The organism is Georgenia daeguensis, assembly GCF_039537705.1.
Classification (GTDB): domain Bacteria; phylum Actinomycetota; class Actinomycetes; order Actinomycetales; family Actinomycetaceae; genus Georgenia; species Georgenia daeguensis.
On the sequence record NZ_BAABBA010000009.1, the window covers coordinates 1 to 115,343 of the forward strand.

Sequence of the window (115,343 nt, forward strand, 5' to 3'; positions counted from 1 at the left end):
GGGTGGGCGGGCCGGGGCGCGAGCTGGTGGCGGGCGGCGCGGGCGCGGACCGCCGGGCGCGCGAGGGGCGGCGGCGCACCCACGGCGGCGAGCGCGCCATGGTCCCGCCGGCGGAGTTCACCTCCTACTACGGCCGGCCGGTCGTGAAGCCGGCGCCGTGGGAGAACGACATCCCCGCCTACATGTTCGCCGGGGGCCTGGCCGCCGGCTCCTCCCTCCTCGCCGCCGGCGCCGACCTGACCGGGCGGGGCTCCCTGCGCCGCGCGGGCCGCCTGACCGCGCTCGGCGCGCTCGGGTTCAGCATGGTCACCCTCGTGCACGACCTCGGCCGGCCCGAGCGGTTCCTCAACATGCTGCGCACGGTGAAGGTCACCTCGCCGATGTCGGTCGGCACCTGGATCCTCGCCCTCTACGGCCCGCCCGCCGGCGTCGCCGCGGCGGCCGAGGTGGCCGGGATGCTGATGCCGCGCTCGGCCCGGGCACCGCTGCGGCTGCTCGCCGCGGTCGGGGGCCCTGCCGGGGTGCTCGCGGGGGTGCTCGCCCCGCCGGTCGCCGCCTACACCGCCGTGCTGCTCTCCGACACGGCGACGCCGTCGTGGCACGAGGCGTACCGGGAGCTGCCGTTCGTGTTCTGCGGGTCCGCCGCGGCGGCCGCCGGCGGGCTGGCGACGGCCCTCGTGCCGGCGGCCCAGGCAGGCCCGGCCCGGCGCCTCGCCGTCGGCGGGGCGGTGGCGGAGGTCCTCGCCGAGCACCGGATGGAGCGCTCGATGGGGATCACCGCCGAGCCGCTGCGCTCGGGCGCGCCCGGGCGGCTGATGCGGGCCGCACGCACCCTCACCCTCGCCGGCGCGGCCGGGATGCTGCTGGCCGGGCGCAGCCGCGCCGTCGCCGTCGCCTCCGGCGCGGCGTTGCTGGCGGGCTCGGCGTGCACGCGGTTCGGCGTGGTGCGCGCGGGCATCGCCTCGGCGCGGGACCCGCGCTACACCGTGGTCCCGCAGCGCGAGCGTGTCGACCGCGGCGAGCCGGTGCGCCACCCCGGCTGAGCAGGTCACACCCAGACGCGGCGAGCAGCTCGCGCGGGGCGGAGCAGCCCGCGCGGGGCGCGCGGAGCAGCCCGCGCCGGGCGCTGCGCGGTCCGCGCGAGACGCCCCCGGTGCCGGGCACCGGGGGCGCGACGCCAGGTCAGCTCCGGGCGCCGACCATGCCGTGCGGGTCGAGCACGTACTTCTTCGCCGCGCCCTTGTCGAACTCGTCGTAGCCCTGCGGCGCCTGGTCGAGCGGGATGGGCGTCGCGTTGACGTTTTTGGAGATGCTCACCTTGTCGTGCAGGATCGCCTGCATCAGGCCCCGGTGGTACCGCATGACCGGGCACTGGCCGGTGGTGAAGCTGAGCGACTTCGCCCAGCCGGTGCCGAGGCTGATCGACAGCGTGCCGTGCTTGGCGGCGTCGTCCACGGCGCCCGGGTCGCCGGTGACGTACAGGCCCGGGATGCCGAGCGCACCGCCGGCCGCCGTGATCTCCATGAGCGAGTTCAGGACCGTGGCGGGCGCCTCCTTGGCCGCGCCCGCGCCGTGACCGCGCGCCTCGAAGCCGACCGCGTCGACGGCGCAGTCCACCTCGGGGACGCCGAGGATCTGCTCGATCTGGTCCTTCGGGTCGCCCTTGGAGACGTCCACGGTCTCGCAGCCGAAGGCGCGGGCCTGGGCGAGGCGCTCCTCGTTGAGGTCGCCGACGATGACGACCGCGGCGCCGAGCAGCTGGGCCGAGGTCGCCGCGGCGAGCCCGACCGGACCGGCTCCGGCGACGTAGACCGTGCTCCCGACCTTGGTGCCCGCCGTGTACGCGCCGTGGAAGCCGGTCGGGAAGATGTCCGACAGCATGGTCAGGTCGAGGATCTTCTCCAGCGCCTGGTCACGGTCGGGGAAGACCAGCAGGTTCCAGTCGGCGTACGGGACGAGCACGTACTCGGCCTGCCCGCCGACCCAGCCGCCCATGTCCACGTAGCCGTACGCCGAGCCCGGACGGTCCGGGTTGACGTTGAGACAGATGCCGGTCTTGCCCTCCTTGCAGTTGCGACAGCGACCGCAGGCGATGTTGAACGGGACCGAGACGATGTCGCCCTTCTTGACGAACTCCACGTCCGAGCCGGTCTCGACCACCTCGCCGGTGATCTCGTGCCCGAGCACCAGGCCCTCGGGGGCGGTGGTGCGGCCGCGGACCATGTGCTGGTCGGAGCCGCAGATGTTGGTGGAGACCACCTTCAGGATCGCGCCGTGGTTGACCTTGCGCCCCACGTTGGCCGGGTTGACGCCCGGCCCGTCCTTCAGCTCGAACGTGGGGTAGTCGATGTCGATGACCTCGACCTTGCCCGGACCGGCGTAGCTGACTGCCTTGTTGCTCACGATGGAGACTCCCTCTCGAACGTCGTCGTACGAACAGGAACGCTCCGCGCCGCATCAGGCACGCAGCGCGGGAGTACCTCCACCCTGGCACGATCGGTCCCCGCGGTGAACCCCTGGGGGCGGGGGATCGTCGGGACCGCTGCCGTCCGTGAGGGCTAGCCTCACCCGGTGGAGCTGGACGACGCGGAGAGCGGTGGCATGACCGGAGAAGGGGCGCCGACGGCGCCGACAGGGCCGGGTCCGGCGGTGCCGGACCCGACGGCGCCCGGGCCGGGTCCGGCGGTGCGGGAGACGGGGCCCGCCGTGCCGGGGCCCGTGGACGGCGCCGTCGTGCGGGTCCGGCTCGATCTCGCCTACGACGGCAGCGACTTCGCCGGGTGGGCCCGCCAGCCCGGGCTGCGCACCGTTCAGGGCGTCCTCGAGGACGCGCTCACCACCGTGCTGCGCCTGCCCGCGCCCGCGCGGCTGACGGTGGCCGGGCGCACCGACGCAGGCGTGCACGCCCGCGGCCAGGTCGCGCACCTGGACGTGCCCGAGGACGCCTGGGCCGCGCTGCCCGGGCGCAGCGACCGCACCCCGGGGGAGTCGCTCGTGACCCGGCTCGCGGGCGTCCTCGGGCGGGGCGCCGTGCCGCGCGGCAGCGGCGACGTCGTCGTCCACCGGGCGGTCGAGGCGCCGCCCGGGTTCGACGCCCGCTTCGCCGCCCTCTGGCGCCGGTACGCCTACCGCATCGCCGACGACGTCACGGCCCGGGACCCCCTGCGCCGGCGCGACGTGGTCTGGCACGGCCGCCCGCTCGACGTCGCAGCGATGGACGTGGCCGCCAGGCTGCTGCTCGGCGAGCACGACTTCGCGGCCTACTGCAAGCCCCGCGAGGGCGCGACGACCATCCGCACGCTCCTCGACCTGGACTGGCGGCGGGTGCCGGCGGGCGAGCCCGACGCCGGGCTGGTGGTCGCGACCGTGCGGGCCGACGCGTTCTGCCACTCGATGGTGCGGGCGCTCGTCGGGGCCTCGCTCGCGGTGGGGGAGGGGCGCCGCCCGTCCGGGTGGCCCGCGGAGGTGCTGGCGTCGGGGGTGCGCCAGCCCGCGGTCGCCGTCGCGCCCGCTCACGGCCTCACTCTCGAGGAGGTGGCGTACCCGCCGCCGGACCGCCTCGCCGAGCGGGCCGCGCAGGCGCGCGCGGTGCGTACGCTGCCGTGACCGCAGGAGGGCGGTGCCCGGGCGGGACCGACGGCCGCCGAGGCCCCGTCACACGAGCCGGTGCGCGCCCGCGTAGACGTTGAGGCCGTCCCCGCGGCTGAACCCCACCAGCGTCATCCCGGCCTCCTGCGCCAGGTCCACCGAGAGCGAGGACGGCCCGCTCACGGCGGCGAGGACCGGGACGCCGGCCATCCGCGCCTTCTGCACCAGCTCGAAGGAGGCCCGGCCGGAGACCTGCAGCACCGTGCCGCGCAACGGCAGCCGGCCCTCGCGCAGCCCCCAGCCGAGCACCTTGTCGACGGCGTTGTGCCGGCCCACGTCCTCGCGCAGGCACAGCAGCTCCGCCCCGCCGTGGCCGTCGACCTCGAAGAGCGCGGCGGCGTGGACCGAGCCGGTGGCGTCGAACACGCGCTGGCGCTCGCGGAGCCGGGCCGGCAGCGTCAGCAGCTCGGCCAGCGGCACGCGCACGGGGTCCTCGTCGACAGCGAAGCGGGACGCCTTGGTGACCGCCTCGACGGAGGCGGTGCCGCAGATGCCGCACGAGCTCGACGTGTAGACGTGGCGCGCCTGCGCGGCGTCCGGGCCCGGGACGCCCGGCGCGAGGCGGACGTCGACGACGTTGTAGCTGGGGGAGCCGTCCGGGTCCACGCCCGGGCCGTAGGTCAGCGAGGAGATCTGGCGGGCGTCCCAGACCACGCCCTCGGAGACGAGGAACCCGGCGACGAGGTCGAAGTCGCCGCCGGGTGTGCGCATCGTGACGCTCCACGGCACGCCGCCGAGGCGGATCTCCAGGGGTTCTTCACCCGCGAGCGTGTCGGAGCGGCGGCGGGTGGCGCCGTCGGCGGTCAGGTGCAGCACTGGGTGCCGCCTCGTCACCCGCAACGCGCACCCACCTCGTCCGTCCCGCGGGCCGGCTCAGCCCCGGTCGTCGGGATCGATGGTGCCGCCCTCGTCGACCGCGCCCTCGCCCTCGACGTGCATGGCGGCCTCCTCGGGGAGGAACCCGCCGCCGGCCACGCCGGCGTCCTCGGCCAGCACGTCCTGCTCCTCGCCGGGCAGGTCCTCGGGCCCGTCGTCGTCCGGCACCGCCACGAGACGGCCGACCCCCGTGCCCTCGCGGACGTCGGGCGCCTCCTCACCGCTGGGGCCGGGGGCGGCGCGGCTCTCGTCGTCGTCGGGCTGCTCCTCCCAGACCTCGGGCTCCTCGCGGGCGAGCCGGTCGTCCCAGGTCTCGCCCTCGGCCTGGCCCGACTCCGAGAGGTCGAGGCTGGCCAGCGGATCGGTGTCCGGGGCGGTCATCCCCTCGTCGAGGACGTCGTCCGTCTCCGTGTCGAGGAGGGCGTCCTCCTTGTTGGGCTGCCAGGACTCGTCGCTCAGGAACTGGTCGGGGCCGGGCGTGCCGCCGCCGCTGACCGGGGTGCTCGGGTTGTCTGTACTCATGACGTCAGCGTGCCACCGGCGGCCCGGAGGCGCATCGCCGGGCGCCCGCACCTCTCACCCGCCGGCCCCGGCCGGAGCGGTGGTGGCGAGGGGCCTCAGCGCCGCCCGTCCCAGCCCAGGTCGTCAGGGTCGTCGCCGGTGAGCCCGCCGTGGCCGTCGCGCACGATGTGCATCGCCGCCTCCTCGGCGCAGCGGTCGCCGGGCGTGCGGTCCTCCTCCTCGGCGAGGACGTCCTGCCACTCCCCGACCTCGTCGGAGGGGTCGTCGTCGTCGGGCAGGGCGACCAGCTGACCCACGCGCGCGTCGGGCTCGTCGAAGGTGTCGTCGTCGTCCGGCGGGACCGGGTCCCAGCCGGCCGGCCGGAGCTCCTTGCTGTCCATGCCCGAGTGTCCCACCGGAGCCGTGCGGCCGCTGGGCACGAGGTCCCTGGACCGGCGGTGCTCCCGGCGGGGGCGACCGCCGGGCGCGGCCGTGGCAGGTCTCACGAAAACTGGTGGGGGCGAAGTTTTGACCCTGCTGGCGGCGCGGCGGTAGTCTTGGACCTCGTTGTGCATCCCCATGCGCTCCCCGGTGCTCCCACTCGCCGGTTCAGGAGAGCGGGTGCCGGCAGCGAGCAACACCTGACCATGGGCCGCAGTGCCGCCATAACTGCGCCCGACGAGAGAACGCTGAAGAAACGAAGGCTACGCCCGTGCGCACGTACACACCGAAGCCCGGCGACGTCACGAAGAACTGGTACGTCATCGACGCTACCGACGTCGTCCTCGGCCGACTGGCGACGCAGGTCGCCACCTTGCTCCGTGGGAAGCACAAGCCGACCTTCGCCCCGCACGTGGACAACGGCGACTTCGTCATCGTGATCAACGCTGACAAGGTCGCCCTGACCGGGAGCAAGCGCGACAACAAGATCGCGTACCACCACTCCGGTTACCCGGGCGGGCTGAAGGCCACGAACTACGCCGAGCTTCTTGCCCGGTTCCCCGAGCGTGCTGTGGAGAAGGCCGTCCGCGGCATGCTCCCCAAGACCTCCCTCGGGCGCGACCAGCTCGCCAAGCTGAAGGTCTACGCCGGTGCGGAGCACCCGCACAGCGCGCAGAAGCCGCAGACCTTCGAGATCACCCAGGTTGCCCAGTAGCGTTCGCGCCTGCGGCACAGAACAGGACTGAAGGAGAACTGTGGCTGAGACCACTTCGGACATCGAGCTGGACGACGAGAACGTCCCCAGCAGCTACACCACCGAGACTGAGGCGGCTGCGGCCGGTCTGGGCCAGTCCCTCACCGCCCCCGGCCAGGCCCTCGGCCGCCGCAAGGAGGCGGTCGCCCGGGTGCGCCTCGTCCCCGGCACCGGCGAGTGGAAGATCAACGGGCGCTCGCTCGAGGACTACTTCCCGAACAAGCTGCACCAGCAGCTCGTGAGCTCGCCGTTCACGCTGCTCGACATCGCGGGCCGTTTCGACGTCATCGCCCGCATCCACGGCGGCGGCACCTCCGGCCAGGCCGGCGCGCTGCGCATGGGCATCGCCCGCGCGCTCAACGAGATCGACCGCGACTCGAACCGTCCCGCGCTGAAGAAGGCCGGGTTCCTCAAGCGCGACGACCGCTCGGTCGAGCGCAAGAAGGCCGGTCTCAAGAAGGCCCGCAAGGCCCCGCAGTACTCCAAGCGCTGATCTGCGCCTGACCCGCGGCCCCGCCCGAGCACCGCTCGGACGGGGCCGCGGTGCGTCCGGGGGTGGGCGCATGCGCTGCCGCCGGGCGCGAGATGGCACGATGGGCGCCGCAGAACCGGACTCTCTCGGAGGTAGCACCATGGCTCGACTCTTCGGCACCGACGGCGTGCGAGGCCTCGCCAACCGCGACGTCACCGCGGAGCTCGCCCTCGACCTGGGCGCCTCGGCCGCCCGGGTGCTGACCTCCTCCGGTGACTTCACCGGGCGCCGGCCCCGCGCCGTCATCGGCCGGGACACCCGCATCTCCGGCGAGTTCCTCTCCTCGGCGATCGCGGCCGGCCTCGCCAGCGCGGGCGTGGACGTCACGCAGGTCGGGGTGCTGCCGACCCCGGGCGTCGCCCACCTGACGGCGAGCACCGACGTCGACCTCGGCGTCGTCATCTCCGCCTCGCACAACGCGATGCCGGACAACGGCATCAAGTTCTTCGCCCACGGCGGGTTCAAGCTCGAGGACGCGATCGAGGACCGCATCGAGGCGGGCCTCGGGAGCGCGTGGGAGCGCCCCGTCGGCGCCGACGTCGGCCGGATCAGCGACGACGTCGCGCTGGCCGACCGCAGCTACATCGACCATCTCGTGCGTGCGGTCGGGCAGCCGCTGCGCGGGCTGCGCATCGCCGTCGACTGCGCCAACGGCGCGGCCAGCGACATCGCCCCCCTGGCCCTGCGCGAGGCGGGCGCCGACGTCGTCGTCATCAACGCCTCGCCGGACGGGCGCAACATCAACGACGCCTGCGGCTCCACCCACCCCGAGCAGCTCCAGGCCGTCACGGTCGCGTCCGAGGCGGCCTTCGGCGTCGCCTACGACGGCGACGCCGACCGCTGCCTGGCGGTGGACCACACCGGCGCGCTGGTGGACGGCGACCAGATCATGGGCCTGCTCGCCACCGCCATGAAGGAGTCCGGCGACCTCACCAACGACACTCTCGTCGTCACGGTCATGTCCAACCTCGGCCTGCTCCTCGCCATGCGTGACGCCGGCATCAGTACCGTCCAGACCGCCGTGGGGGACCGCTACGTGCTCGAGGCGATGCGCGCCGGGGGGCACACCCTGGGCGGGGAGCAGTCCGGCCACATCATCAACTCCCGGCACGCCACCACCGGTGACGGCATCCTCACCTCGCTGATGCTCGCTGCCCGCGTGGTCGAGACCGGCCGCACGCTGGCCGACCTCGCCTCGATCGTGACCCGCCTGCCGCAGGTGCTCGTCAACGTCAAGGGTGTGGACAAGGCCCGCGCCGGCGAGGACGAGGCGCTCGCCGCGGCGGTCCGCGAGGCCGAGGCGACCCTGGGCGAGACCGGCCGCGTGCTGCTGCGCCCCTCCGGCACGGAGCCGCTCGTCCGGGTCATGGTCGAGGCGGCGACGATGGACGAGGCGGAGGTCGTCGCGCACGGCCTGGCCGACGTCGTCGAGGAGCGCCTGGCGCTCTGACCGGGGGCTTTCTCAGGGTCATCACCCATACCGGCGCCCCCGGGGCTGACGTACCGTTGCAGGGACTCGCCCGGGGTGCCCGGGGCTCGCCCTGCGAAAGGACACCATGGAGCTGATGCAGGCCGTGGAGGAGTTCGTCCTGGGGCTCGCCGGGTCCCCGTGGATCCTCCTCGCGGTGACGGTGCTCGCGACCATCGACGGTTTCTTCCCGCCGGTGCCGAGCGAGTCGATCGTGATCGCGGTGGCCGCGCTCTCGGTGAGCGGCGACGCGCCCAGCCTGTGGTTCCTCGTGCTCGCTGCGGCGGTCGGTGCCTTCAGCGGTGACCTCATCGCGTACACGATCGGCACGAAGGTGCCCATCGAGAACCTGCGCATCCTCCGCGGCCACCGCGGCCAGGCGACCCTCGCCTGGGCGAAGCGGGCGCTGGCGCGCCGGGGTGCGGTCTACATCCTCTCCGCGCGGTTCATCCCCATCGGCCGGGTGGCCGTCAACATGACGGCGGGCGCGGTGGGCTACCCGCGCAAGCGGTTCATCGGCATCGCCGCCCTCGCGGCGGTGGTGTGGGGCGGGTACTCCACCCTCATGGGCCTGGGCGCCGGGGTCTTCCTCCACGACCACCCGCTGATCGCCGTCGCCGTGGGCGTGGCCGGCGGCGTGGCCGCCGGGTTCGCCGTCGACAAGCTCCTCGGGGTCGTCCAGCGGCGCTGGTTCCCCGACGTCCCGCCGCCCGCGGTCCGCATGCACGTCGAGGACGACGACGGCGTGGAGGCCACGGCGGCGGCTGCCGCCGAACCCGGGGCCACGGACGCCGCGGGTGACGCGCCGACGCGTGCCGAGGACGGCGAGCGGAGGGCGACGGCCTCCGGGGAGTCGGGTTCGGCCGCCGCGACGGAAGACGGTGGCGCGGTGGAGCCTGCACCGGCGGAGCGTGCTGGCTCCGGCAGTCATCTGTCCTCGGCCGGCACCTCGACGACCGGCGACGGCGTCCCACGTCCCGGGGCGTGAGAGGTGCGCGCAGCGGGCCCCGGCCAGTCACCCGGGACTTGAGACTCCATCTCCGCCTGACCCGACAAACGCATCGGTACGTGCCCGCGCGCGTCTCCCCGGCGAGCAAGCGGTCCCGTGCCCAACAACTGGGTTCGGACGTTCTTGCTCGGCACCGGGGCTCTTGCTCGACGCTGGAGACTAGTGGCCTTGGCGCCGCGACGGACGACGGATCAGCCCCTGCACCGGAGCGAGGCTGGCGAGGACGCTCGGCGGAAAACCCTGGCAAAGCCGGCTGAAGGCCGCGTCGGCGTTCCGTAGGTGATGGTTGACGAACCTGTGGAACGTCACGCCGGTGCCGCGGATGGCGTCCTCGCGTATCTTCTCGGCGTACAGCGACGTACGGCCGTCGGGCCCCGCGTCCGGCCAGGGCGAGCTGGCGGCGTACTTGCCCGCTCCGTCGAACTCGGCGGCGACGAGCCGGCTCACCGCCCCGCTGCCAGCCTCAGCGTCGAGGATCCAGCCGAGATCGACGTAGAAGCTTTCCTCCTCGGTGTCGATGCGTAGCTGGGCAGTGGGCCTCGGCAGACCTCGTGAGACGGCGATCCACCGCAGGTCCGTCTCACCCGGTGACTCGGAGAAGCCGTCAGCGTGCTCGACGACCGCCCGTGCGCCCACGACCCCTCGAGCGCCCCTCAGGTTCTCGAGGCGGGCCTTGAGCCTGGCGCGGGCCGCTTCGAGCCGGGCCGCCGAGGCGGCGCGTTCGAAGCGGTCCGGACGTGCCAGGACGCGCAGCCCGCTGTCGGCGATGGCCAGAGCCCGTCGGGGCGTCAGAGTGAGAGCGCAGTCCGTGACGGTACGTTCGAGACTGGTGACCGGTAGGCCGTGTACCTCCGTGATGTCCTCGGGCGGGAGCCTGCGCGAGTGGTGTCGGCTGATTGCGTCGGCGCCGGGCTGGCTGGGCATCGAGCGCTGCAGGACGTGCGTGGTGCCGTCGAGCCCGGGAACCCAGCAGCCGTGAAGCAGCGCGGCCGACTCATGGCTGAGCACCACGGGGGTGGAGAGCTGTCGCACCACCGCCGCGGCGTGAGCCAGTGCAACAGTCTCGCGCGCCGCCCAGGCGGCAGCCGGGAGCGGCCCCTCGATGTACGCCCCGGGGCGTACGCGAATCAGTTCTCCGCTCCGGGTGCCGGTCCGTGCGGCGCTGCTGCCGATGTCGCGGGACATCACGAGGGCAGGCACGTCACGTGGACCGGGGATCGGTGGGGGCACATCGCTCAATGTGCTCGCGTCAGGAGGACCTGCTCCGGTGTGCGCGCGCCTGTTGTGGATGTGACGGTCCGTCGAGATCCTGCTGTGGATGTGGCGGTCCGTGGAGATCCTGCTGTGGATGTGGCGGTCCGTCGAGACCAGTCTGTGGGGGCGGCTGCGGTTCGGGGCTGGAACTGGTCGGCCGCCACGACCCGAACGATGCACGGTGGCAGTCGAACAAGAGGTCTGATGCCGAGCAAGCAGGTTCAGGTGTTCTTGCTCGGCACAGGACTTCTTGCTCGGCGGGGGAGCCGTCACAGGTGGGGCGCGGAGGCAGGGTCCGACGCGGAGGCGGGCTCAGAGCTTGCGCAGCCGCATGCGGTGCATGCGGTGGTCCTCCGCCTTCGTCAGCACGAGCGTCGCGCGCCCGCGCGTCGGCAGGATGTTCTGGGCGAGGTTCGGGGCGTTGATGGACTCCCAGATCGCCTCCGCCTGCGCGACGGCCTGGGCGTCGTCGAGGTCGGCGTAGCGGCGGAAGTAGGAGGCCGGGTCCGCGAAGGCGGTGCGCCGCAGCTTGAGGAACCGCTCGATGTACCACGTCTTGATGTCGCGGGTGCGGGCGTCGACGAAGATCGAGAAGTCGAAGAAGTCGCTCACCGTCATCGACGCCGTCCCGTCCGCCCGGGCCCGGGCTGGTGCCAGGACGTTGAGCCCCTCGACGATCAGGACGTCCGGGTGGCGCACCACCTGACGGCGGTCGGGGAGGATGTCGTAGGTCACGTGGTCGTACAGCGGCGCGCTGACCTCCTCGGCGCCGCCCTTCACCTCCGCCACGAACCGCAGCAGCGCCCGGCGGTCGTAGGACTCGGGGAAGCCCTTGCGCTCGAGCAGGCCGCGGCGCCGGAGCTCGGCGTTGGGGTAGAGGAATCCGTCCGTCGTGATGAGGTCGACCCGCGGGGTCTGCGGCCACCGGCGCAGGAGCTCGCGCAGCAGGCGCGCCGTGGAGGACTTCCCGACGGCCACCGAGCCGGCCACGCCGATCACGTACGGGGTGCGCGTCGCCCGCTCGCCCAGGAACGTCGAGGTCGCGCGGTGCAGCGCGCCCGTCGCGGCGGCGTAGAGCTGGAGCAGCCCCGAGAGGGGGCGGTAGACGACGTCGACCTCGGGAAGATCGATCGGGTCACCGAGGCCGCGGAGGTTGAGCACGTCCGCCGTCGTCAGCGGCAGCGGCGTCGAGGCGGCGAGCCGGGACCAGGAGGCCCGGTCGAACTCGACGAACGGGTTGGCGGCGGACGTCGTCGTACGCGGGAAGGACACGGCGGACAGTCTCTCGCACCTCAGCCTTCCCGTGCGCACACGCCGGCTGGCAAGGCCTGGCGACCGCCGGTCCCGGTAACTCTGCTCACACGCGCACGGGAGCACCCGCCCCGGAAGTTATCCTGCAGGCATGTGTGGAATCGTCGGGTACGTAGGCCCCGCAACCCCGAGCAACCGTCCGCTCGACGTGGCCATGGAGGGTCTGGCCCGCCTGGAGTACCGCGGCTACGACTCCGCGGGCGTCGCCCTGGTGACGCCCGACGGCCTCGCCACCGCCAAGCGGGCCGGCAAGCTCGCCAACCTCCGCGGGGCGCTGGAGGAGAACCCGCTCCCCGGCGCGACCGCGGCGATCGGGCACACCCGCTGGGCCACCCACGGCGCGCCCACGGACGTCAACGCCCACCCGCACGTGAGCGAGGACGGGCGCCTGGCCGTCATCCACAACGGCATCATCGAGAACTTCGTCGCCCTCAAGAACGAGCTCCTCGCGGACGGCGTCACCTTCACCTCCGAGACCGACACCGAGGTCGTCGCCCATCTCCTGGCCAAGACCCTGAACGGCACCGGCGACCTCACCGCCGCGATGCTCGCCGTCACCGCCCGCCTCGAGGGCGCGTTCACCCTGCTCGCGGTCCACGCCGACGAGCCCGGGACCGTCGTGGGCGCCCGCCGCAACTCTCCCCTCGTCGTCGGCCTGGGCGAGGGGGAGAACTTCCTCGGCTCCGACGTCGCCGCCTTCATCTCCTCCACCAAGGAGGCCATGGAGGTCGACCAGGACCAGGTCGTGACGCTCTCCGCCGACGGCGTCCGCGTGGTCGACGCCCAGGGCACCGAGGTCCACCCCCGCCGCTTCACCGTGGACTGGGACGCCGCGGCCGCCGTCAAGGGCGGCTTCGCCACCTTCATGGAGAAGGAGATCCACGACCAGCCCAAGGCCGTGGCCGACACCCTGCTGGGCCGCACCGACGGCCAGGGCAACCTCGTCCTGGACGAGCTGCGCATCGACGAGTCGGTGCTCCGCAGCGTCGACAAGATCATCGTCATCGCCTGCGGCACCGCCGCCTACGCCGGGCACGTGGCGAAGTACGCCATCGAGCACTGGTGCCGCATCCCCGTGGAGGTCGAGCTCGCCCACGAGTTCCGCTACCGCGACCCGGTGGTGAACGAGAAGACCCTCGTCGTCGCCATCTCCCAGTCGGGCGAGACGATGGACACGATCATGGCGGTCCGGCACGCCCGCGAGCAGGGCGCGAAGGTCCTCGCCGTGGTCAACACGCACGGCTCGACCATCGCCCGCGAGTCCGACGCCGTGCTGTACACGCACGCCGGGCCCGAGGTGGCGGTCGCCTCCACCAAGGCGTTCCTCGCCCAGATCACCGCCTGCTACCTCCTGGGCCTCTACCTCTCCCAGCTGCGCGGCAACAAGTACGTCGACGAGGTCGCCGGCTACCTCGAGGAGCTCGGCAAGCTCCCCGCCAAGATCCAGCAGGTCATCGACGGCGAGGAGCAGGTCAAGGAGGTCGCGCGCTCCATGAAGGACGCCACCTCCGTGCTGTTCCTCGGCCGCCACGTGGGCTACCCGGTGGCCCTCGAGGGCGCGCTGAAGCTCAAGGAGCTCGCCTACATCCACGCCGAGGGCTTCGCCGCCGGCGAGCTCAAGCACGGGCCCATCGCCCTGATCGACGAGGGCCAGCCCGTGTTCGTCGTCGTCCCGACGCCGCGCCGCCCCACCCTGCACGCCAAGGTGGTCTCCAACATCCAGGAGGTGCGCGCCCGTGGCGCCCGCACCCTGGTCATCGCGGAGGAGGGCGACGAGGCGGTCACCGAGTTCGCGGACGTCGTCTTCCGGGTGCCGCGGACGCCGACGCTGATGATGCCGCTGGTCACGGTCGTGCCGCTGCAGATCTTCGCGTGCGCGCTGGCCGCGGCCAAGGGCCTCGACGTCGACCAGCCGCGCAACCTCGCCAAGTCGGTGACGGTGGAGTGACGACGGCGCAGGCGGGGCCCGGGCGCACGGCCGGCCTCGCGGGCCGGGCATGATCGTCTCCGTCGGCATCGACGTGTGCGACGTGGCCCGGTTCATCGCCGAGCTCGACCGGGTCCCGCGCCTGCGGGAGAAGATCTTCACCCCGGAGGAGCGGGAGCTGCCGGACGCCTCGCTCGCCGCCCGGTTCGCGGCGAAGGAGGCGATCGCCAAGGCGCTCGGCGCCCCCGCCGGGATGCGCTGGCACGACTGCACCGTGCACCGGGTGCCGGGCGGGGCGCCCATGGTGGAGCTGCGCGGGACCGTGGCGGCGCGCGCCGCGGAGCTCGGCATCACCCGGTGGCACCTCTCGATCTCGCACGACGCCGGCATCGCCTCGGCGATGGTGGTCGCGGAGTCCTGAGCGGGCGCGGCGCACGCGCCGCCCCACGCCGCACCCGCCGCGGGCCGGCGCGGGGCCGGCGCGTGCCCGCGGCCCGCTGACACCCCGGCCCGGCTCGCGAGACGCCGCCGTCCCCGCGCGGCACGATGGGGGCATGATCCGAGCCCACCACGCCGCGGCCGTGCGCGCCGCGGAGGAGCCGCTGCTCGCGGCGGGGGAGCCCCTCATGGCCTCCGCCGCCTTCGCCCTCGCCACCCACGTGGTGGCCGAGCTGCGCGCGCGGGGCCGCGTCGCGGGCTCCGTGGTGCTGCTGGTCGTCGGCGGCGGCAACAACGGGGGCGACGCGCTGTTCGCCGGCACCCACCTCGTCCGGCGGGGGTGCCAGGTGCACGCCGCCCTGGTCTCCGGCGACGTCCACCCGCAGGGCCTCGCCGCGGCCCGCGCCGCCGGGGTGGTCGTCCACCGCGTCCTCGACGACGCCGACCCGGCCGCCGCCGTCCTCGCCCTGGCGCGCCGGTGCGGGGTGTGGGTGGACGCGGTGACCGGCATCGGCGCCCGCGGGCCGCTGCGCGACCCGGCCGCCGCCGTCGTCGCCGCCCTCGCCCAGGAGAGGGCCGGCTGGCCCCAGGAGCCGGTCGTGGTGGCCGTGGACGTCCCGAGCGGCATCGGCGTCGACGACGGCACCGTGGAGGGCCCGGTGCTGCCCGCCGACGTCACGGTCACCATGGGCACCGCCAAGCCGGGGCTGCTGCTGCCGCCGGCGTCCGGCCTGGCGGGCAGGGTCGAGGTGGTCGAGCTCGGCCTCGACGCGCTGGCGGCCGAGCCGCCGGCGGCCTGCTCCCTCACCGCCGCGGACGTGGCGGACCTGTGGCCGGTCCCCGGCCCGGACGACCACAAGTACACCCGCGGGGTCCTCGGCCTCGCCGCCGGGTCCCAGGCGTACCCCGGCGCCGCTGCCCTCGCCGCCGCCGGGGCGCTGCGCACCGGGCTGGGCATGGTGCGCTACCTCGGCCCCGAGGTGCCCGCCGCCCTCGTGCGCACCCGCCACCCCGAGGTCGTCACCGTCCCGGGGCGCGTGCAGGCGTGGGTCCTCGGCTCCGGCGTCGGCCCCGAGGACGCCGCCCGGACGCACGAGCTGTACGAGCACCTCCGGGCCGCGCTCGACGCCCGTCAACCGGTGGTCCTCGACGCCGGCGCCCTGACGCTGCTGCACGAGGACGACCACCTCCCGGACCTGCCGGCGACGGCCGTGCTGACCCCGCACGCGGGCGAGCTCGCCGCCCTGCTCACGGCTCGCGGGGAGGAGACGGGGCGCGAGGAGGTCACCGCAGCCCCCGCCCGGCACGCGCGGCTGGCCGCGGAGATCACCGGCGCCACCGTGCTGCTGAAGGGCCCGACCACCGTGGTGGCCGCGCCGGACGGGCCGCTCTACGCCCAGCACGACGCCACGCCGTGGCTGGCCACCGCCGGGGCGGGGGACGTGCTCGCCGGCGTCCTCGGGGCGCTGCTCGCGGCCTACGGAGACCTCCTGGCCGCCGGCACGGCGGACGGCGGCGGCCTCCCCGCCTCGATCGCGGCCGTCGCGGCGCTCGTGGACGGGCGCGCCGCCCGCCTCGCCGCCGGCCTGCCGCCCGAGGCGCGCGCCGGCGTCCCGTCCTGGACGGGCGTCCGCGGGCGGAGCGGCGCCCCGGGGTGGACCGGGCCGGTGCCGGCGGGCGGACCGGCGCTCACCGGGGTCCCGATCGCCGCCGGGGACGTCGCCGCCGCCCTCCCGGCGGCGCTGCGCACGGTGCTCGCCTGACACGGTGGGACACTGGGGCGCGTGAGTCTTCCCGTTCCCTCGACGACGGCCCCGTCCGCGGCGGACACCGTCACGCACCCCGCCCGCGCCGTCGTCGACCTCTCCGCGATCCGGCACAACCTCGGCGTCCTCGCCGCGGCCGCCCCCGGCGCGCAGGTGATGGCGGTGGTCAAGGCCGACGCGTACGGCCACGGCCTGCTGCCCGTCGCCCGCGCGGCGCTCGCGGGCGGGGCCTCCTGGCTCGGCGTCGCCCAGCTCGCCGAGGCCCTGGAGCTGCGAGCCGGCCTGGACGCGGCGAGCACCGGGACCTCGGCCGCTGCCCTGGCCGGGACCGCCGCCGACGGGACCGCGGCGGCCGTCCGCCCCCGCATCCTCACCTGGCTGTTCGCGCCCGGCGCGCCCCTCGGGCGCGCGCTCGAGGCCGACCTCGACCTGTCCGCCTCGGCGCCGTGGGCCGTCGAGGAGATCGCGGCGGCCGCCCGCGCCACCGGCCGCACCGCCCGGGTCCACCTCAAGGTCGACACCGGCATGGGCCGCGGCGGCGCCCGCCCCGAGGCCTTCGGCGACCTGCTCGACGCCGCCTCGCGCGCCCGCGCCGAGGGCACCGTCGACGTGGTCGGCATCTGGTCCCACCTCGCGTGCGCGGACGAGCCGGACAGCCCCGTCACCGCGCAGCAGACCGCGGTCTTCGCCGCGGCCCTCGAGCAGGCGGAGCGGGCGGGCGTCCGCCCCGAGGTCCGCCACCTCGCCGCCTCCTCGGGCACCCTGTTCCACCCCTCCACGCACTTCGACCTCGTCCGCCCCGGGATCGCGGTCTACGGCCTCACCCCGGCCCCCGGCATCGCCGGGTCCGCCCAGCTCGGGCTGCGGCCGGCGATGCGGCTGGAGGCCCGCCTCACCGTGGTCAAGCCCGCCCCGGCGGGCACCCCGCTGTCCTACGGCCACACCGCGCGCACCACCACGGACACCTACATCGCCGTCGTCCCCCTCGGGTACGGCGACGGCGTGCCGCGGGCGGCGTCGGACCGTGGCCCCGTCACCGTGGCGGGGCGGCGGCTGCACGTGGCCGGGCGGGTGTGCATGGACCAGGTGGTCGTCGACCTCGGCCCCCGGGGCGCGGGCGTGCGGGAGGGGGACGTCGCCGTGCTGTTCGGCGACGGCGCCGCCGAGCCCTCCGCCGACGACTGGGCCGAGGCCTGCGGCACCATCAACTACGAGATCGTCACGCGGCTCGGAGCCCGCGTGCCGCGCGTTCACGTCGACCCGGAGGCCCGCCCGTGACCCTGACGCTGACTCTTCCCGACGCCGACGCCACCCGTGACCTCGGACGTCGCCTGGCCGCCGTGCTGCGCGCCGGGGACCTGGTGCTGCTCTCCGGCGACCTGGGTGCCGGGAAGACCACCCTGACCCAGGGCATCGGCGCCGGCCTCGGGGTCCGCGGCCAGGTGGCCTCGCCGACCTTCATCATCGCGCGGGTGCACCCCGCCCTCGGCGACGGGCCCGACCTCGTCCACGTCGACGCCTACCGTCTGGGATCCCTCGACGAGGTCGACGCCCTGGACCTGGACACCTCGCTGGAGGACTCCGTCACCGTCGTGGAGTGGGGCGCCGGCAAGGTGGAGTCGCTGTCCGCCGACCGCCTCGAGATCGACCTGCGCCGCCCGCACGGTGCGGGCTCCGACGGTGGTGCGACCGCCGACCACGGTGCGGGCTCCGACGGCGCAGCCGACCCCCACGGCGCCGCCGACCTGGAGGACCTCGCCGCACCCGCCGCGCGCGAGGTCGAGGTCCGGGGCGTGGGAGAGCGCTGGGCCGGCGTGGATCTCGCCACGGTCCTGGACGCCCGTCAGCCGTGACCGGGGGAGGGGGATCTCGTCCGTCCCGGCACCTGCGGGCCGGGCTGCTGACGCTGCTCGCGCTCCTCACGCTGCTCGGCCCCGCCGGTCCCGCGTCCGCCACCGCCGAGGCGGGGCCGGTCACCCAGGCCCCGCCGGTGGCCGAGGGGGTGCCGGAGAAGGTGGCGCAGTGGTTCCGCACCGAGGCCGCCGGCGTGGTCAGCACCCAGGGCGGCGCCGAGCTCGATCTCTCCGCCGAGCAGCGGGCCGGTGTCGCGATCGGCCTCGTCCGCACGGTCAGCACCTGGTCCGCCGGGTTCCGCTCCGGCGGTGAGGCCGACCCGCCGCTGGAGGCGACCTCGCGCTGGGTGGCGCCGCTGAGCCTGGGCCAGGAGGGGGTCGGCGTGCTGGTCGCCGGGCTGGACCCCAACGGCGTGGTCGGTCCCGAGCAGCTCCGCGCGGCCCCGGACCTCGCCGAGGCCCTGCTCGCGCTGGGACCCGCCCAGCCGGTGGTCCACGACGTGCCCCTCGACGCCTGGTTCACCGTCGACGGCGGGAAGGTGCTCCCGCTCGACGACGCCGCGCGCGCGTCGCTCGCGGGCGCCGTCGCGCTCGACGTCTACCGCCCCTTCGTGCAGGAGCGCTACGCGGTGGCCGACCCCAACCAGCCGGGCTCCGCCGTGCCGGACGCCCACTCGTGGGCCCCGGCGGCCTGGGTCGCGGCCGCCCTGCTGCTGCTCCTGGGCTGGGCGGGCGTCGTGGTGTGGCTGCGCCGCGAGGGCGACGGCGCCGAGATCCGCGAGCCCCGGGCCACCCGCCCGCGGACCCGTCCGCGGGACCGCGGCGCCCGCCGCTGAGCCGGACCGCGGCGCGCACTACCCTGGTCCGGTGCACATCCTGAGCCTGGACACCTCCGCCGGCAGCGCCGTCGCCCTCGTCGAGACCGGCCCCGGCGGCGCCACCGTGCTCGACCGCGCGGAGGGCGCGGACCCCCGCCGCCACGCCGAGACGCTCGCCCCGCTCCTCGAGGCGGTCCTGGCCCACGCCCCGGCGCCGGACGCGGTCGCCGTCGGGACGGGCCCCGCCCCCTTCACCGGCCTGCGTGCCGGCCTCGTCACGGCCCACGTCTTCGCCCGCGGCCGCGGCATCGACGTGCACGGCGTGTGCTCCCTGGACGCCCTCGCCCGCCAGGCCCTCGACGCCCTCGGCGGACCGGACGCCGCGGACGGGTCCCGCGAGGTCCTCGTGGTCACCGACGCGCGCCGCAAGGAGGTCTACTGGGGCCGCTACCGGGCGGACGGCCCGGACGACGTCGCCCGCCTGGCCGGGCCCGAGGTCGCCGCACCGGCCGTCGTCGCCGAGACGCACCGGGCCGGGATCGAGGCGGGGCTCGCCGTCGCGGGCGCGGGCACCGTCCTGTACCCCGACCAGCTCCCCGCCACCGCCGACCTGCCGGTGGCGGTCGACCCTGCCGTCCTGGCCCGGATCGTCGCCGCCCGCCTCGCCCGGCGCGCCGCCGGGGCCGAGGTGGAGCTGGGTACCGAGCCGCGGTACCTGCGCCGGCCCGACGTGCACACGGCGGCGGCGCCGAAGCGGGCGTCCTGAGGGCCATGGACGTCCGGCTGCGCCCGCTGCGGGAGAGCGACCTCGACCGCGTCATGGAGCTCGAGGTCCAGCTCTTCGGGGCGGGCGCGTGGAGCCGCGGCGCCTACCTCGAGGAGCTCACGCGGGCCCCGGGGCGCACGTACCTGGCCGCCGTCGTCGACGGCCCGGGCGGCGAGCTGGTGGTGGGGTACGCGGGGCTCGTCGCCGGCACCGAGGCGCAGGTGATGACGGTCGGCGTCGACGCCGAGCACCGCCGCCGCGGCATCGGCCGGCTGCTCGTCGACGCGCTGCTGGCGGACGCCCGCGCCCACGGCGCCCGCACCGTGCTGCTCGAGGTCCGCGCGGGCGACGCCGGGGCGCAGCGGCTGTACGCGCGCGCCGGGTTCGAGCCGATCGGCCGACGGCGCAACTACTACCAGGCCGAGGGGGAGGATGCCGTCGTCATGCGGGCCCGGCTCACGCCGTCGCCCGGCCCCGTGGGGGCCGAGGCCGGTGGCGCCGCCGTGCGCGGCCGCGAGCAGGTCCGCACCGGGCAGGAGGAGGCAGGGGATGCGTGAGCAGGTGCTCGTCGGTGCCGAGGAGCTCGCCCGGGAGCTGGCCGCGCCGGAGCCGCCGGCGGTCCTGGACGTGCGCTGGTCGCTGGCGGAGCCGGACGGGCGGCCGGCCTACCGGTCCGGCCACGTCCCCGGCGCCGTGCTCGTCGACCTCGAGACCGAGCTGGCCGCGCCCCCCAGTCCGGCGGCCGGCCGCCACCCGCTGCCCGACCCTGCCGACCTGCAGGCCTCGGCCCGCCGCTGGGGCCTGCGCCGCGGCGGGCGGGTGGTTGTCTACGACGACGCCGGCGGCACCTCGGCGGCCCGCGCGTGGTGGCTCCTGCGCTGGGCCGGGCTGAGCGACGTCCGCATCCTCGACGGCGCCCTCGCCGCCTGGCGCCGGACCGGGCTGCCGCTCGAGAGCGGCGACGTCGTGCCCGAGCCCGGAGACGTGGTTCTCCCGCTCGCCGCCGGCGCGGACGCCGCCATGCCGACCACCGACGCCGACGGCGCGGCCGCCTGGCCGGGCGTCCTCCTCGACGCGCGGGCGGGGGAGCGGTACCGCGGCGAGCACGAGCCGGTGGATCCGCGGGCCGGCCACGTGCCCGGCGCCCGCAGCGCCCCGACCACCGAGAACCTCGCCGACGACGGCACCTTCCTCCCGCCTGCCGAGCTGTGCCGGCGGTTCGCCGGTCTTGGCGTCGAGCCGGGCACCGCGGTGGGGGTCTACTGCGGCTCCGGCGTCACAGCCGCCCACGAGGTCGCCGCCCTGGCCAGCATCGGCGTCGACGCCACCCTCTACCCCGGGTCGTGGTCGCAGTGGGCGGCCGACCCGGCGCGGCCCGCCGCGACCGGCGCGCGGCCCTGACCGCCGGCGCAGCCCGGTCCGCCGGCGCGGCCCAGTCCGCCGGCGCGGCCCAGTCCGCCGGCGCAGCCGGGGGCGCCGGTGCCCGGCCGGGCGGCAGGCCCCGACCCGGCGCCGAGGCGCCTGCGTCCGGCCCCCCGGAACCCGTTCGCTGGCCGAACGGTTCCCGGTCAAGACTGTGACGTCGCTCACGGAGCGGTTGCAGACGCAGCGTCATTTCGCTGATCGGGTGACCGCCAGGCGAACGGGCGCCGTCTTGTTTTGCCGCCGCGTGACCGGAGTGTGACCCAGCACTCGGTACCATCAGGACCATGGTCACGTCCACAGTGCCGACGACGCCGCGCCGAGCGAGATACACCACTGTCGCCCTCAAGTGGGCCATGGCGATCTCGGGCCTGCTCTTCGTCCTCTTCGTCCTCGCCCACATGTACGGCAACCTCAAGGCGTTCTCCGGCCAGGAGGCGTTCGACAGCTACGCGCACAGCCTTCGCACGCTGCTGTACCCCTATCTCCCCCACGAGGGTTTCCTGTGGATCCAGCGCGTGGTGCTGCTGGTTGCCGTCGTGGTGCACGTCGGGGCGGCCGTCGCGCTGTGGCGCCGGGCCCGCACCGCCCGGCCCCGCCGTTACGTGGTGAGCAAGCGGACGGCGCAGACCTACTCGGCGCGGACCGTGCGCTGGGGCGGCCTGATCCTGCTGGCCTTCATCATCTTCCACCTGCTGCAGTTCACGACGCTGACCATCAACGTCGGCGGCACGTTCGACAGCCCGTACGAGCGGCTCGTGGCTGCGTTCTCGCACTGGTGGCTGTACCTGGTCTACCTCGTCGCGATCGTGATGCTCACGATGCACGTGCGCCACGGGGTGTGGAGCTCCCTGCAGACGCTCGGCGCCTCGGACCGGACGCGGCAGCGCGCCATCAACGTCGTCGCCTACCTCGTCGCGGCGGCGCTGCTGGTGGGCTTCATGCTCCCGCCCACCGCCATCCTGCTCGGCTTCGTGAACTGAGGGACCTGAACTGATGACTTCCACCATCGAGACCACCGAGAACCTCGTCGCGGGTCTCTACCGCGAGGGCGACGCGGTCGCGGACACGAAGGCGCCCGCCGGACCGCTGCAGAACCGCTGGGAGCAGCGCAAGTTCTCCGCGCGCCTGGTCAACCCCGCCAACCGCCGCAAGATGAGCATCATCATCGTGGGCACCGGCCTGGCGGGCTCGTCCGCCGCGGCGACCCTGGGCGAGGCGGGCTACAACGTCAGCACGTTCTTCTACCAGGACTCCCCGCGCCGCGCGCACTCGATCGCCGCGCAGGGCGGCATCAACGCCGCGAAGAACTACAAGAACGACAACGACTCCGTCTACCGGCTCTTCTACGACACGGTCAAGGGCGGCGACTTCCGCTCCCGCGAGTCCAACGTCTACCGCCTGGCGGAGGTCAGCGCGAGCATCATCGACCAGGCCGTGGCCCAGGGCGTGCCTTTCGCCCGCGAGTACGGCGGACTGCTCGACAACCGCTCCTTCGGCGGCGTGCAGGTCTCCCGCACGTTCTACGCCCGCGGCCAGACCGGGCAGCAGCTGCTCATCGGGGCCTACCAGGCGCTCGAGCGTCAGGTGGCCGCCGGGACGGTGAAGACCTACGCCCGTCACGAGATGCTCGAGCTGATCGTCGTCGACGGCCGCGCGCGTGGAATCGTCGCCCGCGACATGGTGACCGGCGAGATCGAGACGCACCTGGCCGACGTCGTCGTCCTCGCGACCGGCGGGTACGGCAACGTCTACTACCTCTCCACCAACGCGATGGGCTCCAACGTCACGGCCACGTGGCGCGCGCACCGCAAGGGCGCCTACTTCGGCAACCCCTGCTACACGCAGATCCACCCGACCTGCATCCCGGTGGCCGGCGAGTACCAGTCCAAGCTCACCCTGATGAGTGAGTCGCTGCGCAACGACGGCCGCATCTGGGTGCCCAAGAAGGCCGGCGACACCCGCGACCCGCGGGAGATCCCCGAGGACGAGCGCGACTACTACCTCGAGCGCATCTACCCGGCGTTCGGCAACCTCGTCCCGCGCGACATCGCCTCCCGCGCGGCGAAGTACCAGTGCGACGACGGCAAGGGCGTGGGCCCGGCGGTCGACGGCGTGCGCCGCGGCGTCTACCTCGACTTCAAGGAGGCCATCGAGCGCATGGGCCGGGCCGCCGTCGAGGCGAAGTACGGCAACCTCTTCGACATGTACCAGCGCATCACCGGCGAGGACCCCTACCAGGTCCCGATGCGCATCTACCCCGCCGTGCACTACACGATGGGCGGGCTGTGGGTCGACTACGACCTCCAGTCCACGATCCCCGGCCTGTTCGTCACCGGCGAGGCGAACTTCTCCGACCACGGAGCGAACCGCCTGGGCGCCTCGGCGCTCATGCAGGGCCTCTCGGACGGGTACTTCGTGCTGCCCAACACGATCAACGACTACCTCGCGGACGCCCCGTTCGAGAAGATCCCCGAGTCCCACCCGGCGGTGGTCGAGGCCCAGCAGGCCGTGCGGTCGCGCATCCAGCACCTGCTGAGCACCAACGGCACCCGCTCGGTCGACTCCTTCCACAAGGAGCTCGGCCACATCATGTGGGAGTACTGCGGCATGGAGCGGACGGAGGAGGGCCTGAGGAAGGCGGTCGACCTCATCCGCGCGCTGCGCGAGGAGTTCTGGCGCGACGTCAAGGTCCTCGGCACCAACGAGGAGCTCAACCAGGCCCTCGAGCGCGCCGGCCGGGTGGCCGACTTCCTCGAGCTGGGCGAGCTCATGTGCATCGACGCCCTGCACCGCCGCGAGTCCTGCGGCGGCCACTTCCGCGCCGAGTCCCAGACCGAGGACGGCGAGGCGCTGCGGCACGACGACGAGTTCGCCTACGTCGCGGCATGGGAGTACGGCGGCCCGGACGGGGCCCCCGTGCTCCACAAGGAAGACCTCAACTACGAGTACGTCGAGATGAAGCAGCGGAGCTACAAGTGAAGATCACCCTCAACGTCATGCGCCAGGCCGGCCCCCACGAGGAGCCCCGCCTGGTGGCCTACGAGCTCGTGGGTGTCACGGAGGACATGTCCTTCCTGGAGATGCTCGACGTCCTCAACGAGGAGCTCACCGCCCGCGGCGAGGACCCGGTCGCGTTCGACTCCGACTGCCGCGAGGGCATCTGCGGCATGTGCGGCATCGTGATCAACGGCCAGGCCCACGGGCCGGAGCGCACCACCACATGCCAGCTTCACATGCGCTCCTTCAAGGACGGCGACAAGATCACGCTCGAGCCGTGGCGCGCCAGCGCGTTCCCGGTCATCAAGGACCTCGTGGTGGACCGCTCCGCGTTCGACCGCATCATCCAGGCCGGCGGCTACATCTCCGTCAACACCGGCGCGGCGCCGGACGCGCACGCCACCCCGGTGCCCAAGGAGAACGCGGACCGCGCGTTCGAGGCCGCCGCCTGCATCGGCTGCGGCGCGTGCGTGGCCGCCTGCCCGAACGCCTCCTCGATGCTGTTCACCGCCGCCAAGGTCACCCACCTCGGTCTGCTGCCGCAGGGCCAGCCCGAGCGCGAGGCACGCGTGATCAACATGCTGCAGCAGCAGGACGCCGAGGGCTTCGGCGGGTGCACCAACATCGGCGAGTGCGCCGCGGTGTGCCCCAAGGAGATCCCGCTGGACGTCATCAGCACCCTCAACGCGGACCTCGGCCGCGCGCTCGTGCGCAACAAGTAGTCCGGCCGGGCGCGACCCGCCGTCGCCCGCAGCGGCGCACCTCAGGCCCCCGGTCCTCGGACCGGGGGCCTGAGCCGTCCGTGGGCGCCCGCCGGCACGTGCACCCTCCACCGTCCGGCACGGACGCGGGCCGGTCTCAGCACCTGGTACCCGCCCGGCCCGACCAGCGCACGGCACCGCCGCCCGGGTTAGTTTTGGGGGTCGGCGGGAGGTCCGCCGCCTGAGAGAAAGTTCCGCCCATGAGAAGACCCCGCTCCCTGACGGCTGCCGCCGCCCTGTTCGCCGCGATGTCTCTGGTGGCCGCGTGCGGCTCCTCGGGCGAGAGCGGAGACACCTCGACCGGCGAGGCGTCGACGGACGCCGTCATCCGGGTCGGCTCCATCTACGAGCCGCAGAACCTCAGCAACGTCGACGGCGGCGGCCAGGGCGTGACGGAGGCGCTGAACGGCAACGTCTACGAGAGCCTCTTCAGGCTGACGGACGACGGCGAGCTCGAGAACCTCCTCGCCGAGGACTACTCGATCAGCCCCGACGGCCTGACGTACACCGTCACGCTGCGCGAGGGGGTCGCGTTCCACTCGGGCAGGCCGGTGACGTCCGAGGACGTGAAGAGCAGCGTCGAGCGGGTCACGGCTGAGTCCTCCCAGTCCGCACGGAAGTCCTCGTTCGAGCCGCTCGCCTCGATCGAGACGCCGGACGAGCGGACGGTCGTGTTCACGCTCGCGACGCCGTCGATCTCCTTCCCCTACAACCTCTCCTACGTGTGGATCGTCAACACCGAGGCCGGGGACCTCAAGACGGAGGAGGACGGGACCGGGCCCTACACCGTCGGCGACTGGACCCGCGGGTCCAGCCTGACCCTGAACCGGTGGGACGAGTACTGGGGCGAGCCGGCGGCCAACGCCGAGGTGGTGTTCCAGTACTTCACGGACGCCAGCGCCATGGGCAACGCCCTGCTGACCAACGAGGTCGACGTCCTGACCTCGGTCCAGAGCCCCGACGCCCTCGCGCAGTTCGAGGACAACCCCGACTACACGATCGCCGAGGGCACCTCCACCACCAAGGAGCTCCTCGCCTTCAACGACCGCGTCGCGCCCTTCGACGACGTCCAGGTCCGCAAGGCCGTCTACTCGGCCATCGACCGCGAGAAGCTGCTCAGCTCGATCTGGGGCGACTACGGGACCCTCATCGGCTCGATGGTCCCGCCGACCGACCCCTGGTACGAGGACCTCACCGACGTCAACCCCTACGACCCCGCCCTCGCGGAGAAGCTCCTCGCCGAGGCCGGGCACCCGGACGGGTTCTCGTTCACGCTGGACACGCCCACCTACGACCCGCACCCCACCGTGGCCGAGTTCGTGCAGAGCGAGCTGGCCAAGGTCGGCGTGACGGTGGAGATCAACCCGATCTCCGCCGACGAGTGGTACACGAAGGTCTTCCAGGAGCGCGACTTCGAGGCCACCCTCCAGGAGCACGTCAACGACCGCGACGTCGTCTGGTACGGCGACCCTGACTTCTACTGGGGCTACGACAACCCTCAGGTCACCGCGTGGGTGCAGGAGGCCGAGCAGGCCAAGACCCCGGAGGAGCAGACCGAGAAGCTCCTCCAGGTCAACCGGCAGATCGCGGAGGACGCCGCGAGCGCCTGGCTGTACCTCTACCCGCAGATCGTGGTGTCCTCGAGCGACGTCACGGGCTACCCGGTCAACGGCCTGAACTCCCAGTTCTTCGTCTACGACATCACCAAGGGCTGACGCCGGCCGGACTTCCACCGCCCAGGCCCTGACCGCGATGGGGCCCGGCCGGCAGGCAGGACCGGCCGGGCACCTACGAGAGAGGAGAACGACCGCCGTGGCACGGTACGTCGCACGACGGACGCTGTTCCTGGTCCTGTCGCTCGCCGTCGCGATGGTGGTGATCTTCGCGCTGCTGCGGCTGCTGCCCGGCGACCCGGCGAACGCGCTGCTCTCGGTCAACGCGACCCCCGAGCAGATCGCGGCGGCCCGGGAGCAGGTGGGCGCGGACGAGCCCGTGCTCACCCAGCTCACCACCTGGCTCGGGCAGGTGCTGGCCGGCGACCTGGGCACCTCGTTCGTCAGCGGGCGCGAGGTGCTGCCGGACGTCGTCGACCGTCTCGGGGTGACGATCCCGCTGACGCTGATCGCGTTCGTCCTCGCCGCCGCGCTGGCGAGCCTGGTCGGATTCGTCGCGGCGTACCGGGCGGACCGGTGGTACGGCGTCGTCCTCTCCGGGCTGTCGCAGCTCGGCATCGCGGTCCCCGTCTTCTGGGTCGGCATGGTGCTGGTGTGGATCTTCGCGCTCGACCTCGGCCTGCTGCCCTCCGGCGGGTACCCGCGCGAGGGGTGGGCGGAGCCCGGGGAGACGCTGCGGTACCTGACCCTGCCGGTGGCCACCATCGTGACCGTCATGACGGCGTCGCTCGCCCGCTACGTCCGCTCCGCCACCCAGGACGTGCTCGGCAGCGACTACCTGCGCACCGCCCGCTCCCTGGGGAGCAGCCTCCCGCACGCGTTCTGGCGCCACGGCCTGCGCAACGCCTCCGTGCCCGTGATCGCGATCCTCGGCGTGGAGCTGGCCACGACCCTGCTCGGTGCCGTCGTCGTCGAGAGCGTGTTCTCCCTGCCGGGCCTGGGCAGCATGCTCGTGCGGGCCATCGCCCAGCACGACTACCCGAGCATCCAGGGCGTCCTGCTCGTCACCACCTTCCTCGTGCTGGTGATCGGCTTCGCGGCCGACCTGCTCCAGCGCGTCGTCGACCCGCGGCTGCGGCGCCGGACCTCGGGGACGGCGGCATGACGACGACGCCCGGCCTCGAGCCCGTCGACGTCCCCGCGGCGCCGCGCGCCCGCCGTCGCCGACCCTCGCCCACCCTGGTGGTCGGGGTCGTGCTCCTCGCCGTCGTGGCCGCCGTGGCGGCGCTGTCCCTGGTGTGGCTGCCCTACGACCTCTCCGACACCTCCGGCGGACGCCTGGAGCCCCCCGGTCCCGACCACTGGCTGGGCACCGACACGCTCGGGCGCGACCTGTTCAGCCAGACCATGGTCGGTACCCGCATCGCGCTGACCGTGGGGCTGGGCGCGACGGCGGTGGCCGTCGTCGTCGGGGTGGTCGTCGGCATCCTCGCCGCCCTGACCCCGCCGTGGCTCGACGACACCGTCGCCTCGGCCCTGGACATCCTCATCGCCTTCCCCACGCTGCTGCTCGCCATGCTCATCGTGGCGGCGCAGGGCTCGAGCCTGTGGACCGTCCTGCTGGCCATCGGCCTCGGCGCCTCCGCGATCGCGGCCCGGTTCACCCGCATCCTGAGCCGGCGGGTCCTCGGCCAGCAGTACGTCACCGCCGCCCGCACGTCAGGCACCGGGGTGCTCGGGCTCGTCACCCGGCACGTGCTGCCGAACATCTGGCCGAGCCTGGTGGTCAACGTCGCGGTCCTGTTCGGCGTGGCCGTGCTGGCCGAGGCCAGCCTGTCCTACCTCGGCCTGGGCGTGCCCCCGCCCAACGCCTCCCTCGGCCGGCTGCTGCAGGAGGCGCAGGGCACCGTCGTGACCGCGCCGTGGGCCGCCGTCGCGCCCGGCCTCGTCATCGTGGCCATGGTGCTCGGCGCGAACTTCCTCGCCGACGGGCTCCGCGACCGGTTCGACCCCACCCGGGGGAGGAGCCGGTGACCCGCGACTTCTCGGGCGGCCCCGGTGTCCCGGCCGGTCCCGGTGCCCCTGTGCTCGCCGTGGACGGGCTCACCGTGGTCACGCGCGCCGGCCGCCGCGTCGTGGACGACGTCTCCTTCTCCGTCCGTGCCGGGGAGCGCCTCGGCATCATCGGGGAGTCCGGCTCCGGCAAGTCCCTCACCGCGCTCGCCGTCGCCGGCCTCCTCGCGCCCGGGCTCGCCGCCGAGGGCTCCGTGCGGCTCTCGGGCACGGAGGTGATCGGCGCGCCCGAGGCGACCCTGAACCGGGTGCGCGGATCGGCCGTGTCCCTCGTCTTCCAGGAGCCGTTGAGCGCCCTCGACCCGCTCATGCGCGTCGGGCGGCAGATCGCCGGGCCGCTGCGGCGCCACCGTGGCCTGCGCGGGGCCGCGCTCCAGGACGCCGTGCTGGGGCTGATGCGGGAGGTCGCGCTGCCGGAGCCGGACCGGCTCGCGCGGTCGTTCCCGCACGAGATGTCGGGCGGCCAGCGCCAGCGCGTCGCGATCGCGATGGCGCTGGCGTGCGACCCGGCCGTGCTGATCGCCGACGAGCCCACGACGGCCCTGGACGTCACCGTCCAGGCCGAGATCCTCGAGCTCCTCCTGCGCGTGGTGCGCGAGCACCGCACCGCGCTCGTCTTCGTCTCGCACGACATGGCGGTGGTCTCCGAGGTGGCGGAGCGGGTGCTGGTGATGCGGACGGGAACCGTGGTCGAGGAGGGCGCCGTGGGCGACGTGATCGCCGCCCCGCGGCACCCCTACACGCGGAGCCTGGTCGACAGCGCCCGGGCGCTCGACGCCGCGCTGGGCGGGCCGCCCCCGGCCGCGGGGCAGGACGTGACGGCGGTGGAACGGCGATGACCCCGCTGCTCGGTCTCGACGCCGTGGACTACCGCTACCGCGGGGCCACGACGAACGCCCTCGACGGCGTGACGCTCGCCGTGGAGCCGGGCGTCAGCCTCGGCGTCGTGGGGGAGTCCGGCTCGGGGAAGTCCACCGCGCTCTCCCTGCTGCTGGGGCTGGCCCGGCCGACGTCGGGCCGCGTCCTCCTGGACGGCGCGCCCCTCGACCTCTCGGACCGGCGACGCCGCCGCGACTTCCGCCGGCGGGTGCAGGTGGTCTTCCAGGACCCCTACTCCTCGCTCGACCCCCGGCAGCGGGTGGACCGGATCGTGGCCGAGCCGCTGGTGTCGCTGCGGCTGAGGCGCGGCCGGGAGTCGCTCCGGGAGGCGGTCACGGCGGCCCTCGCGTCCGTGGACCTCGACGCGGACGTCGCGCGCCGCTACCCGCACGAGTTCTCGGGCGGTCAGCGCCAGCGGATCGCCATCGCCCGCGCCCTCGTCACCGGGCCGTCGGTCCTGCTCGCCGACGAGCCGGTCAGCGCGCTGGACCTGACCACCCGCCTGGGCGTCATCGCCCTGCTCGACCGGCTCAAGCGCGAGCGGGGCCTGACCGTGGTCATGGTCTCCCACGACGTCAGCGCCGTCGCGGCGCTGTGCGAGCGCACCGTCGTCCTCAAGGACGGCCGGGTGGTCGAGCAGGGGACCACCCGAGACATCCTGGACTCCCCCCGGGAGCCCTACACCCAGCGGCTCATCGCCGCCGTCCCGAGGGTCTCGGCCGGACCCGCCTGAGGGAAACGACTACCCTGGTCCGGTGAGCGAACCCCTCATCCTCGGCATCGAGACCTCCTGCGACGAGACCGGCTTCGCCGTCGTGCGCGGGCGTGAGCTGCTCGCCGACGTCACGGCCTCCTCCATGGACGAGCACGCCCGCTACGGCGGCATCGTCCCGGAGGTCGCGTCGCGCGCCCACCTCGAGGCCTTCGTGCCCACCCTGGACGCCGCGCTCGCCGCCGCCGACGTCGACCTCGGTCAGCTCGACGCCATCGCCGTGACCGCGGGGCCCGGCCTGGTCGGCTCGCTCACCGTCGGGGTGGCGGGGGCAAAGGCGCTGGCGCTGGCGAGCGGCAAGCCCCTGTACGGCGTCAACCACGTGATCGGCCACGCCGCCGTGGACGAGCTGGTGCACGGGAAGTTCCCGGACCGGTTCGTGGCTCTGGTCGTCTCCGGAGGCCACACCTCCCTGCTGCTCGTGGACGACATCGCCACCGGGGTCACCGAGCTCGGGCAGACCCTCGACGACGCGGCGGGGGAGGCGTTCGACAAGGTCGGGCGCCTGCTGGGCCTGCCCTACCCCGGCGGCCCGCACGTCGACCGGCTGTCCCGGGAGGGCGACCGCGACGCGATCCGCTTCCCGCGTGGCCTCACCTCCGGCAAGGACAAGGCGCGCCACCCCTACGACTTCTCCTTCTCCGGCCTCAAGACCGCGGTCGCCCGCTACGTAGAGGCCTTCCAGGACCGCGGCGAGGAGGTCCCGGCGGCCGACGTCGCGGCGGGCTTCTCCGAGGCGGTCGCCGACGTGCTGGTCACCAAGGCGCTTCTCGCGTGCGAGCGCAGCGAGTGCGACACCCTGGTGATCGGCGGCGGGTTCTCCGCGAACTCCCGCCTGCGCGAGCTCGCCGCGGAACGGGCGGCCGCGCACGGGGTCACGGTGCGGATCCCGCCGATCCGCTACTGCACCGACAACGGTGCGATGATCGCCGCGCTCGGGTCCGCGCTGGTGCGGTCGGGGGCCGCCCCCTCGCCGCTCGACCTGCCCACGGACTCGGGCATGCCGCTGGAGCTCGTGCGCGTCTGAGTCCGGTTGCGGCCGCGCCCGCAGGTCTGGCCCGGCTGCAGGTCTGGCCCGGCTGCAGGTCTGGCCCGGCTGCAGGCCTGGCCCGGCTGCAAGCCTGCCGCGGCGGCCGCGGCCGCGCGGTGCTCAGGCCTCGACGGCCCGGCGGCGCAGCGCCGGCGCGGCCCGCCAGGCGCGCGCGGCCACCAGGAACACCACCAGCGTGACGAGGAGCGTCCAGGGGAAGCCCTCCCGCCATCCGAGGGAGCTCTCGCCCGGTGAGTTGACCACCGTGAGCTCGGCCCACAGCAGCCGCGCGGTGACGCCCTCGGGCCCGGCCGCAGGGGCCACCTGCCAGAGGGCGGAGGCGAACACCGCCGTGGCGGCCAGGCACAGCAGCAGCCAGGCGGCGGCCGCCGCCGCGCCCAGGCCCCAGCGGGGCCGCCCGGCGTCGAGGAGCCCGCTGTACTCGGCGGCGAGGCGCCGGGCCGGGCCGAGGGAGGTGACCGCCTCCCGCATCGAGGTGTCCGCGGCGGCGGCGTCGAGCTCGCCCCGCAGCTGCGCGACGAGGGCCCGGCGCTCCGCCGAGGGGTAGTCGTCGTCCAGCCACAGCACGAGCGAGAGCAGGTACCGCTCGCGGCGGAGCCGGTCGCGCAGCCCCGGGCGCGGGACGGCGGTGGCGGTGGGGGAGTCGGTGGATGTCACGGGCGTGCCTCCTGAACGGGTCGGGCCCGGCGTGGGCCGGGAGTCATGACGACGGCGACGACGTCGCCCAGCTGCTGCCAGCCGCGCCGCTGGACCGCGAGGTGCTCCAGGCCGGCGTCGGTGGGCGTGTAGTACTTGCGGGCCGGCCCGGACTGCGAGGCCACGAGGTAGGAGGCCAGGTGGCCGTCACGCTCGAGGCGGGTGAGCACCGGGTACACCGAGCCGGTCGCGACGTCGGTCAGACCGGCGTCCCGCAGCCGCGTGACCAGCTCGTAGCCGTAGGAGTCCTGCTCGCGCAGCAGCGCGAGCACGAGCATCGGCAGGACGCCCTTGAGGAGCTGGGGGTCCCGGGGGGCTGGGGTGCGTGCGGCCACGGAGGAAGGCTATGACAGGTATTCGGTAAGAACAAGTAGTGAGCGTGACCGAGTTCCTGCGAGAGCGCCGGCGGCCCAGGCGTCAGGGGGGGGCGCCGCGGAGGCGTGCGCCGGGCCGGGGGCAGTGGCAGTCTTGCCTCAGCCGCCTCGTCGACGGCACGGGTCCGCGGCCCGCACCGGGGTCGTGGCCCGCTCGGAAAGGACCGGGCGATGACCGTCACCATCATCCCCGTCGAGACCCCGTCGCTGGGGGACCGCAGCTACCTCGTCCATGACGGCCGGGTGGCGTTCGTGGTGGACGCCCAGCGCGACATCGACCGCATCCTCGCCGTGGCGGAGCGGGCGGGTGTGTCGATCACCCACGTCCTCGAGACGCACATCCACAACGACTACGTCACCGGGGGCCACGCGCTCGCCCGGCGGACGGGGGCGCAGTACCTCGTCAACGCGGACGACGAGGTCTCCTTCGAGCGCACACCGGTCAGCGACGGCGACGTCGTGGAGGTCAGCCCTGGCCTGCACCTGCGCGTCCTCGCCACGCCGGGGCACACGTTCACCCATCTGTCCTACGTCCTGCAGGGGGACTCCCCGGCGGTGTTCTCCGGCGGGTCGCTGCTCTTCGGTGCCACCGGGCGGCCGGACCTGCTCGGTGCCACCAGCACGCACGAGCTTGCCCGCCACCAGTACCGCAGCGTCCGACGGCTGGCCGACCACCTGCCCGACGACGCCCGCCTGCTGCCGACCCACGGGTTCGGCGGCTTCTGCGCCACCACGGCGACCGGCGCCGAGATCACCGCGTCCACGATCGGCCGGGAGCGCCAGGTCAACCCGGTCCTGTCGCAGGACGAGGAGGACTACGTGGCGGACGTGCTCGCCGGCCTGGACGCCTACCCGGCCTACTACGCGCACATGGCTTCCCTGAACGCCGCCGGTCCTGACGAGCCGGACCTGAGTCCCCCCGCGCAGGCCGACGCCGCCGAGCTGCGCCGCCGACTGGAGGCGGGCGAGTGGCTCGTCGACCTGCGGCACCGGACGGTGTTCGCGGCCGGGCACGTGCCCGGCACCTACAACGTCGCGCTCGACGTCAGGTTCGCCTCCTACCTCGGCTGGCTGCTCCCGTGGGGGACGCCGGTCACGCTGCTCGGTGATTCCGAGGCGCAGGTGGCCGAGGCGCAACGTGAGATGGTCCGGATCGGGATCGACCGGCCCGCCGCCGGGACCAGCGGACGGCCCGAGTGGTGGACCGAGGGCCCGCTCGCCACCACGCCGCGGGCCAGCTTCGCCGACCTCGAGCGGGTCCGGCACCACCGTCCGGTGGTGGTGCTCGACGTCCGGCGCGACAGGGAGTGGGACCAGGCGCACGTCGACGGCGCCGTCCACGTCCCGCTGCACGCCCTGCTCGCCCGGCGCGACGACATCCCCGCGGGCGAGGTGTGGGTGCACTGCGCGAGCGGCTACCGGGCCAGCGTCGCGGCCTCGATCCTCGCCGCCCACGGGCGGCGGACGGTCCTGATCGACGACTCCTTCCAGCGCTCGGCCCGCACCTGCGGTCTGCCGCTCGCGGGCCGGGACGCGGCGGCCTGATCCGGCGCCCGTCCGAGTCGCCACGGCTCCGACGGCACCACGGCTCCGACGTCGGCGCGAGCCAGGACGAACGTCGCAAGCCCCTGACGGGCGAACATCAGAGCGGGAGAGCGTGCGTCGGAGAGTGCGAGCGCGGGTCAGAGCGGGCGGCCGGCCCGCATCTCGGCGACCAGCGAGGCGACGACGGCGTCCAGGTCGCCCCGCTCGGCGACGCGCAGCTGGCGCTGGTAGGAGGCGCCGTCGTCGAGGATGCGGCGGACCAGGGCGAGGTCCTCCGTGCAGCCGAGCCGCTCCGCCACGGGCTCGAGCTCGACGAGCATCGCCGCGACGGTGTCCGTGACGAGCTCCTCCTCGCCCGAGCCGTCGCGGATGAGGATGGCGTCCATGCCGTAGCGGGCCGAGCGCCACTTGTTCTCCGCCACGTACCAGCGCGGCGCGGTGGGCAGCTCCTCGCCGTCGTCGAGCATCGTGGAGTAGTGCTCGACGAGGCAGTGCGTCAGGGCGGAGGTGGCGCGCAGTTCCTCGAGGTTGGTCGCGGCGTCGCAGACCCGGACCTCGATGGTGCCGAGCCGGGGCGAGGGCCGGATGTCCCAGCGCAGCTCGGAGAAGGTGTCGATGACGCCGGTGCGAGTCATGTCCTCCACGTAGCTCTCGAGGTCCTCCCACCGGTCGAACTGGTAGGGGACGCCGGCCGTGGGCAGCTGCTGGAACATCATCGCGCGGTTGGAGGCGTACCCGGTGTCCTCACCGCCCCAGAACGGGGACGAGGCCGCCAGGGACTGCAGGTGCGCGAAGCGGGTGAGCAGCGCCTGCATGATCGGGAGCACCTTCGAGCGGTCCTCGATGCCGACGTGCACGTGCACCCCGTACAGCAGCATCTGCCGACCCCACCAGCGGGTGCGGTCGATGAGGGTGGCGTAGCGCTCCTTGTTCGTCACGCGCTGGAACGCGGGCCGCGCGAACGGGTGCGAGCCGGCGCTGGCGAGCTCGATGCGCAGCGGGTCCGTGACGGCGCGCAGGTCCTCGACGGCGCGCTGGAGGTCCGCGGCGGCCTCGCCGACCGTGCGGCACACCCCCGAGACCACCTCGACGGTGTTGACGAGCAGCTCGGGGTGGACGTTCGGGTGGGGCTCGCCGCCCGGCCCGGCGAGACCGGCCAGCACCGTCTCGGCGGCCTGGCGCAGATCGCCGGAGTCGGCGTCGAGCAGCTGCAGCTCCCACTCGATGCCGACCGACGAGCGCCCGGACGGGGCGAAGTCAAGGTTCACGGGACCAGTCTGCCGGTCCTGGTGACCCGCTGCGTCACAGGGGCGCGGGCCCGGTGCGTCACCGGGTCATGCGTCCGGTGCGTCACCGGGTGCCGTGCCCGAGGGCCGAGCCGCCACGCCGGGGACCCAGGTCCCTGGCGCGTCGCCGCGTCGTCGGCGACCGTGGAGGCAGCGCGCTGCGCCGCCGGCCCGAGCGGGCCGGGACCGACGACAAGGAGGTTGTCATGAGGGCACTCGTCTATCACGGCCCCGGGAAGAAGTCCTGGGACGAGGTTCCGGACCCGAAGATCGTGGACCCCACGGACGTCATCGTGAAGGTCGACACCACCACCATCTGCGGCACCGACCTGCACATCCTCAAGGGCGACGTCCCCGCGGTGACCGAGGGGCGCATCCTCGGGCACGAGGGCGTCGGCACGGTCACCGAGGTCGGCGACGCCGTCTCCACCGTCGCGGTGGGGGACCGCGTCATCATCTCGTGCATCAGCGCCTGCGGATCCTGCTCGTACTGCCACCAGGGCCTGTACGCCCACTGTCTCGCCGACGAGGGCGCGTCCGGGATCGGCTGGATCTTCGGCCACCTCATCGACGGCACTCAGGCCGAGTACGTCCGCGTCCCCTTCGCCGACAACTCTGTCTACAAGGTCCCCGAGGGCGTCAGCGACGAGGCTGCCGTCATGCTCTCCGACATCCTCCCCACCGGCTTCGAGATCGGGGTGCGCTACGGCCGGGTGGAACCGGGCGACGTCGTCGCCGTCATCGGCGCGGGCCCGGTGGGCCTGGCCGCCATGATGACCGCCGGCCTCTATGGGGCGGCCCGCGTCATCGCCGTCGACCTCGACGACAACCGGCTGGAGCAGGCCAAGAGCTTCGGCGCCACGGACAGCGTCAACAGCGGCGACGCCGACTGGGTCGAGAAGGTCATGGCCATGACCGACGGCCTCGGGGTCGACGTCGCCATCGAGGCGGTGGGCATCCCGGTGACGTTCGAGGCGTGCACGAAGATCGTGCGCCCGGGCGGGTCCATCGCCAACGTCGGGGTCCACGGCAAGCCGGTGCAGCTGCCGCTCGACGAGATGTGGATCAAGGACATCGCGATCACGATGGGCCTGGTGAGCACCTCGACCACGTCGATGCTGCTCAAGCTCGTCGCCCAGCACAAGCTCGCTGCGGAGAACTTCGCGACGCACCGGTTCACCTTCGACCAGGTGCTCGACGCCTACGACACCTTCTCCAAGGCCGCCGAGACCAAGGCGCTGAAGGTCGTGATCTCCGGCTGACGGAAGGACGCGGCCGGTCAGGACCAGGCTGCCGATCTGGTCGTGGAGGACGACCAGATCGGCAACCTCGTTGCCTGGTGCGTGCCGCGCGCGGCGGCCGGGCCCGGCGAGGTGCCGCGGACCCGGCCCTCAGACGCGCTCGACGACGACGACGCTCTGGCGGCCCGCGAGCCGGGTGAGCACGATCGTCGCGCGCCCGGCGCCCTTGAGGGAGAGCTGGCGGCGCAGCTGCTCCGGCTCGACGGCGGTGCCGCGCTTCTTGATCTCGACGGTCCCGACGTCGCGCTCGCGCAGGTAGGCGCGCAGGCGCTTGAGGCTGAAGACGAAGTGGTCGCGCACGCGGAAGGCGGTGGCGAACGGCGTGGCGGTGAGGGTGTCGCCCGTCAGGTAGGCGATGTCCTCGCTGACCACGCCGGCGTCGAGGTCCCCGGCGAGGCGGGCCACCAGCCCGGCCCGGATGACGGCGCCGTCGGGCTCGTAGAGGTAGTCGCCGAGCTCGCGGACCCCGGCCGCGCGGGCGGGCGCGTCCGGCGCCCCGGCCGGCGTGCCCCGCACCTCCCGGGCCTCGGCGAGGACGTGCGCCTCGTCGCCGGCGAGCACGAGGGCGGAGCGCCCGGGCCCCTCCGGCGCCAGCGCGCCGAACCAGAGGCCGGCCTCGACGACGTCCCCGTCCACGCTCACCCACTGGGCGTGCGCGTCGGCCGGCAGGAAGGAGTACGGGATCCCCGGCGCCACCTTCATGCCCAGCTCGGGCACCCGGGCGCGCAGGGCGAGCACCTGGTCCAGGGGTGGCGCGTAGGCGGCCGGGTCGAAGATGCGCCGCCCGCCGCGCGTCCGCCGCGCCGGGTCGGCGAAGACGCCGTCGACGCCCTCGGCGGCGAGGTCGAGCGCCATGGCGTCGCCGTGCCGGACGGTGGCGGTGGGGAAGAAGCGCAGGTTGACGGTGGCCAAGGCCGCCGTCGCCTCGTCCGCCTCGACGGCGAGGACCGGGACGCCGAGCGCGGACAGGGCCATCGCGTCACCGCCCAGGCCGCAGCCGAGGTCGGCGACGAGGGTGGCTCCGGCGTCGGCGTAGCGGCGCGCGTGGTGCGCGGCGACGCTGAGCCGGGTGGCCTGCTCCAGCCCCGCGGGGGTGAAGAGCATGCCCGAGGCGAAGTCCCCGAACTTGCCGACGGCGCGGGCACGCAGGCGCGACTGCGTCAGTGCGGCGGCCACGAGGTCCGGGTCGGTGCCCCGCTCGCGCAGGCCGGTGGAGATCCGCAGCGCGGTCTCTTCCGAGTACGGCGGCAGCCCGGAGAGCAGGGCCCACCCCTCGGGTGCGAGCAGCTTGGTCAGCGCGCGTTCGTCCACCGCTCGATCCTGCCAGTGATCCCGCGGCGCCACGCATTGGCACTCGCCTTGACCGAGTGCTAACTCCCGCCTAGATTTGTGCGAGGCGCGACCCCTCGGGGCCGCGGCTGCGATCACCGGAGACGATGCGTCCGACCCCCGCGACGGCGGGCGTGGCGGCGAAGGTGACGCGCACCCTTAACCGTCCAACTCTCATGCGAAGGGGAGGTCCGCAGTGTCGGTCTCCATCAAGCCGCTCGAGGACCGTATCGTCGTTCAGACCCTCGAGGCCGAGCAGACCACGGCTTCTGGTCTCGTCATCCCGGACACCGCCAAGGAGAAGCCCCAGGAGGGCACCGTCCTGGCGATCGGTCCGGGCCGTGTCGACGACAACGGCAACCGCGTCCCGCTGGACGTCGCCGTCGGCGACGTCGTCATCTACAGCAAGTACGGCGGTACCGAGGTGAAGTACGCCGGCGAGGAGTACCTCATCCTCTCCGCGCGCGACGTCCTCGCGGTCGTCCAGAAGTGATCAGCCTCTAGCTGACGCACGAAGCCCCGGTCTCCTTCGAGACCGGGGCTTCGTCGTGGCTGAGCCGAGGCGAGCTGCGCCGAGCCGAGCTGCTAGGACGCGCGCCGCACCGGACGGGCGAGGATCGCCTGGCGCTCGTCCTCGCTGAGGCCGCCCCACACGCCGTAGGGCTCCCGCACCGCCAGGGAGTGCTCGCGGCACTGCTCGATGACCGGGCAGGTGGCGCAGATCGCCTTGGCCGCCTCGTCGCGACGCCGGCGCGTGCCACCACGCTCACCCTCGGGGTGGAAGAAGAGATTCGGGTCGGCCTCGCGGCACGCACCCTGGTACTGCCACTCCCACAGGTCCATCACGGGCCCGGGAAGCCTCGAGAGCTCAGCCATGTCGCCTGTCCTTCCGTCGATGAAGCGTTTCGTCGAAACCGTTGCCGTGAACAACGCTGTGAACAACCTAGCAACCGATGCACAACTTGTTCAAGACCCTGTCGCAACTGATTCATGACGGCGTGAGCGTCGCCGACGGCGTGCCGAAGTGGCAGGAGTTGCTCGACCGCGCCAAGATCGATTCATGAGGATGGAGCGCAGAACCGGTCCGTCCGCGCACGACGGCGGCGCGGAGCCCGGTGAGCGCGGCGGCTCCGGGAGGGTCCGGAGCGAGACGGGCGGCGGAGCCCGCCCCGCGCGTGCGTCCCGCGGGCAGGGGGCCGGGGCGCCGTTGACCGTGGCGGCGGTGGCGAGCCGTCTCGGCGTTGCCGCGTCCACCCTGCGCACCTGGGACCGGCGGTACGGGCTCGGGCCGTCGGCCCACGAGGCGGGAGCCCACCGGCGCTACTCGCCGGAGGACGTCGCCCGGCTCGAGCGGATGCGCCAGCTGACGCTGCAGGGCGTCGCGCCCGCGGACGCCGCGCGAGCGGCCGCGGCGTACGACCCCGCCGACCCCTCCGCCGCGCTCCCGCCCGAGGGCTCGGCCGCCGGCCCCAAGCCGCCGGAGCGTCACGAGCACCTCCTCGTGGACCCGCTCTCCCTCGCGGCGGCCGCCGTCGAGCCCGACCTGCCCCGGGTGCAGCGCATGTTCGACCAGGAGGTGGGGGAGAAGGGCATCCTGCGGGCCTGGACCACCCTCGCGAGGCCGGCGCTGTCGATGCTGGGGCAGCGCGACCGGTCGGACCGGCCGGGGGCCGACCCCGAGTCCGTCCTCGTCGGTGCCGTGCTCGCGGCCGTGCGCGGCGTCGTCGCCGCCGCCGACACCTCGGGCGACTCGCAGGGCAGCACGGTCCTGCTGTGCGCGGGGGAGGAGCGCCGGGTGCGGGCCCACGTCATCGGCGGCGGACTGGCCGAGCGTGGCGTCAAGGCCCGCGTGCTGCGCGCGGAGCAGGTGCGCGGCGCCGAGCAGGTGCTGCGGGCGGTCGACGAGCGCCACGCGCGCGTGCTCGCCGTCGTGGGCAGCCCCGAGGGCACCGAGGAGCTGGTCCGAAGCGTGTCCGAGCGGGGCGACGTCGAGGTCTTCCTCCTTGGCTCCGACGCACCCGAGCTGTGGCTGCCCAACGTGCACCGGGTCCGGACCCCGATGGCCGCGGTCGAGGAGATCGTCGCCGTCATGCACGGCTGACCCGGCGCGGGCGTGGCCCTGGCGTGGCGCGGCCGCGACGTGGCGGGGTGAGCGCGAGTGTGGGACGTGCCACGGACGGGGAGACGCCCCTGCCCCTGGCTCCCGCACGCACGTAGGATCACCGCGTGACCGAGACGAACGCCCCCGCCGACCCGTTCTCGCTCGTGGGTCTCACCTACGACGACGTCCTCCTCCTGCCCGGTGCCACCGACGTGATCCCCTCCGAGGTGGACACCACCACCCGGCTCACCCGCGAGATCTCGATGCGCACCCCGCTCATCTCCGCGGCCATGGACACCGTCACCGAGGCGCGCATGGCCATCGCCATGGCCCGCCAGGGAGGCCTCGGGATCCTGCACCGCAACCTCTCGATCGAGGACCAGGCCCAGCAGGTCACCGTGGTCAAGCGCTCGGAGTCCGGCATGGTCACCGACCCGGTCACCATCGGGCCGGACGCCACCCTCGCGGAGCTGGACGCCCTGTGCGGGCAGTACCGCGTCTCCGGCCTCCCCGTGGTCGACGACGACAACGTGCTCCTCGGCATCATCACCAACCGCGACCTGCGGTTCGTCCCGGGCGGCGAGTTCGGCACCCGCCGGGTGCGCGAGTCCATGACCCCGATGCCGCTGGTCACCGGACCGGTGGGCATCAGCTCGGACGACGCCGCCGCCCTGCTGGCCAAGCACAAGATCGAGAAGCTGCCGCTCGTCGACGACGCGGGCCGGCTCAGCGGGCTCATCACGGTCAAGGACTTCGTCAAGTCGGAGCAGTACCCGCACGCCACCAAGGACGCCGAGGGCCGGCTCATGGTCGGCGCCGCCATCGGCTACTGGGGCGACGCCTGGGATCGGGCCACGGCGCTCGCCGAGGCCGGGGCCGACGTCCTGGTGGCGGACACCGCCAACGGCGAGGCCCGCCTGCTGCTCGAGATGATCGCGCGGATGAAGAAGGACAAGGCGTTCGCGGGGGTCCAGATCATCGGCGGGAACGTCGCCACGCGCGAGGGCGCCCAGGCGCTCGTGGACGCCGGGGCCGACGCCGTGAAGGTCGGCGTGGGGCCCGGCTCGATCTGCACCACCCGCGTGGTCGCCGGCGTCGGCGTCCCCCAGGTGACCGCGGTGCACCTCGCCGCCCAGGCGTGCAAGCCCGCCGGCGTCCCGCTCATCGCCGACGGCGGCCTGCAGTACTCCGGCGACATCGCCAAGGCCCTGGTGGCCGGCGCGGACTCCGTGATGCTCGGCTCGCTCCTCGCGGGCTGCGAGGAGTCCCCGGGCGAGCTCGTCTTCGTCAACGGCAAGCAGTACAAGCACTACCGCGGCATGGGTTCGCTCGGCGCCATGGCGTCCCGCGGGCGCGTGTCCTACTCCAAGGACCGCTACTTCCAGGCCGACGTCGACACCGACGACAAGATCGTCCCCGAGGGCATCGAGGGGCAGGTTCCCTACCGCGGGCCCCTGTCCGCCGTGGCCTACCAGCTCACCGGCGGGCTCCACCAGTCGATGTTCTACGTGGGTGCGCGCACGATCCCCGAGCTGCAGCAGCGCGGCAAGTTCGTGCGCATCACCCCGGCCGGGCTCAAGGAGTCGCACCCGCACGACGTCCAGATGACGTCCGAGGCCCCGAACTACTCCGCCCGCCGCTGACGGAACGGCGCCGGTCCGGCCGGACCTGCGGCCCGCCGCCTGGTCAGGCGCCTCCGGCCAGCCGCCTGGTCAGGCGCCTCCGGCCAGCCGCCTGGTCAGGCGCCTCCGGCCCGCCGCCTCCGGCCCGTCGCCGGTCAGGCGCCGGTGACCACGGGCGCCGCGGCCAGCGGCTGGGGCCAGCCCGGGTCCACGCCGGGCCCGGTCAGCCCCTGCCCGAGGCGCCAGGCGTTGAACTGCTCCGCCCACTCGCGGTAGCGGCCGACCTGCCAGCCGTGGAGGTCCTCGAGCGTGCGCTGCCCGATGCGCGGGAACCGTGCGGCGATCCGCGACAGCACGTCCAGCGTGGCGACGACGTCCACCTCGGCCGTGTGCAGGCTCCCCTGCTCGGGCACCTCGTAGTGGACGCACAGGTCGACCAGCTTGCGCTGGCCCTCCCGCTCGGGGTCGAGCCCGCGGTCCAGCACCAGCGGGTCCACCACGGGCAGGCAGCTCCGGCCCAGCCGGTCGGCCAGGCGCGGCAGGCCGTACCGGGTGAGCTCGTTGTCGAGGATCGCCAGGTCGAACGCCGCGTTGTAGGCGACCACCGGAACTCCCTCGAGCTGCGCCTCGACGATGAGCGACGCCATCTCCTCGAGCGCGACCGACGGCGCCGTCCCCTCGGCCCGGGCGCGCTCGGTGCTGATTCCGTGGATGGAGCTGGCCGCCTCCGGGATCTCGACGCCCGGGTCGAGGAGCCAGGTCCGCACCCGCGTCGAGTCACCGTCGCGGTGCACCAGGGCCGCCGAGACGATGCGGTCCGAGACGACGTCAACCCCGGTGGTCTCGGTGTCGAAACCGAGGAACGGGCCGTTGCACCAGCTGCTCATGAGGCCTCCTTCACTGCTCAGCACTGTGCCAGCGCCCACCCACATCCCCGGGGAACCGGACCGGCGCGCCCGGCGGATCGGTCCCGTCGTGTGGTCGAATGCGTCAGACGGCGGACCCGGTGACGGGATCGCGGAAGGGACGGACGTGGACGAGAAGCAGGACCCCTGGGCCGTGCGCCGCGCCTCGCTGCTGGAGCTCGCCCGGAGCGCCGCCGAGGGCGGCGCGCCCCTGCGCGGCGTGAACGCCTACGACGCCGAGGCGGCCCGCGACTTCCGCCCCTCGGCGGTCCTGCTGCTGTTCACCCCGCCGCGGCGCGGCACGGAGCCCGACCTCTTCCTCGTGCAGCGCTCCCGGGAGCTGCGCCACCACCCCGGGGAGATCGCGCTGCCCGGCGGGCGGCTCGAGCCGGGGGAGGATGCCGTCGCGGCCGCGCTGCGCGAGACCCACGAGGAGATCGGCCTGCACCCGGCCCACGTGGACGTCCTGGGTGAGCTGCCCGCGATCATGGTCCCGGTCACCCGGTACGTGGTGACCCCGGTGCTGGGGTGGACCGACCACGCCGAGGAGGCCACGCACGTCGAGCCAGGCGAGGTGCTCCACACCATCCGCGTCTCGGTCGCGACCCTCACCGACCCGGAACGACGCCGGACCGTCCGGATCTTCGGGCGGCGCACGCACGGGTTCCTGCTGCCGGACGGCCTCGTCTGGGGGATGACCGCCAACCTCCTCGACCACGTGCTGGCCGAGCTCGGCTGGGCGCAGGAGTGGGACGCCAGCCGCGAGGTCGTGATGCGCCGCGACGCCGACGGCCGGGTCTGGGTACCGGACCTGTGACGGGGCGCCGGCCCGCCGGGACGTGACCCGCCGGGGCGTCGCCCGGCCGGTCCCGGTAGCCTGCAACGGTGACCAACGAGATCGAGATCGGCCGCGGCAAGCGCGCCCGCCGCGCCTACAGCTTCGACGACGTCGCCGTCGTCCCCTCCCGCCGCACCCGTGACCCCGAGGACGTCTCGGTGAGCTGGCAGATCGACGCCTACCACGTCGACCTGCCGGTCCTGGCCGCCCCGATGGACTCCGTCATGAGCCCGGCGACCGCGATCGAGCTGGGGCGCCTGGGCGGCATCGGGGTGCTCGACCTCGAGGGCCTGTGGACACGCTACGAGGACCCGGAGCCGGTGCTCTCCGAGATCGTCGGGCTCGCGGACGGGGACGCGACGCGGCGGATGCAGGAGATCTACGCCGAGCCGATCAAGCCCGAGCTCATCACCCAGCGGCTGCGGCAGATCCGCGACTCCGGCGTCACGGTCGCCGGGAGCCTCAGCCCGCAGCGCACGCAGGAGCACTGGCGCACCGTCGTCGAGGCCGGCGTGGACCTGTTCGTCATCCGCGGGACGACGGTCTCTGCGGAGCACGTCTCCTCGCGGGCCGAGCCGCTGAACCTCAAGCGGTTCATCTACGAGCTCGACGTGCCCGTCATCGTCGGGGGCGCCGCCACCTACACCGCCGCGCTGCACCTCATGCGCACCGGCGCCGCCGGCGTGCTCGTCGGGTTCGGCGGGGGCGCCGCCCACACCACCCGCCGCTCCCTCGGCATCCACGCGCCCATGGCCTCCGCCGTCGCCGACGTGGCCGCCGCCCGTCGCGACTACCTCGACGAGTCCGGGGGTCGCTACGTCCACGTCATCGCCGACGGCGGCGTGGGCCGCTCCGGCGACCTCGTCAAGGCCGTGGCCTGCGGCGCGGACGCCGTCATGCTCGGCGCGGCGCTCGCCCGCGCCTCCGACGCTCCCGGCCGGGGCTGGCACTGGGGGCCCGAGGCGCACCACCCCGAGCTGCCGCGCGGGGAGCGCGTGCGGGTGGGGACCGTGGGCACGCTCGCGGAGATCCTCCACGGCCCCTCGAGCTCCGCGGACGGCACCCTCAACCTCATCGGCGCCCTGCGGCGCACGATGGCCACCACCGGCTACTCCGACGTCAAGGAGTTCCAGCGGGTGGAGGTCGTCGTCTCGCCCTACAACCCGTTCTGAGTGGCGACCGACAGCGCCGGCCGCGTCACGCCCGGGGGTGCGGCGCCCGGCCACGGTCCCGCGGGTGAGGGTCCGGAGGCCGGCGCCGGTCCCACGCACGACGGCCGGACACTGCGATTTGGTGAGATCGAGGACTCCGACGTCGAGCGCGTCGTCGCCCTGTGGGACGCGTGCGGGCTGACGCGGCCCTGGAACGACCCGCGCCTGGACATCGCCCAGGCACGGACCGGCGCGACCTCGACCGTGCTCGTCGCCCGTCGCGGCCAGGATGTGGTCGCCACCGTCATGACCGGGGTCGACGGGCACCGCGGGTGGGTCTACTACCTTGCCGTCGCGCCCGCCGAGCAGGGGCACGGGATCGGCGCTGCCATGCTCGAGCGTGGTGAGCGGTGGCTGGCCGCGGCCGGGGCGCGGAAGGTCCAGCTCATGGTGCGCGACGGCAACCCCGCGGCGGAGTTCTACGAGGCCCGCGGGTACGAGGTGCAACGCGTCGCCGTGCTGGGTCGCTGGCTAGCCTGACCCGCACGCCAGAGCCCGGCGATTTCGGAGCTGCACGGATGGCTCGATACGCTCGACAGCACCAGGTGGTGGCACAGATGCCCCACCGTTCGTCCCGAAAGGACCAGCCATGGCCCAGCGCAGCGCCGTCGTCGCCTCCAAGGTCGGGCTCCACGCCCGGCCCGCCGCCGTCTTCGTCAAGGCGGTCGCCGCGAGCGGGGTGCCCGTCACGATCGCCAAGGAGGGGGCGGAGCCGGTCGACGCCGCCAGCATCCTCGGCGTGATGACCCTCGGTGCGGAGCACGGCGACGAGGTGGTCCTGACGGCCGAGGGCGACGACGCCGAGCGCGTCCTGGACGAGCTGGCCGAGCTGCTCTCGCGGGACCTCGACGCCTGAGAGATGCGAGAAGATGGCAGGGCCGGCGCACGGCCGCGCCGGTAACGCGAACGAGAGGCATGGATCAGCAGTGAGCCAGCAGCAGCCCGGCACCGCGGAGGACTTCCGCATCGAGCACGACACGATGGGCGAGGTGCGCGTCCCGCGCGACGCCCTCTACTCCGCGCAGACGCAGCGTGCCGTGGAGAACTTCCCGATCTCCGGGCGCGGTCTCTCCTCTCACCACATCGCCGCGCTCGGGCAGGTCAAGCGCGCCGCCGCGATCGCCAACGCCGAGCTCGGCGTGCTGGAGAAGGACGTCGCTGACGCCATCGTCGGCGCCGCCGAGGAGGTCATCGCGGGCAGGCACGACGCGCAGTTCCCGATCGACGTCTTCCAGACCGGCTCGGGCACGTCGTCGAACATGAACACCAACGAGGTGGTCGCGAACCTCGCCTCCACCCGGCTGGGGCGCCCCGTCCACCCCAACGACCACGTCAACGCGTCGCAGTCCTCCAACGACGTCTTCCCGTCCTCGATCCACATCGCGGCGGTCCAGGCGGTCGTCGAGGAGCTGATCCCGGGCCTCGAGGTGCTGGCCACCTCGCTCGAGCGCAAGGCCGAGCAATGGAAGGACGTCGTCAAGTCCGGGCGCACGCACCTCATGGACGCCACGCCGATCACCCTCGGCCAGGAGTTCTCCGGGTACGCCACCCAGATCCGCTACGGGATCGACCGCGTGAACGCCACCCTGCCGCGGCTCGCCGAGCTGCCGCTGGGCGGCACCGCCGTCGGCACCGGCATCAACACCCCGGTCGGGTTCTCCCAGCGGGTCATCGAGCTGATCGCCGAGCACACCGGCCTGCCGCTGGTGGAGGCGCGCAACCACTTCGAGGCCCAGGCCGCCCAGGACTCCCTCGTGGAGACCTCCGGCGCGCTGCGCACCATCGCCGTCTCGCTGACCAAGATTGCCAACGACCTGCGCTGGATGGGCTCCGGCCCGCGCACCGGCATCGGCGAGCTGCAGCTGCCCGACCTCCAGCCCGGCTCCTCGATCATGCCCGGCAAGGTCAACCCGGTCGTCCCCGAGGCCACGGTCATGGTCGCCGCCCAGGTCATCGGGAACGACGCTGCGATCGCCTTCGCCGGCGCGCAGGGCAACTTCGACCTGCTCGTCATGCTGCCGGTCATGGCCCGCAACCTGCTCGAGTCGATCACGCTGGTGGGCAACGTCTCGCGCGTGCTCGCCACCAAGACGGTCGACGGGCTGGTCGCCGACGAGGAGCGTTGCCTGGAGCTCGCGGAGTCCTCGCCGTCCATCGTCACCCCCCTGAACCGCATCATCGGCTACGAGGCGGCGGCGAAGATCGCCAAGCACTCGGTCGCCAAGGGCATCACGGTGCGGGCCGCCGTCGAGGACCTCGGCTACGTCGAGCGCGGGGAGGTCACCCCCGAGCAGCTCGACGCCGCCCTCGACGTGCGGTCGATGACGGCGCCGAAGCAGGCCTGAGCCGCCCCGCCGCCGCCTGAGAGGCGGCCGGCCGAAGCGCCCCGACGACGACGGCGCCCCTCTCGTGAGAGGGGCGCCGTCGTCGTGCCGGAGGGTCAGAGCAGGGAGACCGCCTGGCGGGCGATGGCGAGCTCCTCGTTGGTCGGGACGACCAGCACGGCCACGCGGGCGCCGTCGGGCGAGATGAAGCGCGACTCCTTGCTGCGGGCCTCGTTGCGCCCGGCGTCGATCTCCACGCCGAGAAACTCCAGCCCCGCCACGGCGCTCGCCCGGACCTCGGGGTCGTTCTCGCCGACGCCCGCGGTGAAGCTCAGCACGTCGATCCCGCCCATGACGGCGGCATAGGCGCCGATGTACTTGCGCAGCCGGTGCGCGTAGACCTCCAGCGCCAGCGCGGCGGCGGCGTCCCCGTCCCCGGCGAGACGGTGGATCTCGCGCATGTCGTTGTACCCCGCCAGCCCCTTCAGGCCGGACCGCTTGTTGAGCAGGTCGTCGATCTCGTCGATGCTCATGCCGGCGTTGCGCGCGAGGTGGAAGACGACCGCCGGGTCGATGTCGCCGGTCCGGGTGCCCATGACCAGCCCCTCCAGAGGCGTCAGGCCCATCGAGGTGTCGACCGCCCGCCCGCCGTAGACGGCGGAGGCGGAGGCGCCGTTTCCCAGGTGCAGCACCACCTGGCGCAGCTCGGCGGAGGGGCGGCCCACCATCGAGGCGGCCTTCAGCGCGACGTACTGGTGAGAGGTTCCGTGCGCGCCGTAGCGGCGCACGTTGTACTGCTCGGCCACCTCGCGGTCGAGCGCGTAGGTCGCCGCGGCCTCGGGCAGGTTCCGGAAGAACGCGGTGTCGAAGACGGCGACGTGCGGGACGTCCGGCAGCAGCTCGCGCGCCACCCGGATGCCGGTGAGGTTCGGCGGGTTGTGCAGCGGCGCGAGGGGGGAGAGGCGGTCGATGAGGCCGACCACCTCGTCGTCGATCAGCACCGGGCCGTCGTAGTACTTCCCGCCCTGCACGACCCGGTGGCCGACGGCCACGACGTTGGCGTCCCCGAGCGCCGGTCCGACCTTCTCGAAGAGGTCCAGCACCGTGCGCATGCCGTCGGCGTGGTCGGGAACCGGGTCGTTCTGCTCGGTCACCCGCCCGTCGGTGCGGTGCTCGACGTGCCCCGCCGGCTCGCCGATCCGCTCGACCAGGCCGGAGGCGAGCGAGCTGCCGGAGGCCGGGTCGATCAGCTGGTACTTGATCGACGACGAGCCGGAGTTGATGACGAGGACGGTCGAGCTCATGCGTTGTTCTCCTTGAGGTTGGCGGCGACGGCGGCCTGCGCGGTCTTGCCCTCGGCGGGGCGCCCGGCGGTGCCGGTGGTCGTGCCGGGGGCCGGCGCGCCGCCGGACGCCGCGGCGGCGTCCGCCTCGGCCTGGACGGCGGTGATCGCGACGGTGTTGACGATGTCCTGCACCAGCGCGCCGCGCGAGAGGTCGTTGACCGGCTTGTTCAGGCCCTGCAGCACCGGGCCGATCGCGATCGCGCCGGCCGAGCGCTGGACGGCCTTGTAGGTGTTGTTGCCGGTGTTGAGGTCGGGGAAGATAAAGACCGTCGCCCGGCCGGCGACGTCGGACTCTGGCAGCTTGGTCGCGGCCACCGAGGCGTCCACGGCGGCGTCGTACTGGATGGGCCCCTCGACGAACAGGTCGGGGCGCCGCTCGCGCACCAGGGCGGTCGCGGTGCGCACCTTGTCCACCTCGGCCCCCGAGCCGGACTGGCCGGTGGAGTAGGACAGCATGGCGACGCGCGGCTCGATCCCGAACTGCACCGCGGTCTCCGCGGAGGAGATCGCGATGTCGGCGAGCTGCTCCGCCGTCGGGTCGGGGTTGACCGCGCAGTCCCCGTAGACGAGCACGCGGTCCTCGAGGCACATGAGGAAGACCGAGGAGACGATCGACGTGCCCGGCCGGGTCCGGATGATCTCGAACGAGGGCCGGATGGTGTGCGCGGTGGTGTGGTTCGCCCCCGAGACCATCCCGTCGGCGGTGCCCGTGTGGACCATCATCGTGCCGAAGTAGGAGACGTCCCGGATGATCTCCCGGGCGCGGTCCACCGTCATTCCCTTGTGGGCCCGCAGCCGGGTGTACTCCTGGGCGAAGGGCTCGAGGAGCTCCGACGTGGCGGGGTCGACGACGGCGGCCCCCTCGATGTTCAGGCCCAGCTCGGCGGCGCGGGCCCGCACCTGCGGCTCGCTGCCCAGCAGGGTCAGGTCCGCCACGTTGCGCGAGAGCAGGGTGGACGCCGCACGCAGGATGCGGTCGTCGTCGCCCTCGGGCAGGACGATGTGCTTGCGGGCGGCGCGGGCCCGCTCGAGCAGGCGGGACTCGAACATCAGCGGCGTGACGACGGCGCTGGGCGGGACGTCCAGAAGGTGCAGGACCTGCTCGGGGTCGACGTGCTGCTCGAACAGCCCCAGGGCGATGTCGCGCTTGCGCTGCGTCCCGCGGGAGACCACGCCCCGCGTGGAGGCCACGATGGAGGCGGACTCGTAGGTGTCGTGCGGGGTGGCGATCACCGGAAGGCGCTGGCCGAGGCCCTCGACCATCTTCACCACCTGGTCCGACGGCTTGTAGCCGCCGTTGAGGACGATGCCGGCGAGGGAGGGGAAGTTGTCCGAGGCGTGCGCCGCCACGAGGGTGATGAGGACCTCGGGCCGGTCGCTGGCCGCCACGCACAGCTGGCCCTCGCGCAGCCGCTCGAGGATGTGCTCGGTGTTCATGCCGGAGACGAGCATGTGCTCGGCCTCGCGGTCCAGGAGCGACTCGTCGCCGAGCACGAGCTCGCCGCCGAGCGCCGTCATCAGGTCGCGCACCACGGGGGCGGAGAGCAGCGGGACCTCGGGCAGCGCCCAGGCAGGCAGCCCCTCGCGCGCGAGCCGCTCGCGCACGGCGTCGAGCTGGTCCGGGTCGCACCGGTTGGCGAGCACCCCGACCGTGGTGGCGTGCTCCTGGGCGATCTCGGCGATGGCGAGCTCGGCGACCTGGGCCACCTCGTCGGCGCTGCGCCCGAGCGCGGAGACCACGAGGAGGACGGGCGCGCCGAGGTTGGCGGCCACGCGGGCGTTGAACGCCAGCTCGGCGGGGGTCGCGACGTCGGTGTAGTCGGAGCCGACGACGATGACGACCTCGTTGTCCCGCTCGACCGGCCGGTACGCCTCGACGATCCGGCTCAGCGCCTCCTCCTGGTTGGCGTGGACCTCGTCGTAGGTGACGCCGAGGGCGTCCTCGTAGCCGACGGCGACGCCGCCGTGCCCGAGCAGGAGCTCCACGACGGTGTCCCGCTCGCTGCGGCTGCGGGTGACGGGGCGGAAGACGCCCACCTTCTCCACGCGCCTGGCGAAGAGGTCGACGAGCCCCAGCCCGACGGCCGACTTCCCGGTGTGCCCCTCGGCGGAGGCGATGTAGATGCTGCGGGCCACGCGCTGGGTCCCTCTCTCCTCGTGCGCCGGCCGGGCCGGCGGGTTCGATTTCTACGGCGTCGTCGACGCCCGGCAGTGGTGGTCCCGGTGCCGGGCGCTCTGACGCCCGGCACCGGGACCGCTGCTCCGGCGGGTGCGGCTACTCGTTGTCACCACCGGTGAACAGGGTGGCGTTCGGGCCGCCCTGCTCGGTGCCGGTCTCGCCGACGTCGGGCCACACCCAGTCGGCGACGGCGGGGATGTCGGTGCCGTTGTCGTACGCGTACATCCGCGCCTCGAGGCGGGCGTCGATCATGCGCTGCTTGAGCGGCCCGTACTTCGACCCCAGGCCCGGGACGCGGTCGATGACGTCCATGACCAGGTGGTAGCGGTCGAGGTCGTTGCGCATGACCATGTCGAACGGCGTCGTGGTCGTGCCCTCCTCCTTGAACCCGCGCACGTGGAGGTTGCCGTGCCCGTTGCGCCGGTACGTGAGGCGGTGGATGAGCCACGGGTAGCCGTGGTACGCGAAGATGATCGGCTTGTCCGCGGTGAAGATGTTGTCGAAGCCGCGGTCGGAGAGCCCGTGCGGGTGCTCCTTCTCGTCCTGCAGGCGCATGAGGTCCACGACGTTGACGAAGCGGACCTTGAGGTCGGGGACGTTCTGGCGCAGCAGGTCCGCGGCGGCCAGCGCTTCCAGGGTCGGCACGTCGCCGGCGCAGGCGAGGACGACGTCGGGGTCCTCGCCCTCGACCTCGGAGCCGGCCCAGTCCCAGATCCCCAGGCCGCGGGCGCAGTGCTTGATCGCGTCGTCCACGCTCAGGAAGTCCGGCGCGGGCTGCTTCCCGGCCACGACGACGTTGACGTACTGCTTGGAGCGCAGCACGTGGTCGTACGTGGACAGCAGGGTGTTCGTGTCCGGCGGCAGGTAGACCCGGATGATGTCGGCCTTCTTGTTGACCACGTGGTCGATGAAGCCGGGGTCCTGGTGGGAGAAGCCGTTGTGGTCCTGGCGCCACACGTGCGAGGACAGCAGGTAGTTCAGCGACGCGATCGGCTGGCGCCACGGGATGTGGTTGGTGACCTTGAGCCACTTGGCGTGCTGGTTGAACATCGAGTCGACGATGTGGATGAACGCCTCGTAGGAGCTCATCAGACCGTGGCGGCCGGTGAGCAGGTAGCCCTCCAGCCACCCCTGGCACTGGTGCTCGCTGAGCACCTCCATGACCCGGCCGGCCCGGGCGAGGTGGTCGTCGGAGTCGGTCGGCAGGTAGCCGGCGTTCCACTGCTTGTCGGTGACGTCGTAGACGTCCTGCAGGCGGTTGGAAGCAGTCTCGTCCGGCCCGAAGATCCGGAAGTTCTCCGGGTTGAGCCGGACCACCTCGCGCAGGTACTTGCCCAGGATCCGGGTGGCCTCGGTCATCGGCCCGCCGGGCGTCTGGACGTCGACGGCGAAGTCGCGCCAGTCGGGCAGCTGCAGGTCACGCAGCAGGAGGCCGCCGTTGGTGTGCGGGTTCGCGCTCATGCGCAGGTGCCCGGTCGGGGCCAGCGAGGCGATCTCGGGCAGGAGGCGGCCGTTCTCGTCGAAGAGCTCGTCCGCGCGGTAGGACTTCAGCCACGCCTCGAGGTCGTGCAGGTGCTCGTCGGTGTCGCGGGCGCTGGCGAGCGGCACCTGGTGCGCGCGCCAGGAGTCGGTGCTGCGCTTGCCGTCGATCTCCGCCGGGCCGCTCCAGCCCTTGGGGGACTTGAAGACGATCATCGGCCACAGCGGCCGCTCCATCTCGTCCTCGGGCGTCTCGGCGGCGCGGGCCTTGATCTCGGCGATCTCGTCGAGGACGACGTCGAGCAGCTCCGCGAACCGGCGGTGGAAGTCGGCCGGGTCGTCCCCCTCGAACCCGCCGGTGAAGAAGTGCGGCTTGTGGCCGTAGCCGCGCATGAGGTCCGCGAGCTCCTCCTCCGGGATGCGGGCGAGCACGGTGGGGTTGGCGATCTTGTACCCGTTGAGGTGCAGGACCGGGAGGACCACGCCGTCCTTCGCGGGGTTGACGAACTTGTTCGAGTGCCAGGAGGTGGCCAGGGGGCCGGTCTCCGCCTCGCCGTCGCCGACGACGGCGAGGACGAGCAGGTCGGGGTTGTCGAAGGCGGCGCCGTAGGCGTGCGAGAGGGCGTAGCCGAGCTCGCCGCCCTCGTGGATCGAGCCGGGCGTCTCGGGCGCGACGTGGGAGGGGATGCCGCCGGGGAAGGAGAACTGCTTGAACAGCCGGCGCAGACCTTCCTCGTCCTGGGTGATGTGGGGGTAGGTCTCGGTGTAGGTGCCCTCGAGGTACGTGTTCGCCACCAGGCCGGGCCCGCCGTGGCCGGGGCCCGTGATGTACATGGCCGAGAGGTCGCGCTCGTTGATGGCGCGGTTCATGTGGGCGTAGAGGAAGTTCAGGCCGGGCGTGGTGCCCCAGTGACCGAGCAGGCGCGGCTTGACGTCGTCACGGCTCAGCGGCCGGCGCAGCAACGGGTTGTCCAGCAGGTAGATCTGGCCGACGGACAGGTAGTTCGCGGCCCGCCACCAGGCGTCCACCTGCTCCAGCGTGGCGTCGTCGAGCTCGTGCGGTGCGGCGTCGGCGCGCGTGCGCCATGCCGTCGGGGCTGGGGACGTGGTGGTCATGCGGGATCTCCTCCGTTGATCGTCTCCGACAGGCACATCCCAGGCGCACGGGCTTCCAGCCCGACGCGCCGGGACCGGCCGGGTCGAGGCCTGCATTCCGACGTCGTTCAGTCTCCTCCATTTGTCCCGTTCGTGCGTGGGCGGGCAGTCCCGGCGCGGTGACGGAGGGCGGCCCTGTGCCGAACGGCACAAGGACCTGAGCACGGGCCGCGGCACGTAACCTGGGACCGTGGACCCACGCCGCACACTCCGGTCGGACCCCGCCGGGGCCGAGGTCCCGTCCGGCGGTCCCCGCGGCGCCCGTCCGGCCGACGCGCCTGCGCCGGAGGGCCTTCGGCGCGACGAGCTCCCGGGGGACGGCCTCCCGCAGGACGGCCTCCCGCAGGACGGCCTCCCGCAGGACGGCCTTCCGGACCTCACCCCGGACGATGTTCCGCGCAACGACCTCGGGCCCGACGACGGCCCGCCGCCGGCGGAGGGCACGTTCCGCGACTACCGCCGCGTCGCCCTCACCCCCAGGATGATCGGGCTGTTCGTCCTCCTGCTCGCCGCCGCCCTCGTCTGCGTCCGCCTCGGCGCGTGGCAGCTCGACCGGGCGAGCCTCCGGGGTGCCACGGCGGCCGAGGAGGCGCACGCCGCGGTCCTGGCGCGCGGCGTCGTGCCGATCGAGGACGTCCTCGCCCCGCAGACGTCCTTCCGGGCCGAGCATCTCGCCGTGCCCGTCGAGGTCACCGGCCGGTACGAGCCGGACCAGCAGGTCTACGTCACCGGCCGGGCCGTCGACGGGGAGGACGCCGTTCTCGTCGTCACCGCCCTGCGGGTCACCGAGGGCGCCTACGCCGGCGCGATGATGCCCGTGCTGCGCGGCTGGGTCGACCCCGCGGACGTCACCACCGCGGGCGGGTCCGCCGCCCCGGCCGACGACGACGCCGCCGCGCTCCTTGCCGTGCCCGCGGGCGAGGTGACCGTGACCGGCTACCTCAAGGACTCCGAGGTGGGCCGCGGCGGGAACCTGCCCGACGGCGTCGTCGAGACGATCAGCTCCGCCGAGCTCGCCAGCCTGTGGGGTGGGCCCACCTGGAGCGGGTACCTCGTGGAGTTCACGACGACGGCCCAGGGCCGCTCCGACGTCTCGCCCACGGGGCTGCACCACGCCCCGCCGCCGGGGATGGCGGAGGACACGGGGCTGAACATCCAGAACCTGGCCTACGCGGTCGAGTGGGTCATCTTCGGCGGTTTCGCGATCGCCCTGTGGGTCCGCATGGTCCGCGACGAGGTCCGGCACCGCCGCGAGGACGCCGGCATCCTCTGATCGGCGCGTTCACCCTCGCGGCGCCCGCTGCGCCATAGTCCGCGCCTCCGCGCCTCCGCGCCTCCGCGCCATCCGCGCCTCCGCGCCATCCGCGATGATCAGCCCCTGTCCGGCGCCCATGGGTGCGCCAGCGGTAACCAACCCGTCGAGCGCGACGGGATCCGTCTGCGAGGCCGCCGAGTGCGACATCTTCCACCTTGCGCCTCAGGTATGAGGTGGAGGATGTCACACTCGACGAGCAGGCCTCGCGCACACGCCGGTGCACGCGGCACGACGAGCGCACGCGGCACGACGAGCGCACGCGGCACGACGAGCGCACGCGGCACGACGAGCGCACGCGGCACGACGAGCGCACGCGGCACGACGAGCGCACGCGGCACGACGAGCGAACGCGGCACGAAAGCACGCGTGGCTCGCGGCGCACGCGGTAGCTGCCAGAAGCTCCTGCTGCCGCTACTCCTGCTGCCAGGAGTGCCACAGCGCGGCGTACTCGCCGCCGGAGGCCACCAGCTCCTCGTGCGGCCCCAGCTCGACGATGCGCCCGTCCTCGACCACGGCGACCCGGTCGGCGTCGTGCGCGGTGTGCAGGCGGTGCGCGATCGCCACCACGGTGCGGCCCTCGAGCACCGCGGACAGCGAGCGCTCGAGATGGCGGGCCGCGCGCGGGTCGAGCAGCGAGGTGGCCTCGTCCAGCACCAGCGTGTGCGGGTCGAGGAGCACCAGGCGGGCGAGGGCCACCTGCTGCGCCTGCGCGGGCGTGAGCTCGAGGCCGCCGGAGCCCACCTCGGTGCCCAGCCCGTCCGCCAGCCGGTCGACCCAGTCCAGCGCGTCCACGGCGGCCAGCGCCTGGCGCATGTCCGCGGCCGTGGCGTCCGCCCGCGCCAGGCGCAGGTTGTCCGCGAGCGTGCCGACGAACACGTGATGCTCCTGCGTCACCAGCGCCACGTGGGAGCGCAGGTCCTCCTCGGGCAGGTCCACCAGCGGCACCTCGCCCACGGTCACCGACCCGCCCGTGGGCGGGTGGATGCCGGCCAGCATGCGGCCGAGCGTGGACTTGCCGGCCCCGGAGGGCCCGACCACGGCGAGCCGCTCGCCCGGGACCAGGTCGAGGTCGACGTCGTGCAGGACGTCGGTGCCCGTGCGGTAGGCGTAGCGCACCTTCTGCGCCTCCACGTGCTCGTCGGCCGGCCGTGCGCCGGTGGGCGCGCGGTCGGGCTCGACGAGACCGACGCCGAAGATGCGGGACAGGCTCGCCAGCGCCACCTGCAGCTCGTCCACCCAGAACAGCAGCTCGGAGACGTACGGGCGCACCTGCATGGCGTACAGGGCGATGGTCGTCACCGCACCGAGGGTCGCGGCGCCCTGCTGCACGAGCCAGGCGCCCCAGACCAGCGCGGCGGCCACCGGCAGCATGAAGGAGATGCCGAGCCAGAGGAACAGGCTCACGCGCATGCGCAGCGTGACGACCTCCGTCCGCCACGCCTCGGCCACGGCCCGGTCGGTGCGGGCCCGGCGCCGCGCGCCCAGGCCGAGGGCGTCGACCGTGGCGGCGTGCTCGACCGACTCGGTGAGCACGCCGTTGAGCCGCGCGTACGCCTCGGAGTTGCGCAGGTACATCGGGGTGGCGATCCGGAGGTACCGCCGCACGGCCAGGACGATGATCGGCGCGCCGACGAGCAGCGACAGCGCCACCACCGGGGAGGCCAGGAAGGCCGCGACGACGGTGAGCAGGATGGTCGCGCTCGTCACGAGCACCCGCGGGACGCCGAAGCGCACCATCCACTGGACGCGGTCGACGTCGTTGGTGGTGCGGCCCAGCAGGTCGCCGGTGCCCGCGCGCTCGACGGTCGAGAGCGGCAGGTGCGTCACGGTGGCCAGGAAGTCCTCGCGCAGCCGGGCGAAGACCTCCTCGCCCAGGATCATCGCGTCCCGGTGGGCGAAGCGGGTGAGCAGCGTCTGGGCGAGCACCACCGCCACGAGGGTCAGGCCCGTGCGGTTCACGAACGACGCCGTCGTCCCGGCCGCGACGGCGTCGACCAGGTCGCCGAGCAGCCAGGGCAGCGCGAGGGCGGCCAGCGCGGCCAGGGCCTGGACGGCCACCACCCGCGAGAGCCGGCCGCGGTAGCGGAGCAGCAGGGCGCCCGCGTGCCGGCGGACCGTCCGGGCGTCCGCGACGGGGAGCAGCATCAGGCGTCCTTTCCGTGTGCCCGCGCGGCCGCGGCGGGCTCGTCTGCGGCCGCGGCCTCGCGGGTGACGACGAGGCGGTAGGCGGCGGCGTCGGGGTCGCCCGCGACCGCGCGGGCCAGGAGGTCCCGGTGCGTCCCACGGGCACGCTCGCGTCCGCCGTCGAGCAGGACGACCTCGTCGGCGTGCTCGAGGACGAGGGGGGAGGCCGTGACGACGACGGTGGTCCGGCCGGCCCGGTGGTCCACCAGGCGGGCGGCGATCCGCGCCTCGGTGTGGGCGTCGACGGCGCTGGTCGGCTCGACGAGGACGAGGACCTCGGCCTCGGTGAGCAGGGCGCGCGCCAGCGCCACCCGCTGGCGCTGGCCGCCGGAGAGCGAGCGGCCCTTCTCGGTGATCTCGCCGTCGAGGCCGTCGGGCATCGAGGAGAGCACGTCGTGGGCGTCGGCGACCTCGAGGGCGCGGTAGAGGGCGCCCTCGTCGCCCCGGTCGCGCACGTCGAGCTCCTCGCGCAGCCGCCCGGTGAAGAGCTGCGGCGTCGCCCCGGCGACGACCACGCGCTCGCGGACCTCGGCGAGCGGGAGGTCGGTCAGCGCGGTGCCGTCCAGGGTCACGGCGCCGTCGGCGTCGTCGAAGCGGCCCAGGCGGGTGGCCAGGGCGGCGGAGTGCTCGGGCCGGGAGGACACGATCGCCGTCGTGCGTCCCGGCCTGATGCGCACGCCGGTGGTGAGGTCGACCAGGTCGCCGGCGGCCCGGGCCCCGGCGCCCCGCGCGGACCTGCCGCCGGTGCGGTCGGTGCCCGCGCCGGCCGGGTCAGCCGCGGCGCCGGTCGAGTCGGCCGCGGAGGCCGCGTCGGCCGTCCCCGCAGCGTCGGCCGCCTCGGACTCGGCGACGGTCCCGGCCGCCGGCTGCACCTTGAGCACGGCGATGACCTTCCGGGCCCCCACGCGCGCACGGGTGAACATCTGCACGAACTGCGTGGCCGCGCGCAGCGGCTCGGCGAGAAAGGCGGTGTAGCCGTAGAACGCGACGAGCTGCCCGGCGGTGATCTCCCCGCGCAGCGCCAGGTGGGCGCCGAACCAGACGACGCCCGCGACGAACAGCCCGGGCAGGAGCACCTGGAGGGCCTGCAGGACCGCCGAGGTGCTCGCGACGCCGACGCCGGCGGCGCGCACCCGCTGGGACTGCTCGGCGTAGCGGGCGGCGAAGACGTCCTCGCCGCCGATGCCGCGCAGCACACGCAGGCCGGAGACGGTGTCCGAGCCGAGGGTCGTGAGCCGGCCCGAGGCCTCGCGGTGCACGGCCTGGCGGGCGTGCAGGGGCCGGACCAGGAGGGCGAGCACCGTCGTCGTCACCGGCAGGCCGACCAGGATCGCCAGCCCGAGGGGCACGGACTGCTGGAGCACCACCACCGCGACGACGACGTAGGCGACGACCGAGCCGACGAAGCGCGGGAAGACCTCCATCATGTTGCCGATGTGGAAGGCGTCCGACGCGACGGTGGAGACGACCTCACCCGTGGGCAGCTCGTCGGAGATGGCGTCGCCGGTGCGGGTGACGTGGTGCCCGACGAGGCGGGAGGTGCGGAAGGCCCCGTGCAGCCACGCGCCGATCTCCCCGATGTGGCCGAGGGCGGAGGCGCCGGCGCCCACCAGCCCGACCAGGACGAGCAGCCCGCACGTGCGCAGCAGGGCGGGGGAGAGCCCGTCGGCGAGGCCCTCGTCGAGGGCCGTCCCGAGGAGGTAGGGCACGGCCGCGAGGGCCACGGACTCGACGACGGCGAGGACGACGGCGAGGAGGAGCACGCCCGCCTCGCGCCGGGCCAGCCACCCCAGGAAGGTCACCGGGCGGGTGAGCGGGGGGTGACCGGGATGGCCGGAGGGGACGTCGAGCACGAAGGTGCAGGCTACGCGGCCGTGACGGCGCCCGGCGACCGAATTACCGCTCGCTCGAGCGCCGCCCACCCTCGGGACGGCCGGCGTCGTCGGTCAGCCGGGTCGCCGGGGTCCGCCGTGCCCGCCGCAGTCGTGAGGACGGCCCTTCGGGCCGAGGACCCACGGTCAGACTGCGGTCCCCAGCGCACATGTCGGTCCTCACGGGCGCGGCGTGCGCAGCAGGGCCGGCGACAGGAGCGGGGGCGGGAGCGGGCGCTCGCTCACAACCTGAGAGACTGGGGACGCAGCCATTCGAGAGGAATCCATGAGCACCGAGCAGCCGACCCCCGCACCCGCCCCCGCCACCTCCGCCGTCGCCGAGCGGGAGCGGAAGGCGCGCAGCGCGTTCCGCAGCTACAAGGTGATGGCGTTCGTCACCGGCGGCATGCTGCTCCTGCTGTGCCTGGAGATGATCCTCAAGTACGGGTTCAACGGCGGCCAGCCGGTGCTCGGCACCTGGATCGCGATCGTGCACGGCTGGATCTACGTCATCTACGCGGTCACGGTCTTCAACCTGTGGTCCACCATGCGTTGGGGCTTCGGGCGCGTGGTCGTCCTCGTCGCCGGCGGCGTCGTCCCGCTGCTCTCCTTCGTGATGGAGCGGCGGGCGCAGGGCTGGTTCGACGCGGACCTGCCGGCGGTCCTCCGACGGGTGGCCGCCCGCACGCGCTGAGCCGACCGCCGTCTATCCTGGCGGGCGTGAGCACCCCCGAGCAGCCGTCACCGGCGCCCACCGAGACCGCACCGCAGACCGCCCCGGGGACGACGTCCCCGGCCGCGCCCCGGCCCGTCCTCGTGGTCGACTACGGCGCCCAGTACGCCCAGCTCATCGCCCGGCGCGTGCGTGAGGCCAGCGTCTACTCCGAGATCGTCCCGCACACCATGCCCGTGCAGGACATCCTCGCCAAGGACCCGGCGGCGATCATCCTCTCCGGCGGCCCGTCCTCCGTGTACGAGGAGGGCGCCCCGGCCACCGACCCCACGCTCTTCGAGGCCGGCGTCCCGGTGCTCGGCATCTGCTACGGGTTCCAGTCCATGGCCCGCGCGCTCGGCGGGAAGGTGGCGAGGACCGGCACCCGGGAGTACGGCGGGACGGTCGTCAAGGTCGAGGACGACGGCGAGCTCCTCGCCGGCTCGCCCACGCAGCAGACGGTGTGGATGAGCCACGGCGACTCCGTGCAGGAGGCCCCCGAGGGGTTCGACGTGCTCGCCACCTCCGACGGCTCGCCCGTCGCGGCCTTCGAGGACCGGCGACGCCACCTCTACGGCATGCAGTGGCACCCGGAGGTCAAGCACTCCGTGCTCGGGCAGGAGGCCCTCGAGCGTTTCCTCTACGACGGCGCGGGGCTGGCCCCCGAGTGGACCCCCGGGAACGTCATCGCCGAGCAGGTCGAGGCCATCCGCGCCACGGTCGGCTCCGACCGCGTCATCTGCGGCCTGTCCGGCGGCGTCGACTCCTCCGTCGCCGCGGCGCTCGTGCAGAAGGCCGTCGGCGACCAGCTGACGTGCGTCTTCGTCGACCACGGCCTGCTGCGCGCGGGCGAGGCGGAGCAGGTCGAGCAGGACTTCGTGGCCGCCACGGGCGTCAACCTCAAGGTCGTCGACGCCTCGCAGACCTTCCTCGACGCCCTCAAGGGCGTGACCGACCCTGAGACCAAGCGCAAGATCATCGGCCGGGAGTTCATCCGCGCGTTCGAGAAGGCCGCCCGGGAGATCGTCGCGGAGTCCGGCGACGGCGAGGGCGAGGTGAAGTACCTCGTGCAGGGCACCCTCTACCCCGACGTCGTGGAGTCCGGCGGCGGCGAGGGTGCGGCGAACATCAAGAGCCACCACAACGTGGGCGGCCTGCCCGACGACCTGCAGTTCGAGCTGATCGAGCCGCTGCGGACCCTGTTCAAGGACGAGGTCCGGGCGGTCGGCCTGGAGCTCGGCGTCCCGGAGGCCATCGTCTGGCGCCAGCCGTTCCCCGGCCCGGGCCTGGGCATCCGGATCATCGGCGAGGTCACCGCCGAGCGCCTCGAGGTGCTGCGCGCCGCCGACGCCGTCGCCCGTGAGGAGCTGACGAAGGCCGGGCTGGACCGTGACATCTGGCAGTGCCCCGTGGTGCTGCTGGCCGACGTCCGCTCGGTGGGGGTGCAGGGCGACGGCCGGACCTACGGTCACCCGATCGTGCTGCGCCCGGTCTCCTCGGAGGACGCGATGACCGCGGACTGGTCGCGCCTGCCCTACGAGGTGCTCGCGACGATCTCCAACCGCATCACCAACACGGTCCCGGAGGTCAACCGGGTGGTCCTCGACGTCACCTCCAAGCCGCCGGGCACCATCGAGTGGGAGTGAGTCCCGCGGCGCAGGGAGGCGACCGCCCCCTGCGCGTCGTCCACGTCTCCGACTGCTTCCCGCCCCGGGTCGGCGGCATCGAGACGCAGGTGCGCGACCTCGCCGCCCACCAGGCCGCGGAAGGGTTCGACGTCCACGTCCTGACGGCGACGGCGGACCCCGCCCTGCCGGGCGGCGGCCGGAGCGGGAGCTCGCTCGTCGACGGCGTGCGCGTGCACCGGTTCGCGTCCCGGGCGACGTTCGGGGCGCCCTTCCACCCGCTCGAGGACGTGCTGGTGCCCCGGGCGCTCAGGGAGCTGCGCCCGGACGTCGTCCATGTGCACGCCGGGGTGGTCTCGCCGTTCGCCTTCGCGGGCGCCTCGGCCGCCCGGCGCACGGGCCTGCCGCTCGCGATCACGTGGCACTGCATGCTCGACGGGATCGTGCCCGCCCTCCGGCTGGGGGCACGGGTGACCGGGTGGGACACCGCCCCGGCGGCGCTCTCCGCGGTCTCCCGCGTCGCCGCCGACCGGGTCGCGGCCGCGCTGGGCCGGCCGGCCGCGGACGTGCTCGTCGTCCCGAACGGGCTGGACCTCGCGAGGTGGGCGCCGGCCGGGGCCGGCCTGCCGGACGATCTACCGCCGTCGGGACCCCTGCGGGTGGTCGCGACGCAGCGTCTCGCCCCGCGCAAGCGGGCGGTGCCGCTGGTGCGCGTCGTCGCCGCGGCGCACGGCCGGCTCCGCCGCACGGGTGCGCCGGGGATCCGGCTCGACGTCTTCGGCGGCGGCCCCGCCGGGCCGGTGGCACGTGCCGAGGCCGCCCGGCGAGGCGTCGGCGACCTCGTCACTCTCCACGGGAAGGTCCCGCGCGAGGAGCTCACCCGGCACTACGCCGGTGCCCACGTGTTCCTCTCGCCGTCGCGGCTCGAGGCGTTCGGGATCGCGGCCCTGGAGGCTCGCGCCGCCGGGCTCGCCGTGGTGGCGGGGCGGGGGACCGGGATCAGCGAGTTCGTCGTCGACGGCGTGGACGGGCTGCTCACCCCGGACCGGTCCGCCGGTCTGGACGACGACGCCGCCGACGCCGCCCTCACCGAGGCGCTCGTCCGGCTCGCCGAGGACGGCGAGCTGCTCCGCCGGATCCTCACCCACAACAGGGGCGTCCCGCCGTCGGCGGGCTGGCCTGACGTGCTGGCCGCCGCGCGGCGGCTCTACGACCGCGCGCGCGCCCTGGCCTGAGACGGACGTCACCACTGCGACCGGAGACACGGGCGGCGTCTAGGACCTTCGGCTCGTCGCGGGGCGATATGTCCCTAATAGTGTTTCTCGTGTCAGAACGGATCGGGCAAAACACCCGAACCGGAAAGCGCGCCGGTGCACCCGGCACCTAGTCCTGAAGGGCATCTGCCATGAAGAACAGCACCGCCAAGCTCGCGGGCCTTCTCTCCATCATCGCCGGGATCGTCTTCATCGTCGCCGGCGCCGTCACCTGGGCGCTGATCACCTCCAACCTCACGGAGCAGAACATCACCGTGGCCGAGGACTCCTCGATGCTCCCGGGTGACGAGGTCAACGGCCCGTTCTCCGCCTTCGCCCAGGCGCAGATCATCAACGAGCACGCGCTGAGCGCGACCGAGGGCAAGACCTACGCCGAGCTCGGCGCCGAGGTCCGCGCCGCCGAGGAGGCCGGCGACACCGCCCTGGCCGAGGAGCTGCAGGGCCAGCGCACGACCGTCATGAACGCCTCGTTCCTCCGCGCCTCGCTGTTCACCTCGGTCGTCGCCTACGGCGTCGCCGCCCTGGTCGTCGGTCTCGGCGCCCTGCTCCTGATCTTCGGTGCCGCCTTCAACTCCCTCGCCAAGGCCGCTCCCGCCGTCGCCGGAGCCCCGGTCCGCGGCGAGGTGCCTGCCCGGGTCTGACCCTCACCCCGATGCACGGGAGCCCCGCCACCTTCTGGTGGCGGGGCTCCTTCGCGTGCGGGTCAGGAGACGGACTCGTCGTCGCGGTCACGCCGGCCCCGCTGCAGCAGGGGCACCAGGAGCAGCGCCACGGCCGCGACCACCAGCACGACGATCACCGAGAGCTGCAGGTCGAGCTGGTACCCGAGCCCGGTGACCAGCGCACCGAACCCGGCCAGCGCCAGGACCAGCCCGAGAATCAGCGTGCCCGTCCGCACGCCGCGCGGGGCGGCCGTGGGAGGCGTGGCCGTGGCGGCGGACCACACCGGCGCCTCGGCGGTCGAGGACCACGGTCGGGGCCCGGACGAGGCCGACCAGGCCTGCGGCTCGCTCTCCCCGGGAGCCGCGGACCACGGCTGCGGCTCGCGCTCCGCCCCGGGGCTGGCGGACCATGCCTGCGGCTCGCGCTCGGCCCCGGGGCTGGCGGACCACACCGGCCCTGGCGACGGAGCCGGCGCCGGGCCGTCGGGCGTCGAGGCCCCCGAGGACCAGGGGCCCGGCTCGGCGGGCGAGGCAGCACGCGGCTCACCGGCAGGCGACGTGCCTGCCGGCACCGGCTGCTCGGCCGGCGACGTCGTGCCGCCGGCCGCGGGGAGCACGCTGGTGTCGCCGTGGGCGGGGAGCACGTCCGTGTCGCCGTGGGCGGGGAGCACGTCCGTGTCGCCGTGGGCGGGGAGCACGTCCGTGTCGCCGTGGGTACGGAGGATCTCCGTGTCGCTGCCTGAGTTCACGATCTCGGGACGTGGTTCGCCGTCGCCGGGAAGGTCGTCGCGCTTGTCGTTCATTGTTGCTCCTCGATGTGGATGTTGCCGGCACCCGCACGGATCTGGACGACCAGCTCGGCGTCGTCCTCCTGGGCGGCGGGCGAGAGGAAGGTGGCGTCGATCGCGTTCCCGTCGGCCCAGACGACCGGGCCGGACGAGTCGGACGGGCTGGAGGACATCGGCCCGGACCACCCGGCCTGGGTTCTGCCCTCGATCCGGCCGGCCCCGAGCTCGGCCTCGATCCGGACCGCGGCGTCCGCGGGGACGACGAGGCTGAGATCGCCGGCACCGAGCTCCAGCGGGACGGTCACCGGCCCACCGGAGAGGTCCACCTCGCTGAGGTCGACGTCGAGGTCGCCCGCCACCAGCTGGTAGCCGGCCGCCGCCGACCCCGCCGTGGCGGGGGTGAAGCTGCGGTCGCCGAACCCGGCGCCGGTGCTCAGACCCTCGTGGAACGGCGCGACCGTGGACGCGAGCGTCGCCGGCACCACGACCAGCGCGAGCAGCACGCCGAGGATCGCCAGGGCGCCGCCGCGACGGCCGCGCAGGGCGGAGACCATCACGCCGAGCCCGAGCAGGAGCAGGATCGAGCCGCCGATGGTGACTGGGAGGAGCCAGCCCTGCGGGTCCGTCAGGTCCCACATCAGCAGTGCCGCCGTGGTGAGGAGGCACAGCGCCAGCACCACCGCGACGACGGCGGAGCCGGGCCCGGGCGTCCGCGGTCGCGGCGGAACCGGGGGCAGGGGCTGGGTCGGGTACGGCGCGGGTGCCGGTGCACCCTGGTACGCCGCCGTGGCCGGGTACGCCGTGGGGTCGTAACCCGACGGTGCCTGGTACGCCGGTGCCTGGTACGCCGGTGCCTGGTGGGCCGTCGCCTGATAGGCCGGGGCGTACCCCGTGGCGGGTGCGGCGCCGGGGCGCTGCGGCGCCGGGGCCGGGTCGCCGTAGGCCGCGCGGCCGTAGGCGGTGGTGGGTTCGGCGTCGCTGCGCGCCTCGGTCCAGGCCGCAGGCGCGGCGGGCGGCGGCGGAGCGGTCCACCCCTGCGGCCCGGGACCGGGCTCGGCTCCGGGCGGCGCGGCCGGGGGACGCCCCGAGCCACGCCGGGAGAACGCCGCGACGACGATGAGCACGACCGCGACCACCGCCAGGCCGAAGAGGAACCAGCCGCCTCCGCGGTAGTCCCAGCCGCCCCACCAGGTGCCGGGACGGGAGATGCCGATCACGGCGAAGGCGACGGCGCCGGCCAGGGCCGCGTCGACGTTGCCGCGCAGCGCCTCCTGGAGGTGGATCCGGCCGTCGGACTCCTCGGGCAGGAGCGCCCAGCCGAGGCCGTACAGCAGCAGGCCGAGGCCCCCGAAGAAGCTCATCACGACGAGGATCCCGCGCACGAGGAGCGGGTCGACGTCGAGGCGGCGGGCGATGCCGGCGGCAACCCCGCCGATCCAGCGGTCCTGCCCGCGCCAGATCCCCGTGCGGCGCAGCGAGTCGAAGAATCCCGCGGTGCTCTCCTGCCGCGGCTGGCCGACCCAGGCGGGCGGCGGCTGCGGGGGCGGGCCGCCGAGCGGTCCGGTGTAGGCGGGGCCGCCCTGCGGGCCGGATGGCGCGGGACCGCCCTGCGGGCCGAAGGGGGCCGGTCCGCCGTCGTGAGGACGGTCGCCGGGCGTCCGGTCGGGGCGTCCCGGCTCGGGCGAGCTGTCGTTGGTGGTCATGGAACAAGCCAACCCCTCCGGGGTCCCTCACCACCATCGGGGACGACCCTGGTCGAACCCTGACCTTCCCCTCGAGAAACCCTGGAGAATGGTCCGCCGCCCGTGGGACGGGCAGCGGACGTGTGACGATGAGCCCGTGAGTGCACCTGCCGTGCCCGGCGTCGGACGCCGGCTCCCGCTGCGCCGCCCCCGGGAGGGCCGGTGGATCGCCGGCGTGTGCACGGGCCTGGCCGCGCACCTGGGCGTGCCGGTGCACTGGGTCCGGCTCACCTTCGTCCTGACCTCCCTCGGGGCGGGCGCCGGGGCGCTCCTCTATCTCTGGTTGCTGGTCACCGTGCCCGCAGGCGACCCCCTGGAGGCGGTGCGCCCGGCGGGCCTGAGCCGCCTCGCCCCCCGCCTGCGCCTCGGCCAGCTGTCCGCCACGGCGCGCGACGTGACCATCGCGGTGGTGCTGCTGCTGGCCGCCGGGGTCCTGCTCCTCGTGCGCACGGACGTCGCCCTGCCGGCCTCGTGGTTGGTGCCGGCGCTCTTCGTCGCGGCCGGCGCGGCGCTCGCCTGGGGCGAGCTCGCCGCCGTCTCCAAGGACGACGGCGCCACCCCGGTGAGCCGCAGCAGGGTCGTCCTGCGGGTCGGGGTGGGAGTGGCGCTCGCGGTGGTCGGCGCGCTCCTGCTCATCGGGCCGGGCCGGTCGCCGCTCGAGCTGATCCAGGCCACCTTCGCGGGGCTGGCGGTGGTAGCGGGGGTCGCCGTCGTCCTCGCCCCGCTCGGGCTGCGCCTGGTCCGTGAGCTCGGGGCCGAGCGCGTGGCGCGCGCCCGGGAGTCCGAGCGCGCCGACATCGCCGCCCACCTGCACGACTCCGTGCTCCAGACGCTCTCCATGATCCGGTCCCGGGCCGGCGACAACGAGGAGGTCGCACGGCTGGCGCGGGCCCAGGAGCGGGAGCTGCGGGAGTGGCTCTACACCGACCGGCCCGCGCCCGGCACGTCCACGGCCGACGCCGTGCGGCAGGTGGCCGCCGAGGTGGAGGACCTCCACGGCGTGGCGATCGACGTCGTCACGGCCGGGGACGCCGAGCCGGACGCCGGCACCGGGGCGCTGACCGCCGCCGCCCGCGAGGCCCTGTCGAACGCCGTCGTCCACGGCCGCCCGCCCGTGAGCCTGTACGTCGAGGTCACCCCGGAGCAGACCGAGGTCTTCGTGCGCGACCGTGGGGACGGGTTCGAGGTCGACGCCGTGCCCGCGGACCGCCACGGTGTGCGACAGTCCATCATCGGGCGGATGGACCGCCACGGCGGGCGCGCCACCGTGCGCTCACGCGCCGGCGGCACCGAGGTCCATCTCGTCATGCCACGGAAGGGGCAGCAGTGAACGACCAGCAGATCCGGGTCCTCCTCGTCGACGACCACGCTCTCGTCCGCACCGGCGTGCGGGCGGAGCTGACCAAGCACGCGGCCGACGTCGTCGTGGTGGGGGAGGCGGAGGACGTCGAGGGGGCCGTGGCTGCCGTGCACGCCCTCCAGCCCGACGTCGTGCTGCTCGACGTCCACCTTCCCGGCGGCGCGGGTGGGGGAGGGGCCGAGGTGGTGGCCGCCTGCGCCGACAGCCTCGCCACGACGAAGTTCCTCGCCCTGTCCGTCTCCGACTCCAGCGAGGATGTCGTCGCCGTGATCCGGGCCGGGGCGCGCGGCTACGTGACCAAGGCCATCGGCGCCGACGACCTGGCCGACTCCATCCGGCGCGTCGCCGCGGGGGACGCGGCGTTCTCCCCGCGCCTGGCCGGCTTTGTGCTCGACGCGTTCGGCACCGCGGCCGCCGACGTCGCCGTCCGAGACGACGAGCTCGACCGCCTCACGGCGCGCGAGCGGGAGGTCATGCGCCTGATCGCCCGCGGGTACACCTACAAGGAGGTGGCCTCCGAGCTGTTCATCTCGATCAAGACCGTCGAGACGCACGTCTCGGCGGTGCTGCGCAAGCTCCAGCTGTCCTCCCGCCACGAGCTCACCCGGTGGGCGGCCGCGCGGCGGCTGCTCTGACGCAGCTGCCGCTGTGAGGCCCGCCACGGGTTCCCGGTTTCCGACGCCGCGCCACCGATCCGTACGCTGACCAGCATGGACATCCTGTCGGGCATCTTTCTCGTCATCCACATGATCGGCTGGGCCATCGTGCTCGGCGGCGCCCTCACCTCGATGCGCGAGCCGCGCATCGCCAAGGGCGTGACGCACGGTGCGCTGACGGCGCTCGTGGCGGGCATCCTCCTGGTGGGCCTGGCCGAGATGAGCGGCGGCGACGTCAACAACATCAAGATCGCCGTCAAGCTCGTCGTCGCCCTCGTCATCACCGCGATGGCCTTCTGGGGCGACAAGAACCAGGAGAGGGTGACGCGGGGCTTCCTCGGCGGGCTCGCCGGCCTGACGGTGCTCAACATCGCCGTCGCCGTCCTGTGGCGCTGAGCGGCAGCGCGCCGGCCGGCACGGCAGGATGAGGCACCGTGGACCCCATCGCTGAGCTGATCGTCGGGCTCGTCATCGTCGTCGGACTCGTCGGCGCCGTCATCCAGATCTACCCCGGCAGCATCATCGTCGCCGCCGCCGTGGCCGTCTGGGGCGTCGTCACGGGCGGCACGATCGGCTGGGCCGTGGCCGTCGTCGGCGTCCTCGCGGTCGCCGTCGCCGGGGTCGCGAAGTACCTCTACGCGGGCCGCTACCTCAAGAGCGCCGGCGTGCCCAACCGGACGCTGCTCCTCGGGGCGGTGCTCGGTGTCGTCGGGTTCTTCGTCATTCCCGTCGTCGGGCTGCCGATCGGCTTCGTCCTCGGCGTGTACCTCTCCGAGATCGGGCGCCACCGCGACCACCGCGGCGCGTGGCGTGCCACCCTGGCCGCCATCAAGGCCACCGGGCTGACCATCCTCATCGAGCTGGCCGGGGCGCTCGTCGCCACGGGGGCGTGGGTGGCCGGGCTCTTCGCCACCCCCTGACTGATCCACCGGGCTCGGCACCTGAGTCGGGCGCCACTGTGGGTGGGGGCCACCGGTGTGGGTGCGGGCGCCTAGCATGGCTGCACAATGATTTCCCTGTTCGACAACCTGCCGCTGCCCGGTCTCGCCGGCGCAGGACTCCCGCCGCTGCCCGCCGCCGTCCCGCCCCGGGACGACGACACAGCCGGCCAACCCGCGCCCGCCGAGACGGCCCCCGCCGACGACCCGGTCGAGCGGGCGCGCCGCCGCGCCGCTGGCCGCGGGACGGCCAGCGGTGGTGGGGCTGCCAGCCGTGGTGGGGCTGCCGGTCGCGGGGCCGGTGAGGGCGATGCCGCCGGCTACGGCGACGGACCACGTCTCGGCGGTGACCCGGCCGCCCTCCTGGAGGGGCTCAACCCGCAGCAGCGGGCCGCTGTCGTCCACTCGGGCGGGCCCCTGCTCATCGTGGCCGGCGCCGGCTCGGGCAAGACGCGCGTCCTGACCCACCGCATCGCCTACCTCCTCGCCACCGGGCAGGCCCGGCCGGGGGAGGTCATCGCGATCACGTTCACCAACAAGGCCGCGGCCGAGATGCGCGAGCGGGTGAGCGACCTGGTGGGGCCCGCAGCGGGCCGGATGTGGGTCTCCACCTTCCACTCGGCGTGCGTGCGCATCCTCCGCCGGGAGCACGAGGTGCTCGGCCTGCGCTCGAGCTTCTCCATCTACGACGCCGCGGACTCCCAGCGGCTCATGACCCTGGTCTGCCGCCAGCTCGATCTCGACCCCAAGCGATACCCGCCCAAGACGTTCTCCCGCAAGGTCTCGGACCTGAAGAACGAGCTGATCGACCCGGAGGAGTACGCGCGCTCGGTGAGCGAGTCGAACCCCTTCGACTCCGCGCTCGCGCAGGCCTACAGCCTCTACAACCAGCGGCTGCGGCAGGCGCACGCGCTGGACTTCGACGACCTCATCATGACGACGGTGAACCTGCTCCAGGCCTTCCCCGCCGTCGCGGAGCACTACCGGCGCAGGTTCCGGCACGTGCTGGTCGACGAGTACCAGGACACCAACCACGCCCAGTACGTCCTCGTGCGCGAGCTCGCCGGCGTGGACAGGGACGACGACGGACGCGCCGACGGAGACCCGCGCGGCCTGCCGCCGGCGCAGCTGACCGTGGTCGGCGACGCGGACCAGTCGATCTACGCCTTCCGCGGTGCGACCATCCGCAACATCCTCGAGTTCGAGGAGGACTACCCGCAGGCGACGACCATCCTGCTCGAGCAGAACTACCGCTCCACCCAGAACATCCTTACCGCCGCCAACGCGGTGATCTCCCAGAACCCCGACCGCCGCGCCAAGAACCTGTGGACCGAGGCGGGCGACGGGCCGAGCATCGTGGGCTACGTCGCGGACTCCGAGCACGAGGAGGCCCGGTTCATCGCCGAGGAGATCGACCGGCTCGGCGACGAGCACGGCGTGCGGCCGGGCGACGTCGCGGTCTTCTACCGCACCAACGCCCAGTCCCGTGCGCTGGAGGAGGTGCTGGTGCGCACCGGCATCCCGTACAAGGTGGTCGGCGGCACGCGCTTCTACGAGCGCAAGGAGATCAAGGACGCCGTCGCCTACCTGCGCGCCGTCGCCAACCCCGACGACGCCGTCAACCTCCGACGCATCCTCAACGTGCCCAAGCGCGGCCTCGGCGACCGTGCCGAGGCCATGCTGGCGGCGCACGCCGAGCGTGAGCGGGTCTCCTTCGGGGAGGCGATCGCCCACGCCGCCGCCGAGGGGGACGAGCGCGACACCGTGCCGGAGGTCATCGGGCTGGCCACTCGCGCCCGCACCCAGGTGCGCAGCTTCCACGAGCTGCTCACCGGGCTGCGTGACCTCGAGGCCTCGGGCGCCACCCCCGCGGAGGTCCTGGACGCCGCGCTCGACCGCTCCGGGTACCTCGCGGAGCTGCGCGCCAGCGAGGACCCGCAGGACGCCACCCGGGTCGAGAACCTCGCGGAGCTGCACGCCGTCGCCGCCGAGTTCTCCGAGCTGGACCCCGAGGGCGGGCTCGGGGACTTCCTCGAGCGGGTGTCCCTCGTCGCGGACGCCGACCAGATCCCCGACTCCGACGGCGTCGACCAGGGCCAGGTCACCCTGATGACCGTGCACACCGCCAAGGGGCTGGAGTTCCCGGTCGTCTTCGTCACCGGCATGGAGGACGGCACCTTCCCCCACCAGCGGTCCCTGACCGAGACCGACGAGCTCTCCGAGGAACGCCGGCTCGCCTACGTGGCGCTCACCCGCGCCCGCGAGCGGCTGTACGTCTCGCGCGCCGCCGTGCGCACCGCCTGGGGCATGCCGCAGGAGCTGCCCGCCTCCCGCTTCCTCGACGACATCCCGTCCGAGCTGCTGGACTGGCGCCGCGCGGAGTCGTCCATGGACGTCCTGCGTCAGGGGCGCGGGGGCTCGGGCGGCTTCGGGTCGGGCGGGTACGGGTCCCGGTCCTACGGGTCCGGCGCCTACGGCGGTCGCGGCGCCGGCCCCGGCGGGCGGGACCGCGACGTCCGCGGTGCGTCCGGGGCCCGCAGCGGCCCGGTGCGCACCGGGAAGCTGGGCGTGAAGGACACGGCCACCACCACGGGCGAGAAGACCTCCGCCGCCGCGCCGCGCCCGGCCGGTGAGGGGCTGGGCCTGGACGTCGGCGACAAGGTCACCCACGACACCTACGGCCTCGGGACGGTCGTCGGCCTCGAGGGCGCCGGCTCGTCCGCCGTCGCGAAGATCGACTTCGGCGGGGGGCAGGTCAAGCGGCTCCTCCTGCGGTACTCCCCGGTCACCAAGCTGTAGCCGCCCCACCCGGTCCTGATTCCTGGCGCCGTCCCCCGCGCGCCTGCGCGGCGATGTCACCGGTGCCTCCTAGCCTCGTCCCAGGACAGGTGAGCCCGGGGAGGCGGCCATGGCGACGCAGGTGCAGGAGCCACGCACCCGGTCCCGCACGGCCGACCGGCCCCCCGCGACGCGGCCCGGCGGGCGGCCCCGGCGCTCCGGCTCCCGGCCGGGCGGCGGAAGGATCGAGGGGCTCGACGGCCTGCGCGCGCTGGCGATCGTCGCGGTGCTGGTCTACCACCTGCGCCCAGAGTCGCTCCCCGGCGGCTTCCTCGGCGTCGACGTCTTCTTCGTCGTCTCCGGGTTCCTCATCACCACCCTCCTCGTCCGCGAGCTCGGGAACCGCGGCCGCATCGACCTTCCCCGGTTCTGGATCAGGCGCGCCCGGCGCCTGCTGCCGGCGCTGGCCCTGGTGGTCGTCGTCAGCATCCCGGCCGCCTGGGCGGTGAGCTCGGACCTGCTGGTGAGCATCGGCCGGCAGACGCTCGGGGCGCTGACGTTCTCGAGCAACTGGCTGGAGATCGCCGCGGGCTCCAGCTACTTCACGGCGACCTCGCCCCAGCTGTTCGTGAACTTCTGGTCCCTCGCGGTGGAGGAGCAGTTCTACCTGCTGTGGCCGCTCGTCCTCGCGGCGATCATGGCGGCGACGTCGACGGCCCGCCCGCGGACCCGGCTGGCGCTGGGAGCGGCCGCCGTCTCCGCGGTGCTCATGGCGGTTCTCCACACGCCCGGCGAGGACGCCACCCGTGTGTACTACGGCACCGACACCCACGTGTTCGGCCTGATGATCGGCGCCGCCCTGGCGTTCGCCTGGTCCGACCCGCAGGGCGCGCTCACCTCGCGCGGCTGGCTGCGGTGGCGCCAGCCCGCGGCCCTGGCCGCTCTCGCCGGACTCGCGACGCTGATGCTCACGATCGAGCAGTCGAACCCGCTGACGTTCCGTGGCGGCATCCTGCTGGCCTCGGTCCTCACCGCCGTCCTGATCGCGTCGCTGCTCGGTCGGCCGGCCCTCTTCCAGCGGCTCATGCGTCTGCGCCCGCTGGAGTGGGTGGGGCAGCGGTCGTACGGCATCTACCTGTGGCACTGGCCCGCGATCGTCATCCTCACCGAGGCGCTGCCCGCCGCGCACGACTCGCCGGCCCACTGGGCGGTGCGCGGGCTCGCCCTCGTCGTCACCCTCGTCGTGTCCGCCGCGTCGTACCGCTGGCTCGAGCAGCCGGTGCGCGAGCACGGGTTCCGCGGCTCCGCCGCCCGCGTGCGGAGGGCCCTTCGCAGCCGCGTCCCCGCACGGCGGGGCCTCGCCCGGACGGCCGTCGCCGTCTCCGGGGCCCTCGTGCTGCTCACCGCCGGCGCCGTCGCGGTGGCTCCCGAACGCTCCCGCACGCAGGAGCAGATCGAGGCCGCGCAGGCCGCGGTGGACGCCTCCGCGGAGCAGGCGGCGGCCGTCGACCTCGCGGCACGCGCCGACTGGTCGATGCCGTCGGGGGAGGAGATCACCGGCTTCGGCGACTCCATCGTCGTCACCAGCGCCGACGGTCTGGAGCACCGCTTCCCCGGCATCATGCTCGACGCGAAGTCGATCCGGCGATGGTCCGACGGCGAGGCCGCGGTGGACGCACGCCTCGCCGAGGGAACCGTGCGCCGCGCCGTGTTCCTCGACTTCGGCACGAACGCGGGGATCGAGGACGAGGCCGTCGTGCGCCGGGTGATGGACAAGCTCGGGCCCCAGCGGCTCGTCGTCGTCGTCAACCTCTACGGCGGCAGCGACTGGGTGCCGGAGGCGAACGCCACCCTCGCAGAGATCGTCGCCGAGTACCCCAACGCGATCGTCGCCGACTGGCACGGCGCCATCTCGCGGCAGCCCGAGCTGCTTCAGTCCGACCGGATCCACCCCGGCATCGAGGGGGCGCACCTGTACGCCGAGTTGCTGGAGTCCGCGTTCGCCGCGCTGTCGGAGCGGCTCACGGGCAGCCCCGTGCTCTTCCCCGACCAGATCGGCGCGGACCTGGGCGGGGCCGCGGCCGTCGGCGCGGGCCTGGGCGGCGGCGAGCCTGACGCCCCCACCGACCCGGCCGCGGTCGCCAGCGACCAGGCAGCAGGCGCGAACGATCAGGTCGCGGACGCTTCCGCCGACGCGGCCGCCGAGGGTGAGTGACCTCGGTCACGTTCACCTGACCCGGGACCGGCCGGTCCAACGGCGGTCCGGCCCCCCGCCGCGTGCCGACCGGACGACCAGCCGCAGGTCAGCGACGGCGAGGCGCGCCGACTCTCCGCCGGCGCCCGCCGCACCGGCGAGCAGCGTCCCGATCGTGAGAGCCACGTCTCAGCAACTGGTGACCGCGCGGCCACCTCGCGTGGCGCGATAGTCTCTTCGGCGGATGTCTCGATGTCGAAACATCGTGTTGTAGACAACGGAAGGACGCAGCGGGGTGGACCTCTACGAGTACCAGGCTCGTGACGTTTTCGAGAAGCACGGTGTGCCCGTGCTCCGCGGGATCGTCGCGACGACACCGGCCGAGGCCAAGGCCGCGGCGGAGCAGCTGGGCGGCGGGACCGTCGTCGTCAAGGCGCAGGTCAAGACCGGCGGCCGCGGCAAGGCGGGCGGCGTGAAGCTCGCCCACAGCCCGGAGGAGGCCGAGGCGCGCGCGAGCGAGATCCTCGGCATGGACATCAAGGGCCACACCGTCCACCGGGTGATGATCGCCGAGGGCGCGAAGATCGCCGAGGAGTACTACTTCTCCGTCCTGCTGGACCGGTCCGAGCGCCGCTACCTCGCGATGGCGTCCGTCGAGGGCGGCATGGAGATCGAGCAGCTCGCCGTCGAGCGCCCGGAGGCGCTGGCCCGCATCGCCGTCGACCCCACGGTCGGCATCGACGAGGCCAAGGCCAAGGAGATCGTCGACGCGGCCGGGTTCGCCCCCGAGATCGCGGACGAGGTCGCCGGCGTGCTCCAGAAGCTCTGGACCGTCTACGAGGCGGAGGACGCGACGCTCGTCGAGGTCAACCCGCTCGTGCGCACCGAGGACGGGGCGATCATCGCCCTGGACGGCAAGGTCACCCTCGACGCCAACGCCGACTTCCGGCACCCCGACCACGCCGAGCTCGAGGACAAGGCCGCGGCGGACCCGCTCGAGGCCAAGGCCAAGGAGCTGGACCTGAACTACGTCAAGCTCGACGGCGAGGTCGGCATCATCGGCAACGGCGCGGGCCTGGTCATGTCGACCCTCGACGTCGTCGCCTACGCCGGCGAGAAGCACGGGGTCAAGCCGGCGAACTTCCTCGACATCGGCGGCGGCGCCAACGCCGAGATCATGGCGAACGGCCTCGACGTCATCCTGGGCGACGCCCAGGTGAAGTCGGTGTTCGTCAACGTCTTCGGCGGCATCACCGCCTGCGACGAGGTCGCCAACGGCATCGTGAAGGCCCTCGAGATCCTCGGTGACGCGGCGGCCAAGCCGCTCGTCGTCCGCCTGGACGGCAACAACGTCGAGGAGGGCCGCAAGATCCTCGCCGAGGCGAACCACCCGCTCGTCACCGTCGTGCCCACGATGGACGAGGCCGCGGCCAAGGCCGCCGAGCTCGCGGCCGCGAAGTAAGGACGGACAGAACAACCATGTCGATCTTCCTCAACTCCTCCTCCAAGGTCATCGTCCAGGGCATGACCGGTGCGATGGGCCAGATCCACACCTCCCGCATGCTCAACGCCGGCACGCAGATCGTCGGCGGCGTGAACCCGCGCAAGGCCGGCACCAGCGTCGACTTCGACGTCCAGCCCCTCGGGCCGGGCGCCGAGTCCCGCGAGGCGGGCACCGTCTCCGTGCCGGTCTTCGGCTCGGTGGCCGAGGCCCGCGAGGCCACCGACGCGGACGTCTCGGTCATCTTCGTCCCGCCGGCCCACACCAAGGCCGCCGTGATCGAGGCCGTCGACGCCGGCATGCCGCTCGTCGTCATCATCACCGAGGGCGTCCCGGTGGCCGACACCGCCGAGTTCTTCACCTACGCCGAGTCCAAGGGCGTGCGCCTGATCGGCCCGAACTGCCCCGGCATCATCACCCCGGGCCAGTCCAACGTGGGCATCACCCCGGCCAACATCACCGGCCCGGGCCGCATCGGCCTGGTCTCGAAGTCGGGCACGCTCACCTACCAGATGATGTACGAGCTCTCCGACATCGGCTTCACCACCGCCATCGGCATCGGCGGCGACCCGATCATCGGCACCACGCACATCGACGCCCTGCAGGCCTTCCAGGACGACCCGGAGACTGAGCTCATCGTCATGATCGGCGAGATCGGCGGCGACGCCGAGGAGCGTGCGGCGGCGTTCATCAAGGAGAACGTGACCAAGCCGGTCGTCGGCTACGTCGCGGGCTTCACCGCTCCCGAGGGCAAGACCATGGGCCACGCCGGCGCCATCGTCTCCGGCTCCTCCGGCACGGCCGAGGCCAAGAAGGTCGCCCTCGAGGCGGCCGGGGTCAAGGTCGGCAAGACGCCGTCCGAGACCGCCCGCCTCGCACGCGAGCTGCTCGGGGCCTGACCCCGCAGCACGACCACGACGGCGGCCGTCCCGAGCGGGGCGGCCGCCGTCGTCGTTCCCGGAGCAGGTGCGGAGCGGCCCGGTCGCGACGGCGGCGGCAGCCCGTGGCCGACACGCCGCGCCGGGACCGCGCCCGGGGGCCGACCAGGCCGGACCATGGATCCGATGCCCGCCACCACCGACTCCCGTGTGCCGCACGTCATCGACGTGCCGGTGATGACCCCCAACCGCCGCCTGCCCGAGGGCTGGCTCAGGGGACTGGTCGGCGGCGTGGAGGCGGCCGTCCTGAGCTGGCTCACCGTCGTCGTCCCCGCGATCGCCGCGTACGTGGCGACGGCGGCGGCGCCCGCCCTCGGTGACGCCGACTGGCAGACCGCCGCGCGCACGGGAACATCGCTGTGGCTCCTCGCCCACGGCGGCTCGGTGAGCGTCGCCGGCGGCGCGGTCTCCCTGCCCCCGCTCGGGCTGACCCTGCTCAGCCTCGCGCTCGTCTACGGCGCCAACCGCCGGATGCGGCTGGACAGCTACGGTGCCGGCGCCTTCGCCGTCGCTGGCTTCGTGCTCGCCATGCTGGTCGCCTCGGTGACCGCCGGCCCGGGGCCGCAGCCCGCGGCTCTCCTCGGCGGCGCCGTCGTCGCCGTCCTCGGCGTCGGTGCGGGGGTGCGCCGGACAGGTGCCGCCACCCCGGCCTGGTGGGCCGGCTGGTGGGCGCGGGTCCCCGGCTGGGTGAGGGGCGGGCTCCGGGCGGTCGCCTGGGCGCTGGTCGGCCTCGTGGCGCTGAGCGTCGCCGCCGTCGCGGTCGGGACGGTCGTCGGGTGGGACCGGGTGCGGATGGTCCAGGACGCGTACGTGCTCGACCCGCTCGGCACGATCCTGATGACGCTGGCCCAGCTGCTCTACCTGCCGACCGTCGTCGTCTGGGCCCTGGCCTGGGTGGCCGGCCCCGGCTTCGCCGTGGGCAGCGGGACGCTGTTCGCGCCGGGGGAGGTGCTCGCCGCGCCGCTGCCGGCCGTCCCGCTCCTGGGTGCCCTGCCCTCCCCGGAGGCGCCGGGGCCGCAGTGGGTGGTCGTGGCGCCCGCGATCGTCGGCGTCGTCGTGGGGGTGCTGCTCCACCGGCGGCTGCCGCAGGAGTCGCTCGCCCGGGCCGCCGGCTCGGCCGTGGTCTGCGCGCTCGGTGCCGCCCTCGTGACGGCCGCGCTCGTGCAGGCGGCCGCCGGAGCGGTCGGCCCCGGGCGCATGGCGCACACCGGCGGCGAGCCCGCCGCCGTGGCGGCCATGGTCCTCGCCGAGCTCGGCACGGCGGTGCTCCTCACGGTCGTGGCGCTCCACCCCCGCACCGCCGAGCGCCTCGGCGCCGGGGCGCGCGGCGCGCGGGAGCGGATGAGCGAGGTCGCGGAGCGACGCGGCGCCCGTCGCGAGGAGATCGAGGACGACGGCGCGCGTCAGGACGACGGCGCGCGTGAGGACGACGGCACACGTGAGGTCGCCGTCGCGCGTGTCGCCCTGGCACGTGAGGACAGCAGCGGACCCGAGGGCGGAGCCGCCAGAGTGGCTGCCGGCGCGCACGCGGCCGTCGGCGAGGCCGCGGAACACGAGTCCCACGACGCTTCCCGGGCGGCCGAGTCCCCGGAGCACCTGGACGAGGACGTGGACGGGGACCGTGCAGAGGCCCGCAGCGCCGCCTCATTGCCTGGGTGGCACGCCGTCAGCGGTGCCGTCCGCCCGCCCGCCGCACCGGAGGACCCGGCGAAGAGCGAGGGGAAGCCGCGCCGGGGTCGACGCCTCGGCCGGTGGTCCGGGCCCACCCTGTCGGACTGGACCGAACCCGGCCGCGACTGAGCACGCGCCCCGGCTCTCGGTGCCGGCAGGTTCTCGTCACGACCGTCCGCTCAGCCCTGGGGCGCCTCGAGCACCTGCTGCATGCGGTCCTCGAGGGACCGCTCCAGCTGCGCGATGCACGAGTCCTTCGCCTGCCCCGTGATCGCCCCGTCCATGCACCGGGAGTAGGCGCTGTACTCGCGCCACAGCACCACCTGCCCCGACGCCGCCAGCGCCAGGAACGCGGCGAGCACCAGGCCCACCACCAGGACCGGGGTGACCGCGCCGCGGACCTTCGCGCTGCGCACCTTCACCAGGGCGACGATGCCGAGGGCCAGTGCGGCCAGGCACAGCAGACCGGGCAGGAGCGCCCAGGGCCAGGGCAGCGTGAGCAGACCCAGCCCGAGCGCCGCGACCATCGCCAGGCCGAAAAGACGGACCCACCGCAGCGCGTCCCGCTGCGCGGCCTCGTCCGGGGCCGGGCCGTGGTCGGCGGGACGGCCGGGCCCCGGTCCGTGGCCGGGGCCGCCGGTCGGCGGCGACGGCGGACGCCCCTGACGAGGTGGCGCCCCCTGCTGTCGAGTCGCCGGCCCCTGCCGGGGCGGGCGGACCTGCTGCTCGGGCATGGGCTCATCATCTCCCACCGGGCCGTTACCCTCGGCAGGGTGACCAGCGACGCGCCCGCCTCCCTCCACGCCGCCCCGGGCCGGCCCGCCCGCCTCGTGGTGCTCGTCTCCGGCGGCGGCTCGAACCTCGCGGCGCTCCTCGAGGCCGCGGCGGACCCGGCCTACGGGGCCCAGGTCGTCGCCGTCGGGGCCGACCGCGAGGGCACCGGCGGCGAGGCGATCGCCCGGGCGGCCGGGATCCCCACCTTCGTCGAGCGGGTCGGCGCGTACCCGGACCGGTCCCAGTGGGACGCCGCCCTGACGGAGCAGGTCGCCGCGCACCGGCCGGACCTCGTGATCTCCGCCGGGTTCCTGAAGCTGTGCGGCCCGCAGTTCCTCGAACGCTTCGAGGGCCGGTACGTCAACACCCACAACGCGCTCCTGCCCGCGTTCCCCGGGATCCACGGGCCGCGCGACGCCCTGGCGTACGGGGTCAAGCTCGCCGGGGCGACCCTGTTCTTCGTCGACGCCGGCGTCGACACCGGCGCGATCCTCGCCCAGGTGGCCGTCCCGGTCCTCGAGGATGACGACGAGGCCTCGCTCACGGAGCGCATCAAGGTCGCGGAGCGCGCTCAGCTCGTGGAGCAGGTCGGGCGCCTCGCCCGCGAGGGATGGCGCATCGAGGGGCGCCGCGTCCGCCTCGGCGGCTGAGCGCACAGCGGCGGAGCGCAGAGCGGCTGCGCAGCTGAACGGGTCGGGCCGCGCCTCGGCCGGTTCGCTAGAGTGGGCCCCGGCCGTGACTGGCGAAGGTGGAGCACACCACCGGGGAGCGGCCGGAAGTTCCCGTCAGCGCACCGCACGCCTGGGTGCCTGGGTCGGGCGTCGTCGGACGCCCGCTGCACACGCCGTCGACCCAGGAGCTTTGCCATGAGCCAGAACCCCATCATCGAGCCCGTCGGGGACCAGGTGCCGCTGCGCCGGGCGCTCGTCTCCGTCTACGACAAGACCGGCCTGACCGAGCTCGCCGCCGCCCTGCACGCCGCGGGCGTGGAGATCGTCTCCACCGGGTCCACCGCCCGGACCATCGCCGAGGCGGGCGTCCCCGTCACCGCCGTCGAGGACGTCACCGGGTTCCCCGAGTGCCTCGACGGCCGGGTGAAGACCCTGCACCCGCGGGTGCACGCCGGCATCCTCGCCGACCGCCGCCTCGCCAGCCACCGCGAGGAGCTGGGCGAGCTCGGCATCGCGCCCTTCGACCTCGTCGTCGTCAACCTCTACCCCTTCACGCAGACCGTCGCCTCCGGCGCGGGCGTGGACGAGTGCGTCGAGCAGATCGACATCGGCGGGCCCACCATGGTCCGCGCCGCCGCCAAGAACCACCCGTCCGTCGCCGTCGTCGTCGACCCCTCCCGCTACGACGACGTCGCCCGGGCCGCCGCCGGCGGCGGCTTCACCCTGGCCGAGCGGCGAGCGCTGGCGGCCCAGGCGTTCCGCCACACCGCCACCTACGACGTCGCCGTCGCCTCCTGGATGGGAAACGTCCTCGCGCCCGACGACGAGGTCGAGGGCTCGGCCACCGGCTTCCCCGGCTGGGTCGGGGCCACGTGGGACCGTCAGGCGGTGCTGCGCTACGGCGAGAACCCCCACCAGCGTGCGGCCCTGTACACCAGCGGGCACGGCGAGCCCGGGCTCGCCCAGGCCGAGCAGCTCCACGGCAAGGCCATGAGCTACAACAACTACGTCGACGCCGACGCCGCCTGGCGCGCCGCCCACGACCACCAGGGCCCGGCCGTCGCCGTGGTCAAGCACAACAACCCCTGCGGGATCGCCACGGGGTCGGACATCGCCGAGGCTCACCGGAAGGCCCACGCCTGCGACCCGGTCTCCGCCTACGGCGGGGTGGTCGCCGCCAACCGCCCGGTCACCGCCGAGATGGCCGAGCAGCTCGCCCCCGTCTTCACCGAGGTCGTCCTCGCCCCCGACTTCGAGGAGGCGGCGGTGGAGATCCTCTCCCGCAAGAAGAACGTCCGGCTCCTGCGCGTCGCCGGCTCGGCGCGCGGCGCCGTCGAGACGCGGCCGATCAGCGGAGGCCTGCTCCTGCAGGCCACCGACCGGGTCGACGCCCCCGGCGACGACCCCACCGTCTGGACCCTGGCGGCCGGCCCCGCCGCCGACGAGGCGACCCTGGCGGACCTCGAGTTCGCCTGGCGCTCCGTGCGGGCGGTGAAGTCCAACGCGATCCTGCTCGCCCGTGACGGCGCCAGCGTCGGGGTGGGCATGGGTCAGGTGAACCGCGTGGACTCCTGCCGCCTCGCGGTCGAGCGCGCGAACACCCTCGGTGCGCCGGTCATCTCCGACGTCGACGCCGCCGGAGGCGCCGAGAACGTCGACGGCGCAGCCCCCGGCCCCGAGCGGGCCCGCGGCGCCGTGGCCGCCTCGGACGCGTTCTTCCCGTTCGCCGACGGCCTCCAGGTGCTCATCGACGCCGGCGTGCGCGCCGTCGTCCACCCCGGCGGGTCCATCCGGGACGAGGAGGTCATCGCCGCGGCCGAGGCCGCCGGCATCACGATGTACTTCACGGGCACCCGGCACTTCGCCCACTGACCCTCCCGTCGCGGCGCCGGCACCCCACGTGGGTCCCGGCGCCGCGTCGTCGTCGGGGGAACCGCTGCGGCGTGCCCGCCTGACCGCCGCCGGCCGGTCAGCTCGCGACGGCCTTGCGCAGCGGGACCGCCGGGTCGAGCGCCCGGTCGAGGTCCAGGGCCGGGCGCGCGCCCCCCGCGAGCAGCTTGCGCAGCGGGGAGACGTCGCGCGGGCGGTCCACGGTGAAACCGCCGACCAGCCGGGCCGGACCGGTCGCCGGGTCCGTCGGCGCGTACGCCTCCCGGGTGAGGTACAGCGCGGTCCAGCCGCCGGCGTCCGGGTCCCCGCGCAGCACGATCTCCTCGCCGTCGTGCGGCCGGCCGACGAGGGTGAGCTCGTGCCCGAGCTGGGTGGAGAAGACGTACGGCGCCGGCGTCGGCGGGGCGTCGTTCCCCAGCAGGCCGGCCACCAGGGCCGCGGGATGGGTCAGGGCGGCGTCCCAGTGCCCGCCGGGCACCGTCCCGACCCCGGCGACCGACATGTCGGCGCAGTCTCCGACCGCGCGGACCGAGACCGGGCCGCCGATCACCCGGCCCGACTCGTCGACCGGGACGGCGCCGCGCGGGGTCAGCGGCACGGTCCCCGCGAGCCACCTCGTGGCCGGACGCACCCCGGTGGCGGCGAGGACGACGTCGGCGCGGAGGACCTCGCCGTCGGCCAGCTCGACCTCGCCCGGCCGCACGGCGCCGACGGGGGCGCCGCAGCGCAGCTCGACGCCGGCCGCGGCGTACCAGGGCACCGTCAGCGCCCCCACCCGCGTGCCGACCTGCCGGGCGAGCGGTGTCGGCGCCGCCTCCACGACGCGCACCTCGCACCCGCGCGCGGCCGCGAGCCCGGCCACCTCGGCCCCGATCCACCCGGCGCCGACGACGACGAGGCGCCGGCCGGGCACGAGCAGCGCGCGCAGCCGCGCCGCGTCCGCCGCCTCGTGGAGGAGCAGCGCGCCCGACCAGCCGGGCGGCGTCACGGCGTGCGCGCCGACCGCCAGGACCACGGCGTCGGCCTCGAGCGTGATCGTCCCGCCGCCCGCGGCCGGCTCGACCTCCACCCGGGCGCCGTCGTCGCCGGCCTCGAGGCGTACGGCCCGGTGGCCGAGCAGCACCCGGTCGGCGAGGTCGGCGAGGTCGCCGTAGCCCTCGCCCGCCAGCCACACGGGCTCGGACCGGGCGAACAGCTCCTTCGACAGCGGCGGTCGGTCGTACGGCGCGCTGGTCTCGGCGCCCACCACCGTGATCCCGCCGGTGAAGCCCTGCGCGCGCAGCTCGGCGACCGTGCGCAGACCGGCGAGCCCCGCGCCGACGACGAGCACCGAGCGGGGTGGGCGGGGCGCGTCACGGGTCTCTGCGGCCGGGACGTCGAGGGTTTCGGGCACGTCGCCACGGTAGTCTCGTCGGCACCATGACCAGCGCGCGCCTCCTCCGCTCGACGACCTTCGCGGTCGTCGTCGCGGCGATCGTCCTGGTCTGCCTGCTCGCCGTCCTGGTGGACGCCCGCACCGGCGTCACCGCGCTGGCGGCCTTCCTCGCCCTCGGAGCGGTGCTCCGCGCCGTCGTGCCCGAGTCGGTCCTTCCGGGGGCGCGGTCCCGTGCCTTCGACGTGGTCTTCCTCCTCGCGCTCGCCCTCGCCCTCGGCTACCTCAGCCCGTGGGGGAACGCGACCCTGCCGCCGGGCACCTGACGGCGGGTTCCCGTCCTCGCCTGTCCGGTCTGCGACGGCGGGCCGTGCGGTCCTGGCGGAGAATGGTGCGGTGAGTTCCGTCGTCACCGACATCGCCCTCGTCCTGCTCTTCATCCTGCTGGGCGGGGTGTTCGCGGCGTCCGAGATGGCGCTGGTGTCCCTGCGCGACAGCCAGGTGCAGTCGATGGCCCGGCGCGGCGGCGCCGGCGCGAAGGTCGCGCGGCTCACCGCCGACTCCAACAGGTTCCTCTCCGCCGTCCAGGTGGGGGTCACGCTCGCCGGCTTCTTCTCGGCGTCCTTCGGGGCCGCGCAGATCGCGCCCGTCGTCGCGCCCGTCCTCGAGGGCTGGGGCGTGCCGGGGTCGCTCGCCCACGGGGTCGCGTTCGTGGCGACGACGGTGGTCATCTCGTACCTGTCCCTCGTCCTCGGCGAGCTGGTGCCCAAGCGCCTGGCCATGCAGAGCGCCGAGACCGTGTCGCTGCTCGTGGCCCGGCCGCTGGACTGGATCGCCACGGTGCTGCGGCCCGTCATCTGGTTCCTCGGCGCCTCGGTGGACGTGGTCATGCGGCTGCTCGGCCGGGACCCGAGCGCGCAGCGGGAAGAGATGGGGGCGGACGAGCTGCGCTCGCTCGTCGCCCAGCACGAGTCCCTCGGGGAGGAGGAGCGCGACATGGTCGTAGACCTGCTCTCGGTCGGGGAGCGGACCGTGCAGGAGATCATGACGCCCCGCACCGAGGTGGAGTTCCTCGACGCCGCCATGCCGGTGGAGGAGGCGCAGCGGCTGGTCGGCACCCTCGAGCACTCCCGGTACCCCGTGCGGGGCGAGAACAACGACGACGTCCTCGGCTTCATCCACATCCGCGACCTCATCAACCCCGCGCCGCACGTGCGCACGATCGGCGACGTCGTCCGGGACCTGCTGTACTTCCCGACGGGCAAGCAGGTCCTGACCGCGCTGACGGAGATGCGCCGTGCCCACGCCCATCTCGCGATCGTGGTGGACGAGTACGGAGGCACGGACGGGATCGTCACCCTGGAGGACGTCGTCGAGGAGTTCGTCGGCCAGATCCAGGACGAGTACGACCGCGAGGATCCCGAGGTCGTCGGCCACGGGGAGACGGAGAGCGTCGCCGGCCTGCTGGGCCGCGCGGAGGTGGCCAAGGTGCTCGGCCGTGAGCTCCCGGACGGCCCCTACGACACCCTCGCCGGTTTCATCATGTCCGAGCTCGGCCACCTCCCCGCCGTCGGGGACTCCGTGACCTGGGGGGACGCGGTGCTCACGGTGACCGCGATGGACGGCCGCCGGGTGGACCGGGTGGAGGTCGCCCGGGAGAAGGCCTCCACCGCCTGATATCTCGACATCGAGTAATCTGTGCGTGGCGCCGGGGCCCCGGCGCGGAAGTCGACAGCGCCCCTCGCGGGCGGTCAGGAGTGTTGCGGGACCATGACGAAGATCAAGGTGGCGGGCCCGGTCGTCGAGCTCGACGGCGACGAGATGACCCGGATCATCTGGCAGTTCATCAAGGACCGGCTCATCCACCCCTACCTGGACGTGGACCTGCGGTACTACGACCTGTCGATCCAGAACCGTGATGCCACGGACGACCAGGTCACCATCGACGCGGCCCACGCCATCAAGGAGCACAACGTCGGCGTCAAGTGCGCCACGATCACGCCCGACGAGGCCCGCGTCGAGGAGTTCGGCCTCAAGAAGATGTGGGTCTCGCCCAACGGCACGATCCGCAACATCCTCGGCGGCGTCGTCTTCCGCGAGCCGATCATCATCTCCAACGTCCCGCGCCTGGTGCCGGGCTGGACCAAGCCGATCGTCATCGGCCGTCACGCCCACGGCGACCAGTACAAGGCCACCAACTTCAAGGTGCCCGGCGCCGGCCAGCTGACCATCACCTTCACGCCGGAGGACGGCTCGGAGCCGATCCAGCACGTCGTCGCCAACTACGGCGAGGACGGCGGCGTGGCGATGGGCATGTACAACTACAACAACTCCATCGCCGACTTCGCCCGGGCCTCCTTCTCCTACGGCCTGCAGCGCAACTACCCGGTGTACCTCTCCACGAAGAACACGATCCTCAAGGCCTACGACGGCGCCTTCAAGGACATCTTCCAGGAGGTCTTCGACAACGAGTACAAGGCGCAGTTCGACGCCGCGGGCCTGACCTACGAGCACCGCCTCATCGACGACATGGTCGCCTCGGCCATGAAGTGGGAGGGCGGCTACGTCTGGGCGTGCAAGAACTACGACGGCGACGTCCAGTCCGACACCGTCGCGCAGGGCTTCGGCTCCCTCGGCCTCATGACCTCCGTCCTCATGACCCCGGACGGCAAGACCGTCGAGGCCGAGGCGGCCCACGGCACGGTCACCCGGCACTACCGCCAGCACCAGGCCGGCAAGCCGACCTCGACCAACCCGATCGCCTCGATCTTCGCCTGGACCGGTGGCCTCAAGCACCGTGGCAAGCTCGACGGCACCCCCGAGGTCACCGGCTTCGCCGAGGCCCTCGAGGACGTCGTCATCAAGACGGTCGAGTCGGGCAAGATGACCAAGGACCTCGCCCTGCTCGTCGGGCCGGACCAGGAGTGGCAGACCACCGAGGACTTCCTCGCCACCCTGGACGAGAACCTCCAGGCCCGCCTGGCCTGACGCTCGGGCGGCGGAAGCCCCCGACCGGGCAGCGGCCGCCGCCCGACGGCCGCAGCCCGCCGCCCGGCGGCCGCGGCCCGGCGCCCGCCGCCCGCGGTCAACGGTGAGGATTCGGTGCGTATATGGCACTGAATCCTCACCGTTGCTGTTTTCGGCTGGTCTCCCGGGATCACCGTGCCCGCGGTCGGCGTGGATTCGCCGGGGCCCGCCACTCGGACGGCCGTGATGTGGTCCGGGCCACGGGGAGTAATCTTGATGCCGAGATATCTCCCACCCCACGAAGGAGTGCGTCGATGACCACGACACCGGTGAACGTCACCGTGACCGGAGCTGCCGGCCAGATCGGGTACGCCCTGCTGTTCCGCATCGCCTCGGGCCAGCTGCTCGGACCGGACACCCCGGTGAAGCTGCGCCTGCTCGAGATCCCCCAGGGGGTCAAGGCGGCCGAGGGCACCGCGATGGAGCTCGACGACTGCGCCTTCCCGCTGCTCGCCGGGATCGACATCTTCGACGACCCGAAGCAGGGCTTCGAGGGCGCCAACGTGGCGCTGCTCGTCGGCGCCCGTCCCCGCAGCAAGGGCATGGAGCGCGGCGACCTGCTCGAGGCCAACGGCGGCATCTTCGGCCCCCAGGGCGAGGCCATCAACGCCGGCGCCGCCGACGACATCCGCGTGCTCGTGGTCGGGAACCCGGCCAACACCAACGCCCTGATCGCGCAGCAGCACGCGCCGGACGTCCCGGCCGAGCGCTTCACCGCGATGACGCGCCTGGACCACAACCGCGCGCTGAGCCAGCTCGCCTCCAAGACCGGCGCTCCCGTCTCGGCGATCAAGAACCTCACCATCTGGGGCAACCACTCCGCGACCCAGTACCCGGACATCTTCCACGCGACCGTCGACGGCAAGAATGCCGCGGAGCTCGTGGACCAGTCCTGGCTCGAGAGCGACTTCATCCCGACGGTGGCCAAGCGTGGCGCCGCCATCATCGAGGCCCGTGGCGCCTCGTCGGCGGCCTCGGCCGCGAACGCCGCGATCGACCACGTCCACGACTGGGTCAACGGCACCGCCGACGACTCCTGGACCTCCGCGGCGATCGTCTCCGACGGCTCCTACGGCGTGCCCGAGGGCCTCATCTCCTCCTTCCCCGTGCGGGCGAAGGGCGGGAAGTGGGAGATCGTCCAGGGCCTGGAGATCTCCGAGTTCTCGCGCGGCAAGATCGACGCGTCCGTGAACGAGCTCGTCGAGGAGCGCGACGCCGTCAAGGAGCTCGGCCTCGTCTGACGGCCGGCGCCTCCACGCACTGACAGACCGAGGGGCCTGTACCGGACACCGGTACAGGCCCCTCGGTCTGTCGTGCGCCGCAGCCGGCTCTGTCGCGCGCCACAGCCGGCTCTCGCGCGCGCCGCAGCCGAATCTCCTCTGCGCCGGAGCCAGCCTTCGTGCTCGGCCGGAGTCTGCCGTCTCGCTCGCCAGCTCCCTCGAGCCCACCCGCGAACTTGCGGCCATGGCATCTGCAACCTTGCTGAAAATTTGCAAGGCCCGCTACTCTCGGGTCGACCTGCGCGCCGTGGCGCAGCCGACGAAGGAGTCACCCGAGCAATGGATCACCGTCCGCGCACCGCCGTGGCCGCGCTGAGCGCGACGGCCCTCGCCCTCACCGGGCTGAGCGCCGCCGCCACCTCGTTGGCCGCCCCCGCCTCCGCGGCCGACCGCCAGGTCGTCCTCGCCGGCTCGCTGCAGGGCGAGCTCGGCTGCGCGGCCGACTGGGACACCGCCTGCGACGCCACGGCCCTGGCGCCGACCGACGCCGCGGGCGTCTACGCCCTCGAGGCCGAGGTCCCGGCCGGCACGTACGAGTACAAGGTCGCCCTCGACGGCACCTGGGACGAGGCGCACCCGGCCCAGAACGTCCCGCTGCACCTGACCGCGCCCGTCACGCTGCGCTTCGTCTACGACGACGCCACGGACCGCGTCAGCCTCGAGGTGCCCGGCCTTGCCGGCGGCTACACCCCCGAGGACGACGCCCTCGTCGCGGAGCCGGTGCGCACGCCGGGCTCGGGCGAGAACTTCTACTTCGTCCTCACGGACCGGTTCGCCAACGGCAGCGCGGCAAACGACGCCGGCGGCCTCGACGGCGACCGGCTCACCACCGGCTTCGACCCCACGGACAAGGGCTTCTACCACGGCGGCGACATCGCCGGCCTGCGCGAGCGCCTCGACTACATCGAGGGCCTGGGCACCTCCGCGATCTGGCTGACGCCCTCCTTCAAGAACAACCCGGTCCAGGGCGAGGGCGCGAACGCCTCCGCGGGCTACCACGGCTACTGGATCACCGACTTCACCCAGATCGACCCCCACCTCGGGACCAACGCCGAGCTCGAGAGCTTCATCGACGACGCCCATGCCCGCGGCATCAAGGTCTACTTCGACATCATCACCAACCACACCGCGGACCTGATCGACTACACGGAGAAGCAGTACTACTACGTCGACATGGACACCGCGCCCTACCTCGACGCGGCGGGCAACGCCTTCGACCCGGCCGACCACGCCGGGGCGGACACGTTCCCCGAGCTGGACGCGGCGACGTCGTTCCCGTACACGCCAGAGCGGACAGGCGAGGTGGTCCCCGAGGCCCTGAGCGACGTCCGGCTCTACCACAACCGCGGCAACTCGACCTGGTCGGGGGAGTCCGTCACCTACGGCGACTTCGACGGCCTCGACGACCTCATGACGGAGCACCCCACCGTCGTGGAGACGATGACCGACGTCTACACCACCTGGATGGACCTCGGCATCGACGGGTTCCGGATCGACACCGCCAAGCACGTGAACCTCGAGTTCTGGGAGCAGTGGACCGCGGCGATCGACGCGCACGCGGCCGCCACCAACCCCGACTTCTTCACCTTCGGCGAGGTCTACGACGCCGACGCGCGGCTCACCTCGCCGTACGTGCGCGACACCGAGATGTCCTCGGTCCTCGACTTCGCCTACCAGTCCGCTGCACTGAACTTCGCCAAGGGCTTCACCACGGCCGGCCTGGCCGGCCTGTTCGCCTCGGACGACTACTACACGACGCCGGACTCCAGCGCCGACGCGCTGCCCACCTTCCTCGGCAACCACGACATGGGACGGGTCGGCAACCTGCTCCAGGGCAGCGGGGCGGAGCTCGAGCGGTCCGCGCTGGCGCACTCGCTTATGTACCTCACCCGCGGCCAGCCGGTCGTCTACTACGGCGACGAGCAGGGCTTCGTGGGCCTGGGCAACGACAAGTCGGCCCGGCAGGACATGTTCGCCTCGCAGACCCAGGAGTACGTCGACCAGCCCCTGCTCGACGGCACCACCTTCGGCGCCGGCGACCACTTCGACACCGCCGCGCCGCTGTACGGGCACATCGCCGGACTCGCCGCCCTGCGCGACGCCCACCCCGCGCTGGACGCGGGCGCCCAGATCGAGCTGCACGCCACCGAGGGCGCCGGCGTCTACGCCTTCGCCCGCGTGGACCGGGAGGAGAAGGTCGAGCACCTCGTCGCCGTGAACAACGCCGCGACGGCGCAGACGGTCACCTTCACCACCCTCACCCCGGGCGCGGCCTACGCGCCGCTGCACGGCACGGACGAGCCGGCGACGGCGGACCCCGCGGGGGCCGTGACGCTCACCGTCCCGGCCCTGGCCGCCGTCGTCCTCGAGGCCGACCGCCCGGTGGCCGGCACGGGGGAGCAGACCATCACCCTCGCCCAGGGCGCCGGCGCCAAGGTGGAGGGGCTCGCCCCGGTCAGCGCCGACGTCGTCGACGACCGCTGGGCCGAGACGTCCTTCGCCTACCGGCTCGTCGGAGAGACCGACTGGCACCCGCTCGGCACCGCCGAGGACGACACCCCGCGCGTCTTCCACGACACCGAGGGACTGCCCGCCGGGACGCTCGTGGAGTACCGCGCCGTCACCGTGGACGCGGACGGCAGCAGGGCCGCGGCGTCAAGCTTCGCCGCCGTCGGCGTCGACGTCTCCGGGGCCCCGGCCGAGGAGCCCGTCGGCGGGGACCTCGTCACGGTGCCGGGTAGCCACAACGCAGCCATGGGCTGCCCGGGCGACTGGCAGCCGGACTGCGCGGCCGCGGCCCTGACGCTGGACGAGCCGTCCGGCAAGTACGTCGGCACCTTCACGCTGCCCGCCGGCGAGTACGAGTACAAGGTGGCGGTCGGCGGGAGCTGGGACGTCAACTACGGCGCCGGCGGCGTGCCCGGCGGGGACAACGTCCGCTACACCCACGCCGGCGGCGAGGTCACCTTCATCTACGACCCCGTCACCCACGACTTCACCAACACCTCGCAGGGCCCGATCATCACCCTGCCCGGGTCCTTCCAGAGCGAGCTCGGCTGCTCCGGCGACTGGCAGCCGGACTGCCTCGCCAGCTGGATGCTCGACCCCGAGCGGGACGGGACGTTCACCTTCACCACCGACGCCCTCCCGGGCGGGACGTACGAGGTCAAGGTCGCCCACAACCGCAGCTGGGCCGAGAACTACGGCGTCGGCGGCGCCCGGGACGGCGCCAACTACACCTTCGCCGCGACGGCCGGGAAGGCGGTGACGTTCACCTACGACATCGGCACGCACCAGCTGGCCATCGAGGTCACCGACCCGCCGCTCGCCGGCGCGGGGCAGCAGCGCTCCCACTGGCTCGACGCCGGGACGCTGGCCTGGCCGCGCGACCTGCTCGGCGGCGCCGACCCCACCACGCTGACCTGGTCCCTGCACCACGCCCCCGAGGGGGGCCTCGCGCTCGACGGCGGCGCGGGCACCGGCGGCGAGGAGGTCACGCTGGCCTACGACCCCGCGGGCCTGAGCGAGGAGCTGCGTCAGCGGTTCCCGCACCTGGCGGACCATGTCGCTCTCACGGTGGAGGGCCTCGAGCGCTCCGCCGTCGCCGATCTCCTCACCGGCCAGGTCGCCGTCCTCCAGCGCGGGGCCGACGGCGGAGCCACCGCCTTCACCGGCGTCCAGCTGCCCGGCGTTCTCGACGATCTCTACGCCGACGCGGCCGCGGACCGGGCGCTCGGTGCCGAGTGGGCCGGCGGTGTCCCGTCGCTGGCGCTGTGGGCGCCCACCGCCAAGGACGTCGACCTGCTGCTCTGGGCCGACGGCGCAGGCACCGGCGAGCCGGAGCGGGTCGAGATGACCCGGGAGGACGACGGCGCCTGGACGGTCGCCGGCGAGGCGGGCTGGGAGGACCGCGCCTACCGCTACGAGGTCGACGTGTTCGTCCCCGCCACCGGGACTGTGGAGACCAACGTGGTCACGGACCCGTACTCGGCGGGCCTGACGCTGAACTCCACCCACTCCGTCCTTGTCGACCTCGACGACGACGTCTGGGCACCCCGGCTCTGGGACGAGACGCCCGCGCCGGTGATCGAGAACCCGGTGGACCGCACCATCTACGAGCTTCACGTCCGCGACTTCTCCGTCGCCGACGCCACCGTCCCCGAGGAGCTGCGCGGCACCTACGCCGCCTTCGCCCTCGAGGGCACGGCGGGCACGGACCACCTGCGCGACCTCGCCGAGGCCGGCATGAACACCGTGCACCTGCTGCCCACGTTCGACATCGCCACCATCGAGGAGGACCGCGCCCGCCAGGCGGTGCCGGACATCCCGGCGGACGCCGCGCCCGACTCGGCCGAGCAGCAGGCCGCCGTGGCCGCCGTCGCGGACGAGGACGCCTTCAACTGGGGCTACGACCCGTACCACTTCTCGGTGCCGGAGGGGTCCTACGCCTCGCCCGGCAACCAGCACGGCGGGGCGCGGGTGGCCGAGTTCCGCTCGATGGTCGGCGGTCTGCACGACGCCGGGCTCCAGGTGGTCCTCGACCAGGTCTTCAACCACACCGCCCAGTCCGGTCAGGGCGAGAGGTCGGTCCTGGACCGCGTGGTCCCCGGCTACTACCACCGCCTCTCGGCCACCGGCTCCGTGGAGACCTCGACCTGCTGCCAGAACGTCGCCACCGAGCACGAGATGGCCGAGAAGCTCATGGTCGACTCGGTCGTGACCTGGGCGGGCGACTACCGCGTCGACGGGTTCCGGTTCGACCTCATGGGCCACCACAGCGTGGAGAACATGCAGGCCGTGCGCGCGGCGCTCGACGAGCTGACGCTCGAGGAGGACGGCGTCGACGGATCCGCGGTCTACCTCTACGGCGAGGGCTGGAACTTCGGCGAGGTCGCGGACAACGCCCGCTTCACCCAGGCCACCCAGGGCCAGCTCGGCGGCACCGGCATCGGGACCTTCTCCGACCGGCTGCGCGACGCCGTCCGCGGCGGCGGCCCCTTCGACGAGGACCAGCGCGTGTACCAGGGCTTCGGCTCCGGGCTCGCCACGGACCCGAACGCCGTCGCCGCCGGGACGCCCGAGGAGCAGGCGGCGCGGCTCGCCCACGCCACCGACCTGGTCCGGCTGGGGCTGGCCGGGAACCTGCGCGAGTACTCGTTCCTCACCAGCGCGGGCACGGTCCAGCGCGGCGAGGAGCTGGACTACAACGGCCAGCCGGCCGGGTACGCCGACAGCCCGGAGGAGGTCATCACCTACGTCGACGCGCACGACAACGAGACGCTGTTCGACAACCTCGCGCTCAAGCTGCCCGTCGACACCCCCATGGCGGACCGGGTGCGGATGAACACGCTGTCGCTGGCGACGACGGCGCTGTCGCAGACCCCCAGCTTCTGGCACGCGGGGGCGGACCTGCTGCGTTCGAAGTCGCTGGACCGCAACAGCTACAACTCCGGTGACCACTTCAACCTGCTCGACTGGTCCCGGCAGAGCAACAACTTCGGGGTGGGCCTGCCGCCGGCGGCCGACAACGAGGACAAGTGGGACGTGATGGCGCCGCTGCTCGCCGACCCGGCGCTCACGCCCGCCCCGGCGGACATCGACGCTGCGGCGGCGCAGGCTCAGGACCTGCTCCGGCTGCGTGCCTCCACCGACCTCTTCCGGCTCGGCTCGGCAGAGCTCATCCAGGAGAAGGTCAGCTTCCCGGGCTCCGGCCCGGAGGCCACGCCCGGCGTCATCGTCATGCACGTCGACGACCGCGTGGGCGAGGACGCGGACCCGGCGCTGGACGGCGTGCTCACCGTGTTCAACGCCTCGCCCGAGCCCGTCACGGAGACGCTCGTGGAGCTGGCAGGCCGGGAGTACGTCCTCTCGCCGGTCCAGGCGGACGGCGCCGACGACGTCGTGCGGACCACCACCTACGACGCCGCCACCGGCACCGTGACCGTGCCGGCGCGGACCGTCGCCGTGCTGGTCGAGGTGACGCCGGAGGAGGCGCCGTCCGGTCCCGGGACGGGCAAGCCGTCCGACCGGCCCACGGGGCCCGGCCGTCCGGGGGAGACCCCGGTCGGGCCGCCGGCGGACCGGCCCGGGCGCGGCCCGGCCGGTGACGTGCCCGCGCAGAGCTACTCGCGGGCCGGGAAGCCGGCAGCCTGAGACACCGGTAGCCAGGACGAGAGGAGGCGCCGCCCGCCGTGGGCGGCGCCTCCTCTCGTCCCTACCAGCGGTCAGACGCGAGGGAACCGGACCGTCCGGAGGTACGCGTCCCACCGGGGGCCGAAGGCCCGGGACAGCGCGACCTCCTCGGCGGGCGCGTACCTGCGCGTCGCGGCGTAGAGCACGAGACCGACCACGGCCCCGAGCCAGGTGTCGAGCAGGAAACCCGCCCAGGGCAGCACGAGGAGGGCGACGGAGGTGTAGAGCGGGTGACGCACGAGCGCGTAGGGCCCGTGGGTGATCAGCTCGCCGCGCGGGACGTGCCGCAGGATCAGCACGACCGACCACAGCCAGAGGACCAGGCCAGGGACCAGCAGGACGACCGAGATCACCGCCAGAGGGACCGGCGGCCCGCCCACGGCGAAGACCGACGGGAAGGCGACCTGGAGGACCACCGCGGCAACCAGCACCGGCGCCGTCACCAGCGCGATCCGGTCGCCGCTCCCGACGAGCCTCGCGAGCATCGTGCGGTCCTCCGTCACCGGTCCTCCGACCCCGGTCCTCCGATGCGGGCGTCCGGGACCGGCGGCCGCGGGGTTCCGCCTCTAGCTGCCGGTGCTGACGCTCTCGAGGCAGCGCTGGAGCGCCGTGGGGTCGTCGCCGTACTGCTCCACGCAGGCCTGGAACTCGGGCCCGAAGACCTCGGAGAGCAGGAACGACCCGAACATCGTCGAGGCGATGGCCAGCAGGATCGCGAGCACGCCGATGACGATCCCGGCGATCGCGGTGCCGCGGTTCGTGGCCTCCCCGCGGTTGGCGCGGCCCACCCCGATCGCCCCGAGCACGACGGCGATCAGCCCGCCGAGGCCGCCGAGGAGTCCGAGGAACGGGATCCAGGCGATCAGCAGCGAGACGACGGCGACGATCAGCGCCGCCAGCCCCATCCCGTTGCGGGGGGCCTGACCGCCGTACGACGTTCCCCGGTAGCCACCGCCGTACGGCGTCCCCTGGTACTGGCCGCCCTGGTACTGGCCGCCCTGGTGCTGGCCACCCTGGTGCTGGCCGCCCGCGTACTGGCCCTGGTACTGACCCCCCTGGTACGGGGCACCCTCGTACGGCTGGCGCGGGGTGCTCTGGTAGTCGGCGTCGGCGTAGCCGGGCTCGGGGTCGCCGCGGTACGCCGGGGTGCCGGGCGGAGCCTCCGTGCCCTGGTAGGGGACGCCCTGGTACGGGGTGCCCGTCGATCCGGGCGGCGGCCCACCCTGGTAGCCGGCACCGTGGGGCTGGGAGTACGTCGCGCCGTCGTCCTGCGGGGTGCGGCCGCCGGCATCCTCCGGGCGGTCGCCCTCGGGACGGGCAGCTTCGGGGCGGGCATCTTCGGGGTCGTGCCGGCCGGGCTCGTACGGCTCGCGGCCGGGGGGAGGCGATGACGACATCGGAGTGCTCCTCACGTCGGTTCCCGCCATGCTCCCACGTGGGCGGGCGGCCCGCAGGCCGCCCGCGCACGTCAGCCCTTGACAGACCCCGACATGAGGCCGCCGATGAAGTACTTGCCCAGCACGATGTAGACGAGCAGCGTGGGCAGCGACGCCAGCAGCGCACCGGACATGGACACGCCGTAGTTCTGCAGCAGCGCGCCGTTGGCCAGGTTGTTCAGGGCCAGGGTGACGGGGCCGTTCTGGCTGGAGGAGAAGAACACCGCGAAGAGGAAGTCGTTCCAGGCGGAGGTGAACTGCCAGATCAGCACGACCACGAAGCTGGGGATCGAGATCGGCAGGACCACCGACACGTACGTGCGCAGCATGCCCGCGCCGTCGACCCGCGCGGCCTCGATGAGCTCCTTGGGCACCGACTCGTAGTAGTTGCGGAAGATCAGCGTGGTGATCGGGATGCCGTAGATGACGTGCACGAGGATCAGGGACGGGACACCGCTCGGGATCTGCAGGTCCAGCAGCAGCTGGAGCAGCGGGATCATGACCGCCTGGTAGGGGATGAACATCCCGAAGAGGATCAGCGTGAACACGATGTTGGCGCCGCGGAAGGACCAGCGCGAGAGGACGAAGCCGTTCATCGACCCCAGGAAGGCGGAGATGAGCGCCGCGGGGACGACCATCTGCACCGTGCGGAAGAGCGACGGCGAGAGCGTCTGCCACGCGGCGGTCCAGTTGTCCATGGTCCACAGCTGCGGCAGCGCCCAGGCACGGGCCGGCGTGGCGTCGCCCGGGCCCTTGAAGCTGGTGACGATGAGGACGTACACGGGGATCAGGACCAGGACGAGCGAGACCAGCAGGATCGCGTACCGGATGGTCCGCCCCGCGGAGTACCGGCTCGCCGGGCGACGCTCGGGCGCGCTCACGGGACGCCCCGCGGCGACGTCGACGGGTGCGGGGGCGGGGACGGCGGTGGTCATCGTCCGCCCTCCTTCCGGGTGGTGTGCACGAGGTAGGGGATGATCAGCACGGCGACGATGAGCAGGAGGATCGAGCCGACGGCGGCCGCGTTGGCGTAGTCGTAGCTGGACTTGAAGACGAACATGTCGACCGCCGGCACCTTCGTCTGGTAGTTCGCCGGCTTGGAGATCGACATGATCAGGTCGAACGCCTTGAGCGACATGTGCCCGATGATGATCAGCGCCGAGAGCGCGACCGGCGAGAGCTGCGGGAAGATCACGTGGCGGTAGAGCTGCCACTCGGAGGCGCCGTCGATGCGCCCCGCCTCACGCAGCTCGTCCGGTATGCCGCGGAACCCCGCGAGGAAGAGCGCCATGACGTAGCCGGAGAGCTGCCAGATGGCGGGGATGGCGATGGCGGCGATGCCCCAGCTGACGTTGTTCCACCAGGGGTTCTGGAGAAAGTCCAGGCCGACGATCTGGAACAGCCGGTTCAGCCCGAGGGCGCTCTCGCCCTCGTTGGAGTTCAGGAGCCAGCGCCACACGACGCCGGAGGCGATGAACGAGACGGCCATCGGGAAGAGGAACACCGAACGGAAGAAGCCCTCGCCCTTGGCGGGCCGCTCGAGCACCCACGCCCACAGGAAGCCGATCACCATGGTGCCGACGAGGAAGACGGCCGTGTAGAGCAGGAGGTTCTTCAGCGAGTGCTGGAAGGCCTCCGACCCCAGCAGCGCGAGGTAGTTCTCGAGCCCGACGAGGGCGACGGGCGCCCTCCCGGCCGCCTGCTGTGCGGTGTGGTTGTCGGTGAACGAGGTCTGGAAGTTCAGCGCGATGAAGCCGTAGACGAAGACGGCCATCAGGATGAGGGAGGGGGCCAGCAGCAGGAGCGGCGGACCCCAGCGCTTGACGGTCTTCACGGGAGCTCCAGCAAGATCGTGGACGAGTACGACCGGCGCCTGCGGCGGGCGGTCGTCCGGGGTGGATGGCCGGGCGGGAACCGCCGGCCTGTGGCGGGTGCGGGACGTCCCGCACCCGCCATGCTCGGGGTCAGCTGCCGCCGGCGGCGGTCGCCAGCTCGCTCTGGAACGTCTTGACGTCCGAGGCGCCGGTGGTGAACTTGCTGGTGGCGTCGGAGATGCCGTTCAGCACGGCGATCGGGGAGGCGGCGCCGTGCGCCAGCGACGGCACGATCGTGTCCTGGCCGTACGCCTCGATCGCGCTCTGCTGGTACTCGGAGAACTCGGCCGGGTCGGCGTCGGTCCGGGCCGGGATGGAGCCCTTGGCCTTGTTGAACGCGACCTGGCCCTCCAGGGACCCGACCGTCTCGAGCCACGCCTTGGCGCCGTCGGGGTGCGGCGCACCTTCCGGGAGGGTGAAGGAGTCGGCCAGGAAGCCGAACATCCCGTCGGTGCCCGGGACCGGGAAGTCGACGAAGCCGGTGCCGCGCTCGATGCCCTGCTCCTCGAACGCCGCCACCGCCCAGTCGCCCATGACGTTGTAGGCGGCGTTGCCGTCGATGACCATCTGGGTCGACTCGGGCCAGTCGAGGCCGTCGCGGTCCGTGTTGGTGAAGCCGATCAGGGTGTCGAAGTGCTCGAGCGCCTTGGTCACCTCGGCGCCGTTCCAGTCCGTGCTGCCGTCCCAGAGCCCGTTGTACGCCTCGGCCCCGAGGTCGGCCATGAGCACGGTCTCGAGCAGGTGCACCTGGGTCCACGTGGTCGCCACCGACAGCGGGGTCTTGCCCGCGGCCTTGACCTTCTCCAGGTCGGCGATCCAGGCGTCGATGTCCTCGGGCACGGCCGCGGGGTCGATCCCGGCCTCCTCGAGCACCGTGGGGTTCGCCCACACGACGTTGGAGCGGTGGATGTTCGACGGCACCGAGTAGATGGCGTCCTCGACGGTGAGCAGGTCGATGAGGTCCTGCGGGAAGACGTCGGTGAGGCCGAACTCGTCGTAGAGATCCGAGACGTCCTGGATCTGGCCGGCGTTGATGTAGTCCGTCAGCTCCTGGCCCGCGTGGGCCTGGAAGGTGTCCGGTGGGTCGCCGGCCTGCAGACGGGACTGGAGCATGTCCTTGGCGGCGGAGCCGGCACCGCCGGCGACCGCGCCGTTGACGAACTCGACGTCGGGATGCTGTTCGTTGAACACCCCGACCAGGGCGTCCAGCCCGGCCTTCTCCGAGCCCTGGGCCCACCAGGTGAAGACCTCCACCTGGTCCCCGCCGCCCCCGCCGCCACCGCCGGTGGCGCCGTCGGTACCGCCGTTACCTCCGCCGCCGCAGGCGGCGAGGATGAGGCTGGCGGCCGCGATCCCGGCCACCGTCGCTGTGCGTCGCATCGTGCTTCTCCTTCGAAACATCGTCGTCCCGACCGTTCCGGCGTGCCGCCGGGACGGGGACCGGCCAGAGGGCCGGGCATCCGGTTCTTCAGTGTGCCCCTGAACCGATATTGAGCGAGGCATTGGAGGAAATCGTCGCCGTGTTGTGATCTGGGGGCCGACATATTGCCACTGGTAGGGGTCCGTCTAACGCACTTCCTCTCACGTGATCGAACATGGTCGCTCAGTCCAGCAGGTAGCCATAGGGGGTGGGGGCGTGCTCGAGCGCCAGCGCGAGCGCGCCCAGAACTTCCGTGCGTGAGCCGAGTGCTGCGGGGACGACGCGCAGGCGCCTGGCGACGGAGGGGATGACGGAGCGTCGCAGCGACGCGCTCACCGCCGCCAGGAAGGGCTCGCCCGCGGCCACCAGGGGCCCGCCCAGGACGACCACCTCGGGGTCCACAAGGTTGCCCAGAAGCGCGACGCCGCGCCCGAGGTTGCGCCCGACGTCCTCGACCATACGCCGGCAGGGCGGGTCCCCGGCGTCGGCGGCGGCGACCACCTGCTCGATGGTGAGCCCCTCGCCGAGCGTCGGACGGAGCATCTCCAGCACGGCGGGGACGGAGGTGACGGTCTCCAGGCAGCCGCGGTTGCCGCACCGGCAGACGGCGCCCTCCGGCTGGAGCGGGGTGTGGCCGAGCTCGCCCGCCGTCCCACCGGCGCCGCGGTGGATCCGCCCGCCCAGCAGCAGTCCCGCGCCCACCCCGGTGGAGATCTTCACGTAGGCGGCGTCCGTCACGCCCTGCGCGGCGCCCCAGCGGGCCTCGGCCAGCATGCCCAGGGTGGCGTCGTTCTCCGCGACCACCGGGACCCCGAGCGTCTCCTCGAGCCGTCCGGCGACGTCGAAGCCCGCCCAGCCGGTGAGGATCGTCCCCGGCCCGACCGTGCGCTCGGGGCCGTCGACAGGCCCGGGCAGGCCGACACCGACCGCGACGAGCTGCCCCGCCGATCCCGGGGCGTGCTGGAGCAGGTCGCCGACCAGCTCCAGCACGACCGGGACGGTCTGCTGGCCGGTGTGGCCCGCGGGCAGCGCGACCCCGCGCTCGGCCAGGATCTCCCCGTCCCGGGAGCCCAGTGCGGCCCGCAGGTGCGTGCGCCCGATGTCGACGCCGGCCACGAGGCCCGGCGCAGGCACCAGGGAGACCGTCCGGGCGGGCCTGCCCCGGCGCCCGTCCGTGGTCGCCCGCTCGACGGCGGAGCCGCTCTCCAGCAGCTCCGTCACGAGGTTGGAGACGGTGGTGGGGGAGATGCCCAGCCGGCGGGCGATCTCAGCACGCGACAGCGGTCCCGCAGAGAGCAGCGAGATCACTGCTCGACGGGTCCGCCCACGAGCGCGGGAGGTGGTCGGATCTGCGCGACCCACGTGCTGCCCCCTTTTCGGCCCACCGTTGGACCAAAAGATGAAATAGCCGGGGCGAATTGGCGCCTCGAATGGAGAAAACCTAGCCGACTGCCCCCTGAATGTCGAGGGGCTGGGCAGGTCGCGTGCAAGGGCGGTCCACAGGGAGCGAGGCGTGCGCGGAGCGAGGCCCGGCGCAGGCGGTCGTACGGGACGACGACGGTGCGCCTGGGGAGACGACGGTGCGCCTACGGGACGACGGCGGTGCCTACAGAACCACGCAGTGCGCCTTACGGGAAGACGACGGTGCGCCGGCCGTCGAGCAGCACGCGGTGCTCGGCGTGCCAGCGCACGGCGCGGGCGAGGACCCGGCGTTCCACGTCCTGACCGCGGGCCACCATCTCCGCCACGTCGTCGGAGTGGGTCACCCGCTCGACGTCCTGCTCGATGATGGGGCCCTCGTCGAGGTCGGCGGTCACGTAGTGCGCCGTCGCGCCGATCAGCTTCACGCCGCGGCCGTGAGCCTGGGCGTAGGGGCGGGCGCCCTTGAAGCTGGGCAGGAAGGAGTGGTGGATGTTGATGACGTTGCCCGCGAGCTCCTGGCACACCCGGTCCGAGAGGATCTGCATGTACCGCGCGAGGACGACCAGCTCCACGTCGAGGTCGCGCACCAGCCGCAGCAGCTCGGCCTCCGCCTGGTCCTTCGTCTCCTTCGTCACCGGCACGTGGTGGAACGGCACGTCGTAGAACGCCGCGATCGGGGCGAGGTCGGGGTGGTTCGCGACGACCCCGACCGGCTCGATCGGCAGCCGCTGGAAGCGGTGGCGGAACAGCAGGTCCGAGAGGCAGTGCGGGTCCTTGGACGCCATGATCAGCGTCCGCACCGGCCGGCCCACCTCGTCGAGGGTGAACGTCATGGCGAAGGTGCCGGCGATCTCCTCGAGCGCAGCACGGACCTCGGCGAGCGGCGCCCGGGTCTCCACCTGCACCCGCATGAAGAACAGCCCGGTGGAGGGGTCGCCGAACTGCTGGGACTCGGTGATGTTGCCGCCGTGCTCGGCGAGCGCCCCGGAGACGGCGTGCACGATCCCGGGCCGGTCCGGGCAGGACAGGGCGAGGACGAGGTGCGCGGTCGGGGTGCTCATCCGTCGCAGGGTAGTCGGCCCGGTCGCGCGCGGGCGCCGCGTCCGCCGTTCGGGTACGGGCCACCGCGGGCGCGCTCTGATGCCAGACTGGGGGGATGGACGACGTCAAGATCGACCTCATCACCGAGGAGGGGGCCGGCGAGCTGCTCACCGTGCGGCGGGCCGCCTTCGTGACCGAGGCGCAGCTCTACGGTGACCCCAACCTCCCGGCGCTCACGCAGTCGCTCACCGAGCTGGTGGCCGACATCGGCCGGCCCGACGTCGTCACTCTCGGCGCGTGGATCGGCCACCGTCTCGTGGGCTCGGTCCGGGTGGAGCTGGAGGCCGAGCGCGCCACCCTCGGCCGGCTCGCCGTCGTCCCCGACCTCCAGGGCCGCGGGATCGGCACCCAGCTGCTCATGGCGGTGCTGCAGTACCTCCCCGAGCAGACCAAGGAGGTCTGGGTCTTCACCGGGCAGGACTCCAAGCACAACCTGGCGATGTACAACAAGGCCGGCTACGAGCACCAGTTCGACCAGCACACCGGCGACCTCACGTACGCCTACCTGCGGCGCATCCTCGGCGAGGACGGCCCGGAGGCCGACGCCGAGCTCGCCGACCTGCCGGAGCAGGACGCCCCCGCCTGAGTTGGTAGTCTCGTCGCGTCGCGACTGGCGCCAGCAGGTGGGTCACCACCGGGGAGCGGCACGAGCAGGATCCCCGAGGTCGTCCGCCTGGGCCGAGGGTCACCTAACGGAGTGCATCCACGCACGTGCCGTGCGTGACCGACAGCGGAGGAACCATGAGCCAGACCAGACCTGACACGTCCGTGGCGAACCAGAGCCTCGCGGAGCTGGACCCGGAGATCGCGGCCGTCCTCGACGGCGAGCTCGCCCGCCAGCGCGAGACCCTCGAGATGATCGCCAGCGAGAACTTCGTCCCGCGCGCCGTCCTGCAGGCCCAGGGGTCCGTGCTGACGAACAAGTACGCCGAGGGCTACCCCGGCCGCCGCTACTACGGCGGGTGCGAGCAGGTCGACATCGCCGAGAACCTCGCGATCCAGCGTGCCACCTCCCTCTTCGGCGCCGAGTACGCCAACGTCCAGCCCCACTCCGGCGCCCAGGCCAACGCCGCGGTGCTGCACGCGATCGCCACGCCCGGTGACAAGGTCCTCGGCCTCTCCCTCGCCCACGGCGGCCACCTCACGCACGGCATGAAGATCAACTTCTCCGGCAAGCTCTACGACATCGCCGCCTACGGCGTCGACGAGCAGAGCCACCGCATCGAGATGGACGCCGTCCGGGAGAAGGCGCTCGAGGCCCGGCCGAAGGTCATCATCGCCGGCTGGTCCGCCTACCCCCGCCAGCTCGACTTCGCCGCGTTCCGGGAGATCGCCGACGAGGTCGGCGCGTACCTGTGGACCGACATGGCGCACTTCGCCGGCCTCGTGGCCGCCGGGCTGCACCCGTCCCCGGTGCCCCACTCCGACGTCGTCTCCTCCACGGTCCACAAGACCATCGGCGGCCCCCGGTCCGGGTTCATCCTCTCCCGGGACAAGGAGGCCTTCGGCAAGAAGCTCGACTCCGCCGTCTTCCCCGGCCAGCAGGGCGGACCGCTCATGCATGTCATCGCCGCCAAGGCCGTGGCGTTCAAGATCGCGGCCGGCGAGGAGTTCCAGGACCGCCAGCGCCGCACGCTCGAGGGCGCGCGGATCATCGCCGAGCGGCTCTCCGCGCAGGACGTGCGCGACGCCGGCGTCTCGGTGCTCACCGGCGGCACCGACGTTCATCTGGTGCTCGTCGACCTGCGCAACTCGGCCCTCGACGGTCAGCAGGCGGAGGACCTCCTCCACGACGCCGGCATCACCGTCAACCGCAACGCCGTGCCGTTCGACCCGCGCCCGCCGCGCGTGACGTCCGGCCTGCGCATCGGCACCCCCGCGCTGGCGACCCGCGGGTTCGGCGCCACGGAGTTCACCGAGGTGGCGGACATCATCGCGACCACGCTGGTCAACGGCGCCTCCACCGACGCCGAGGCCATGAGGGCCCGCGTGCGCGCGCTCACCGAGTCCTTCCCGCTCTACCCGGGCCTGCAGCAGTGACGGCTCAGGTCCTGGACGGCCGGGCGACCGCGGCGACGATCAAGGCCGAGCTGGCCGAGCGCGTCACCGCGCTGAAGGCGAAGGGCGTCACGCCGGGGCTCGGCACCGTGCTGGTGGGGGAGGACCCGGGTTCGAAGGCGTACGTGGCGGGCAAGCACCGCGACTGCGCCGAGGTCGGCATCGCCTCGATCCGTGAGGACCTCCCGGCCGACGCGTCCCAGGCCGACGTCGAGGCCGCCGTGGAGCGGCTCAACGCCGACCCTGCGTGCACGGGCTACATCGTGCAGCTGCCGCTGCCGAAGGGCATCGACACGAACGCGGTGCTCGAGCTGATCGACCCGGCCAAGGACGCCGACGGGCTGCACCCGACCAACCTCGGGCGGCTCGTCCTGCGGGTGAAGGAGGAGGTCACCTCCCCGCTGCCGTGCACCCCGCGGGCGGTGCTCGAGCTGCTCGCCCGCCACGGTGTCGGCCTGGCGGGCAAGGAGGTGTGCGTCGTGGGACGCGGCACCACCGTGGGCCGCTCCATCGGGCTGCTGCTCACCCGCAAGGACGTCAACGCCACCGTCACGCTCACCCACACCGGCACGCGCGACCTCGCCAAGCACGTCGGCGAGGCGGACGTCGTCGTCGCGGCGGCGGGCCAGCCGGGGATCATCACGGCGGAGATGGTCAAGCCGGGTGCCGTCGTCCTCGACGTCGGCGTCTCGCGGACCGTCGACCCGGTCTCCGGCAAGGCGAAGCTGCGAGGGGACGTCGCCGACGGCGTCGCCGAGGTGGCGTCGTGGCTCTCGCCCAACCCGGGCGGGGTCGGGCCCATGACCCGGGCGATGCTGCTCGCGAACGTCGTGGACACGGCGGAGCGGCAGGCCGCGCAGGGCTGAGGGGGCGGGTCCCCGCGGGAGCGGGGGCGCCAGCCCGCAGCACCCGAACGGTGTGGCCTGCCTGCGCTCGGTGTGATGCCGCGCACCGTCGGGGAAGATCGCTGTCCGCCCCGGACACCGATCTTCCCCGGTGCGGGCGCTGTTCGTCGGCCTGTGCCGGCCGGCCGGTGACCGGGCCGCCGGCCGGGGATGTCGGCGGCATCGGCGAGGATGGACGCATGAAGATCGCCTCCGTCAACGTCAACGGCATCCGCGCGGCCTACAAGCGCGGCATGGGCAGGTGGGTCGAGGAGCGCCGGCCCGACGTCATGCTGCTCCAGGAGGTCCGCGCCACGGACGACGTCCTCGAGGCGCACCTCGGGCAGGAGTGGACCACCGCACACCACGCGTGCGACATCAGGGGGCGTGCGGGCGTCGCCATCGCCTCGCGCCTGCCCGCCACGGCCGTGCGGGTGGGCCTGGGCAACGGCGTCCCCGAGGAGCCGGTGGACACCGGGCGCTGGGTGGAGATGGACCTCGACGTGGCGGGCGCCGACCGGCCGCTGACGGTGGTGTCCGTCTACGTGCACTCCGGCACGGCGAACACGCCGAAGATGGACCTGAAGTACGCGCACCTGGAGAAGGTCACGAAGCGGCTGGGGGAGCTCGCCGAGGAGGCCCGTGACGGCCGGCGCGACGTCGTCGTCGGCGGGGACCTCAACATCGTCCACCGCGAGGTGGACATCAAGAACTGGAAGGGCAACCACAACAAGGCCTCCGGCGTGCTCGACGAGGAGATCGCCTACCTCGACAAGTGGTTCGCCGACGGCTGGGTGGACGTCGGCCGCAAGGTCGCCGGTGACCGGCCCGGTCCGTACACCTGGTGGTCGTGGCGCGGGAAGGCGTTCGACAACGACGCCGGCTGGCGGATCGACTACCAGCTCGCCACCCCCGAGCTCGCGGAGCGGGCGACCGACGCCGGCGTCGACCGTGCCGCCTCCTACGACCAGCGGTTCTCGGACCACGCACCGGTGGTCGCCACGTACGACATCTGAGCCCGGACGGTCGCCTCTCGCCACGCCGGACGAGTGGCTGGCCCCGCGCGTGACCCGGCTCTGTAAGGTGATGCCTGACAAGTCGTCAGGGTGTGCCTGACGATCGGAACCGTCCACGGGGAGCTGGCATGCCGGGAGCGCGTGAGAAGACGCTGATCTGCTCGTTCTGCGGGAAGCCCGAGAGGGAGGTCGCGAAGATCATCGCCGGTCCCGGCGTCTACATCTGCGACGTCTGCGTCGCGCTGTGCCAGGACATCCTGTCCGCCGAGGCGAGACCGTCCAGGCCCGCCGAGGCGGAACCGTCCAAGCTCGCCGAGGCGGGACCGTCCCGGGCAGCCGGGGGAGCACCGTCCCAGGCGGCACCGCCTCAGGAGGCACGTCTGCGGGTGTGGGACGAGATGAGCGCGGAGGAACTGCTCGAGCTGCTGCCGCGCATGGCCGCGGCGTCGGACCAGGTCGAGGGCGGGCTGCGCGAGTGTGTGGCGCGGCTGCGGGAGCAGGGCGTCACGTGGGCTCGGATCGGCGAGGCGCTGGGCGTGACCCGGCAGTCGGCGTGGGGTCGCTTCTCCGGCGAGGAGTGAGCGCCGGGCGCTCAGCGGGTCAGGCGCCTTCCCGCGCCAGGCCTTTCACCTGCGAGCGGCTGACCGCAGCAGCTGCTCGCCTCAGCGAGCCGCGGCTCGGGCGCAGGAGACGCAGAGCGTCGCGGTGGGCCGCGCCTCGAGACGGCCCGGCTCGATGGGGTTGCCGCAGTTCTGGCAGACGCCGTACGTGCCCCGGTCCAGCCGCTCGAGCGCGGCGTCGACCTCGCCGAGCGTGTGCCGCGCGCTCTCGGTGAGCGCGACCACCTGGGCGCGCTCGTAGCCGATGGTGGTGCCCTCCGCGTCGTGCTCGTCGTCGGCGTTGGCGCCCTCGCTCGCGGCGACGACCTCCTCGAAGGTGCCGTCGAGCGCCGCCAGGCGGGCCTCGGTGGCCGCGCGCAGCGTGAGGAGACGCTCCCGTGCCGTGCCGTCAGGCTTCTCGCCGTCCGTCATGCGGACACGGTACTCCGGCCGCCAGCCGGTGGGGCGAGTTTCCGCGGACGGCCCGGCGAAGCGGCCGCCGTCGTCTCGGGTCGTCGACGCGGGCGTGGGGCAGGCTCAGCCGGACGCTCGCCCCGCCGGGCCCGACGCCGTCGCGCGGAGGAAGGCGGGGTCGGCCAGCCCGGCCGCCGAGAACGCGGCGGCGACGGCGGACATCACCTCGCCCGTCGCTCCCGCCTCCACGAGGGCGATCGCCGAGCCGCCGAACCCTCCTCCCGTCATGCGTGCGCCGAGCGCCCCGGCCTCTCGGGCCGCGGCCACGGCGAGGTCGAGCTCGGGGCTGGAGACCTCGTAGTCGTCACGCAGGGACTCGTGCGAGGCGTCCAGCACCGCCCCGGCCCGCCTCAGGGCCGGGCCGGCCAGCCCCTCGGCGTCCCCGAGGAGGCCGACCAGCGTGCGCACCCGCTCGATCTCGGTGACGACGTGCCGGACCCGGCGGCGCTGCTCGTCGTCCGCCAGGCGCGGCAGGACCTCGTCGAGCGTGGTGGCGCCGCTCCCGATGTCTTCGGCCACCGCCCGCAGGTCCGGCACCCCGAGCACCGTCGCCGCGGCCTCGCAGACTTGGCGGCGGCGCGCGTACTGGCCGTCCACGAGGCGGTGCTCGGCGCGCGTGTCGATCACCAGCAGCTCCAGGCCCGCGGCGGTGAGGTTGAGCGGCACGTGCTCCACCTGCCCATCCCGGCAGTCGAGCAGCAGGGCGTGACCGGCCAGCGCGCGCAGCGCCGCCGCCTGGTCCATGCCGCCGGTGGGGGCACCCGCCACCTCGTTCTCGGCCCGGACGCACGCCGCGGCGAGACGCGCCCGGCCGCCGTCGTCGGGCGCCCCGGCGGGACCGGCCAGGCCGAGCCCTGCGAGGTCGTCCACCGCGACGGCGACGGCGCACTCCAGCGCCGCCGACGAGCTCAGCCCCGCACCGGCCGGCACGCACGAGTCGACGGCGACGTCCAGCCCGGGGAGCCCGGCGGCGAGGCCCTCGGCCTCCAGCGCCCAGAGGACGCCCGCGACGTACGCGGCCCAGCCGCGCACCTCGCCGGTCGTGCCGACGGGACCGACCGCGTCGAGGTCCACCTCGCGCGCGGGCCCCGGCTCCTGGGCGCTGACGAGGCGCAGCCGGCGGGTGCCCGGGCGCGCGGCGACGGCCACGTAGGTACGGTGCGGCAGGGCGATCGGCAGGCACAGCCCGCCGTTGTAGTCGGTGTGCTCGCCGACGATGTTGACCCGCCCCGGCGCCGACCACACGCCGTCGGGCTCGCCCCCGAAGGTGGTCGCGAACAGCGCGCGAACCCGGGCGGCGCCGGTGGCGTCGTCCCACGCGGGCTGCGGCGACGGCACGGCGGGCTGCGGGGAGGAACCGCGCGGGCCGCCGCTCACGCGCCCGGCTCCTCGACGTCGTCGGAGACGACCTCGCGCCACCGGTCGGCGATGCGCTCCGGCGTCGTGTCCGAGATCCAGGCCCCCATGCCGGACTCGGAGCCGGCCAGGTACTTCAGCTTCCCCGGCGCCCGGAGCACGGAGAACAGCTGCAGGTGCAGCCGCAGGTCCTCCCTGCCCTCACGGACCGGCGCCTGGTGCCAGGCCGCGATGTACGGGAGCGTGATCGGCTCGCCGGCGTGGCGCGAGCCCTCCGGGTGCGTGAAGAACCGGTCGCCCGCCTGCAGCACCCGCAGGTAGAGCCGGGCGAGATCGGCCCGCTCGGCGTCCGTCAGCGCGGGCAGGTCAGGCACGTCCCGGCGCGGCGCCAGGTGGATCTCCACGGGCCAGCGTGCGGCGGCGGGGACGTACGCCGCCCAGTGCTCGGACTCCGCGACGACGCGCCGGCCGGCCCGCAGCTCTGCCTCGAGCACGTCGCGGAGCAGGTTCCCCCCGGTGTGCTCGCGATGGGCCCGGGCCTGGCGCAGCATCGTCGCCGTGCGCGGGGCCAGGTAGGGGTATGCGTAGATCTGCCCGTGCGGGTGGTGCAGCGTCACCCCGATCTCCTTGCCCCGGTTCTCGAAGCAGAAGACCTGCTCGACGCCGGGCAGCTGCCCGAGCGCGGCCGTGCGGTCCGCCCACGCCTCGATGACGGTGCGCATCCGGCGCGTGCCCACGCCGGCGAGCGAGCCGGACGGGTCCGGTGAGAAGCAGATGACCTCGCAGCGTCCGGAGGCCGGCCGCGTGGGCCAGAGCTCCTCGCCGTCCAGGTGCGTGACCTGGTCCGGCACGCCCGGGACGGCCACCAGCGAGGGGAAGCGGTTCTCGAAGACGACGACGTCGTAGTCGGTGTCCGGGATCTCGCCGTCGGAGTACGCGGCCCCCGGCCGTGCCGGGGCGAGGGGGTTGGCGTCGGCCGGCGGGAGGAACGTGCGGTTCATCCGGTGGCTCGCCATCGGGACCCACTCGCCGGTGAGGACGTCGTACCGCATCTCGGGGGCGGTCGCCGGGCGCGTCGTGCCGTCCGGCCCGACGACGTCGGCGAAGCGGTGGGGGAGCGGCCGGGGGTCGTCCAGGCGGCGGGTCGCGCCGCCGGAGACGTACGGCTCGGAGTCGTCGAAGTAGATCAGCTCACGCCCGTCCGCGAGGCGGGTGGACGTGCGGCGCACGCGTGCGGTCCCGGTCATCGTGCCGCCTCCGTGCCGGCCACCTCGAGGAGGATGCCGTGCCGCTCGGCGGCCTCGCGGGTGGCGTCCCCGGGGTCGGCGTCGGTGACGAGGACGGCGATGTCCTGCACCGCGCAGAAGGTCCGCAGCCCGAGGACGCCCCACTTGGAGGCGTCGAGCACGGCGACCGGGGTGCGGGCGCTGGCCACCATCGCGGCGTTCGTCGCGGCCTCCGACAGGTTGGGCGTCATCAGGCCGATGCCCGGGTCGAAGCCGTGCGCGCCGAGGAACGCCCACTCCACCTGCAGTGTGCGCAGCGTGTCCACCGCGACGGGCCCGACGAGGGCGTCCGAGCGCGTGCGCTCCCCGCCCGTGAGGAGGACGGTCGGCGCGGGCCGGGACTCGGCGCGAGCCTGCTCCACCGCCTCGTGCAGGACCTGCGCGGCGGGCAGCGAGTTGGTGATCACCGTCAGGGTGCCCAGGTGCGGGAGCGTGGAGAGGGCCCGGGCGACGGCGAGCGTCGTCGTCCCGCCGGTGAGGGCGACGGAGTCGCCCGGACGCACCCGCGCCGCCGCGAGCTCGCCGATGGCGGCCTTCTCCGCCTGCTGGTGGGACTCCTTCGTGCGGAAGTACGGCTCCTCGGCGGCCCCCGCCGGAGCGACGGCGCCACCGTGCACCCGGTCCACCAGCCCGCGCGCGACCAGGTCGGTGATGTCACGGCGGACGGTCATCTCGGAGACGCCGAGCGCGTCGACGACCTCCGCGACGCGCACGCCGCCGTGCCGGGCGACCTGACCGAGGATGTAGTCCTGCCGCTGGCGGGCGAGAAGCGGGACCCCGTCGGTGACCATGACCGAAGTGTGCCAGCCCGACCAAAACCGCACAAGGTCGAACATCGCGGGTTCATCGCCCCGGCAGCGGGACGTCAGGCTGCCGGGTACGCGACGGCCGCCGTCCGGCAGGCGTGCCAGAACGTGGTCAAAGAGGTCCGTACCTGCCAAGATGTCCGGGTGCCGACGCCGACCCACCCCTCGATCCCGGGCCCCGGGAACTGCTGAGCCGTGCACCTACCGGAACGTCGCGCGGGCCAGGTGCGCATCGGGGTCGCGCTGCAGATCCCGCCGCCCTACTCGACCTGGCTGCAGGGTGTGCGCGCCCGCCTCCACGACCCGATGGCGCGCTCGATCCCGCCCCACGTCACGCTCCTGCCGCCGACGGTGGTGGAGGCGGACCAGATCGACGACGTCACCGAGCACCTGGCGACGATCGCCGCGCGCACCACGCCGTTCGTCATGGCTCTGAGGGGGGCCGGCACGTTCCGGCCGGTCAGCCCCGTGGTCTTCGTCAACGTGGTCCGTGGGGCGGACCGCTGCGAGGCGCTCCAGCGGGAGGTGCGCACGGGGCTGCTCGCCCAGGAGCTGCGGTTCCCGTACCACCCGCACGTCACGGTCGCCCACGACCTCGACGACGGCTCCCTCGACGCGGCCATGGAGCTGGTCGCGGACTTCGAGGCCACCTACGCCCAGGGCAGCATGCGCCTGTACGAGCACGGCGACGACGGCGTCTGGCGCACCGTCGCGCGCCTCGTCCTCGCTGGCTCCCGGGTCGAGGACCCGGTCTCGTAGGGTTGGGGCCATGCCGCAGAACCCGCCCGAGCCGCTGCACGCCATCGTCCCCGCCGGGGGTGCGGGCACCCGGCTGTGGCCGCTCTCGCGCCGTGGCGCGCCGAAGTTCCTCCTCGACCTGACCGGCTCGGGCCGCACCCTGCTGCAGCAGACCCACGACCGGCTGCGCGCGCTCACCGAGGGAGGCGGCGTCGTCGTGGTCACCGGCAGCGCCCACGCCCCCGCGGTGCTGGACCAGCTGCCGGACGTCGGCGAGGAGAACCTGCTCGCCGAGCCGAGCCCGCGCGACTCCATGGCGGCGATCGCGCTCGCGGCCGCGGTCGTGCGCCGCCGCCACGGCGACGTCGTGGTCGGCTCGTTCGCCGCGGACCACGTCATCGCCGACCAGGCGGCGTTCGAGCGGGCCGTGCGGGAGGCCGTCACCGTCGCCCGGGCCGGCTACGTGGTCACGATCGGCATCGAGGCCGACCACCCGTCCACCGCCTTCGGGTACGTCCGCTCCGGCGACCCGGTCGCGCTCGCGGACGGCACCCCGGCGCCCACCGCCCGCCACGTCCTCGGCTTCACCGAGAAGCCCGACGCCGCCACGGCCGCCGAGTACCTCGCGACGGGGGAGTACCGCTGGAACGCAGGCATGTTCGTGGTCCGGGCGGACGTCCTCCTCGACCACCTGCGTTCCCAGCGGCCCGTGCTGCACGCCGGGATCGACGAGATCGCCGACGCCTGGGACACCCCCGCCCGGAAGGCCGTGCTGGACCGGGTCTGGCCGACGCTGGAGAAGATCGCCATCGACCACGCGATCGCGGAGCCGGTCGCCGCGGAGGGCGGCGTCGCCGTCGTGCCCGCGGCGATGGGCTGGGACGACGTCGGGGACTTCGCCAGCCTGGCCGGTCTCGTCCCCGCCGGGGACGACGGGGTGCGGGTGCTGGGGGAGCGCGGCCAGGTCCTGGCCGACGACGCCGAGGGCGCCCTCGTCGTGCCCGGCACCGGGCGGACGATCGCGGTGCTCGGCGTCCCGGGCCTCGTCGTCGTCGACACCCCGGACGCGCTGCTGATCACCACCCGCGAGCACGCCCAGCGGGTCAAGGGGGTCGTCGAGAGCCTCGGCGAGGCGCGCGACCACCTCCGGTGACGCGCGCCGCCCCGGCGCGGCCACGCCGGGGCGCCGGCCCCGCACCGGGCGCTGCGGGCGGTCCGGCGGCGGACTAGGGTCGATCCCGTGCGACCCGTCCCAGCCCCGACCGGCTCGGCCGTCGCCCGGCGCGTCAACGCGATCGTCGCCGGGCTCGAGCCGGACCTCATCGCCGTGCGCCGGCACCTCCACGCCCATCCCGAGCCGGCCTGGATGGAGCACGAGACGACGGCGTACGTCGCCGAGAAGCTGCGGGCCGCCGGGCTCGAGCCCCGCCCGCTCAAGGGCAGCGGGCTGATCGTCAACATCGGCGCCGACCCCCGGGATCACGGCCGCCGCCGCATCGGCCTGCGCGGCGACCTCGACGCCCTGCCGCTGACCGAGACCTCGGGCCTGCCGTTCGCCTCCACCCGCGACGGGTACGCCCACGCCTGCGGGCACGACATCCACACCACCGCCGTGCTCGGCGCCGCCCTCACGCTCAAGCAGCTCGACGACGACGGCAAGCTCCCGGTCGGGGTGCGCTGCATCTTCCAGCCCGCCGAGGAGGTGCAGCCGGGCGGTGCCGTGGCGGCCATCGACCAGGGCGCGCTCGACGGCGTGGAGCAGATCTACGCGCTCCACTGCGACCCGAAGGTGACGGTGGGGCAGGTGGGCTCCCGCATCGGCGCGATCACCGCGGCCTCGGACACCGTCACCATCACCGTGACCTCCGACGGCGGTCACACCTCCCGGCCGCACCTGACGGGCGACGTCGTCTTCGCCCTCGGCCAGCTCATCACGACCCTGCCCGCCGTCCTCGGCCGGCGGATGGACCCCCGTGCCGGCGTCAACCTCACCTGGGGCGCCGTCCACGCGGGCAAGGCGGCCAACGCGATCCCGGCCACGGGGTCGGTCACCGGCACCATCCGGAGCCTCGACTCACGCGAGTGGCACCGGGCCGCGAAGATCGTCCAGGAGTCGGTGGACCACGTCGTCGCCCCCTACGACGTCGAGGTCTCCCTCAGCTACGCCCGCGGCATCCCGCCGGTGGTCAACGAGGAGCGCGCGGTGCGCGTGGTCGACGCCGCCGCCAAGGACGTCATCGGTCCCGACGCTGTCGTCCTGACCGAGCAGTCCCTCGGCGGCGAGGACTTCGCCTGGTACCTGACCCGGGTACCGGGGGCGCTGGTCCGGCTGGGGACCCGCGCACCGGGCGGACCGTCGTACGACCTCCACCGAGGGGACATCGTGTTCGACGAACGCGCGATCGCCATCGGCGCCAGGGTCCTCGTGCGCACGGCACTGCTCGCCGGCGACGGGCAGATCGGCGAGGGGGCCCGGACGACGGCGGAGGCGGCCGCGGCGGCGTCGTGACCGCCCCGGAATCGGGACGGGCCCGGCCGGATCCTGGGACTTTGGGCCCGGACCGGCCCCCTGAGCCGTTACCGCAAGTGAAACATTTCGGTAACGCTTTCCCCGAAGATCTCACGATGTGGCTCGCCCCGCGGGCCGGGCGGGTTAATGTCGGCCTGTTGACCGCCGATCCAGGACCGCGCGGACGGGTGCTCTCCCTGAAGAGCGTGCGACCCGGCTCCACGGGCCTCGGCCCCACACATGCAGGAGATACGCGTGAAGAAGAGCATCTACGCGACGGCGCTTGCTGCGACCGCCGCCCTCGCGCTCGCGGCCTGTGGCGCAGCGCCCGAGGACGAGCCCGCCGGCAACGCCACCGGTGACGGCGGCACCAGCGCGGCCGGGGGTGACAACGCCGACTTCCTCGCCTGCGTCGTCTCCGACCAGGGCGGCTGGGACGACCAGTCCTTCAACCAGTCCGCGTACGAGGGCCTCCAGGCCGCCGTCGAGGACCTCGGCATCGAGCAGGCGGACGCCGAGTCCCAGGCCGACTCCGACTACGGCCCGAACGTCGACTCGATGGTCCAGCAGGGCTGCGACCTGACCATCGGTGTCGGCTTCCTCCTCGAGGACCCGATCCAGCAGGCCGCCGAGGCGAACCCGGACACGAACTTCGCCCTCATCGACTCCGCGTTCTCCGGCCCGGACTTCGCGCCGGTCGAGCTCGACAACGCCAAGCCGATCCTCTTCAACACCGCCGAGGCCTCCTACCTCGCCGGCTACGTCGCCGCCGCGACGACCAAGACCGGCACCGTCGCCACCTTCGGCGGCATGCAGATCCCGTCCGTCTCCATCTTCATGGACGGCTTCGCCGACGGCGTCGCCAAGTACAACGAGGACAACGGCGCCGACGTCCAGCTGCTCGGCTGGGACAAGGAGGCCCAGAACGGCTCCTTCACCGGTGACTTCGACAACCAGGCCAACGGCCAGACCCTGACCGAGCAGTTCATCGCCCAGGGCGCCGACATCGTCATGCCGGTGGCCGGCCCGGTCGGCCTCGGCGCCGCGGCGGCCGCGAAGGCCGCGGGCGACGTGAAGATCATCGGCGTGGACTCCGACTGGTACGAGTCGACGGAGTACGGCGACATCGTGCTGACCTCCGTGGTCAAGAAGATCGGCCAGGCGGTCCAGGACACCATCACCGAGTCCGTCGAGGACAACTTCACCCCTGAGCCGTACGTCGGCACGCTGGAGAACGAGGGCGTGGGCCTGGCCCCGTTCCACGACTTCGACGCCGAGGTCTCGCAGGAGGTCAAGGACGCGGTCGCCCAGCTGCAGGAGCAGATCATCTCGGGCGAGCTCGTCGTGGAGACGCCTAACGCACCGTGAGCATCTGACCGCTGAAGCACCGTGACGGCCCGGCCCTGGTGGTCGGGCCGTCACACGCTCGCCCCCGGTACCGTGACGATGCGGTACCTGAATCGACCGGCGCCTGCCGAACCGGATGGAGCCCACGGACGTGAAGCTAGAACTGCGCGGGATCACCAAGGCCTTCGGGCCCCTGGTCGCGAACGATCACATCGACCTGGTGGTCGAGCCAGGCGAGATCCACGCCCTTCTCGGGGAGAACGGCGCCGGCAAGAGCACGCTCATGAACGTGCTCTACGGGCTCTACACCCCCGACGACGGGCAGATCCTCCTCGACGACAGACCGGTCACGTTCTCCGGCCCGGGCGACGCCGTCGCCGCCGGTATCGGCATGGTGCACCAGCACTTCATGCTCATCCCGGTCTTCACGGTGGCCGAGTCCCTGGCCCTGGGCTACGAGCCCGTCGGCGCCGCCGGACTCATCAAGGTCGACGAGGCCCGGCGCCGGGTGAAGGAGATCTCCGACCGCTTCGGCTTCGACGTCGACCCGGACGCCTACATCGAGGACCTCCCCGTCGGCGCGCAGCAGCGCGTGGAGATCATCAAGGCGCTCTCCCGTGACGCCGAGGTGCTCATCCTCGACGAGCCGACGGCGGTCCTGACCCCGCAGGAGACCGACGAGCTCATCGAGATCATGCGTCAGCTCAAGGCGAGCGGCACGTCGATCGTGTTCATCACCCACAAGCTGCGCGAGGTCCGTGCCGTCGCCGACCGCATCACCGTCATCCGCCGCGGCAAGGTCGTCGGCGAGGCGAGTCCTACCTCGTCGGAGACCGAGCTGGCCTCCATGATGGTCGGCCGCTCCGTGAACCTCGGCGTGGACAAGGCGCCCGCGCAGGGGGGCGAGGAGTCGTTCGTCGTCTCCGACCTGACCGTGCTGGACCCGGCCGGGAAGACGATGGTCGACCGGGTCAGCTTCGCCGTGCGCCGCGGCGAGATCCTCGCCGTCGCCGGCGTGCAGGGCAACGGCCAGACCGAGCTCACCGAGACCATCCTCGGGCTCACCGAACCGGTCTCCGGCTCCATCACCCTCGAGGGCGAGGAGCTCACCGGCCGGACGGTCAAGGAGCGGCTGCGGGCCGGCGTCGGGTTCGTCCCGGAGGACCGGTCCACCGACGGCATCATCTCCTCCTTCTCCGTGGCCGAGAACCTCGTGCTCGACCTCTACGACACCGAGCCCTTCGCCTCCGGGCTGGCGATGAGCCCGGCGGTGGTCCGCGAGAACGCCGAGAAGCGCGCGCGCGAGTTCGACGTCCGGCTCACGTCGACGGCGGACCCGATCTCCACCCTCTCCGGCGGCAACCAGCAGAAGGTGGTCATCGCCCGCGAGATGTCCCGCCCGCTGCGGGTCCTCGTCGCCTCCCAGCCCACCCGTGGTCTGGACGTGGGCTCCATCGAGTTCATGCACAAGCGCATCGTCGAGGAGCGGGACAAGGGGACCCCGGTCGTGATCGTCTCCACCGAGCTCGACGAGGTCCTCGCGCTCGCCGACCGCATCGCCGTGATGTACCGCGGCCAGATCGTCGGCATCGTCGACGGCGGTACGGACCGTGACGTGCTCGGCCTCATGATGGCCGGCGTCCCCCTCGAGGAGGCGCAGGTGCAGGCCGCCGAGCACAAGACCACCCTGGCCGCGGCCGACGCCGTCGCCGAGCAGGAGGGAACGTCGTGACCGACCCCGTCAACGAGAACCCGCAGACCGCGGCACAGCCCGGCGACGTGGTCGCGCAGGGCGAGCAGGTGCCGGCCCCGGAGGGGGCGCCCGGCTCGACGGTGCGCGGCAGCACCGGTGGCCGCGAGACGCGCACGGGGCAGTTCTTCCGGGAGCTGCTCTCGGGCAGCTGGCTGGTGTCGGTCCTCGCGGTGGTCGTCGCCCTGGTGATCGGCGGCGTGCTCATCGCGCTGGCCGACTCGCGCGTGCAGGAGACCGCGACCTACCTCTTCGCCCGGCCCGCCGACTTCTTCACGGCCGCCTGGGACTCCGTCTACGGCGCGTACCGGGCCATGTTCCGCGGCGCGATCTACGACTTCCGCGCCGAGACCTTCAGCCGCGCGATCCGGCCGCTGACCGAGACCCTCGTCTTCTCCGTGCCGCTCATCCTCGCGGGCCTGGGCCTGGCGGTCGGCTTCCGCGCCGGCCTGTTCAACATCGGCGCCCAGGGGCAGATCGTCCTCGGCGGCATCTTCGGCGCGTTCATCGGCTTCACGTTCGACCTCCCGGTCGTGCTGCACGTGACGCTGGCCGCGATCGGGGCCGCCCTCGGCGGTGCCATCTGGGCCGGCATCGCCGGTTTCCTCAAGGCCCGCACCGGGGCCAACGAGGTGATCGTGACGATCATGCTCAACAACATCGCCGTCTACCTGGTCGCCTACCTCCTGACCACGCAGGCGTTCCGGCTGCCGAACTCCCCGTTCCCGAAGTCACCGGACATCCCCTCGGACTCGGCCGCGTACCCGCTCCTGCTCGGGCCCAGCTTCCGGCTCCACGCCGGGTTCCTGCTGGCGATCGCGGCGACGTTCTTCGTGTGGTGGCTGCTCGAGCGCTCGACCATCGGCTTCGAGATCCGTGCGGCGGGCTCGAACCCGAGCGCCTCGCGCACCGCCGGCATCTCGGTCAACCGCGTCGTCGTGCTGACCATGGTCATCTCCGGCGCCCTGTGCGGGCTGGCCGGGTCGGCCCAGGTGCTCGGCACCGAGCGCGCCCTGACCGCGGGCGTGGCAGCCAGCTACGGCTTCGACGCCATCACGGTGGCCCTGCTCGGCCGGTCCCGGCCGGTGGGCACGTTCCTCGCAGGTCTGCTCTTCGGCGCGCTGCGCGCGGGGGGCGTGCTCATGCAGTCCACCACCCAGACCCCGATCGACATCATCCTCGTGGTGCAGTCGATCATCGTGCTTCTCATCGCCGCCCCGCCCCTGGTG

Annotated in this window: 99 protein-coding genes and 2 riboswitches (1 of these 101 running past the window's edge); of the genes, 67 read left to right on the forward strand and 32 right to left on the reverse strand. The window is 73.7% G+C overall.

Annotation, left to right across the window (positions count from 1 at the left end; genetic code table 11):
* Positions 1–2 precede the first annotated feature (2 nt).
* Positions 3–1,043: an NrfD/PsrC family molybdoenzyme membrane anchor subunit gene (gene nrfD, locus ABD774_RS10305; protein WP_425554520.1), complete on the forward strand. Its 1,041-nt coding sequence runs from the start codon at positions 3–5 to the stop codon at positions 1,041–1,043.
* 139 nt (positions 1,044–1,182) lie between these two features.
* Here the strand turns inward: nrfD and fdhA are convergent, their stop codons facing one another.
* Positions 1,183–2,406: a formaldehyde dehydrogenase, glutathione-independent gene (fdhA, locus tag ABD774_RS10310; RefSeq protein ID WP_345041013.1), complete on the reverse strand. Its 1,224-nt coding sequence runs from the start codon at positions 2,404–2,406 to the stop codon at positions 1,183–1,185.
* Between the two features lie 279 nt (positions 2,407–2,685).
* Here fdhA and ABD774_RS10315 point away from each other — a divergent pair, with 279 nt between their 5' ends.
* Positions 2,686–3,606 (forward strand): tRNA pseudouridine synthase A, encoded by a 921-nt coding sequence (locus ABD774_RS10315; protein ID WP_486327300.1) that lies wholly within the window; start codon positions 2,686–2,688, stop codon positions 3,604–3,606.
* 48 nt (positions 3,607–3,654) lie between these two features.
* On the opposite strand, the gene fdhD is transcribed toward ABD774_RS10315, so the two are convergent.
* From fdhD to ABD774_RS10330, 3 genes are all read right to left on the reverse strand, one after another.
* A complete protein-coding gene (gene fdhD, locus ABD774_RS10320) occupies positions 3,655–4,464 on the reverse strand; it encodes a formate dehydrogenase accessory sulfurtransferase FdhD (RefSeq protein ID WP_425554521.1) in 810 nt (269 codons plus the stop codon).
* Between the two features lie 57 nt (positions 4,465–4,521).
* Complete coding sequence (locus ABD774_RS10325) at positions 4,522–5,046, reverse strand: DUF5709 domain-containing protein (RefSeq protein ID WP_345040646.1); 525 nt, start codon at positions 5,044–5,046, stop codon at positions 4,522–4,524.
* Between the two features lie 95 nt (positions 5,047–5,141).
* The gene (locus ABD774_RS10330; protein ID WP_345040648.1) at positions 5,142–5,426 is read right to left on the reverse strand and encodes a hypothetical protein; all 285 of its coding nucleotides are present in this window, start codon (positions 5,424–5,426) and stop codon (positions 5,142–5,144) included.
* A 311-nt stretch (positions 5,427–5,737) separates the two neighbouring features.
* Here ABD774_RS10330 and rplM point away from each other — a divergent pair, with 311 nt between their 5' ends.
* The 4 genes from rplM (at position 5,738) to ABD774_RS10350 (ending at position 9,208) form a co-directional block, all read left to right on the forward strand.
* Positions 5,738–6,181, forward strand: a complete 444-nt coding sequence (gene rplM / locus ABD774_RS10335; RefSeq protein ID WP_248256607.1) for a 50S ribosomal protein L13 — start codon at positions 5,738–5,740, stop codon at positions 6,179–6,181.
* Positions 6,182–6,221: 40 nt separating this feature from the next.
* The gene (gene rpsI, locus ABD774_RS10340; RefSeq protein WP_248256608.1) at positions 6,222–6,713 is read left to right on the forward strand and encodes a 30S ribosomal protein S9; all 492 of its coding nucleotides are present in this window, start codon (positions 6,222–6,224) and stop codon (positions 6,711–6,713) included.
* A 139-nt stretch (positions 6,714–6,852) separates the two neighbouring features.
* Positions 6,853–8,202, forward strand: coding sequence for a phosphoglucosamine mutase (glmM, locus tag ABD774_RS10345; protein ID WP_345040653.1), 1,350 nt, complete (start codon positions 6,853–6,855; stop codon positions 8,200–8,202).
* 106 nt (positions 8,203–8,308) lie between these two features.
* Positions 8,309–9,208, forward strand: a complete 900-nt coding sequence (locus ABD774_RS10350) for a DedA family protein (protein ID WP_345040656.1) — start codon at positions 8,309–8,311, stop codon at positions 9,206–9,208.
* Between the two features lie 180 nt (positions 9,209–9,388).
* On the opposite strand, the gene ABD774_RS10355 is transcribed toward ABD774_RS10350, so the two are convergent.
* Together ABD774_RS10355 and coaA are read right to left on the reverse strand one after the other, a co-directional pair.
* Positions 9,389–10,414 (reverse strand): hypothetical protein, encoded by a 1,026-nt coding sequence (locus ABD774_RS10355; protein ID WP_345040659.1) that lies wholly within the window; start codon positions 10,412–10,414, stop codon positions 9,389–9,391.
* A 381-nt stretch (positions 10,415–10,795) separates the two neighbouring features.
* Positions 10,796–11,755 carry a type I pantothenate kinase gene (coaA, locus tag ABD774_RS10360; protein WP_345040661.1) on the reverse strand — a complete coding sequence of 320 codons (960 nt, stop codon included), beginning with the start codon at positions 11,753–11,755 and terminating at the stop codon, positions 10,796–10,798.
* 130 nt (positions 11,756–11,885) lie between these two features.
* Between coaA and glmS the strand changes: the two genes are divergently transcribed.
* From glmS to tsaD, 18 genes are all read left to right on the forward strand, one after another.
* Positions 11,886–13,742, forward strand: coding sequence for a glutamine--fructose-6-phosphate transaminase (isomerizing) (gene glmS, locus ABD774_RS10365; protein WP_345040665.1), 1,857 nt, complete (start codon positions 11,886–11,888; stop codon positions 13,740–13,742).
* Positions 13,743–13,791: 49 nt separating this feature from the next.
* Positions 13,792–14,142, forward strand: coding sequence for a holo-ACP synthase (locus tag ABD774_RS10370; protein ID WP_345040667.1), 351 nt, complete (start codon positions 13,792–13,794; stop codon positions 14,140–14,142).
* A gap of 133 nt (positions 14,143–14,275) precedes the next feature.
* Positions 14,276–15,922, forward strand: a complete 1,647-nt coding sequence (locus ABD774_RS10375) for an NAD(P)H-hydrate epimerase (protein ID WP_345040669.1) — start codon at positions 14,276–14,278, stop codon at positions 15,920–15,922.
* Positions 15,923–15,943: 21 nt separating this feature from the next.
* Positions 15,944–17,203 carry an alanine racemase gene (gene alr / locus ABD774_RS10380; protein ID WP_345040672.1) on the forward strand — a complete coding sequence of 420 codons (1,260 nt, stop codon included), beginning with the start codon at positions 15,944–15,946 and terminating at the stop codon, positions 17,201–17,203.
* Positions 17,200–17,778, forward strand: a complete 579-nt coding sequence (gene tsaE, locus ABD774_RS10385; protein ID WP_345040674.1) for a tRNA (adenosine(37)-N6)-threonylcarbamoyltransferase complex ATPase subunit type 1 TsaE — start codon at positions 17,200–17,202, stop codon at positions 17,776–17,778. Before alr ends, tsaE begins: the two co-directional genes overlap by 4 nt.
* A complete protein-coding gene (locus ABD774_RS10390; RefSeq protein ID WP_345040676.1) occupies positions 17,775–18,614 on the forward strand; it encodes a hypothetical protein in 840 nt (279 codons plus the stop codon). Before tsaE ends, ABD774_RS10390 begins: the two co-directional genes overlap by 4 nt.
* A gap of 31 nt (positions 18,615–18,645) precedes the next feature.
* Positions 18,646–19,362: a tRNA (adenosine(37)-N6)-threonylcarbamoyltransferase complex dimerization subunit type 1 TsaB gene (tsaB, locus tag ABD774_RS10395; protein ID WP_345040678.1), complete on the forward strand. Its 717-nt coding sequence runs from the start codon at positions 18,646–18,648 to the stop codon at positions 19,360–19,362.
* A 5-nt stretch (positions 19,363–19,367) separates the two neighbouring features.
* Positions 19,368–19,919 (forward strand): ribosomal protein S18-alanine N-acetyltransferase, encoded by a 552-nt coding sequence (rimI, locus tag ABD774_RS10400; protein WP_345040681.1) that lies wholly within the window; start codon positions 19,368–19,370, stop codon positions 19,917–19,919.
* Positions 19,912–20,763: a sulfurtransferase gene (locus ABD774_RS10405; protein WP_345040683.1), complete on the forward strand. Its 852-nt coding sequence runs from the start codon at positions 19,912–19,914 to the stop codon at positions 20,761–20,763. Before rimI ends, ABD774_RS10405 begins: the two co-directional genes overlap by 8 nt.
* Positions 20,764–21,071: 308 nt before the next feature.
* On the forward strand, positions 21,072–21,767 hold the full coding sequence (locus tag ABD774_RS10410) for a succinate dehydrogenase cytochrome b subunit (RefSeq protein ID WP_345040685.1): 696 nt from the start codon (positions 21,072–21,074) through the stop codon (positions 21,765–21,767).
* Between the two features lie 13 nt (positions 21,768–21,780).
* Positions 21,781–23,766: a fumarate reductase/succinate dehydrogenase flavoprotein subunit gene (locus tag ABD774_RS10415; protein ID WP_345040687.1), complete on the forward strand. Its 1,986-nt coding sequence runs from the start codon at positions 21,781–21,783 to the stop codon at positions 23,764–23,766.
* Positions 23,763–24,506, forward strand: a complete 744-nt coding sequence (locus ABD774_RS10420) for a succinate dehydrogenase/fumarate reductase iron-sulfur subunit (protein ID WP_345040690.1) — start codon at positions 23,763–23,765, stop codon at positions 24,504–24,506. Before ABD774_RS10415 ends, ABD774_RS10420 begins: the two co-directional genes overlap by 4 nt.
* Before the next feature lie 239 nt (positions 24,507–24,745).
* Entirely contained in the window at positions 24,746–26,260 is a 1,515-nt protein-coding gene (locus ABD774_RS10425) for an ABC transporter substrate-binding protein (RefSeq protein WP_345040692.1), read from the forward strand.
* A 97-nt stretch (positions 26,261–26,357) separates the two neighbouring features.
* Complete coding sequence (locus ABD774_RS10430; protein ID WP_345040694.1) at positions 26,358–27,323, forward strand: ABC transporter permease; 966 nt, start codon at positions 26,358–26,360, stop codon at positions 27,321–27,323.
* The gene (locus tag ABD774_RS10435; protein WP_345040697.1) at positions 27,320–28,192 is read left to right on the forward strand and encodes an ABC transporter permease; all 873 of its coding nucleotides are present in this window, start codon (positions 27,320–27,322) and stop codon (positions 28,190–28,192) included. Before ABD774_RS10430 ends, ABD774_RS10435 begins: the two co-directional genes overlap by 4 nt.
* On the forward strand, positions 28,189–29,070 hold the full coding sequence (locus ABD774_RS10440) for an ABC transporter ATP-binding protein (protein WP_345040699.1): 882 nt from the start codon (positions 28,189–28,191) through the stop codon (positions 29,068–29,070). The genes ABD774_RS10435 and ABD774_RS10440 overlap by 4 nt, the downstream gene beginning before the upstream one ends.
* A complete protein-coding gene (locus ABD774_RS10445) occupies positions 29,067–29,843 on the forward strand; it encodes an ABC transporter ATP-binding protein (protein WP_345040702.1) in 777 nt (258 codons plus the stop codon). Before ABD774_RS10440 ends, ABD774_RS10445 begins: the two co-directional genes overlap by 4 nt.
* A 22-nt stretch (positions 29,844–29,865) precedes the next feature.
* Positions 29,866–30,909 (forward strand): tRNA (adenosine(37)-N6)-threonylcarbamoyltransferase complex transferase subunit TsaD, encoded by a 1,044-nt coding sequence (gene tsaD, locus ABD774_RS10450; protein WP_345040704.1) that lies wholly within the window; start codon positions 29,866–29,868, stop codon positions 30,907–30,909.
* 123 nt (positions 30,910–31,032) lie between these two features.
* Here tsaD and ABD774_RS10455 read toward each other — a convergent pair whose 3' ends face one another.
* Together ABD774_RS10455 and ABD774_RS10460 are read right to left on the reverse strand one after the other, a co-directional pair.
* Entirely contained in the window at positions 31,033–31,590 is a 558-nt protein-coding gene (locus ABD774_RS10455; RefSeq protein ID WP_345040706.1) for an HAAS signaling domain-containing protein, read from the reverse strand.
* Positions 31,587–31,964 (reverse strand): PadR family transcriptional regulator, encoded by a 378-nt coding sequence (locus ABD774_RS10460; protein WP_345040709.1) that lies wholly within the window; start codon positions 31,962–31,964, stop codon positions 31,587–31,589. Before ABD774_RS10460 ends, ABD774_RS10455 begins: the two co-directional genes overlap by 4 nt.
* Before the next feature lie 210 nt (positions 31,965–32,174).
* Here ABD774_RS10460 and ABD774_RS10465 point away from each other — a divergent pair, with 210 nt between their 5' ends.
* Positions 32,175–33,548, forward strand: coding sequence for an MBL fold metallo-hydrolase (locus tag ABD774_RS10465; protein ID WP_345040711.1), 1,374 nt, complete (start codon positions 32,175–32,177; stop codon positions 33,546–33,548).
* 137 nt (positions 33,549–33,685) lie between these two features.
* Here the strand turns inward: ABD774_RS10465 and ABD774_RS10470 are convergent, their stop codons facing one another.
* A complete protein-coding gene (locus ABD774_RS10470; protein ID WP_345040713.1) occupies positions 33,686–34,816 on the reverse strand; it encodes a glutamate--cysteine ligase in 1,131 nt (376 codons plus the stop codon).
* Between the two features lie 224 nt (positions 34,817–35,040).
* Here ABD774_RS10470 and ABD774_RS10475 point away from each other — a divergent pair, with 224 nt between their 5' ends.
* Positions 35,041–36,096 carry a zinc-dependent alcohol dehydrogenase family protein gene (locus ABD774_RS10475; RefSeq protein WP_345040716.1) on the forward strand — a complete coding sequence of 352 codons (1,056 nt, stop codon included), beginning with the start codon at positions 35,041–35,043 and terminating at the stop codon, positions 36,094–36,096.
* Between the two features lie 129 nt (positions 36,097–36,225).
* On the opposite strand, the gene ABD774_RS10480 is transcribed toward ABD774_RS10475, so the two are convergent.
* Positions 36,226–37,446: a THUMP-like domain-containing protein gene (locus tag ABD774_RS10480; RefSeq protein WP_345040718.1), complete on the reverse strand. Its 1,221-nt coding sequence runs from the start codon at positions 37,444–37,446 to the stop codon at positions 36,226–36,228.
* Positions 37,447–37,660: 214 nt separating this feature from the next.
* Here ABD774_RS10480 and groES point away from each other — a divergent pair, with 214 nt between their 5' ends.
* Positions 37,661–37,957: a co-chaperone GroES gene (groES, locus tag ABD774_RS10485; RefSeq protein ID WP_248256637.1), complete on the forward strand. Its 297-nt coding sequence runs from the start codon at positions 37,661–37,663 to the stop codon at positions 37,955–37,957.
* 92 nt (positions 37,958–38,049) lie between these two features.
* On the opposite strand, the gene ABD774_RS10490 is transcribed toward groES, so the two are convergent.
* A complete protein-coding gene (locus ABD774_RS10490; protein WP_248256638.1) occupies positions 38,050–38,340 on the reverse strand; it encodes a WhiB family transcriptional regulator in 291 nt (96 codons plus the stop codon).
* 190 nt (positions 38,341–38,530) lie between these two features.
* Here ABD774_RS10490 and ABD774_RS10495 point away from each other — a divergent pair, with 190 nt between their 5' ends.
* Together ABD774_RS10495 and guaB are read left to right on the forward strand one after the other, a co-directional pair.
* On the forward strand, positions 38,531–39,565 hold the full coding sequence (locus ABD774_RS10495; RefSeq protein ID WP_345040721.1) for a MerR family transcriptional regulator: 1,035 nt from the start codon (positions 38,531–38,533) through the stop codon (positions 39,563–39,565).
* 125 nt (positions 39,566–39,690) lie between these two features.
* On the forward strand, positions 39,691–41,208 hold the full coding sequence (gene guaB, locus ABD774_RS10500) for an IMP dehydrogenase (protein WP_345040724.1): 1,518 nt from the start codon (positions 39,691–39,693) through the stop codon (positions 41,206–41,208).
* A 134-nt stretch (positions 41,209–41,342) separates the two neighbouring features.
* On the opposite strand, the gene ABD774_RS10505 is transcribed toward guaB, so the two are convergent.
* Entirely contained in the window at positions 41,343–42,074 is a 732-nt protein-coding gene (locus ABD774_RS10505; protein ID WP_345040726.1) for an exonuclease domain-containing protein, read from the reverse strand.
* A 145-nt stretch (positions 42,075–42,219) separates the two neighbouring features.
* Here ABD774_RS10505 and ABD774_RS10510 point away from each other — a divergent pair, with 145 nt between their 5' ends.
* The 5 genes from ABD774_RS10510 to ABD774_RS10530 all read left to right on the forward strand — a co-directional run bounded on the left by ABD774_RS10510 (position 42,220) and on the right by ABD774_RS10530 (position 46,486).
* The gene (locus ABD774_RS10510) at positions 42,220–42,909 is read left to right on the forward strand and encodes an NUDIX hydrolase (RefSeq protein ID WP_345040728.1); all 690 of its coding nucleotides are present in this window, start codon (positions 42,220–42,222) and stop codon (positions 42,907–42,909) included.
* Between the two features lie 68 nt (positions 42,910–42,977).
* A complete protein-coding gene (locus ABD774_RS10515; RefSeq protein ID WP_345040731.1) occupies positions 42,978–44,102 on the forward strand; it encodes a GuaB3 family IMP dehydrogenase-related protein in 1,125 nt (374 codons plus the stop codon).
* Positions 44,103–44,621 carry a GNAT family acetyltransferase gene (locus tag ABD774_RS10520; protein WP_345040733.1) on the forward strand — a complete coding sequence of 173 codons (519 nt, stop codon included), beginning with the start codon at positions 44,103–44,105 and terminating at the stop codon, positions 44,619–44,621.
* Positions 44,622–44,730: 109 nt separating this feature from the next.
* Positions 44,731–44,997, forward strand: a complete 267-nt coding sequence (locus ABD774_RS10525) for an HPr family phosphocarrier protein (RefSeq protein WP_345040736.1) — start codon at positions 44,731–44,733, stop codon at positions 44,995–44,997.
* Positions 44,998–45,067: 70 nt separating this feature from the next.
* The gene (locus tag ABD774_RS10530; protein WP_345040739.1) at positions 45,068–46,486 is read left to right on the forward strand and encodes a class II fumarate hydratase; all 1,419 of its coding nucleotides are present in this window, start codon (positions 45,068–45,070) and stop codon (positions 46,484–46,486) included.
* A gap of 95 nt (positions 46,487–46,581) precedes the next feature.
* Here the strand turns inward: ABD774_RS10530 and ABD774_RS10535 are convergent, their stop codons facing one another.
* The 3 genes from ABD774_RS10535 to ABD774_RS10545 form a co-directional block, all read right to left on the reverse strand.
* Positions 46,582–47,769 (reverse strand): acetate/propionate family kinase, encoded by a 1,188-nt coding sequence (locus tag ABD774_RS10535; RefSeq protein ID WP_345040741.1) that lies wholly within the window; start codon positions 47,767–47,769, stop codon positions 46,582–46,584.
* Entirely contained in the window at positions 47,766–49,946 is a 2,181-nt protein-coding gene (gene pta / locus ABD774_RS10540; RefSeq protein ID WP_345040744.1) for a phosphate acetyltransferase, read from the reverse strand. Before pta ends, ABD774_RS10535 begins: the two co-directional genes overlap by 4 nt.
* A gap of 139 nt (positions 49,947–50,085) precedes the next feature.
* Complete coding sequence (locus tag ABD774_RS10545; protein ID WP_345040746.1) at positions 50,086–52,584, reverse strand: phosphoketolase family protein; 2,499 nt, start codon at positions 52,582–52,584, stop codon at positions 50,086–50,088.
* A 229-nt stretch (positions 52,585–52,813) separates the two neighbouring features.
* Between ABD774_RS10545 and ABD774_RS10550 the strand changes: the two genes are divergently transcribed.
* Complete coding sequence (locus tag ABD774_RS10550; protein WP_345040748.1) at positions 52,814–53,896, forward strand: SURF1 family protein; 1,083 nt, start codon at positions 52,814–52,816, stop codon at positions 53,894–53,896.
* 215 nt (positions 53,897–54,111) lie between these two features.
* Complete coding sequence (locus tag ABD774_RS10555) at positions 54,112–54,327, forward strand: hypothetical protein (RefSeq protein ID WP_345040750.1); 216 nt, start codon at positions 54,112–54,114, stop codon at positions 54,325–54,327.
* A 22-nt stretch (positions 54,328–54,349) separates the two neighbouring features.
* On the opposite strand, the gene ABD774_RS10560 is transcribed toward ABD774_RS10555, so the two are convergent.
* Both ABD774_RS10560 and ABD774_RS10565 read right to left on the reverse strand, forming a co-directional pair.
* The gene (locus ABD774_RS10560) at positions 54,350–56,083 is read right to left on the reverse strand and encodes an ABC transporter ATP-binding protein (protein WP_345040753.1); all 1,734 of its coding nucleotides are present in this window, start codon (positions 56,081–56,083) and stop codon (positions 54,350–54,352) included.
* Positions 56,083–57,975, reverse strand: a complete 1,893-nt coding sequence (locus ABD774_RS10565; RefSeq protein WP_345040755.1) for an ABC transporter transmembrane domain-containing protein — start codon at positions 57,973–57,975, stop codon at positions 56,083–56,085. Before ABD774_RS10565 ends, ABD774_RS10560 begins: the two co-directional genes overlap by 1 nt.
* Positions 57,976–58,279: 304 nt before the next feature.
* Between ABD774_RS10565 and ABD774_RS10570 the strand changes: the two genes are divergently transcribed.
* From ABD774_RS10570 to ABD774_RS10585, 4 genes are all read left to right on the forward strand, one after another.
* A complete protein-coding gene (locus ABD774_RS10570) occupies positions 58,280–58,687 on the forward strand; it encodes a DUF3817 domain-containing protein (protein WP_345040757.1) in 408 nt (135 codons plus the stop codon).
* 26 nt (positions 58,688–58,713) lie between these two features.
* The gene (guaA, locus tag ABD774_RS10575; protein WP_486327296.1) at positions 58,714–60,351 is read left to right on the forward strand and encodes a glutamine-hydrolyzing GMP synthase; all 1,638 of its coding nucleotides are present in this window, start codon (positions 58,714–58,716) and stop codon (positions 60,349–60,351) included.
* Positions 60,348–61,565 (forward strand): glycosyltransferase family 4 protein, encoded by a 1,218-nt coding sequence (locus ABD774_RS10580; RefSeq protein ID WP_345040759.1) that lies wholly within the window; start codon positions 60,348–60,350, stop codon positions 61,563–61,565. Before guaA ends, ABD774_RS10580 begins: the two co-directional genes overlap by 4 nt.
* A gap of 170 nt (positions 61,566–61,735) precedes the next feature.
* Positions 61,736–62,245 carry an aromatic ring-opening dioxygenase LigA gene (locus tag ABD774_RS10585; RefSeq protein WP_345040762.1) on the forward strand — a complete coding sequence of 170 codons (510 nt, stop codon included), beginning with the start codon at positions 61,736–61,738 and terminating at the stop codon, positions 62,243–62,245.
* Positions 62,246–62,307: 62 nt separating this feature from the next.
* Here the strand turns inward: ABD774_RS10585 and ABD774_RS10590 are convergent, their stop codons facing one another.
* Positions 62,308–63,069, reverse strand: coding sequence for a hypothetical protein (locus ABD774_RS10590; protein ID WP_345040764.1), 762 nt, complete (start codon positions 63,067–63,069; stop codon positions 62,308–62,310).
* A complete protein-coding gene (locus ABD774_RS10595; protein WP_345040766.1) occupies positions 63,066–64,757 on the reverse strand; it encodes a PspC domain-containing protein in 1,692 nt (563 codons plus the stop codon). Before ABD774_RS10595 ends, ABD774_RS10590 begins: the two co-directional genes overlap by 4 nt.
* A gap of 136 nt (positions 64,758–64,893) precedes the next feature.
* Here ABD774_RS10595 and ABD774_RS10600 point away from each other — a divergent pair, with 136 nt between their 5' ends.
* The 9 genes from ABD774_RS10600 (at position 64,894) to ABD774_RS10640 (ending at position 76,961) form a co-directional block, all read left to right on the forward strand.
* Positions 64,894–66,126 carry an ATP-binding protein gene (locus ABD774_RS10600; protein WP_345040768.1) on the forward strand — a complete coding sequence of 411 codons (1,233 nt, stop codon included), beginning with the start codon at positions 64,894–64,896 and terminating at the stop codon, positions 66,124–66,126.
* Positions 66,123–66,791 carry a LuxR C-terminal-related transcriptional regulator gene (locus ABD774_RS10605; RefSeq protein ID WP_345040770.1) on the forward strand — a complete coding sequence of 223 codons (669 nt, stop codon included), beginning with the start codon at positions 66,123–66,125 and terminating at the stop codon, positions 66,789–66,791. Before ABD774_RS10600 ends, ABD774_RS10605 begins: the two co-directional genes overlap by 4 nt.
* A 75-nt stretch (positions 66,792–66,866) precedes the next feature.
* The gene (locus tag ABD774_RS10610; protein ID WP_345040772.1) at positions 66,867–67,208 is read left to right on the forward strand and encodes a hypothetical protein; all 342 of its coding nucleotides are present in this window, start codon (positions 66,867–66,869) and stop codon (positions 67,206–67,208) included.
* 38 nt (positions 67,209–67,246) lie between these two features.
* Entirely contained in the window at positions 67,247–67,732 is a 486-nt protein-coding gene (locus ABD774_RS10615) for a DUF456 domain-containing protein (protein WP_345040774.1), read from the forward strand.
* A gap of 87 nt (positions 67,733–67,819) precedes the next feature.
* The gene (locus tag ABD774_RS10620) at positions 67,820–70,549 is read left to right on the forward strand and encodes a UvrD-helicase domain-containing protein (protein WP_345040776.1); all 2,730 of its coding nucleotides are present in this window, start codon (positions 67,820–67,822) and stop codon (positions 70,547–70,549) included.
* 109 nt (positions 70,550–70,658) lie between these two features.
* Positions 70,659–72,743 carry an acyltransferase family protein gene (locus ABD774_RS10625; RefSeq protein WP_345040779.1) on the forward strand — a complete coding sequence of 695 codons (2,085 nt, stop codon included), beginning with the start codon at positions 70,659–70,661 and terminating at the stop codon, positions 72,741–72,743.
* Positions 72,744–73,017: 274 nt separating this feature from the next.
* Positions 73,018–74,184, forward strand: a complete 1,167-nt coding sequence (sucC, locus tag ABD774_RS10630) for an ADP-forming succinate--CoA ligase subunit beta (protein ID WP_345040781.1) — start codon at positions 73,018–73,020, stop codon at positions 74,182–74,184.
* 17 nt (positions 74,185–74,201) lie between these two features.
* Positions 74,202–75,122 (forward strand): succinate--CoA ligase subunit alpha, encoded by a 921-nt coding sequence (sucD, locus tag ABD774_RS10635; protein ID WP_345040784.1) that lies wholly within the window; start codon positions 74,202–74,204, stop codon positions 75,120–75,122.
* Positions 75,123–75,287: 165 nt separating this feature from the next.
* Positions 75,288–76,961 carry a cell division protein PerM gene (locus ABD774_RS10640; RefSeq protein WP_345040787.1) on the forward strand — a complete coding sequence of 558 codons (1,674 nt, stop codon included), beginning with the start codon at positions 75,288–75,290 and terminating at the stop codon, positions 76,959–76,961.
* 50 nt (positions 76,962–77,011) lie between these two features.
* On the opposite strand, the gene ABD774_RS10645 is transcribed toward ABD774_RS10640, so the two are convergent.
* On the reverse strand, positions 77,012–77,566 hold the full coding sequence (locus ABD774_RS10645) for a hypothetical protein (protein ID WP_345040789.1): 555 nt from the start codon (positions 77,564–77,566) through the stop codon (positions 77,012–77,014).
* 39 nt (positions 77,567–77,605) lie between these two features.
* Between ABD774_RS10645 and purN the strand changes: the two genes are divergently transcribed.
* On the forward strand, positions 77,606–78,256 hold the full coding sequence (gene purN / locus ABD774_RS10650; RefSeq protein WP_345040792.1) for a phosphoribosylglycinamide formyltransferase: 651 nt from the start codon (positions 77,606–77,608) through the stop codon (positions 78,254–78,256).
* 75 nt (positions 78,257–78,331) lie between these two features.
* Positions 78,332–78,420, forward strand: a riboswitch (ZMP/ZTP riboswitch).
* Positions 78,421–78,472: 52 nt separating this feature from the next.
* Positions 78,473–80,149: a bifunctional phosphoribosylaminoimidazolecarboxamide formyltransferase/IMP cyclohydrolase gene (gene purH, locus ABD774_RS10655; protein WP_345040794.1), complete on the forward strand. Its 1,677-nt coding sequence runs from the start codon at positions 78,473–78,475 to the stop codon at positions 80,147–80,149.
* Positions 80,150–80,246: 97 nt separating this feature from the next.
* On the opposite strand, the gene ABD774_RS10660 is transcribed toward purH, so the two are convergent.
* Entirely contained in the window at positions 80,247–81,560 is a 1,314-nt protein-coding gene (locus ABD774_RS10660) for an NAD(P)/FAD-dependent oxidoreductase (protein WP_345040797.1), read from the reverse strand.
* Positions 81,561–81,586: 26 nt separating this feature from the next.
* Here ABD774_RS10660 and ABD774_RS10665 point away from each other — a divergent pair, with 26 nt between their 5' ends.
* The 5 genes from ABD774_RS10665 to pulA all read left to right on the forward strand — a co-directional run bounded on the left by ABD774_RS10665 (position 81,587) and on the right by pulA (position 91,999).
* Entirely contained in the window at positions 81,587–81,865 is a 279-nt protein-coding gene (locus tag ABD774_RS10665; protein ID WP_345040799.1) for a DUF3017 domain-containing protein, read from the forward strand.
* A 70-nt stretch (positions 81,866–81,935) separates the two neighbouring features.
* A complete protein-coding gene (locus ABD774_RS10670) occupies positions 81,936–83,216 on the forward strand; it encodes a hemolysin family protein (protein WP_345040800.1) in 1,281 nt (426 codons plus the stop codon).
* Between the two features lie 93 nt (positions 83,217–83,309).
* Positions 83,310–84,527: an NADP-dependent isocitrate dehydrogenase gene (locus tag ABD774_RS10675; protein ID WP_345040801.1), complete on the forward strand. Its 1,218-nt coding sequence runs from the start codon at positions 83,310–83,312 to the stop codon at positions 84,525–84,527.
* 293 nt (positions 84,528–84,820) lie between these two features.
* On the forward strand, positions 84,821–85,807 hold the full coding sequence (locus tag ABD774_RS10680) for a malate dehydrogenase (protein ID WP_345040802.1): 987 nt from the start codon (positions 84,821–84,823) through the stop codon (positions 85,805–85,807).
* Between the two features lie 318 nt (positions 85,808–86,125).
* Complete coding sequence (pulA, locus tag ABD774_RS10685; protein ID WP_345040804.1) at positions 86,126–91,999, forward strand: pullulanase-type alpha-1,6-glucosidase; 5,874 nt, start codon at positions 86,126–86,128, stop codon at positions 91,997–91,999.
* Between the two features lie 71 nt (positions 92,000–92,070).
* Here the strand turns inward: pulA and ABD774_RS10690 are convergent, their stop codons facing one another.
* The 7 genes from ABD774_RS10690 to purU form a co-directional block, all read right to left on the reverse strand.
* Positions 92,071–92,541, reverse strand: a complete 471-nt coding sequence (locus tag ABD774_RS10690; RefSeq protein WP_345040807.1) for a methyltransferase family protein — start codon at positions 92,539–92,541, stop codon at positions 92,071–92,073.
* Positions 92,542–92,604: 63 nt separating this feature from the next.
* Complete coding sequence (locus tag ABD774_RS10695) at positions 92,605–93,435, reverse strand: DUF4190 domain-containing protein (protein ID WP_345040809.1); 831 nt, start codon at positions 93,433–93,435, stop codon at positions 92,605–92,607.
* A 71-nt stretch (positions 93,436–93,506) separates the two neighbouring features.
* Positions 93,507–94,409: a carbohydrate ABC transporter permease gene (locus tag ABD774_RS10700; RefSeq protein WP_345040811.1), complete on the reverse strand. Its 903-nt coding sequence runs from the start codon at positions 94,407–94,409 to the stop codon at positions 93,507–93,509.
* The gene (locus ABD774_RS10705; RefSeq protein WP_345041018.1) at positions 94,406–95,248 is read right to left on the reverse strand and encodes a carbohydrate ABC transporter permease; all 843 of its coding nucleotides are present in this window, start codon (positions 95,246–95,248) and stop codon (positions 94,406–94,408) included. Before ABD774_RS10705 ends, ABD774_RS10700 begins: the two co-directional genes overlap by 4 nt.
* A gap of 190 nt (positions 95,249–95,438) precedes the next feature.
* Positions 95,439–96,728 (reverse strand): ABC transporter substrate-binding protein, encoded by a 1,290-nt coding sequence (locus tag ABD774_RS10710; RefSeq protein ID WP_345040813.1) that lies wholly within the window; start codon positions 96,726–96,728, stop codon positions 95,439–95,441.
* 223 nt (positions 96,729–96,951) lie between these two features.
* Entirely contained in the window at positions 96,952–98,130 is a 1,179-nt protein-coding gene (locus ABD774_RS10715; RefSeq protein ID WP_486327297.1) for an ROK family protein, read from the reverse strand.
* A 266-nt stretch (positions 98,131–98,396) separates the two neighbouring features.
* Positions 98,397–99,251 carry a formyltetrahydrofolate deformylase gene (purU, locus tag ABD774_RS10720; RefSeq protein WP_345040817.1) on the reverse strand — a complete coding sequence of 285 codons (855 nt, stop codon included), beginning with the start codon at positions 99,249–99,251 and terminating at the stop codon, positions 98,397–98,399.
* Positions 99,252–99,346: 95 nt separating this feature from the next.
* Here purU and ABD774_RS10725 point away from each other — a divergent pair, with 95 nt between their 5' ends.
* The 5 genes from ABD774_RS10725 (at position 99,347) to ABD774_RS21685 (ending at position 103,830) form a co-directional block, all read left to right on the forward strand.
* On the forward strand, positions 99,347–99,877 hold the full coding sequence (locus ABD774_RS10725; protein WP_345040819.1) for a GNAT family N-acetyltransferase: 531 nt from the start codon (positions 99,347–99,349) through the stop codon (positions 99,875–99,877).
* 10 nt (positions 99,878–99,887) lie between these two features.
* Positions 99,888–99,977: riboswitch (ZMP/ZTP riboswitch) on the forward strand.
* Positions 99,978–100,032: 55 nt separating this feature from the next.
* Positions 100,033–101,331, forward strand: a complete 1,299-nt coding sequence (glyA, locus tag ABD774_RS10730; RefSeq protein ID WP_345040822.1) for a serine hydroxymethyltransferase — start codon at positions 100,033–100,035, stop codon at positions 101,329–101,331.
* A complete protein-coding gene (locus ABD774_RS10735; protein WP_345040824.1) occupies positions 101,328–102,215 on the forward strand; it encodes a bifunctional methylenetetrahydrofolate dehydrogenase/methenyltetrahydrofolate cyclohydrolase in 888 nt (295 codons plus the stop codon). Before glyA ends, ABD774_RS10735 begins: the two co-directional genes overlap by 4 nt.
* A 218-nt stretch (positions 102,216–102,433) precedes the next feature.
* The gene (locus ABD774_RS10740; RefSeq protein ID WP_345040826.1) at positions 102,434–103,249 is read left to right on the forward strand and encodes an exodeoxyribonuclease III; all 816 of its coding nucleotides are present in this window, start codon (positions 102,434–102,436) and stop codon (positions 103,247–103,249) included.
* A gap of 128 nt (positions 103,250–103,377) precedes the next feature.
* Complete coding sequence (locus ABD774_RS21685; RefSeq protein ID WP_425554524.1) at positions 103,378–103,830, forward strand: ClpX C4-type zinc finger protein; 453 nt, start codon at positions 103,378–103,380, stop codon at positions 103,828–103,830.
* Between the two features lie 81 nt (positions 103,831–103,911).
* Here ABD774_RS21685 and ABD774_RS10750 read toward each other — a convergent pair whose 3' ends face one another.
* From ABD774_RS10750 to ABD774_RS10765, 4 genes are all read right to left on the reverse strand, one after another.
* A complete protein-coding gene (locus ABD774_RS10750) occupies positions 103,912–104,280 on the reverse strand; it encodes a TraR/DksA family transcriptional regulator (RefSeq protein WP_345040828.1) in 369 nt (122 codons plus the stop codon).
* A gap of 105 nt (positions 104,281–104,385) precedes the next feature.
* Positions 104,386–105,699: a galactokinase gene (galK, locus tag ABD774_RS10755; RefSeq protein ID WP_345040831.1), complete on the reverse strand. Its 1,314-nt coding sequence runs from the start codon at positions 105,697–105,699 to the stop codon at positions 104,386–104,388.
* Positions 105,696–106,925, reverse strand: a complete 1,230-nt coding sequence (gene galT / locus ABD774_RS10760; protein ID WP_345040834.1) for a galactose-1-phosphate uridylyltransferase — start codon at positions 106,923–106,925, stop codon at positions 105,696–105,698. Before galT ends, galK begins: the two co-directional genes overlap by 4 nt.
* Positions 106,922–107,755, reverse strand: a complete 834-nt coding sequence (locus ABD774_RS10765; RefSeq protein WP_345040836.1) for a DeoR/GlpR family DNA-binding transcription regulator — start codon at positions 107,753–107,755, stop codon at positions 106,922–106,924. Before ABD774_RS10765 ends, galT begins: the two co-directional genes overlap by 4 nt.
* Positions 107,756–107,965: 210 nt before the next feature.
* Here ABD774_RS10765 and ABD774_RS10770 point away from each other — a divergent pair, with 210 nt between their 5' ends.
* The 6 genes from ABD774_RS10770 to ABD774_RS10795 form a co-directional block, all read left to right on the forward strand.
* Entirely contained in the window at positions 107,966–108,529 is a 564-nt protein-coding gene (locus ABD774_RS10770) for a 2'-5' RNA ligase family protein (protein WP_345040839.1), read from the forward strand.
* A 10-nt stretch (positions 108,530–108,539) separates the two neighbouring features.
* Entirely contained in the window at positions 108,540–109,661 is a 1,122-nt protein-coding gene (locus tag ABD774_RS10775; protein WP_345040841.1) for a mannose-1-phosphate guanylyltransferase, read from the forward strand.
* A gap of 87 nt (positions 109,662–109,748) precedes the next feature.
* The gene (locus tag ABD774_RS10780) at positions 109,749–111,017 is read left to right on the forward strand and encodes an amidohydrolase (RefSeq protein WP_345040843.1); all 1,269 of its coding nucleotides are present in this window, start codon (positions 109,749–109,751) and stop codon (positions 111,015–111,017) included.
* A gap of 255 nt (positions 111,018–111,272) precedes the next feature.
* On the forward strand, positions 111,273–112,385 hold the full coding sequence (locus ABD774_RS10785; RefSeq protein WP_345040845.1) for a BMP family lipoprotein: 1,113 nt from the start codon (positions 111,273–111,275) through the stop codon (positions 112,383–112,385).
* Between the two features lie 130 nt (positions 112,386–112,515).
* Entirely contained in the window at positions 112,516–114,096 is a 1,581-nt protein-coding gene (locus tag ABD774_RS10790) for an ABC transporter ATP-binding protein (protein WP_345040848.1), read from the forward strand.
* Positions 114,093–115,343: the 5' portion of an ABC transporter permease gene (locus tag ABD774_RS10795; protein ID WP_425554525.1), read on the forward strand. 81 nt of this gene lie beyond the right edge of the window; 1,251 of the gene's 1,332 nt are visible here — the first part of the coding sequence; it begins with the start codon at positions 114,093–114,095; its stop codon lies off the right edge, out of view. Before ABD774_RS10790 ends, ABD774_RS10795 begins: the two co-directional genes overlap by 4 nt.

Excerpts from the sequence above, each read along its gene's own strand:
- ABD774_RS10325 (WP_345040646.1), bottom strand. The coding sequence starts at position 5,046 with ATGAGTACAGACAACCCGAGCACCCCGGTCAGCGGCGGCGGCACGCCC.
- ABD774_RS10330 (WP_345040648.1), bottom strand. The coding sequence starts at position 5,426 with ATGGACAGCAAGGAGCTCCGGCCGGCCGGCTGGGACCCGGTCCCGCCG.
- glmM (WP_345040653.1), top strand. The coding sequence starts at position 6,853 with ATGGCTCGACTCTTCGGCACCGACGGCGTGCGAGGCCTCGCCAACCGC.
- ABD774_RS10350 (WP_345040656.1), top strand. The coding sequence starts at position 8,309 with ATGGAGCTGATGCAGGCCGTGGAGGAGTTCGTCCTGGGGCTCGCCGGG.
- ABD774_RS10355 (WP_345040659.1), bottom strand. The coding sequence starts at position 10,414 with ATGTCCCGCGACATCGGCAGCAGCGCCGCACGGACCGGCACCCGGAGC.
- glmS (WP_345040665.1), top strand. The coding sequence starts at position 11,886 with ATGTGTGGAATCGTCGGGTACGTAGGCCCCGCAACCCCGAGCAACCGT.
- ABD774_RS10370 (WP_345040667.1), top strand. The coding sequence starts at position 13,792 with ATGATCGTCTCCGTCGGCATCGACGTGTGCGACGTGGCCCGGTTCATC.
- ABD774_RS10375 (WP_345040669.1), top strand. The coding sequence starts at position 14,276 with ATGATCCGAGCCCACCACGCCGCGGCCGTGCGCGCCGCGGAGGAGCCG.
- rimI (WP_345040681.1), top strand. The coding sequence starts at position 19,368 with ATGGACGTCCGGCTGCGCCCGCTGCGGGAGAGCGACCTCGACCGCGTC.
- ABD774_RS10405 (WP_345040683.1), top strand. The coding sequence starts at position 19,912 with ATGCGTGAGCAGGTGCTCGTCGGTGCCGAGGAGCTCGCCCGGGAGCTG.
- ABD774_RS10410 (WP_345040685.1), top strand. The coding sequence starts at position 21,072 with ATGGTCACGTCCACAGTGCCGACGACGCCGCGCCGAGCGAGATACACC.
- ABD774_RS10415 (WP_345040687.1), top strand. The coding sequence starts at position 21,781 with ATGACTTCCACCATCGAGACCACCGAGAACCTCGTCGCGGGTCTCTAC.
- ABD774_RS10425 (WP_345040692.1), top strand. The coding sequence starts at position 24,746 with ATGAGAAGACCCCGCTCCCTGACGGCTGCCGCCGCCCTGTTCGCCGCG.
- ABD774_RS10435 (WP_345040697.1), top strand. The coding sequence starts at position 27,320 with ATGACGACGACGCCCGGCCTCGAGCCCGTCGACGTCCCCGCGGCGCCG.
- ABD774_RS10445 (WP_345040702.1), top strand. The coding sequence starts at position 29,067 with ATGACCCCGCTGCTCGGTCTCGACGCCGTGGACTACCGCTACCGCGGG.
- ABD774_RS10465 (WP_345040711.1), top strand. The coding sequence starts at position 32,175 with ATGACCGTCACCATCATCCCCGTCGAGACCCCGTCGCTGGGGGACCGC.
- ABD774_RS10475 (WP_345040716.1), top strand. The coding sequence starts at position 35,041 with ATGAGGGCACTCGTCTATCACGGCCCCGGGAAGAAGTCCTGGGACGAG.
- ABD774_RS10490 (WP_248256638.1), bottom strand. The coding sequence starts at position 38,340 with ATGGCTGAGCTCTCGAGGCTTCCCGGGCCCGTGATGGACCTGTGGGAG.
- ABD774_RS10495 (WP_345040721.1), top strand. The coding sequence starts at position 38,531 with ATGGAGCGCAGAACCGGTCCGTCCGCGCACGACGGCGGCGCGGAGCCC.
- ABD774_RS10505 (WP_345040726.1), bottom strand. The coding sequence starts at position 42,074 with ATGAGCAGCTGGTGCAACGGCCCGTTCCTCGGTTTCGACACCGAGACC.
- ABD774_RS10525 (WP_345040736.1), top strand. The coding sequence starts at position 44,731 with ATGGCCCAGCGCAGCGCCGTCGTCGCCTCCAAGGTCGGGCTCCACGCC.
- ABD774_RS10535 (WP_345040741.1), bottom strand. The coding sequence starts at position 47,769 with ATGAGCTCGACCGTCCTCGTCATCAACTCCGGCTCGTCGTCGATCAAG.
- ABD774_RS10545 (WP_345040746.1), bottom strand. The coding sequence starts at position 52,584 with ATGACCACCACGTCCCCAGCCCCGACGGCATGGCGCACGCGCGCCGAC.
- ABD774_RS10560 (WP_345040753.1), bottom strand. The coding sequence starts at position 56,083 with ATGCTGCTCCCCGTCGCGGACGCCCGGACGGTCCGCCGGCACGCGGGC.
- ABD774_RS10570 (WP_345040757.1), top strand. The coding sequence starts at position 58,280 with ATGAGCACCGAGCAGCCGACCCCCGCACCCGCCCCCGCCACCTCCGCC.
- ABD774_RS10585 (WP_345040762.1), top strand. The coding sequence starts at position 61,736 with ATGAAGAACAGCACCGCCAAGCTCGCGGGCCTTCTCTCCATCATCGCC.
- ABD774_RS10590 (WP_345040764.1), bottom strand. The coding sequence starts at position 63,069 with ATGAACGACAAGCGCGACGACCTTCCCGGCGACGGCGAACCACGTCCC.
- ABD774_RS10595 (WP_345040766.1), bottom strand. The coding sequence starts at position 64,757 with ATGACCACCAACGACAGCTCGCCCGAGCCGGGACGCCCCGACCGGACG.
- ABD774_RS10610 (WP_345040772.1), top strand. The coding sequence starts at position 66,867 with ATGGACATCCTGTCGGGCATCTTTCTCGTCATCCACATGATCGGCTGG.
- ABD774_RS10620 (WP_345040776.1), top strand. The coding sequence starts at position 67,820 with ATGATTTCCCTGTTCGACAACCTGCCGCTGCCCGGTCTCGCCGGCGCA.
- ABD774_RS10625 (WP_345040779.1), top strand. The coding sequence starts at position 70,659 with ATGGCGACGCAGGTGCAGGAGCCACGCACCCGGTCCCGCACGGCCGAC.
- sucD (WP_345040784.1), top strand. The coding sequence starts at position 74,202 with ATGTCGATCTTCCTCAACTCCTCCTCCAAGGTCATCGTCCAGGGCATG.
- ABD774_RS10640 (WP_345040787.1), top strand. The coding sequence starts at position 75,288 with ATGCCCGCCACCACCGACTCCCGTGTGCCGCACGTCATCGACGTGCCG.
- ABD774_RS10645 (WP_345040789.1), bottom strand. The coding sequence starts at position 77,566 with ATGCCCGAGCAGCAGGTCCGCCCGCCCCGGCAGGGGCCGGCGACTCGA.
- purH (WP_345040794.1), top strand. The coding sequence starts at position 78,473 with ATGAGCCAGAACCCCATCATCGAGCCCGTCGGGGACCAGGTGCCGCTG.
- ABD774_RS10665 (WP_345040799.1), top strand. The coding sequence starts at position 81,587 with ATGACCAGCGCGCGCCTCCTCCGCTCGACGACCTTCGCGGTCGTCGTC.
- ABD774_RS10675 (WP_345040801.1), top strand. The coding sequence starts at position 83,310 with ATGACGAAGATCAAGGTGGCGGGCCCGGTCGTCGAGCTCGACGGCGAC.
- ABD774_RS10680 (WP_345040802.1), top strand. The coding sequence starts at position 84,821 with ATGACCACGACACCGGTGAACGTCACCGTGACCGGAGCTGCCGGCCAG.
- pulA (WP_345040804.1), top strand. The coding sequence starts at position 86,126 with ATGGATCACCGTCCGCGCACCGCCGTGGCCGCGCTGAGCGCGACGGCC.
- ABD774_RS10695 (WP_345040809.1), bottom strand. The coding sequence starts at position 93,435 with ATGTCGTCATCGCCTCCCCCCGGCCGCGAGCCGTACGAGCCCGGCCGG.
- ABD774_RS10700 (WP_345040811.1), bottom strand. The coding sequence starts at position 94,409 with ATGACCACCGCCGTCCCCGCCCCCGCACCCGTCGACGTCGCCGCGGGG.
- ABD774_RS10705 (WP_345041018.1), bottom strand. The coding sequence starts at position 95,248 with ATGGCCGTCTTCGTCTACGGCTTCATCGCGCTGAACTTCCAGACCTCG.
- ABD774_RS10710 (WP_345040813.1), bottom strand. The coding sequence starts at position 96,728 with ATGCGACGCACAGCGACGGTGGCCGGGATCGCGGCCGCCAGCCTCATC.
- purU (WP_345040817.1), bottom strand. The coding sequence starts at position 99,251 with ATGAGCACCCCGACCGCGCACCTCGTCCTCGCCCTGTCCTGCCCGGAC.
- ABD774_RS10725 (WP_345040819.1), top strand. The coding sequence starts at position 99,347 with ATGGACGACGTCAAGATCGACCTCATCACCGAGGAGGGGGCCGGCGAG.
- glyA (WP_345040822.1), top strand. The coding sequence starts at position 100,033 with ATGAGCCAGACCAGACCTGACACGTCCGTGGCGAACCAGAGCCTCGCG.
- ABD774_RS10740 (WP_345040826.1), top strand. The coding sequence starts at position 102,434 with ATGAAGATCGCCTCCGTCAACGTCAACGGCATCCGCGCGGCCTACAAG.
- ABD774_RS21685 (WP_425554524.1), top strand. The coding sequence starts at position 103,378 with ATGCCGGGAGCGCGTGAGAAGACGCTGATCTGCTCGTTCTGCGGGAAG.
- ABD774_RS10750 (WP_345040828.1), bottom strand. The coding sequence starts at position 104,280 with ATGACGGACGGCGAGAAGCCTGACGGCACGGCACGGGAGCGTCTCCTC.
- galT (WP_345040834.1), bottom strand. The coding sequence starts at position 106,925 with ATGACCGGGACCGCACGCGTGCGCCGCACGTCCACCCGCCTCGCGGAC.
- ABD774_RS10765 (WP_345040836.1), bottom strand. The coding sequence starts at position 107,755 with ATGGTCACCGACGGGGTCCCGCTTCTCGCCCGCCAGCGGCAGGACTAC.
- ABD774_RS10775 (WP_345040841.1), top strand. The coding sequence starts at position 108,540 with ATGCCGCAGAACCCGCCCGAGCCGCTGCACGCCATCGTCCCCGCCGGG.